This is a genomic window from Rhodococcus sp. IEGM 1370 (assembly GCF_033142325.1).
Lineage (GTDB): Bacteria > Actinomycetota > Actinomycetes > Mycobacteriales > Mycobacteriaceae > Rhodococcoides.
In genome coordinates this window covers 1-115,343 of record NZ_JAWLRY010000009.1, presented here as the reverse complement: position 1 = coordinate 115,343, position 115,343 = coordinate 1, and the positions used below count along the sequence as shown (strand labels likewise).

At 64.3% G+C, this 115,343-nt stretch carries 94 protein-coding genes, 1 tRNA gene, 1 rRNA gene, 2 pseudogenes and 1 riboswitch; of the genes and pseudogenes, 44 read left to right on the top strand and 54 right to left on the bottom strand.

The features are described from left to right. Positions 1-115 precede the first annotated feature (115 nt). Positions 116-586: a DUF4262 domain-containing protein gene (locus R4P47_RS13970; protein ID WP_149405731.1), complete on the bottom strand. Its 471-nt coding sequence runs from the start codon at positions 584-586 to the stop codon at positions 116-118. A gap of 64 nt (positions 587-650) precedes the next feature. On the opposite strand from R4P47_RS13970, the gene R4P47_RS13965 reads away from it, so the two are divergent. From R4P47_RS13965 to R4P47_RS13925, 9 genes are all read left to right on the top strand, one after another. Beyond that, the gene (locus R4P47_RS13965) at positions 651-2,036 is read left to right on the top strand and encodes a DEAD/DEAH box helicase (protein ID WP_256989568.1); all 1,386 of its coding nucleotides are present in this window, start codon (positions 651-653) and stop codon (positions 2,034-2,036) included. Beyond that, positions 2,033-2,932 (top strand): DMT family transporter, encoded by a 900-nt coding sequence (locus R4P47_RS13960; protein ID WP_317785042.1) that lies wholly within the window; start codon positions 2,033-2,035, stop codon positions 2,930-2,932. The genes R4P47_RS13965 and R4P47_RS13960 overlap by 4 nt, the downstream gene beginning before the upstream one ends. A gap of 11 nt (positions 2,933-2,943) precedes the next feature. Further along, a complete protein-coding gene (locus tag R4P47_RS13955) occupies positions 2,944-4,380 on the top strand; it encodes a GuaB1 family IMP dehydrogenase-related protein (protein WP_317785041.1) in 1,437 nt (478 codons plus the stop codon). A gap of 347 nt (positions 4,381-4,727) precedes the next feature. Continuing rightward, positions 4,728-6,107, top strand: coding sequence for a hemolysin family protein (locus R4P47_RS13950; RefSeq protein ID WP_317785040.1), 1,380 nt, complete (start codon positions 4,728-4,730; stop codon positions 6,105-6,107). After that, the gene (locus tag R4P47_RS13945) at positions 6,100-7,236 is read left to right on the top strand and encodes a hemolysin family protein (RefSeq protein ID WP_149405728.1); all 1,137 of its coding nucleotides are present in this window, start codon (positions 6,100-6,102) and stop codon (positions 7,234-7,236) included. Before R4P47_RS13950 ends, R4P47_RS13945 begins: the two co-directional genes overlap by 8 nt. Next, entirely contained in the window at positions 7,237-8,151 is a 915-nt protein-coding gene (locus R4P47_RS13940; RefSeq protein ID WP_068047392.1) for a 3-methyladenine DNA glycosylase, read from the top strand. It abuts the gene before it with no gap. 65 nt (positions 8,152-8,216) lie between these two features. After that, positions 8,217-10,391, top strand: a complete 2,175-nt coding sequence (locus R4P47_RS13935; RefSeq protein ID WP_317785039.1) for a malate synthase G — start codon at positions 8,217-8,219, stop codon at positions 10,389-10,391. A 67-nt stretch (positions 10,392-10,458) separates the two neighbouring features. Next, positions 10,459-12,117, top strand: a complete 1,659-nt coding sequence (locus R4P47_RS13930; protein ID WP_317785038.1) for a substrate-binding and VWA domain-containing protein — start codon at positions 10,459-10,461, stop codon at positions 12,115-12,117. 3 nt (positions 12,118-12,120) lie between these two features. Continuing rightward, entirely contained in the window at positions 12,121-13,260 is a 1,140-nt protein-coding gene (locus R4P47_RS13925; protein ID WP_317785037.1) for a metallophosphoesterase, read from the top strand. 61 nt (positions 13,261-13,321) lie between these two features. Here the strand turns inward: R4P47_RS13925 and gcvP are convergent, their stop codons facing one another. The 12 genes from gcvP to idi form a co-directional block, all read right to left on the bottom strand. Further along, positions 13,322-16,174: an aminomethyl-transferring glycine dehydrogenase gene (gcvP, locus tag R4P47_RS13920; protein ID WP_411567337.1), complete on the bottom strand. Its 2,853-nt coding sequence runs from the start codon at positions 16,172-16,174 to the stop codon at positions 13,322-13,324. Between the two features lie 183 nt (positions 16,175-16,357). Then, a riboswitch (glycine riboswitch) is annotated at positions 16,358-16,455 on the bottom strand. Positions 16,456-16,467: 12 nt separating this feature from the next. Further along, positions 16,468-17,025 (bottom strand): MerR family transcriptional regulator, encoded by a 558-nt coding sequence (locus R4P47_RS13915; protein ID WP_094642346.1) that lies wholly within the window; start codon positions 17,023-17,025, stop codon positions 16,468-16,470. 398 nt (positions 17,026-17,423) lie between these two features. After that, entirely contained in the window at positions 17,424-17,897 is a 474-nt protein-coding gene (locus tag R4P47_RS13910; RefSeq protein ID WP_149405724.1) for a bifunctional nuclease family protein, read from the bottom strand. Positions 17,898-17,997: 100 nt separating this feature from the next. Beyond that, positions 17,998-18,735, bottom strand: coding sequence for a MerR family transcriptional regulator (locus tag R4P47_RS13905; protein ID WP_037189245.1), 738 nt, complete (start codon positions 18,733-18,735; stop codon positions 17,998-18,000). Then, positions 18,732-19,229, bottom strand: a complete 498-nt coding sequence (locus tag R4P47_RS13900; RefSeq protein ID WP_032377955.1) for an FHA domain-containing protein — start codon at positions 19,227-19,229, stop codon at positions 18,732-18,734. The genes R4P47_RS13905 and R4P47_RS13900 overlap by 4 nt, the downstream gene beginning before the upstream one ends. A 213-nt stretch (positions 19,230-19,442) precedes the next feature. After that, positions 19,443-19,847: a glycine cleavage system protein GcvH gene (gene gcvH, locus R4P47_RS13895; protein ID WP_068047421.1), complete on the bottom strand. Its 405-nt coding sequence runs from the start codon at positions 19,845-19,847 to the stop codon at positions 19,443-19,445. Positions 19,848-19,888: 41 nt separating this feature from the next. Beyond that, on the bottom strand, positions 19,889-20,638 hold the full coding sequence (locus tag R4P47_RS13890) for a DUF881 domain-containing protein (RefSeq protein WP_269594061.1): 750 nt from the start codon (positions 20,636-20,638) through the stop codon (positions 19,889-19,891). 3 nt (positions 20,639-20,641) lie between these two features. Next, complete coding sequence (locus R4P47_RS13885; protein ID WP_149405722.1) at positions 20,642-21,070, bottom strand: small basic family protein; 429 nt, start codon at positions 21,068-21,070, stop codon at positions 20,642-20,644. Further along, entirely contained in the window at positions 21,067-21,882 is an 816-nt protein-coding gene (locus R4P47_RS13880) for a DUF881 domain-containing protein (RefSeq protein WP_317785035.1), read from the bottom strand. Before R4P47_RS13880 ends, R4P47_RS13885 begins: the two co-directional genes overlap by 4 nt. Positions 21,883-21,938: 56 nt before the next feature. Continuing rightward, positions 21,939-22,541, bottom strand: coding sequence for a CDP-alcohol phosphatidyltransferase family protein (locus tag R4P47_RS13875; protein WP_149405720.1), 603 nt, complete (start codon positions 22,539-22,541; stop codon positions 21,939-21,941). A 61-nt stretch (positions 22,542-22,602) separates the two neighbouring features. After that, the gene (locus tag R4P47_RS13870; protein WP_317785034.1) at positions 22,603-23,238 is read right to left on the bottom strand and encodes a CoA pyrophosphatase; all 636 of its coding nucleotides are present in this window, start codon (positions 23,236-23,238) and stop codon (positions 22,603-22,605) included. A 27-nt stretch (positions 23,239-23,265) separates the two neighbouring features. Next, complete coding sequence (idi, locus tag R4P47_RS13865) at positions 23,266-23,874, bottom strand: isopentenyl-diphosphate Delta-isomerase (protein ID WP_317785033.1); 609 nt, start codon at positions 23,872-23,874, stop codon at positions 23,266-23,268. 44 nt (positions 23,875-23,918) lie between these two features. Between idi and R4P47_RS13860 the strand changes: the two genes are divergently transcribed. The 3 genes from R4P47_RS13860 (at position 23,919) to R4P47_RS13850 (ending at position 25,697) form a co-directional block, all read left to right on the top strand. Further along, entirely contained in the window at positions 23,919-24,077 is a 159-nt protein-coding gene (locus R4P47_RS13860; protein ID WP_317785032.1) for a hypothetical protein, read from the top strand. Positions 24,078-24,180: 103 nt separating this feature from the next. Next, positions 24,181-24,438, top strand: a complete 258-nt coding sequence (locus tag R4P47_RS13855; RefSeq protein WP_032398144.1) for a hypothetical protein — start codon at positions 24,181-24,183, stop codon at positions 24,436-24,438. Beyond that, complete coding sequence (locus tag R4P47_RS13850) at positions 24,435-25,697, top strand: cupin domain-containing protein (protein ID WP_317785031.1); 1,263 nt, start codon at positions 24,435-24,437, stop codon at positions 25,695-25,697. The genes R4P47_RS13855 and R4P47_RS13850 overlap by 4 nt, the downstream gene beginning before the upstream one ends. A 3-nt stretch (positions 25,698-25,700) precedes the next feature. On the opposite strand, the gene R4P47_RS13845 is transcribed toward R4P47_RS13850, so the two are convergent. Together R4P47_RS13845 and R4P47_RS13840 are read right to left on the bottom strand one after the other, a co-directional pair. Beyond that, the gene (locus R4P47_RS13845; RefSeq protein ID WP_149405717.1) at positions 25,701-26,462 is read right to left on the bottom strand and encodes an SDR family NAD(P)-dependent oxidoreductase; all 762 of its coding nucleotides are present in this window, start codon (positions 26,460-26,462) and stop codon (positions 25,701-25,703) included. Positions 26,463-26,488: 26 nt separating this feature from the next. After that, positions 26,489-28,285, bottom strand: a complete 1,797-nt coding sequence (locus R4P47_RS13840; RefSeq protein WP_317785030.1) for an acyl-CoA dehydrogenase — start codon at positions 28,283-28,285, stop codon at positions 26,489-26,491. Between the two features lie 316 nt (positions 28,286-28,601). Between R4P47_RS13840 and car the strand changes: the two genes are divergently transcribed. Beyond that, a complete protein-coding gene (gene car / locus R4P47_RS13835; RefSeq protein WP_317785029.1) occupies positions 28,602-32,129 on the top strand; it encodes a carboxylic acid reductase in 3,528 nt (1,175 codons plus the stop codon). A gap of 42 nt (positions 32,130-32,171) precedes the next feature. Here car and R4P47_RS13830 read toward each other — a convergent pair whose 3' ends face one another. Genes R4P47_RS13830 through R4P47_RS13815 form a run of 4 tightly spaced genes read right to left on the bottom strand, consistent with a single transcriptional unit; the run spans position 32,172 to position 37,036 of the window. Further along, the gene (locus R4P47_RS13830; protein ID WP_317785028.1) at positions 32,172-33,752 is read right to left on the bottom strand and encodes a regulator; all 1,581 of its coding nucleotides are present in this window, start codon (positions 33,750-33,752) and stop codon (positions 32,172-32,174) included. 9 nt (positions 33,753-33,761) lie between these two features. Then, positions 33,762-34,475: a cysteine hydrolase gene (locus tag R4P47_RS13825; RefSeq protein WP_317785027.1), complete on the bottom strand. Its 714-nt coding sequence runs from the start codon at positions 34,473-34,475 to the stop codon at positions 33,762-33,764. Next, positions 34,472-36,304: an allophanate hydrolase gene (gene atzF, locus R4P47_RS13820; protein WP_317785026.1), complete on the bottom strand. Its 1,833-nt coding sequence runs from the start codon at positions 36,302-36,304 to the stop codon at positions 34,472-34,474. The genes R4P47_RS13825 and atzF overlap by 4 nt, the downstream gene beginning before the upstream one ends. 57 nt (positions 36,305-36,361) lie before the next feature. Next, positions 36,362-37,036: a GntR family transcriptional regulator gene (locus R4P47_RS13815; RefSeq protein WP_068047468.1), complete on the bottom strand. Its 675-nt coding sequence runs from the start codon at positions 37,034-37,036 to the stop codon at positions 36,362-36,364. Positions 37,037-37,139: 103 nt separating this feature from the next. Between R4P47_RS13815 and R4P47_RS13810 the strand changes: the two genes are divergently transcribed. Then, positions 37,140-37,436 (top strand): DUF503 domain-containing protein, encoded by a 297-nt coding sequence (locus tag R4P47_RS13810; protein ID WP_269594049.1) that lies wholly within the window; start codon positions 37,140-37,142, stop codon positions 37,434-37,436. Between the two features lie 16 nt (positions 37,437-37,452). Here the strand turns inward: R4P47_RS13810 and R4P47_RS13805 are convergent, their stop codons facing one another. Next, positions 37,453-38,016, bottom strand: coding sequence for a dihydrofolate reductase family protein (locus R4P47_RS13805; protein WP_149405710.1), 564 nt, complete (start codon positions 38,014-38,016; stop codon positions 37,453-37,455). A gap of 81 nt (positions 38,017-38,097) precedes the next feature. Here R4P47_RS13805 and R4P47_RS13800 point away from each other — a divergent pair, with 81 nt between their 5' ends. From R4P47_RS13800 to R4P47_RS13780, 5 genes are all read left to right on the top strand, one after another. Then, positions 38,098-39,249 carry an FAD-dependent oxidoreductase gene (locus tag R4P47_RS13800; protein ID WP_317785025.1) on the top strand — a complete coding sequence of 384 codons (1,152 nt, stop codon included), beginning with the start codon at positions 38,098-38,100 and terminating at the stop codon, positions 39,247-39,249. Between the two features lie 19 nt (positions 39,250-39,268). Beyond that, entirely contained in the window at positions 39,269-39,559 is a 291-nt protein-coding gene (locus R4P47_RS13795) for a hypothetical protein (protein WP_149405708.1), read from the top strand. Positions 39,560-39,609: 50 nt separating this feature from the next. Then, positions 39,610-40,029 (top strand): hypothetical protein, encoded by a 420-nt coding sequence (locus R4P47_RS13790; RefSeq protein ID WP_149405707.1) that lies wholly within the window; start codon positions 39,610-39,612, stop codon positions 40,027-40,029. Further along, positions 40,026-40,322 (top strand): transcriptional regulator, encoded by a 297-nt coding sequence (locus R4P47_RS13785; RefSeq protein ID WP_149405706.1) that lies wholly within the window; start codon positions 40,026-40,028, stop codon positions 40,320-40,322. The genes R4P47_RS13790 and R4P47_RS13785 overlap by 4 nt, the downstream gene beginning before the upstream one ends. 98 nt (positions 40,323-40,420) lie before the next feature. Continuing rightward, positions 40,421-40,843 (top strand): VOC family protein, encoded by a 423-nt coding sequence (locus tag R4P47_RS13780; protein ID WP_068047305.1) that lies wholly within the window; start codon positions 40,421-40,423, stop codon positions 40,841-40,843. An 18-nt stretch (positions 40,844-40,861) separates the two neighbouring features. Here the strand turns inward: R4P47_RS13780 and R4P47_RS13775 are convergent, their stop codons facing one another. From R4P47_RS13775 to R4P47_RS13760, 4 genes are read right to left on the bottom strand one after another with little or no spacing between them, the layout of a single operon-like run. After that, entirely contained in the window at positions 40,862-42,133 is a 1,272-nt protein-coding gene (locus R4P47_RS13775; protein ID WP_149405705.1) for an MFS transporter, read from the bottom strand. A gap of 13 nt (positions 42,134-42,146) precedes the next feature. Beyond that, the gene (locus R4P47_RS13770) at positions 42,147-42,779 is read right to left on the bottom strand and encodes a GyrI-like domain-containing protein (RefSeq protein ID WP_149406002.1); all 633 of its coding nucleotides are present in this window, start codon (positions 42,777-42,779) and stop codon (positions 42,147-42,149) included. A gap of 23 nt (positions 42,780-42,802) precedes the next feature. Further along, positions 42,803-44,323: an amidohydrolase family protein gene (locus tag R4P47_RS13765; RefSeq protein ID WP_149405704.1), complete on the bottom strand. Its 1,521-nt coding sequence runs from the start codon at positions 44,321-44,323 to the stop codon at positions 42,803-42,805. Between the two features lie 40 nt (positions 44,324-44,363). After that, positions 44,364-45,821: a purine-cytosine permease family protein gene (locus R4P47_RS13760; RefSeq protein ID WP_149405703.1), complete on the bottom strand. Its 1,458-nt coding sequence runs from the start codon at positions 45,819-45,821 to the stop codon at positions 44,364-44,366. A 128-nt stretch (positions 45,822-45,949) separates the two neighbouring features. Here R4P47_RS13760 and R4P47_RS13755 point away from each other — a divergent pair, with 128 nt between their 5' ends. After that, positions 45,950-47,458: a PucR family transcriptional regulator gene (locus tag R4P47_RS13755; protein ID WP_317785024.1), complete on the top strand. Its 1,509-nt coding sequence runs from the start codon at positions 45,950-45,952 to the stop codon at positions 47,456-47,458. A gap of 18 nt (positions 47,459-47,476) precedes the next feature. Here the strand turns inward: R4P47_RS13755 and R4P47_RS13750 are convergent, their stop codons facing one another. Further along, positions 47,477-49,021, bottom strand: a complete 1,545-nt coding sequence (locus R4P47_RS13750; protein ID WP_317785023.1) for an alanine/glycine:cation symporter family protein — start codon at positions 49,019-49,021, stop codon at positions 47,477-47,479. A gap of 92 nt (positions 49,022-49,113) precedes the next feature. Further along, on the bottom strand, positions 49,114-50,367 hold the full coding sequence (locus R4P47_RS13745) for an EAL domain-containing protein (RefSeq protein WP_149405700.1): 1,254 nt from the start codon (positions 50,365-50,367) through the stop codon (positions 49,114-49,116). 143 nt (positions 50,368-50,510) lie between these two features. Here R4P47_RS13745 and R4P47_RS13740 point away from each other — a divergent pair, with 143 nt between their 5' ends. The 5 genes from R4P47_RS13740 to R4P47_RS13720 all read left to right on the top strand — a co-directional run bounded on the left by R4P47_RS13740 (position 50,511) and on the right by R4P47_RS13720 (position 58,771). Continuing rightward, a complete protein-coding gene (locus R4P47_RS13740; protein WP_317785022.1) occupies positions 50,511-51,884 on the top strand; it encodes a serine/threonine-protein kinase in 1,374 nt (457 codons plus the stop codon). Between the two features lie 30 nt (positions 51,885-51,914). After that, entirely contained in the window at positions 51,915-53,255 is a 1,341-nt protein-coding gene (locus R4P47_RS13735; protein WP_317785021.1) for an NAD(P)/FAD-dependent oxidoreductase, read from the top strand. 125 nt (positions 53,256-53,380) lie between these two features. After that, positions 53,381-54,829, top strand: a complete 1,449-nt coding sequence (locus R4P47_RS13730; RefSeq protein ID WP_317785020.1) for an alanine/glycine:cation symporter family protein — start codon at positions 53,381-53,383, stop codon at positions 54,827-54,829. Between the two features lie 87 nt (positions 54,830-54,916). Further along, complete coding sequence (locus R4P47_RS13725) at positions 54,917-56,521, top strand: DASS family sodium-coupled anion symporter (RefSeq protein WP_317785019.1); 1,605 nt, start codon at positions 54,917-54,919, stop codon at positions 56,519-56,521. 186 nt (positions 56,522-56,707) lie between these two features. Next, the gene (locus tag R4P47_RS13720) at positions 56,708-58,771 is read left to right on the top strand and encodes an AMP-binding protein (RefSeq protein ID WP_317785018.1); all 2,064 of its coding nucleotides are present in this window, start codon (positions 56,708-56,710) and stop codon (positions 58,769-58,771) included. A 3-nt stretch (positions 58,772-58,774) separates the two neighbouring features. Here the strand turns inward: R4P47_RS13720 and R4P47_RS13715 are convergent, their stop codons facing one another. Continuing rightward, positions 58,775-59,704 carry an SDR family NAD(P)-dependent oxidoreductase gene (locus tag R4P47_RS13715; protein WP_317785017.1) on the bottom strand — a complete coding sequence of 310 codons (930 nt, stop codon included), beginning with the start codon at positions 59,702-59,704 and terminating at the stop codon, positions 58,775-58,777. Positions 59,705-59,839: 135 nt separating this feature from the next. Between R4P47_RS13715 and R4P47_RS13710 the strand changes: the two genes are divergently transcribed. From R4P47_RS13710 to R4P47_RS13695, 4 genes are all read left to right on the top strand, one after another. Next, on the top strand, positions 59,840-60,667 hold the full coding sequence (locus R4P47_RS13710; RefSeq protein WP_317785016.1) for a helix-turn-helix transcriptional regulator: 828 nt from the start codon (positions 59,840-59,842) through the stop codon (positions 60,665-60,667). A 401-nt stretch (positions 60,668-61,068) separates the two neighbouring features. After that, complete coding sequence (locus tag R4P47_RS13705) at positions 61,069-61,296, top strand: hypothetical protein (protein WP_317785015.1); 228 nt, start codon at positions 61,069-61,071, stop codon at positions 61,294-61,296. 79 nt (positions 61,297-61,375) lie between these two features. Continuing rightward, positions 61,376-61,819 (top strand): carboxymuconolactone decarboxylase family protein, encoded by a 444-nt coding sequence (locus tag R4P47_RS13700; RefSeq protein WP_317785014.1) that lies wholly within the window; start codon positions 61,376-61,378, stop codon positions 61,817-61,819. A gap of 50 nt (positions 61,820-61,869) precedes the next feature. After that, positions 61,870-62,688, top strand: coding sequence for an Fpg/Nei family DNA glycosylase (locus tag R4P47_RS13695; RefSeq protein ID WP_068047343.1), 819 nt, complete (start codon positions 61,870-61,872; stop codon positions 62,686-62,688). A 295-nt stretch (positions 62,689-62,983) separates the two neighbouring features. On the opposite strand, the gene R4P47_RS13690 is transcribed toward R4P47_RS13695, so the two are convergent. Then, positions 62,984-63,448 carry an SRPBCC family protein gene (locus R4P47_RS13690; protein WP_068047344.1) on the bottom strand — a complete coding sequence of 155 codons (465 nt, stop codon included), beginning with the start codon at positions 63,446-63,448 and terminating at the stop codon, positions 62,984-62,986. A 274-nt stretch (positions 63,449-63,722) separates the two neighbouring features. Here R4P47_RS13690 and R4P47_RS13685 point away from each other — a divergent pair, with 274 nt between their 5' ends. The 5 genes from R4P47_RS13685 to R4P47_RS13665 are packed head-to-tail and all read left to right on the top strand — an operon-like array spanning position 63,723 to position 81,363. Then, positions 63,723-64,667, top strand: coding sequence for a methionyl-tRNA formyltransferase (locus R4P47_RS13685; protein ID WP_317785013.1), 945 nt, complete (start codon positions 63,723-63,725; stop codon positions 64,665-64,667). Then, complete coding sequence (locus R4P47_RS13680) at positions 64,664-66,376, top strand: ABC transporter ATP-binding protein (protein ID WP_317785012.1); 1,713 nt, start codon at positions 64,664-64,666, stop codon at positions 66,374-66,376. The genes R4P47_RS13685 and R4P47_RS13680 overlap by 4 nt, the downstream gene beginning before the upstream one ends. After that, complete coding sequence (locus R4P47_RS13675) at positions 66,373-68,133, top strand: ABC transporter ATP-binding protein (RefSeq protein ID WP_149405689.1); 1,761 nt, start codon at positions 66,373-66,375, stop codon at positions 68,131-68,133. Before R4P47_RS13680 ends, R4P47_RS13675 begins: the two co-directional genes overlap by 4 nt. A gap of 25 nt (positions 68,134-68,158) precedes the next feature. Next, positions 68,159-74,962 (top strand): non-ribosomal peptide synthetase, encoded by a 6,804-nt coding sequence (locus R4P47_RS13670; RefSeq protein ID WP_317785011.1) that lies wholly within the window; start codon positions 68,159-68,161, stop codon positions 74,960-74,962. Beyond that, positions 74,959-81,363 carry a non-ribosomal peptide synthetase gene (locus R4P47_RS13665; RefSeq protein ID WP_317785010.1) on the top strand — a complete coding sequence of 2,135 codons (6,405 nt, stop codon included), beginning with the start codon at positions 74,959-74,961 and terminating at the stop codon, positions 81,361-81,363. Before R4P47_RS13670 ends, R4P47_RS13665 begins: the two co-directional genes overlap by 4 nt. Positions 81,364-81,429: 66 nt before the next feature. Here R4P47_RS13665 and R4P47_RS13660 read toward each other — a convergent pair whose 3' ends face one another. The 5 genes from R4P47_RS13660 to R4P47_RS13640 form a co-directional block, all read right to left on the bottom strand. Next, positions 81,430-82,464 carry an ABC transporter substrate-binding protein gene (locus R4P47_RS13660; protein ID WP_317785009.1) on the bottom strand — a complete coding sequence of 345 codons (1,035 nt, stop codon included), beginning with the start codon at positions 82,462-82,464 and terminating at the stop codon, positions 81,430-81,432. 278 nt (positions 82,465-82,742) lie between these two features. Next, positions 82,743-83,531 (bottom strand): amino acid ABC transporter ATP-binding protein, encoded by a 789-nt coding sequence (locus R4P47_RS13655; protein ID WP_317785008.1) that lies wholly within the window; start codon positions 83,529-83,531, stop codon positions 82,743-82,745. Next, a complete protein-coding gene (locus tag R4P47_RS13650; RefSeq protein ID WP_317785007.1) occupies positions 83,528-84,268 on the bottom strand; it encodes an amino acid ABC transporter permease in 741 nt (246 codons plus the stop codon). Before R4P47_RS13650 ends, R4P47_RS13655 begins: the two co-directional genes overlap by 4 nt. 30 nt (positions 84,269-84,298) lie before the next feature. Continuing rightward, positions 84,299-85,159, bottom strand: coding sequence for an ABC transporter substrate-binding protein (locus R4P47_RS13645; protein WP_269594020.1), 861 nt, complete (start codon positions 85,157-85,159; stop codon positions 84,299-84,301). 228 nt (positions 85,160-85,387) lie between these two features. After that, on the bottom strand, positions 85,388-86,392 hold the full coding sequence (locus R4P47_RS13640; RefSeq protein ID WP_317785005.1) for a LacI family DNA-binding transcriptional regulator: 1,005 nt from the start codon (positions 86,390-86,392) through the stop codon (positions 85,388-85,390). A 172-nt stretch (positions 86,393-86,564) separates the two neighbouring features. Between R4P47_RS13640 and R4P47_RS13635 the strand changes: the two genes are divergently transcribed. From R4P47_RS13635 to hydA, 4 genes are read left to right on the top strand one after another with little or no spacing between them, the layout of a single operon-like run. Beyond that, complete coding sequence (locus tag R4P47_RS13635; protein ID WP_317785004.1) at positions 86,565-87,527, top strand: dihydrodipicolinate synthase family protein; 963 nt, start codon at positions 86,565-86,567, stop codon at positions 87,525-87,527. Continuing rightward, on the top strand, positions 87,517-88,665 hold the full coding sequence (locus tag R4P47_RS13630; RefSeq protein WP_317785003.1) for an FAD-binding oxidoreductase: 1,149 nt from the start codon (positions 87,517-87,519) through the stop codon (positions 88,663-88,665). Before R4P47_RS13635 ends, R4P47_RS13630 begins: the two co-directional genes overlap by 11 nt. Positions 88,666-88,678: 13 nt before the next feature. Next, complete coding sequence (locus tag R4P47_RS13625; protein WP_317785002.1) at positions 88,679-89,065, top strand: gamma-glutamylcyclotransferase; 387 nt, start codon at positions 88,679-88,681, stop codon at positions 89,063-89,065. Beyond that, complete coding sequence (hydA, locus tag R4P47_RS13620) at positions 89,062-90,450, top strand: dihydropyrimidinase (RefSeq protein WP_317785001.1); 1,389 nt, start codon at positions 89,062-89,064, stop codon at positions 90,448-90,450. The genes R4P47_RS13625 and hydA overlap by 4 nt, the downstream gene beginning before the upstream one ends. 54 nt (positions 90,451-90,504) lie before the next feature. Here hydA and R4P47_RS13615 read toward each other — a convergent pair whose 3' ends face one another. Further along, complete coding sequence (locus tag R4P47_RS13615) at positions 90,505-90,927, bottom strand: phosphate acetyltransferase (protein WP_317785000.1); 423 nt, start codon at positions 90,925-90,927, stop codon at positions 90,505-90,507. A gap of 683 nt (positions 90,928-91,610) precedes the next feature. Here R4P47_RS13615 and istA point away from each other — a divergent pair. The 6 genes and pseudogenes from istA to R4P47_RS13585 all read left to right on the top strand — a co-directional run. After that, a pseudogene (gene istA, locus R4P47_RS13610) lies at positions 91,611-92,473 on the top strand (IS21 family transposase); the annotation flags it as partial. An 80-nt stretch (positions 92,474-92,553) separates the two neighbouring features. Then, a pseudogene (locus R4P47_RS13605) lies at positions 92,554-93,723 on the top strand (IS3 family transposase). A gap of 98 nt (positions 93,724-93,821) precedes the next feature. Further along, positions 93,822-94,562 carry a hypothetical protein gene (locus R4P47_RS13600; protein WP_317784999.1) on the top strand — a complete coding sequence of 247 codons (741 nt, stop codon included), beginning with the start codon at positions 93,822-93,824 and terminating at the stop codon, positions 94,560-94,562. 19 nt (positions 94,563-94,581) lie between these two features. After that, positions 94,582-94,959, top strand: coding sequence for an SdpI family protein (locus tag R4P47_RS13595; protein ID WP_317784998.1), 378 nt, complete (start codon positions 94,582-94,584; stop codon positions 94,957-94,959). A gap of 119 nt (positions 94,960-95,078) precedes the next feature. Beyond that, a complete protein-coding gene (locus R4P47_RS13590; protein ID WP_317784997.1) occupies positions 95,079-95,600 on the top strand; it encodes an SdpA family antimicrobial peptide system protein in 522 nt (173 codons plus the stop codon). Then, positions 95,594-96,544 carry a sporulation-delaying protein SdpB family protein gene (locus tag R4P47_RS13585; RefSeq protein WP_317784996.1) on the top strand — a complete coding sequence of 317 codons (951 nt, stop codon included), beginning with the start codon at positions 95,594-95,596 and terminating at the stop codon, positions 96,542-96,544. Before R4P47_RS13590 ends, R4P47_RS13585 begins: the two co-directional genes overlap by 7 nt. 330 nt (positions 96,545-96,874) lie before the next feature. On the opposite strand, the gene R4P47_RS13580 is transcribed toward R4P47_RS13585, so the two are convergent. From R4P47_RS13580 to rrf, 20 genes are all read right to left on the bottom strand, one after another. Then, entirely contained in the window at positions 96,875-97,123 is a 249-nt protein-coding gene (locus tag R4P47_RS13580) for a VOC family protein (RefSeq protein ID WP_317784995.1), read from the bottom strand. 394 nt (positions 97,124-97,517) lie between these two features. Then, positions 97,518-97,591 (bottom strand) — tRNA-Pro (locus tag R4P47_RS13575). 85 nt (positions 97,592-97,676) lie between these two features. Continuing rightward, a complete protein-coding gene (gene der, locus R4P47_RS13570) occupies positions 97,677-99,125 on the bottom strand; it encodes a ribosome biogenesis GTPase Der (protein WP_037189204.1) in 1,449 nt (482 codons plus the stop codon). Next, positions 99,122-99,805, bottom strand: coding sequence for a (d)CMP kinase (cmk, locus tag R4P47_RS13565; protein ID WP_094668760.1), 684 nt, complete (start codon positions 99,803-99,805; stop codon positions 99,122-99,124). Before cmk ends, der begins: the two co-directional genes overlap by 4 nt. Continuing rightward, on the bottom strand, positions 99,805-101,001 hold the full coding sequence (locus tag R4P47_RS13560; protein ID WP_317549572.1) for a pseudouridine synthase: 1,197 nt from the start codon (positions 100,999-101,001) through the stop codon (positions 99,805-99,807). Before R4P47_RS13560 ends, cmk begins: the two co-directional genes overlap by 1 nt. Positions 101,002-101,013: 12 nt before the next feature. Then, positions 101,014-101,697, bottom strand: coding sequence for an SMC-Scp complex subunit ScpB (gene scpB, locus R4P47_RS13555; RefSeq protein WP_094668762.1), 684 nt, complete (start codon positions 101,695-101,697; stop codon positions 101,014-101,016). Beyond that, positions 101,694-102,530: a segregation and condensation protein A gene (locus R4P47_RS13550; RefSeq protein WP_094668763.1), complete on the bottom strand. Its 837-nt coding sequence runs from the start codon at positions 102,528-102,530 to the stop codon at positions 101,694-101,696. The genes scpB and R4P47_RS13550 overlap by 4 nt, the downstream gene beginning before the upstream one ends. Further along, on the bottom strand, positions 102,527-103,489 hold the full coding sequence (locus R4P47_RS13545; protein WP_068051009.1) for a ParA family protein: 963 nt from the start codon (positions 103,487-103,489) through the stop codon (positions 102,527-102,529). The genes R4P47_RS13550 and R4P47_RS13545 overlap by 4 nt, the downstream gene beginning before the upstream one ends. A gap of 109 nt (positions 103,490-103,598) precedes the next feature. Then, complete coding sequence (gene xerD, locus R4P47_RS13540) at positions 103,599-104,513, bottom strand: site-specific tyrosine recombinase XerD (protein WP_094641577.1); 915 nt, start codon at positions 104,511-104,513, stop codon at positions 103,599-103,601. Positions 104,514-104,518: 5 nt separating this feature from the next. Then, on the bottom strand, positions 104,519-105,151 hold the full coding sequence (locus tag R4P47_RS13535; protein ID WP_317784994.1) for an NUDIX hydrolase: 633 nt from the start codon (positions 105,149-105,151) through the stop codon (positions 104,519-104,521). Next, on the bottom strand, positions 105,148-106,878 hold the full coding sequence (locus R4P47_RS13530) for a CTP synthase (RefSeq protein ID WP_094688575.1): 1,731 nt from the start codon (positions 106,876-106,878) through the stop codon (positions 105,148-105,150). Before R4P47_RS13530 ends, R4P47_RS13535 begins: the two co-directional genes overlap by 4 nt. A gap of 150 nt (positions 106,879-107,028) precedes the next feature. Continuing rightward, complete coding sequence (locus tag R4P47_RS13525; protein ID WP_149405667.1) at positions 107,029-107,976, bottom strand: copper transporter; 948 nt, start codon at positions 107,974-107,976, stop codon at positions 107,029-107,031. Beyond that, entirely contained in the window at positions 107,973-109,157 is a 1,185-nt protein-coding gene (gene steA, locus R4P47_RS13520) for a putative cytokinetic ring protein SteA (protein ID WP_149405666.1), read from the bottom strand. Before steA ends, R4P47_RS13525 begins: the two co-directional genes overlap by 4 nt. Positions 109,158-109,241: 84 nt before the next feature. After that, positions 109,242-111,011: a DNA repair protein RecN gene (gene recN / locus R4P47_RS13515; protein WP_317784993.1), complete on the bottom strand. Its 1,770-nt coding sequence runs from the start codon at positions 111,009-111,011 to the stop codon at positions 109,242-109,244. A 2-nt stretch (positions 111,012-111,013) separates the two neighbouring features. Further along, on the bottom strand, positions 111,014-111,979 hold the full coding sequence (locus R4P47_RS13510; RefSeq protein WP_149405664.1) for an NAD kinase: 966 nt from the start codon (positions 111,977-111,979) through the stop codon (positions 111,014-111,016). Next, positions 111,976-112,797, bottom strand: coding sequence for a TlyA family RNA methyltransferase (locus R4P47_RS13505; RefSeq protein ID WP_149405663.1), 822 nt, complete (start codon positions 112,795-112,797; stop codon positions 111,976-111,978). The genes R4P47_RS13510 and R4P47_RS13505 overlap by 4 nt, the downstream gene beginning before the upstream one ends. Position 112,798: 1 nt before the next feature. Continuing rightward, positions 112,799-113,041, bottom strand: coding sequence for a hypothetical protein (locus tag R4P47_RS13500; RefSeq protein WP_068050998.1), 243 nt, complete (start codon positions 113,039-113,041; stop codon positions 112,799-112,801). A 77-nt stretch (positions 113,042-113,118) separates the two neighbouring features. Further along, positions 113,119-114,108: an HAD-IIA family hydrolase gene (locus R4P47_RS13495; RefSeq protein ID WP_317784992.1), complete on the bottom strand. Its 990-nt coding sequence runs from the start codon at positions 114,106-114,108 to the stop codon at positions 113,119-113,121. Further along, positions 114,105-114,986, bottom strand: a complete 882-nt coding sequence (locus R4P47_RS13490) for a tetratricopeptide repeat protein (protein WP_094641563.1) — start codon at positions 114,984-114,986, stop codon at positions 114,105-114,107. The genes R4P47_RS13495 and R4P47_RS13490 overlap by 4 nt, the downstream gene beginning before the upstream one ends. 72 nt (positions 114,987-115,058) lie before the next feature. Next, a 5S ribosomal RNA gene (gene rrf, locus R4P47_RS13485) occupies positions 115,059-115,175 on the bottom strand. Between the last annotated feature and the right edge of the window lie 168 nt (positions 115,176-115,343).

The window sequence follows — 115,343 nt, the reverse complement described above, 5'->3', positions numbered from 1 at the left end:
TTCCAAAGTGTGGGGGGGGGCGATGGTCCGGAGAGCTACCCCTGACCGCGCCCCGCCCGCGGGGGGGGGGGGGTGCTCCCCGCCGCCCCACCGGTGGTACGTACCGAGAACAAGGTCAGACGGGCACCGGCCCGAGTATCGGTTGGACCACCGTCGACGGGATGCCCTCCCACGGCAGTGCACCTTCCAGGTCCTTCCACACCGCCTGCACCGCACTGAAGCACCCTTGGCCGTACACGTCGGATGCGGTGTACAGAATATCCGCACAGTCCGGTACGTCGATGGTGAACAGATCGAATCCGGCTGCAGTGCAACCGATTCCGGACTCGAGCTCCAGCATTCCCGAGACCACCGATGCGCCGAGCGAATTGAGAATTCTCGAGGACTCGTGCGGCCCGCGCCCCGTCAGGACGATCTCCGGGCTGCCGAAATTCGTGAGACCGACCGTGTAGCAGAACGCCGGATGGATACCGTCGGGATCGACTTCCGATTCGACGTACTGCAGGGCCCAGCCACACCTGTCGATGGTGCGTATCACGCCCTCGATGTACTCGTCGACGCTGTGGCCCTGACACATCTTGCACATAGCTCCCCCACACTCTGCGTGCGATCGCCCCCTCGGCAATCACGGTGTCGAACGCCGATCGAACATGCGTTCTGCCCCGAGTATTGCGCGGGGCACCGACAAGAAGATTCCGACGCACGGCCGACGCAGCGGTATGGTCACAGCCATGCCGGGTCAATCCGTTCGATCGTTCGCAGAACTGGGACTGCCCGTGGTTCTCGTGCACTCGCTCAGGAAAGCGGGTGTCTCCGAGCCGTTTCCGATCCAGTCCGCCGCCCTGCCAGATGCGCTCGCGGGTCGCGATGTGCTGGGCCGTGCTCCGACCGGATCCGGCAAGACTCTCGCGTTCGGGCTTCCACTGCTCGTGCGGCTTGCCGGCCGACGCAGCGAGCCCGGTGCACCGCGTGGACTCGTGCTGGCTCCCACTCGCGAACTCGCGCTCCAGATCCAGGAAGTGCTCGACGTCCACGGTGCGACGTTCGGCCTGCGCAGCGTCGGCGTGGTCGGCGGCGTTCCGCTCGAGCGCAATGTCAGAGAGATCCAGCGCGGAATCGACATCGTGGTGGCCACCCCCGGTCGCCTCAACGATCTCCTCGAGCGTCGTTCGATCACGTTGAATCGAGTGGAGGTCACCGTGATCGACGAGGCAGATCGCATGGTGGACATGGGATTTCTGCCCCAGGTCGATTCGCTTCTCGCTGCGACACCGACCGGCGGCCAGCGGCTGCTGTTCTCGGCGACCCTGGACGGAGACGTCGACCGCCTGGTCGAGAAGTTCCTCAGCGATCCGGCCGAACATTCCACCGCGGAGTCGGTGAGCGAACCGGACATCGCGCATTACGTGTTCAGGGTCGATGCCGGCCGCAAGACAGAAGTAGCTGCCGCACTTGCCAACAGGGACGGGCGCACGTTGCTGTTCGTCCGCACCACTCACGCGGTCGACCGGCTCACCGACGACTGTCGCCGGCTGGGCGTACCGGTATCGTCGTTGCACGGCAACAAGACTCAGGCGCACCGCACACGTTCGCTGGCCGCTTTCGGCGACGGCGCATCGACCGCGCTGATCGCGACCGATGTCGCGGCACGTGGGGTTCACGTCGACGACGTCAGCCTCGTGGTCCACGTGGACCCACCACTGGATTCCAAGGACTACGTGCATCGCGCAGGTCGCACTGCCCGCGCCGGCTCCAGCGGAACCGTCGTGACGTTGGCTACGGCCGAACAGGTGGATCACGTGTGCGCGATGGCGGGCGATGCCGGTGTCTCGGCAACGGTGGTCGACACCGAGAGCGATCCCACCTCGTGGCGTCGATTGACCGGGGCGCGTACACCCATCGGCAGGCCGCTCCCGGCCGAGGCGGTCGAAGCACCGGCACAACGTGGCTCGCGGCGCGGTGCTGCGCCCGTCCGACACGAGCGAGGCGGGCGGGCCGGGGGCAGGCGGGGCGGCAACAGAGGACGACGCGGGTGACCGCCTCGTGGTTGTCGATCGCGCTCGCCCTGGTTTCGGCATTCCTGTTCGCCTGTGCGTCGGTGGCACAGCAGAGCGCCGCGGCGTCGGTCCCCCAGGGAACGTCACTGCTCTCGGCTCTGATCCGAAGCCCCAGATGGTGGGTGGGCGTACTCGGCGACGGGGGCGGCTACGCCGTTCAGATCGCTGCACTGTGGGTCGGTTCGGTCCTGGTCGTGCAGCCGTTGCTCGTCACCGCCCTGCTGTTCGCACTCCCGATGTCGGCGAAATTGGCGGGCCGGGTTCTCCCTGCTTCGACGTGGGTGCTCGCATTCCTGCTTGCCGCCGCCCTCGCGGTGTTCATCGTGGTCGGCGACCCCAGCGAAGGTGACACCGACGCCCCTCTGTCCGACTGGATCGTTCCTCTGATCGTCGCCGCGGTCGTGATCGGCGGCGCAGCAGTGGGAGGTCTGCTCCTGACCGCCCCCGGTGTGCGGGCCCTGTTGCTCGGAGCCGCAGGAGGGTTGCTGTTCGGTCTGGCCGCGGCTCTGACGAAGTTGGTCACCGACCTCGTGGAGAACGAGAGGTTCGGCGCGTTGACGGCCTGGCAGACCTACGCCCTCGTCGGATCGGGAGTTCTCGGCTTCTACCTCCAACAACGCGCGTTTCAAGTCGGTCCGCTGTCCGCGTCCATGCCTGCCGTCACGATCGGCGAGCCCCTCGGCGCTGCGTTCATCGGCATCACGGTCCTGGACGAGCGAATCAGAACCGACGGGGCTTCCCTCGCCGTCATCGCCGTAGCGGTGTCCGTCATGATCGCCGCGACGATTCGACTGTCGCAGACCCAGGCGTCGACTCGCATCGAAAGGGAGACGGTGGACGGGGCGTCGACCCCGCCGATCGCGCCCGACCGGTAGTCTCGATCAACGTGCAGTTCCTCGATGGTCACCGACCGCCCTACGATCTCACCTACGACGATGTCTTCCTCGTCCCCAACCGAACCGACGTCACGTCGCGATTCGATGTCGACCTCAGTACGGTCGACGGTTCGGGAACGACTATTCCGATCGTCGTGTCGAACATGACCGCGGTGTCGGGTCGGCGTATGGCCGAAACCGTCGCACGTCGCGGAGCGATCGCCGTGATCCCGCAGGATCTCCCCACCGAGGCCGTCGCCGAAACCGTCGCATTCGTCAAGAGTCGCGACCTGATCGCGGACACACCGGTCGTTCTCGGCCCCAACGCATCCGTGTCCGACGCCCTGGCGCTGATGCACAAGCGTGCACACGGCTCGGTCGTGATCGTCGAACACGGCAAGCCGATCGGAGTCGTGTCCGAGGGTGCCTGCGCCGACGTCGACCGATTCGCGCGGCTCAGCTCCGTGGCGTCGGCCGATTTCGTGCGAGCCCCTCGCCATGCGTCACCCAAGGAAGTTTTCGAGCTGATGGAGGCGGCACACGCCCACCTCGCCGTCGTCGTCGAGAACGACGGCTCCCTGGCAGGTGTGGTCACCAGGACCGGCGCGATCAGAACCGGCATCTACGCGCCTGCAGTCGACGCGTCGGGTCGCCTCCGTATCGCTGCCGCGGTCGGCATCAACGGCAACGTGGCCGAGAAGGCGACTGCACTGGTCGAGGCCGGGGCCGATGTGCTCGTGATGGACACCGCTCACGGGCATCAGCAGAAGATGCTCGAAGCCCTCGCTGCCGTGCGCTCCCTCGATCTCGGCGTTCCCCTGGCGGCCGGCAATGTGGTGTCCGCGCAGGGGACGCGCGATCTGGTGGAGGCGGGCGCGGACATCGTCAAGGTCGGTGTCGGGCCGGGAGCGATGTGCACGACACGCATGATGACCGGCGTCGGACGCCCCCAGTTCTCGGCTGTCGCCGATTGCTCCGCTGCGGCAGCCGAACTCGGGGCTTCGGTGTGGGCCGACGGCGGTGTACGCCATCCTCGTGACGTGGCACTCGCACTGGCTGCCGGCGCCGCCAACGTCATGATCGGCTCGTGGTTCGCCGGCACCTACGAGTCGCCCGGCGACCTGCGGGTGGACGCATCCGGCAATCGGTACAAGGAGAGCTTCGGTATGGCGTCGAAGCGAGCCGTTGCCGCCCGTACCGCCACCGATGGGGCGTTCGACCGGGCTCGCAAGGCCTTGTTCGAGGAGGGCATTTCCAGTTCGCGGATGCGCCTCGATCCCGATCGCCCCGGTGTCGAGGACCTGATCGATCACATCTGTGCCGGAGTTCGCAGTACCTGCACGTATGCGGGTGCCCGTTCGCTGCCGGAGTTGGCCGAACGAGCAGTTCTGGGGGTCCAGTCCGCAGCCGGATTCGCCGAAGGACGGCCCCTGCCCTCCGGGTGGTGACGGTCGGGCACGGTTAGACTCACCCACAGCAAACACAGTTGTTCGCGCTCGCCACTCGTCGGACATTCGAGCATTCGATTCTCGACAGGTGGCGGAACGGTCGGCTCCTCACGGAGTGGGACCACATCGCGAACCGAACAGAAGGGAATCAGGTGCCCGAGGCACCCACTATCTCGGTTGCCGTCGCGGCAACTGCGGAACAACACGACGAGAGTTCCACTTCGGAGGGATCCTCTATCGAGCCGGGAGAGAAACCCGGCGACACAGATTTCGGCAACCACGTGCACTCCGGCGGCGCGATGCTCCTGTCCCAGCTTCGACGGTCCCGGCTCAGGCGGAGCTGACGCGTGGCACTTCTTCTCACCATCGTGAGCCTGCTCGGTTTCGTCGCTCTGACGGCCGGCACCGCACTGTTCGTCGCGGCCGAGTTCTCGCTCACTGCTCTCGAACGCAGTGCCGTCGAGTCGCAGGCCGACAACGGCGACCTGCGCTCACGCCAGGTGCTGCACGCCCACAAGACACTGTCCTTTCAGCTGTCCGGTGCCCAACTCGGCATCACCATCACGACACTGATCACCGGTTACCTCGCCGAACCGGTACTGGCCGGCTTCATCCGACCCGTGGCCGACGCGCTGGGCGCATCCGAGACCCTCTCCGCAGGAATCTCGCTCGCCGTGGCGCTGATCCTGGCCACCTCGTTCTCGATGATCTTCGGTGAGCTGGTTCCCAAGAACATCGCCATCGCGAAACCGATGTCGACCGCTCGTGTCACCGCCGGTGCGATGGCCGGGTTCTCACTGGTCTTCAAATGGGCCATCAACGGGCTCAACGGCTCGGCGAACTGGCTGGTACGCCGGCTCGGCATCGAACCGGCCGAGGAACTGAGATCCGCGCGGTCGCCGCAGGAACTGGGTTCACTGGTCCGCACGTCGGCACGGCAGGGATCGATCGACGAGAACACCGCCCGACTGGTCGATCGGTCGTTGCAGTTCGGTGATCGCACGGCCGAGGAACTGATGACGCCACGAGTCAAGATAGAAACGCTCGCCACCGACGCCACCGTGGCCGATCTGATCGAAACCGCGGCGCGGACCGGCTTCTCGCGCTTTCCGGTGGTCGACGGCGATCTGGACGACACCATCGGCGTCGTTCACATCAAGCATGCGTTCACCGTCGCCGGAGCGCACCGTCGCTCGACGACCGTCGAGTCCCTGGCACGAGACGTTCCTGTCGTACCGTCCAGCCTCGACGGCGACGCGGTGATGGAACGGGTACGCGCCGACGGTATGCAGGTCGCTCTCGTCGTCGACGAGTACGGCGGCACCGCGGGCATGGTCACGATGGAGGATCTGATCGAGGAAATCGTCGGTGACGTGCGCGACGAACACGACGAACCCGAACTCGACGTCTCCAGATCGGGCGACGGATGGGATTGCGCAGGCCTGCTGCGCATCGACGAGGTCGCGTCGGCCACGGGATATTCCGCACCGGAGGGCGAGTACGAAACCATCGGCGGTCTGGTACTGACCGAGTTGGGTCGCATTCCGACCGAGGGGGACGCAGTCATGTTGCCTCCCCCGGCCAACGAGGATCCGCTCGAACGAGACGGCGGTTGGGTGGCACGGGTGATTCGGATGGACGGCCGCCGCATCGACCGGGTGGTGCTCCTGCCCGTCGACGCGGCGGCGGTGGCTCGGATGAGATCGGAGGGTGAGATCGATGGGTGATTTCCTCGGAGTCGGTCTCGCCGTTCTACTGCTCGCCGGCAACGCATTCTTCGTCGGAGCCGAGTTCGCACTGATCTCGGCCCGGCGGGATCGCCTCGAAGCGCTGCTCGCACAGGGCAAGAAGCGCGCTCAGAGCGTGATCGAGGCCGGTCAGAACCTGTCGCAGATGCTCGCCGCTGCACAGCTCGGCATCACGATCTGCTCTATCCTTCTCGGTCGTGTGGCAGAGCCTGCAGTGGCACACCTGATCGAGGTTCCGCTCGAGGCAGTCGGCATTCCCGAGTCCTTCCTGCACCCGATCGCCTTCGCCATCGCATTGACGCTCGTGGTCGTTCTGCACATTCTCATCGGTGAGATGGTGCCCAAGAACATCGCGATCGCAGGCCCGGAGAGCACCGCCATGGTTCTGGTGCCCATCCATCTGCTGTTCATCAAGGTGGCACTGCCGCTGATCTCGTTCTACAACATGTGCGCCAACCTCACCCTTCGACTGCTGCGGATCGAGCCGAAGGACGAGCTGAGTTCCTCGGTATCGGCGGTCGAGTTGTCGCAGATGATCGGCGAATCACGATCCGAGGGACTGATCGACGCCGAGGAGCATCGACGACTGCGGCAGGCCCTGGAAACGTCCGGCCGAACGGTGGGTGAGGTTCTGATTCCCTCGCACCAGGTTCGCAGTATCGAGTTGTCCGGTCCCGATCACACCCTCGGACCCACCCTGGGCTCGGTCGAACGAGCCGTCATCGAAACGGGATTCTCGCGCTATCCGGTTCGCGACGCCTCGGGGGCACTTGTGGGCTACCTGCACCTCAAGGACGTACTCGACGACATGGCCGACGAGTCGGCAGGACCGGACACGGTCATTCCCCGCAGTGATGTGCGGGCACTGCCGGTGGTCTCCATCGACACGGTGCTCGACGACGCGTTGACCAAGTTGCGTCGGGCCAGCAGCCACCTCGGTGCCGTGCACGACGCGACCGGTGCCACGGTCGGTATCGTCGCGCTCGAGGACCTGGTCGAGGAGTTCGTCGGTACGGTTCGGGACGGCACACACCGGGTGGCCGGTCCCCGTCCGGGTCAATCGTCGTCCAACTTCAAGCCTGCGACTACTCCCCCACGGAACGCGTGAATGCCCAATTCGACGTTGGTGAGCGAAGGGCAGTGGACCGCTCGTCGTGCTGCGCATACGGCGCGGGTGGAGAACCTCGTCGGTGATTATCTGACCGACCGGGGCCACGGCGGCGTCCATCCGGTGCTCGATTTTCTGTTCACCTACTACAGTCACCGCCCGGGTCAGCTACGCCGATGGAATCCAGGTCACGGCGTCGTACTCACCGGCGATCGTGCGCGTGACTACGCGGAGTTCGCGTCCTACGAGCAGGTGGACACCGCCGACGGCCCGGGTTTTCGAGTGCGGTCGGATCTGGTCGAGCGTCGACGATCGAGCATCGAATTCACCCTCGGCCTGCTCTCCGCCACCCGAGACAGGCCGCCGGTGCTCGGATGTTTCGGACTGCACGAGTGGGCGATGGTCTACCGCGGGGGAACGTCGGCGCAGCGTCACGAGCAGGTGCCACTGCGTCTGGGACACGACGGAACCGATGCCGTGGTCGATTCGATGACGTTGCGGTGCACGCACTACGACGCCTTCCGCTTCTTCACTCCCGATGCTGCGCCGCGCAATGCTCTTACGCTGTCAGCGGAGTCGCGTCTGACATCCGAGCAACCCGGGTGCATTCACGCCTCGATGGATCTGTACAAGTGGTGCTACAAGCTCGGACCGCTGATCGATTCCGAGTTTCTCACCGACTGCTTCGAGCTGGCTCTGCACGCGCGAACGATCGACATGCGCGCGAGCCCGTACGACCTGAGCGACTACGATCTCGAACCCATTCGAATAGAGACCGCGGCCGGACGAGCGGAATATGTGCGCGCGCAGGGAGAGTTGTCGAGCGAAGCGGCACCTCTGCGCTCGGCGTTGATCGCTCGATGCCAGAATTTACTGATCGGCGGCGAGTTCGGCGTCGGACCTACCGCCGAGTAACATCGACAGCGTTGTCGTGGGGACACCGGTCACCGGTGTCCATGACCGGAAAGAGTGAGGAATTCATGACCGATCGTGTGCAGGCTGGTGGACTTCAGGTCGCCAAGGTCCTATTCGATTTCGTCGAGAAGGAGGCGCTGCCGGGTACCGACGTGGATTCGGATGCCTTCTGGACCGGTGCCGCGTCGCTGATCGCCGATCTCGCTCCCAAGAACAAGTCGTTGCTCGCTGTCCGCGACGAGATCCAGGGCAAGGTCGACGCCTGGCACGGTGAGCACGCGGGGCCGAACTACGACCGCGCCGCGTACAAGGCATTCCTGAAGGAGATCGGCTACCTGCTCGACGAGCCGGCCGACTTCCAGATCACCACCTCCGGTGTCGACACCGAGATCACCACCACGGCCGGGCCGCAGCTCGTGGTGCCGGTGCTCAATGCCCGGTTCGCGATCAACGCGTCCAACGCACGGTGGGGCTCGCTGTACGACGCTCTCTACGGAACCGATGCCATTCCCGAGACCGACGGTGCCGAGAAGGGCACCAGCTACAACAGGGTCCGCGGCGACAAGGTCATCGCCTTCGCGCGCGACTTCCTCGACGAAGCGTTGCCCCTGAGCTCCGGTTCGCACGTCGGTACCACGGGATACGTCGTCGACGCAGCGTCTCTGACGGTGACTCTCGCCGACGGAAGCACCGTCGGGCTGAAGGATCCGTCACAGCTGCTCGGTTACCAGGGCACCCCGGATGCGCCGTCGGCGATCCTGTTCGTCCACAACGGCTTGCACTTCGAGATCCAGATCGACCCCGAGAGCCCGATCGGCAAGACCGACGGCGCGGGAGTCAAGGACGTTCTGCTCGAGTCGGCTGTCACCACCATCATGGACTTCGAGGACTCCGTCGCTGCAGTCGATGCGGACGACAAGGTCCTCGGCTACCGCAACTGGCTCGGTCTGATGAAGGGCGACCTGACCGAGGAAGTCTCCAAGGGCGGTAAGAGCTTCACTCGTGCGATGAACAAGGACCGCACCTACACCTCGGTCGACGGTTCGGAACTGACACTGCACGGTCGCTCGCTGCTGTTCGTCCGCAACGTCGGTCACCTGATGACCTCGGATGCGATCCTCGATGCCGACGGCAACGAGGTGCCCGAGGGCATCCTCGACGCGCTGTTCACCTCGCTGGCCGGTATGCACTCGCTGACCTCGGACAACGTGCTGTCCAACTCACGCACCGGTTCGCTGTACATCGTCAAGCCCAAGATGCACGGACCGGACGAGGTCGCGTTCACCGCGGAGCTGTTCGGCCGTGTCGAGCAGGTCCTCGGCCTTCCGACCAACACACTCAAGGTCGGCATCATGGACGAGGAACGCCGCACGACGGTCAACCTCAAGGCGTGCATCCAGGCGGCGTCCGAGCGGGTCGTGTTCATCAACACCGGCTTCCTCGACCGCACCGGCGACGAGATCCACACCTCGATGGAGGCGGGCCCCGTCGTACGCAAGGGCGCGATGAAGGGCGAGAAGTGGATCGCGGCCTACGAGGACTTCAACGTCGACACCGGTCTGGCTGCAGGCCTCGAAGGCAAGGCGCAGATCGGTAAGGGCATGTGGGCCATGCCCGATCTGATGCACGACATGCTCGAGCAGAAGATCGGCCACCCCAAGGCCGGAGCCAACACCGCGTGGGTTCCCTCGCCTACCGCTGCGACCTTGCACGCCCTGCACTATCACAAGGTCGATGTCTTCGCCCGCCAGCACGAGATCGCACAGGCCAAGCGCGCCACCGTCGACGACATTCTCGAAATTCCTCTCGCGCCGTCCACGGACTGGACCGACGAGGAGAAGCAGAACGAGCTCGACAACAACTCGCAGTCGATCCTGGGCTACGTGGTGCGGTGGATCGACCACGGCGTCGGCTGCTCGAAGGTGCCCGACATCAACGACATCGCACTCATGGAAGACCGTGCGACGCTGCGTATTTCGAGTCAGTTCATCGCGAACTGGCTGCGCCACGGCATCGTCACCGAAGACCAGGTGCGCGAGTCGCTGAAGCGGATGGCACCGGTGGTGGACCGCCAGAACGAAGCCGATCCGACGTACAAGCCGTTGGCTCCCGACTTCGACACCAACATCGCTTTCCAGGCTGCCAGTGACCTGATCTTCCAGGGCACCAGCCAGCCCAACGGCTACACCGAGCCGATCCTGCATCGTCGCCGACGGGAGTACAAGGCCGTCAACGCCTGACGGACTTGTCGATCACGTGGGTGAACATCGGAACACAGAGCGCGGGCGTTCGATAGCAGCCGGACCCGTGATCGTCGTGATCACGATCGCGGTGCTGGTCGCGGCCGTCTTCGGATGGTTTCAACTGCGGGATCGCATCTTCGACCAAGGGGTCGAAGCTGCCGACACATGTGTGGAGGGATCGGCGGTGCTCACTGTCGCCGCCGATCCCGACATCTCCGGACCTGTCGAACAACTGGCTTCCCGGTTCAACGACACCGCACCGGTGGTGCGAGATCACTGTGTGACGGTGCAGGTTCGAGCTACCGCCTCCGATGCTGTGCGGACGGCATTGAACGCCGGTATCGACAACTGGGACGTCGGCGCACTCGGTGCTCGGCCGGGCCTGTGGATACCCCAATCGTCGGGTGACGTGGAGGCCGTGACCGACCGCGGAGCAGTCGACGGCACCCCGCGGCCACTGGCGTCGAGTCCGGTAGTGCTCGCAGTGCCGTCTGCCGTGGACGACGCTCTGGCCACGGCAAGTTGGGCCGACCTGGTCCGCCTGCAACGTGATCCGCAGGCATTCGGCCTCGGCGAGTGGGGCGCACTCCGTCTCGCACTACCGACCGGATCCGATTCCGGCGCAACCACACTGGCGCTCGCCGCAATCGCTGCCGGGATACGCGAAGATCCGACCAGCGAATTGACCCTGGAACAGGCCTCGTCCAGAGAAGTGGTCTCGGCCGTGTCGGAGCTGGCCGTTACCGACACCGGAGCCTCCGCGACGTCCGAATCCACCACCTACGACGCGCTCGCGGCGCTGGAGAACGCGCCCGGCTCCGATGCCCCCGTCCACGCGGTCCCGGTCACCGAGCAGCAACTGGCATCGACCGATTCGTCGACGTTGACCGCCGTCGAACCTCAGGGCCCCACTCCCGTTGCCGATCATCCCGCGGCCGTACTCTCCGGCGACGAGACATCGACTCGGGCGGCCGCCGCGTTCGTCGATTTCGTCCGGCAGCCGGACGGTGCGCAATTGCTCACGGATGCGGGCTTCGGCGTCGGCGAGACCCAGGACGCCGATGCCCTCGCTGCGCCCTCCGGATCGGTGGCCGACGCACTGCTGGCCGTGCTGCGAAGCCCGGTCCTGCCGCGCCGCGCCACGGTGCTGCTCGACGTATCCGAGTCGATGGGTACGTCCGAAGGCAGCGCGACTCGGCTGCAGAACACGGTTCGAGCTCTCAGCGAGCAGTTCCAGCGAGTGCCCGACGCCACCGAGCTGGGGCTGTGGAGCTTCGGCGAGGATCTGGACAATGCACTCCCCTTCCGGGTCGATGTTCCGACCGGGCCGATGTCGGCTGCGATCGGGCCGACGTCCAGGCGGGCTGCTCTGGATTCCAGCGCGGCCGCGGCGACGCCTGCGGGCGCGTCGTTCACGTTCGCATCCGTACTGGTCGCGTACGCCGATGCTGTGGCCGGATACGTTCCGGGCCGGGTGAATTCGGTGGTCCTCGTCACCGATGGACCGGACGATTCACCCCTGTCCCCCGAAGAACTGCTCACCGACCTGAACTCGGCGTCCGATGCCGCGCGTCCGGTCGCCGTGAACGTGGTGATGATCGGCGACAACCCCGACGCGACTGCGTTCACCGACATCGCGGCCCGTACCGGCGGCACTGCCACGACCGTACCGACGTCCGATTCACCGGAATTCATCGATCTACTCGGAAAGTTGCTGTACTAGAACATGTCTCGTGTAATTTTTGTCGGCGTTTTTCTACTCCTCATCACCCTGTTCCTGCACTGGCGGTTTCTCTCCGTGACCAGGATGCCGACACGTCCCAAACGAGCTGTCGATGCTGCACTGGCACTGCTGTGGCTGGGTGCGGTGATCGGTTTCGGCAGCGGCGTGGAGTTCGATCCGTCCTGGGCACGAGGACCCGCCTTCGTCGGCCTCAGTTGGCTCGCCGTGGTGCTGTACCTGTTCCTGGGAACGATTCTGGTGGCCGTGGTCTGCACCGTCGTGAGAGTGGTGTTCGCGGCTCGTGAACGCGATTCGTCCGCTGTTCGACTGCGGGTGTCGCGGGTCGGCTCGGCGGCGGTGGCACTCGTCAGCGTGGTTGCAGTGGGATACGGACTCGTCGAGGCGGCGACTCCGCGTGCGACGAACACCGACGTCGTGCTCGACAGGCTACCGGCCGAATTCGACGGCGTCCGAGTGGCGTTGGTGTCGGATCTCCATGTCGGCCCCTCCCGCGGCGCGGATTTCGTGCAGAAGGTCGTCGATTCGATCAACGCCCAGAATCCCGATGTCGTGCTCCTCGACGGTGATCTCATCGATGGGACGGTTGCTCTGGTGGGAGAAGATCTCGAGCCGCTACGCGATCTCGAAGCGCCGCTGGGTGTGTTCGCCGTCAGCGGCAATCACGAGTTCTACGCGGGCGACGGCGGCGAATGGCTCGACTTCTGGTCGACGCTCGGCATCGACGTGCTGCGCAACGAGCGTACGACGATCACTCGTGGCGACGCTGCCATCGACATCGCCGGCATCAACGACGCCACCGCACCGGCTCCGTACGAACCCGATCTGGCCGCGGCATTGGACGGGATCGATCCTGATCGCTTCGTACTACTGATGGCACATCAGCCGTTGCAGGCGGTGGAGGCATCGGACTTCGGAGTGGACATGCAGGTGTCCGGTCACACGCATGGGGGTCAGATCTGGCCGATCCGTTATCTGGTGCCGCTGCAGCAGCCCAGTGTCCAAGGGCTGGACACGATCGGCAACACCACGCTCTACACCACCCGCGGTGCCGGCGCGTGGGGTCCACCGGTGCGGGTGGCCGCTCCGCCCGAGATCGCGATGCTCGAACTCACCCGGGGCTAGAAGCCTCCGACTCCACCACGCCAGAGCCCGCCACGTCGTCGTGGCGGGCTCTGTTCTCGGCTCAGGCGAACGCCTCGATCGGTGGGCACGAACACACCAGATTGCGGTCTCCGTGGGCACCGTCGATGCGACGCACCGCCGGCCACACCTTCGGACGGTCGTAGCCCGACGGGTAGGCAGCGAGTTCCCGTGAGTACGGGTGATCCCATTCGCCGACCAGACTCCGAGCGGTGTGCGGTGCACCTCGAAGTGGGTTGTCGTCGACCGTCCATTCGCCCGATCCGACGCGATCGATCTCTCCCCTGATGGCGATCATCGCATCGCAGAACGCGTCGATCTCCTCGAGGTTCTCGCTCTCGGTCGGCTCGACCATCAGAGTTCCCGGCACCGGGAAGCTCATCGTGGGCGCGTGGAAGCCGTAGTCCGCCAACCTCTTCGCGACGTCGTCGACGGTGACTCCGGTGTCCTTGGTCAGGCCCCGAAGATCGAGAATGCACTCGTGGGCAACCATGCCGTTGTCGCCGGTGTACAGAACCGGGAAGTACTCGTCGAGGCGACGGGCGATGTAGTTGGCCGACGCGATCGCCGTCAACGTCGCCTGCCGGAGCCCCGTCGCACCCATCATCGCGATGTAGGCCCACGTGATCGTCAGGATCGAGGCGCTGCCGTAGGGGGCACCGGACACCGTCGGTCCCGAACCGAGCTGCGGGGCCAATGGGTGACCCGGCAGGTACGGCTGCAGGTGCGACCGCACACCGATGGGTCCGACACCGGGCCCGCCGCCGCCGTGCGGGATGCAGAACGTCTTGTGCAGGTTCAGGTGGCTGACATCGCCGCCGAATCGGCCCGGGCGCGCCAGACCGACGAGAGCGTTGAGGTTGGCACCGTCGACGTACACCTGACCGCCCGCGTCGTGGACCGCAGCACAGATCTCGGAGATCTCGTGCTCGTAGACGCCGTGGGTGGAGGGGTAGGTAATCATGATCGCCGCGAGGGTGTCGGCGTGCTCGGCGATCTTGGCGCGCAGGTCGTCGACGTCGACGTCACCGTTGGGACGGCAGGCCACCACCACCACGCGCATCCCGACCATCACGGCCGAGGCTGCGTTGGTGCCGTGGGCGCTCGACGGAATCAGGCAGACAGTGCGTTCGGCATCGCCGTTGCCGAGGTGGTAGCGGCGAATGGCGAGCAGTCCCGCGTACTCGCCCTGGCTTCCCGCATTGGGCTGCAGGCTGACCGCGTCGTAGCCGGTGATGTCGACGAGCCACCGTTCCAGGTCGGCGATCACCTTCAGCAGACCGGGCACGTCCGGGGACGGAGCGAAGGGGTGCTGACGGGCGAACTGCGGCCAGGTGATGGACTCCATCTCCGCGGTGGCGTTCAGCTTCATCGTGCACGAACCCAGCGGAATCATGCTGCGATCGAGCGCAATGTCCTTGTCGGACAACGCGCGCAGGTACCGCAGCATGGCCGTCTCGGTGCGGTACCTGGTGAATGCCGGGTGCGTGAGGTACTTCGAGTTTCGAGTCATGTTCGCCGGCAACGACTCGGCCCCGGAACCTGCGGCTTCTGCACCGAACGCGGCGAGCACGTTCGCGATGTGCTCGGGCGTCGTCGCCTCGTCGCACGCGACGGCCACGTGGTCGGCGTCGACGAGCCGCAGATTGATCCCGCGTTGCTTGGCAGCGTCGACGACGGCCTGAGCCTTACCCGGGACGGCCGCCAGGACGGTGTCGAAGAAGTCCGTGTGCACCACCTCGATACCTGCTTCCTGCAGGCCTGCCGCCACGGTTCGAGCATGCGCGTTCACCCGAGTTGCTATGGCACGCAATCCGTCTGCGCCGTGGTAGCTGGCGTACATCGCGGCGACGATGGCCAGCAGGACCTGAGCGGTGCAGATGTTGGAGGTCGCCTTCTCACGGCGGATGTGCTGCTCACGGGTCTGCAGCGCCAGCCGGTAGGCGCGGTGGCCGTCGGCATCGAGCGAGACCCCGACCAATCGACCGGGCAGCTGACGGGAATGACCCGACCGCACTGCGAGGTAGCCGGCGTGCGGTCCGCCGTATCCCATCGGAACACCGAACCGCTGGGTGGTTCCGAAGCAGACGTCTGCGCCGATCTCACCGGGCGGGGTCACCACGGTGGCAGCCAGCAGGTCCACTCCCACTGCAACCAGAGCCCCGCGGTCGTGCGCGGCCTCGATGATCGCCGTGTGATCGACAAGACGGCCCGATGCTCCGGGCAGCTGCGCGAGCACACCGAAGAATTCTCCGTCGGGCAGGCCGTCGGTCAGATCGGCGTAGACCAATTCGATGCCCAGCGGCTCGGCGCGAGTGGCCAACACGGCCTCGGTTTGCGGGAAGATATCGGAATCGACCAGTAGCCGAGGCGACTTCGACGCCCTGTTCGCGCGCCGCATCAAGGTCATGGATTCGGCGGCCGCCGTCGACTCGTCGAGCATCGACGCATTGGCCACGTCCATGCCGGTGAGGTCGGCAACCATGGTCTGGAAGTTGAGCAACGCTTCGAGTCGCCCCTGGCTGATCTCCGGCTGATACGGCGTGTACGCGGTGTACCAGGCCGGGTTCTCCAGAATGCCTCGGGTCAGCACCGGCGGTGTGAGAGTGTCGTAGTAGCCCAGGCCGATCATCGACGTCGCCACGGTGTTCTGCCCGGCGAGGTCGGCCAGTGCTGAGAGCACCTCGTGCTCGCTCAGCGCGGGCGGTAGCGTCGCCAACCCGTCGGGAACGCCGTCGACCACGGTATCGAGGATCGACGAAGGAACGGCCTTGCGGGCCAGCTCGTCGAGACTGTCGACGCCGATGGTGTCGAGGATGCGGACCAACTCGGCGGCGTCGGGGCCGATGTGACGGTCGACGAAAGTGTGTGCGGGCGAGCCGGTTCGGTCGGTCACGATGTGCTCCCAAGACGAGGCGTCGGACGGCCGAGGCATGCGCTCCGGCCGCTCCTCCCCCTCTGTCGTGTGCCCGCTGACGCGTGCGCCTGAGAGATTCGGTCGGACACGGCGCGCCAGTCAAGCGCGCCGGCACCTTTCCCCTTGGGCGGGTGGGTGCTCCCACCACTTTCCAGAGTTGTCGAAGCCCACACGGTCCGTGTGCCTGAGAGATTGACGGGGAGGTATTGCTCCTTCGGCGTCCGAGACTGGATGCCTCGGAACTCTCCCGCGCGGGCGCGACGAAAGAAAGTCTAGCCGGTCTTGCGGCTCGCGCGATTCTTGCGGCGCGACGCCAACTCGTCCTCGGGGCTCGGCTGGCTTTCACCGCCGTCGGCTCGTTCGGCCGGGAAGTCGGCGATGGTGCCGGTGAGCTCGCGCATCGCACCGTTCACGGCAATGCCGAACACACCCTGCCCACCTTGGAGCAGGTCGACCACTTCTTCTGCCGACGTGCACTCGTAGACGGTGGTGCCGTCGGAGAACAGCGTGATGTTGGCGAGATCGCCCACCCCGCGCTGGCGTAGGTGATCGACGGCGACGCGGATGTTCTGCAGTGAGATACCGGTATCGAGCAGCCGCTTGACGATCTTGAGGACGAGCATGTCCTTGAACGAGTACAGCCGCTGGCTTCCCGATCCCGCTGCGCCGCGGATGGACGGGACGACGAGCCCGGTGCGGGCCCAGTAATCGAGCTGACGGTAGGTGATGCCGGCGATCTGGCACGCACTCGGCACGCGGTAGCCCACGAGTTCGTCGGGCACGGAGTCGTCGGGGAACAATCCCGGTTGAATGTCCTGGGGCGATTCGATTCGGGCGCTCGACGCCTGATCGGGGGTGTCGACCCGAGCATCGGCACCGACCGGCGTGTCCTGGGTCCGGCCTGCGGCTTCGGACTCTCGACGGCCGTGATGCTGCTGCGGCTGATCTCCCACTGACTGCTCCCTCTCGGATGTCTCACTGCGTTCGGATCGAGTCAGTACTGCGATCCGTCCGGGACACTGGAAATGCCTCGGTGTACTCGCGTGAAGTCATACCGTGTACCAGGCCAGAGTACGCCTCGGCAGGTATCGAAGAGGCGTGAACCGAACCCGGATCGGTCCAGCGACGGCGATGAACTTCACTGGCACGAACGTTATGGGGACGTTCGTGCAGATTCAACGCAACGCGCCGTAAACCTGAACCTAAAGTTGAGGTTGAGACTCTTCTGTTACCCGTCGGTGGCTTTGAAGTCGTCCGGAGAAACCGAGTCGAGGAACTCCTTGAACTTCTCGACCTCGTCCTCGCGCTCGTCGGGCATGATCAATCCGGCTTCGGCGAGCACGGGCTCCTCGGCGAAGATCGGCACCCCGGCCCGAAGCGCGATGGCAACGGAGTCCGACGGCCGAGCGGAGACCCTGATGTCCTTGTCGAACACCAGATCGGCGTAGAAGGTGCCCTCCTGCAGGTCGACGATGCGCACCTCCTTGAGCTGGTGCCCGAGCGCCGAGATCAGATTCTTGACGAGATCGTGGGTGAGCGGACGGGCCGGCTGCACACCCTGCTGCTCCAAAGCAATTGCGGCAGCCTCGGTTTGGCCGATCCAGATCGGGAGGTACCGGTCGCCGTCAGCCTCACGCAGCAGCAACACGGGCTGGTTCTGCGGCTGTTCGACACGAATACCGACCACACGCATCTCACTCATCGTGTCTGCCTCTCACCTCGAGAAATTCCGGGCTGCACTGAAAACTTGCTCAGCTCGTCGCTGCCGAGTCTATTGGAAGTCGAAACGACGCGAGCGAGCGTCACCGGTCGAGTGCACCGCGCACCGCGGCTTTGACCAGGCAGGTGTGCAAGGTCAAGGACAGTGCAGCCAATTCGCGAATCATTTCTTCTGCGCGATCGCGTGCACCGGCGTCTCGGCCCTTGGCCACAGGTCCGGCAATCTGCGCTACCAGACCGGCCTCGCGGTCCGCCGCGAGCTTGAAGGCGCGGAGGTGGCGCACCTCGAGACCGAACTGCAACATCGCGTGCGCCGTCCGGGCGAGCGTCACCGCGCCGTCGTCGTAGAAACCGGCCTGCCCCGGAGTGATCAAGCCGGCTCGCAACAGCTCGGTAAGAAACGCATCGTCGATCCCCGCCTGAGCGAGTAGATCTGCCTTGGCGATGCGAACCTCACGATCGGGCAGGAACTCCTCCGGAGAGACCTCACCCGCGGCAACTGTCAGCGACCGCGGACGCTTGACCGACGCATCGGCCCGTTCGACGGTCGCGACCCCGTGGTCGATGGCTTCGAGTTGCTCCTTGATCACCTTGAGCGGCAGGTACTGATCGCGCTGCGCGGTCAGCACGAAGCGCAGACGCTCGCAATCGGCGATGGAGAACCGCCGGTACCCCGACGGTGTGCGTTCCGGCGAGATCAGCCCCTCGGCTTCGAGAAATCTGATCTTCGAGATGGTGACATCAGGAAAGTCGGGCCGAAGTCGATCGAGGACGGAGCCAATCGACATCCCCCCGTTGGACTGCTGCCCGACGGCGGTCACTGGCTTCCTGCACCCGCAGACGCGTCGCCGACCTGAGATCCGTTGCCGCCCCGCGGTCCGGTGAGGAACACCAGCCGGAACTTGCCGATCTGGACCTCGTCGCCGTTGGCCAGCACAGCGGAGTCGACCGGCTCCCGGTTGACGTACGTGCCGTTGAGGCTGCCGACGTCGACGACCTGGAAGTCGTCCTCGTCCTGCCGGAACTCGGCATGCCGACGGCTGACGGTGACATCGTCGAGGAAGATGTCACTGTCGGGGTGCCGACCGGCAGAGGTGGTGGGCTGGTCGAGCAGGAACCGTGATCCGGCGTTGGGTCCTCGCTTGACGACGAGCAGCGCGGCACCGACAGGCAACCCCTCGACACCCGATACCGGAGCTTCGGTGCTCTGGGCGGCCGCGGAGTTGTCCAGCTCCTGCAGGAAATCTGCACGGAAGACCGAGGTGGTCTCTGCCGGTGACTCCCCGTAGTTGCTGTCGTTGTCGTTCTGGCTCACCGTTACTCCTTCTCAGTCCGTTCACCCGGGGCAGAGAACGCCGCGGGTAACGCAGTACATGGTCTTCACATCAGGTGTTGCTTGGCGTTCGGTGTTGCGTAGCTTCGTACAGCTTGCTGGACCTTCGCCCCGACAGGGTATTCGCTCGGTGTCGACCGTACCCTGCGCAGTGGTGGCCGTGTGGCCTGTTGGCTGGTGTCGACAGCCGGCCGATCACTCGGCCGTGATGAGAGCATATCCGGCGGCGTCGAGCATCTGCGCCAGTGCCGCGTCCAACTCCTCCGGTGTCGAAACCTCGAGGTCGATCAGCCAGCCTCCGGTGTAGGGTCCCGAGTTCACCTTCTCCGGTTCGCCGTCCAGATCCTCGTTCACGGCAACCACTTTCGCGGTCAGAGGGCTGAACACGTCGGACACGCTCTTGGTGGATTCGACCTCGCCGAGAGACGCGCCCGCGGTCACGGTGTCGCCGATCGAGGGAAGTTGAACGAACACCACGTCGCCCAACTGCGCCTGCGCGAAATCGGTGATACCGATTCGCACCGTTGCAGGCCCCGTGCGCTGCACCCACTCGTGCTCGGGGGTGTAGTACAGATCAGCTGGTGTGTCGATGTCGCTCAACGCGGCATTCCCTTCGATCGTGGCCCGGGGCGAGCGGGCGGTCAGTTACCGGGCTGAGCGTATTGACGCGGGCGCGGGTCCCGCAAGGCGGACACCGTGACCTGGTCCGACTGCGCGATGTTCGACGTCGCACCGTTGCGAGTCACCGTGTCGACGACCCCGCCGGGAATGTTCAGTGCCGACGCGAGAGTCGGCGAATCCCCGATGGCAGTGAAGGTGTACGGGGCACGCAGTTCTCTACCGTCGACCACGATCCGACCCGCGGAACCGGCGATCCACGAATCGACGCCGATGCGCACGGCATTTCCGCCGCCCTCGAGCTGGAGCGCTTCGGCACCTGCTGCACGCAGCTCCTGCATGGCGTCGAGCAGCACCTCCGATCCCACGCCCGAGTTCGGGTCCTCGATCACCAGTGTCACCCCCGGCCCCTGTGCCGCGACGGTACCGACTTGAATCGACAACGCGGACAATCGTTCCTGCGCTTCCGCCACCGCCGCCTCCGATCCCGATCCGGACTGACGCAGCGTCGCCAGAGTGGCCTGCAGGGTGCTGATCTCGTCCCGGATCGACGCCTCGCGTCGGGTCAGGGTGTCCAGCACGACCAGCAGGTCCTCGGGCCGAGAGTTCTCCAGGCCGTCGGTGGTGCTCGTCTCTCGTACCTGCGTGGCCAGGCCGATTCCCAGGACGCACAACAGCGCGAGCGCGAGAACACCGAATGCCGCTCCGCGCCTTCGTCCCTGTGCACCGGGACGTCGCGCGCGCCATCCGTGCCGACCGCCGCCTGCCGTCATGATCTAGGCACCGAACAGACGCCTGCGCAGGGCGGCGGCGTTGCCGAAGATACGGATTCCGAGGACCACGACGATTGCCGTGGACAGCTGAGTTCCCACTCCGAGCTGATCGCCGAGCCACACGATCAGAGCCGCGACGAGGACGTTGAAGACGAACGAGATCACGAACACCTTGGCGTCGAAGATTCCGTCGAGGAAAGCCCGTACACCGCCGAACACCGCGTCGATCGCCGCGACGACGGCAATCGGCAGATAGGGCGCAACCACGGCGGGAACCTGCGGCCCTGCAACCGTCCCGATGACGACTCCGACGATCAGAGCGGCGATCGCGGCAAGAGCGTAGACCCCGTGGGTGGGGGTGATCGGCGAGTCGGACGGTTCGTGCACGTCGGACTCCGCCGGGTGGGCACTCGGTGGATCGTGCTCCGTCATCGTCGGCCTACCTCCTCTGCCACGAACGACTCTCTCACAGCGGCGGGACCGAGTTCGAGATCGGTTGCCGGGCGTACCGTGAATCCGACGCCGTACAACTGCGCCACCGTGCTCATTCGCAGATAGGCGTCGCTGACGACGAACTGGACCTGGATGCGTTGGGGCGGCCCTATCGCGTCGATGGCGTAGGGCGAGTCGATCGGGCGATTGTCCAGCAGCATTGCCCCGCCTGCCTGCCGGATGGTCACGTTGGGTCCGACGCGAATACCGTCGACCGACACCGCCTCGGCACCGCTCGCCCACAACGAATTGACGATCGCAGCGATGTCTCGATCCAGCACGGCTGCGCCCGAACCCCCACGAATCGACCGATCCGACGTGGCGTCCTCGGCCACCGGCTCGGTGACGACGACCGAGAGCCCGGGGCCGGTCACCGAATCGATGCCGGCGGCGGATTCGACAGCACTCAACCGGTCCAGCAGGGCACTGCCCGAGACATCGGACTGCAGAGCTCTGTCACGCTCCGAGGACACCTGCTCGACCAGTGCCTGTTGTGTCGCTTCCAATTCGGCGCTGCGATCCTGCGCGGCGCGGACAGCAGCGGACGCATCGGAACCCGCACGGTCCACATCGGCGCCGCCGGAAGCCAGCTGCGAGAACGCGATACCGAAGATCACCCCGACGACGACCGCACCGGCCAACAACCAGAGCGCGGCAGGTACCCGCGGCTTGCGGGTGTGCTGCGCAGTTCGTTCGGCAGCCGCCGCGCCGTATCCCGGATCCAGATGGTCGGTCAACAAGGACGTCAGCAACGACGGGACGGGATTCCTCCTGACCTGTTTCTCCGGTCGTTCCGCAGGCTCCACCGTCAGGTGCCGGCCACAGTCGGCTCGACTGCCCTGGCGACGGCGATCGCCTTGCCGAGGTACAGCAGACCGGTCCAGATGTACAACGCGGTGCCCCAGATCAGCAACGCGTATCCGAGCGGTCCTGCGGCATCGGCCACCGAATTGCTGCCGGCAGAGACCAGGAGGACCGGCAGCGCGATCATCACCACGAAGGTCGCGGCCTTACCGAGATAGATGACGTCCGGAGGCGGGAGGGATCTGCGGCGATAGACGAACATCGTCAATCCGAGTACGGCATCGCGACCGATGAGTATCGCGGCAACCCACCACGGAATGATGCCGCGCAGCACGAACGCCACCAGGGTGCTGACCACGTAGAGCCGATCGACCAACGGATCGAGAACTGCACCCAGCTTCGATGCCTGACCGAGCATGCGAGCGAGTTTGCCGTCGAGCCAATCGGTTCCACCGCTGACCAGCAGGAGCACCAGCGCCCAACCGTCGGCCTCGGGGCCGAGCATGAGGTAGAGAAACAGCGGAACACCCAACAGCCGGATTGCGCTGAGAAGGTTGGGAATGGTCGCGATGCGATCCGATACCTCGAGCTCACGGTCGTTCGTCATCGGCGATCACCTCCTTCTCGTGCCGCTTGTCTCGCTCTGCCCGCTCGGGCTTGCGGCCACGTTAGCGCCACGCGAACACCGGCTGCTCGAAGTCCGCGACTCGGGTGTGTCGACCATGCAGTGCCACTTCACGGAACTGATGGACGATCGCGCCGGTCGGAGCATGGATGGCACCCGTTCGGTACGGCCACCGGATAACCGGACGCGTCGATTCGGGAATCGACACGAATTGGGCGTCGACGTCGAGTTCGTCGACCGTCACCTCGAACACTTCGGCCACCTCGTCCTCGCTGGGCAGCAACGTGGACGAGTAGTCGCCGACCCACACCACGAACGGAGTGATGACGTACCCGGATCGGGTGACGTAGTCGTCCAACCTACCGAGCACGTCGGTCTCGTCGGCGCGAATCCCCAACTCCTCGGCCAATTCCCGCAGACAGGCCTGCATCCGGGACTCGCCCGGGTCCACACCTCCGCCGGGCAACGCGTATTGGCCCGGATGTGCGCGCAACCGATCCGGCCTCCTCGTCAGAAGCATGCGCCTGTCCCCCGGCGGTCCACCGACCGCAACGGCAACGGCGGCGGCGCGGAGTCCGTCCGTTTCGGCGGTGCGGTGGCAGAAGCGGGCGAGTTCGCGCGCGACGGAGGCACGATCGAACAGGTCCTCGTTCGGCCTGTCGGAATTGTCGACGGTCACAGCACAAACCCTAGAGGCCGGGCAGGATCAGCGGGTGTCGGCAGGACGGGCAGCGGGGGGAAGCATGTCGTCCGGCGATGCCGGCCAGCCGAGTGGCTCGTCGGCCAGAGCGGTCAACTGCTCCACCTGCGTTCGGCACCAGGGTGATACGTCGATGGCGCCGCCCAGCACTCCCGCGGAGAACTCACGCCACGACACCCATCGAGTCTCCTCCACCTCGGCCGGATCGGGATCGAGTGTCGCGTGCTCGTCGACTCTCACGCGGTATACGGGACATATCTCGTTCTCCACGATTCCGTTGTCCATGACGGCCCGGTATCGGAAGTGCGGCAGTACCAACTCGGCGGATTCCGCACGCAGGCCCAGTTCTTCACCGATTCGGCGCAGTACGGCGTCGTCGAGCTTCTCACCGGGAGCCGGGTGGCCACAGCACGTGTTGGTCAGCACCCCTGGCCAGGTCGTCTTGCTCGACGCCCTGCGCGTGAGAAGAACAGCGCCGTCCGCTCTCACCACGTAGCTGGAAAATGCCAGGTGAAGTGGCGTGTCCTGCGTGTGGACGGTGGTCTTGTCATGCGTACCGACGGCGCGGCCTTCGTCGTCCAGCAGCACCACGTGCTGCGCTCGGGATCGATCCATCGTTCCATCGTCCCACGGCCTGCGCGGCGGTCTACTGTCGAACCATGGGACGTGACGAGAACACCGACAACGAGAACCCGACAGAGCCCGAGAAGACATCGGACACGCCAAAGGGCGGCCGACCAGGACCGGTGGACGGCGGCGGCGGAGGCGGAATGGCGACCCGGGAGAACGCACCCGAGATCGCCGAGGACTCTGCCTGAGATTCGCCACACCACCGCTGTTTGAGAAACAGAGTTTGCGTCAATACCTCCGATGTTCTCGCGCTGCGCGGGTACACGAACCTCCACGACCGGAAGGACTTCGATGAGCATCAACGACGACGACATCACCACCACGGGCGGAGCCGCAGGCGAAGGACCCGCCGACGGCGGATCGAACCCCGGTGGCCATGACGGCGGAGCAGACGGCCCCGCCGGAGCCGGTGAAGGACCCGCCGACGGTGGATCCAACCCCGACGGTCACGACGGCGGAGCAGACGGCCCCGCCGGAGCGGGCGAGGGCCCGGCCGACGGTGGATCGAACCCCAACGGACACGACGGCGGTGCGGACGGTACCGCTTGAGCACTGAGTCGAGCGGCGAGCGCGGATCGGATAATCGGTCCGCGCTCCGTCGTCTCACCGGTACCGACTTCAGGACGTTCGCGGACCGGTTCTGGGGTACAGCTCCCAAACTGACCCGATCCGCCGAGCTGTCGGACTCGTTCGACGATCTGATGACACTCGACGCGGTCGACGAGCTGATCTCCGAACGCGGAGTACGCACTCCCTTCGTGCGGATGGCCAAAGACGGTCGGTTGCTGGACAAGTCGCAGTTCACGTCGTCCGGCGGGTTCGGTGCCGAGGTAACGGACCAGGTCGAATCCGCAGCGGTGCTGGCAGCCTTCGCGGCCGGAAACACGCTGGTACTTCAGGGCCTGCATCGACTGTGGCCGCCGCTGATTCATTTCGTCGGTGATCTCGTTCGCGAGCTGGGCCACCCCGTGCAGGTGAACTCGTATGTGACACCGGCTGCATCGCAAGGCTTTTCACCGCACTACGACGTACACGATGTGTTCGTCGTGCAGATCGCGGGCACCAAGCGGTGGAGCATTCACTCCCCGGTGCACGTGCATCCGCTCAACAATCAACCGTGGTCGGACCGACGGTCGGCCGTCGAGGACCACGCATCGAACACTCCCGAACTGGACGTTGTCCTCGAGCCCGGCGATGTGCTCTACCTGCCGCGCGGGTGGATCCACTCGGCGCAAGCGCTCGGTGACACAACCGTGCACCTGACCATCGGCGTGGCGTCGTACAACGACTACGACCTCGCCCACCACGTGCTGAAGTCGCTGGGCGACGTCGAGAGTCTGCGCGCTCCCCTTCCCGCCGGCCTCGACCACTCCGACCCGGAGTCCATCGCTGCGCATGTACACCGAGTCGTGGACGCCATGCGCGCCGCGCTCGACGAGATCGACCGAGACCCCGACGCGATACGTCGATTGGCCGAACGCGTCGCTGATCGTCACGACGAGCTCGTCCGACCGGAACCGGTGCGCCCACTGGCAAGCGTCGCTGCGATGGGAGCGTTGCGGGGCGAGGATTCGATCCGACTACGGCCCGGCGTGTTCGCCCGTGTCGTGCGATCGGCCCACGCAGTGTCCGTGGTCGTGCGCACCAAGACCGTGACGATGCCGCCCCAGTGCGCAGACGCTCTCGACCTGCTGAACCAGGGCGCACCGTGCCGCCTCGATGCCCTGCCCGGACTCGACACCGACGACGCGTTGGTGGTCGCGCGCAGACTGATCCGCGAGGGCATCGCCGTGCCGGCCGAACGATAGCCGTCAGGTGATCGTGATTCCACCGTCCACCGCGATGGTCTGACCCGTCACGTATCCCCCGGCGTCCGAGGCGAGCCAGATGGCAGTTGCGGCCAGTTCTTCGGGATCGCCTTTGCGTCCGAGGATCATTCGCGGAGCCATCGAGTCGAGGTATCCCGGCTGGTACGAGTCCGTCATCTCGCTCTGGAAGAAACCTGGCGCAATAGCGTTGACTCTGATGCCTTTTCGCGCGCCCCACTGCTGCGCCAGATCGCGGGTGAGGCCGATGATCGCTGCCTTGCTCGCGCTGTAGGCCGCCTGCGGAAGGCCTGCGGTGGTCAGCCCCAGAATGCTGGAGATGTTCACGATCGAACTGCCGGGTGCCATCACCCGTCCGCAGGCCTGCGCTGCCCAGTACGACCCGTTCAAGTTGATGTCGATCACCGAGCGGAACTGCTCGGGTGTCTCACGGGTTGCGGGGTAGGCCGTGCCTACCCCGGCGTTGTTGATCAGAATGTCCACTTTTCCGAACTCCTTCACCGCGGCCTCGACCATCGCGGTGCACTGGTCCGGGTCCACCACGTCGGTGGCGACCGTGATCGAACGCCCTCCGACGCTGTCGATCAACTCTGCGGTCTGCGCCAACTTGTCCACTCGTCGTGCGGCGAGCACCACGTCCGCTCCTGCCTCGGCGGCTGCCTTGGCGAATGCCACGCCCAGTCCGGAGGATGCACCGGTGACGATGACGACGCGTCCGTCCAGGCGAAATTTTTCCAAGATCGACATGTTCGATGAATCTCCTTGTTTTCGACTCAGAACCAAGCGGGTGACATATCGAGGGTGGTGCGGTCCAGTCTCGCCAACAGATCGAGCTGCACGTCCACCTTCGGCAGTTCGTAGACGTAGAAGTATTTAGCTGCAGAACGCTTTCCGTCGTAGAAGTCTCCGGTTTTCGTGCCGACCGCCAGCAACTGCTCGAGCCACATCCAGGCGATGACAGTGTGCCCCATCGCTTCGAGGTAGGCCGTGGAGTTCGCCAGCGCCACGGCGGCGTCGCCGGTACCCCACACTGCCGCGGTGACCTCGACGATTCTGTCGAAGCGCGCGTGCAGTTCGGCGGCGTATCGAGCAGCGTCACCGCCTGCTGCGTGGGCCCGCTCCACCGTCTCCGCGACGTGTTCGGCCAGCAGAGCCAATCCCGCGCCGCCCTGCATGATCACCTTGCGCCCGAGCAGATCCAATCCCTGAATGCCGTGTGTGCCTTCATGAATCGGGTTGAGGCGATTGTCGCGGTAGTGCTGCTCGACGTCGTAGTCGCGGGTGTATCCGTAGCCGCCGTGCACCTGAATGGCCAGGCTGTTGGCTTCGAGGCACCACTGAGACGGCCAGCTCTTGGCGATGGGGGTCAGTACGTCGAGCAATAGTGTCGATCGTGCTGCTTCGGCATCGTCGGATGCCGAATCCTGATGGTCGACCAGACGCGAACAATAGAGTCCCAGGGCCAGCGCGCCTTCGACGTACGACTTCTGCGCCAACAACATTCGACGAACGTCGGCGTGTTCGATCAGCGCGACAGGGGGTGCTGCCGGATCTTTCGCGCCGAGCGGTCGTCCCTGAGTACGCGTCTTCGCGTACTCGACCGACTTCAGGTAACCGACGTACCCGAGCGCGATGGCCAGGAATCCGACGCCGATCCGGGCCTCGTTCATCATGTGGAACATGTACGACAAACCGCGGTTCTCCTCGGCGACGAGGTAGCCGACAGCTCCGGATTGCCCACCGGGAGAGTGGGTTCCGTCGCCGAACGCCAGCAGGGTATTGGTGGTACCGCGGTTGCCCATCTTGTGATTGAGGCCGGTCAGCACGATGTCGTTGCGCTCGCCCGTACCGCCGTCGCCGTTCGGGAGGAATTTGGGAACGATGAACAGGGAGATTCCCTTGACTCCTGGCGGTCCTCCCGGGGTCTTGGCGAGCACCAGGTGGACGATGTTCTCGGTGAGTTCGTGATCTCCACCCGAAATCCACATCTTGGTACCGGTGATGCGGAAGCTACCGTCGTCCTGCGGCACTGCCTTCGTCGTGATGTCCGCCAGTGACGATCCGGCCTGCGGTTCCGACAGACACATGGTTCCGAACCAGCGCCCTTCCAGCATGGGCCGGACATAATCTTGCACCTGATCCGGCGTGCCGTACGTCGCGATCAGGTTGGCGTTGGCCATGGTGAGGAAAGGGTACGAGGAGGTCCCGGCGTTGGCGGCCTGGAAGAACGCCATCGCTGCCCGAGAGACGGTCGCAGGCAGTTGCATCCCGCCTATCGACTCGTCGAACTGCCCGGCGATCAGACCCGCGGACGCATAGACATCGAGCGCTTCCTTGACTTCGGGTATCAGCTCGACCGAACCGTCCGCATTCATCGTCGGCTCCTGCGCATCCGCTTTCTTGTTGTGCGGCGCGAAGTGCTTGCGGGCGATGTCCGCACTGAGGTCGAGGACCGCGTCGAAGGTCTCCTTCGAGTGCTCCGCGAAGCGCGGTCGTGCTGTCAGTGCCGCCACGTCCAGCCATTCGTACAGCAGAAAATCCAGGTCGCGTCGCGAGAGGACGTCCGACATTCACTTCTCCGATCGCGAGGGGTGACACGTGCGCGCGACGGTGACGAGCACTGTGACGCACATGACTGTGGTTTCACCATACAAGTCTCGATCTCCCGCTTTCACCGAGTACCCACGGGAGCTGCCACCCCAAATCAGCGTCGCCGATCCGGGCCCCAAAAGTGCAGTGAGCCAGACTTTTACGACTTATCGGACTATGAGGAGCGTCACGATTGGCGAGATCCCCGACGGCATATACTTACCTTTGATAACGATATTGAGCGGACAATCGCGAGGTGCCCGAACGATCGGCGCGCTTCGTCGGAGGGAGTCGAGCATGACGCACACACTGGACGTCGACAGCCGACAGGATCGACAGAACAGGCAACGCAGTCGATTTCAGGAACTGCACGAGACCGACCGGGAGTTTCGAGCCGCAGAACCGGACAGCGCAGTGGCCGATGCCGCCCAGGAGTCGTCGCCCAACCTGGCCCGCGTGGTCGCCGAGATCATGACGCGTTACTCCGATCGGCCGGCCCTCGGCCGCCGAGCTCGAGAGATCGTGAAGATCGACGACGTCGACACGTTTCACCTTCTCCCCCGGTTCGACACCGTCACCTACGGGCAGGCTTGGAGCGACGCCGGCGCGCTCGCCTCCGCGCTGACCCACGACGCGATCGGGATCGCTTCGGGAGACTTCTTCGCAACCCTGGGATTCGCGAGTGCCGACTACGTCGTCGCGGAACTGGCCACGATACGACTCGGCGCGATTGCCGTTCCGTTGCAGGCCGGTGCCACCGCGGGCCAGCTCTCGGCCATCGCCGACGAGGTCGAACCCGTCGTCCTGGCAGCCGATGTCGACAACCTGTCCGTCGCGGTCCAGGTCGCCACCCATTGCCGGTCCATTCGGCGAATCGTCGTTCTCGACCACGACGGGGCGATCGACGCGCATGCACGGATCATGGAGTCCGCGCGCAGCGATGCCGACCAGCTGGGAGTCTCCGTCCGGCCGCTCACCGAGCTGGTTCGCGACGGCGCGCAACTCCCGGAGGTTCCGCTACCCGACGACGAGGACCCCGACCGACTCGCGACACTGATCTACACCTCCGGCAGCACCGGAACTCCCAAGGGGGCGATGCACACCGAACGAATCGTGTGCGGAGCATGGACCGGCGCCTGGCACCACACCGGAGCCTCCTCCGAAGCCAGCGACCGGCCGGCCTTCCCGGTCATCACGCTCGACTACCTTCCGATGAGCCACCTGGCCGGCCGTGGCCTGGTCTTTTCGACGCTGGCGGCCGGCGGCACCGTCCACTTCGCAGGCGCGAGCGATCTGTCCACCCTGTTCGAGGATTTCGCGCTCGCTCGGCCCACGATGGCCCTGTTGATCCCGCGAGTGTGCGAGATGATTCGACACACCGTCCTCTCCGAGATCGACCGAGAGGTCGAACGCTCTGCCGGTGGCGATGCCGACAGGACGCGTCGAGAGGTACTCGAACGCAACAGGATCGAACAATTCGGTGGACGTATCCTGGCAGCGATGGTCGGCACCGCACCGATCGCTCCCGAGGTCAAGGACTTCGTCTCGGAGCTGCTCGATATTCGAGTACGCGACAACTACGGCTCCACCGAGGCCGGAATGGTGTTGCACGACGGCGTCGTTCAACGCCCGCCGGTGATCGAATACAAGCTCGACGATGTGCCCGAACTCGGTTACTTCTCCACCGACACACCGCATCCGCGCGGTGAGCTCCTCCTCAAGACGGCGTCCATCATTCCCGGTTACTACAAGCGACCGGACGTCACGGCCGAGGTCTTCGACTCCGAGGGCTTCTATCGCACCGGTGACGTCGTCGCCGAGATCGAGCCGGACCGACTCGCCTACGTCGACCGCCGCAAGAACGTTCTGAAGCTGGCCCAGGGTGAGTTCGTGGCCCTTGCCCGCCTCGAAGCCCTGTTCGGTACCAGTGAGCTGGTCGACCAGATATTCCTCTACGGCAACAGTCAACGGGCGTATCTCCTGGCAGTGGTCGTTCCGGCTCGACCGGACACAACCGCGGGTTCTGTCATCGAATCGCTGCAAGAAATCGCTCGTCAGGAATCGCTGAACTCGTACGAAATTCCGCGTGACGTGACTGTCGAGCACCACCCGTTCACACAGGAGAACGGGCTCTTGTCCGGTGCAGGCAAACAACTGCGACCCAAGTTGGTCGAGCGCTACGGAGACGAACTCGAGCGTCGCTACGCAGAACTCGAATCCGGTCAGAACGAGCGCCTGCGTGAGCTCAGGCGCAGTGGTGCCGATGCCCCTGTCCTGACCACGGTCGGCGATGCCGCACAGGCTCTGCTGGGATGCGCCGGGTCCGATGTCCGCCCCGATGCCCACTTCAGCGACTTGGGCGGAGATTCGTTGTCGGCGTTGACGTTCTCGACGCTCCTCCGTGAGATCTACGATGTCGATGTTCCGGTCGGTGTGATCACCGGGCCCGCCATGGACCTGGCAGCACTGGCCGAGTACATCTCCTCGGCCCGCGACAACGATTCCGACACCGCCACATTCGCCTCGATCCACGGTCGCGGCGCAACGATCGCCGAAGCGTCCGACCTGCGGCTGTCGGCATTTCTCGACAACGCTCTCCTCGACGCCGCGCACCACATTCCGTGCGCGCGAGAACAGACCAGCACGGTCCTGCTGACCGGTGCCAACGGATACCTCGGTCGGTTCCTCTGCCTGGAATGGCTCGAGCGCATGGCCGAGATCGGAGGAAAGGTGGTCTGCCTGGTGCGCGGACGCTCCGATTCCGACGCGCGAGCCCGACTCGACGCAGCCTTCGACAATGGAGACGCGCAGCTGTCGGAGCGCTATCGAACCTTGGCCGACGCTGCGCTCGAGGTCGTGGCAGGCGATCTGGGCACGCCCCGGTTCGGACTGGGCGACGAGGACTTCCGGACGCTGTCCGAGCGGATCGATCGCATCGTCCATCCCGCCGCTCTGGTCAACCATGCCCTGCCGTACGAGCACCTGTTCGGACCCAACGTCGTCGGCACGGCCGAGGTGATCCGGCTGGCGCTCACCCACCACGTCAAGCCCGTGACCTACCTGTCGACGGTGGCCGTCGCAGCGGGTGTCGAGGATTTCCGAGAGAACGGCGACATTCGCGCCGACAGCCCGTCGCGAGCTGTCGACGATTCCTACGCCAACGGGTACGGCAACTCCAAGTGGGCCGGCGAAGTGCTGTTGCGCAACGCGTTCGACGAGTTCGGCCTACCGGTGTCGGTCTTTCGCTCGGACATGATTCTTGCGCACAGCACGTGGACGGGTCAGCTCAACGTGCCGGATGTGTTCACGCGTCTGATCTTGTCGGTCGTCGAAACCGGTCTGGCTCCGCACACGTTCTACGCCACCGACACCGGGGCACCGACCGACGAGAAGGGACGACCGCTGGCCCACTACGACGGACTGCCTGCCGATTTCAGTGCGTCGGCCATCACATCGATCGCGGGTGGGGATACCTCGGGCTACCGCACCTTCGACATCCTCAACCCACACGACGACGACATCTCGCTGGACACGTTCGTCGATTGGATCCGTGACGCCGGTCGCGACATCGAGATCGTAGAGAACTACGACGAGTGGTTCGAGCGTTTCAACGCAGCAGTCGAGGCTCTTCCGGAGAAGCAGCGGTCGCACTCGCTGCTCCCCTTGATCGACTCGTACGCACACCCGCAACACCCGTCGTCCGGGGCGATGCTGCCCGCCGACGAGTTCGCCTCGGCCGTCGGGGATATTCCGCACCTCGGGCGCGAATTGATCGAGAAGTATCTCTCCGATCTCGTGGCGCTCGAGCTCGTGAGCACGCGCTAGAGCAGTTCCCGATGCGGGCCACACGGCCCGCATCGGGAAGCCCTACTCCCCGACCGGTTGTGGCTCGCTCGTCGGCTTCGGGGCAGGAATCAGCCGTGAGTACGCCAGACACACGAGCCCGAAGAACAGATAACCCAGGGCGACTTGGGGATTGGCAGCCCACCCCACCTCGTGTGAATGGATCAGGCCGACCCACGACAGTGCCGCGGCCACTCCACCCGCTGCTGCGGCGGCGAGAAACCGTTTGTCGAGAACGAACGTGACGATGGTGCCCAACATCAGTCCGGCGAGTACCGCTCCCGACCCGAACGTCTTCAGTCCGTCGTAGACGACACCCGCCTGACCCAGTGCCTCGCTGCCCACTTCCGTCGCCGATGTGCCTGCCGCGCTGAGTGCGTTGTCGATCAGACCCACCGCCCATTCCGCGAGGTTGGGGAGCAACGCCACCACCACCGCGATGGCGTGCAGCTTCGGCACCGACTGGAATGCCTGGGCGCCGATCAGCAGTCCGATGTACAGCAGAATCGGGACGATCGCAGGAATCGGCAGCAAGGTCGCCAGCAATCCGAACAACCCGAGAAAACACATCAACCCGATCGCGACGCCCGACGCGACCGAGTATCCGGTCCGGCCACCTGCGTCCTTCCAGCCGGGATGGCCGATGTAGACCGCGGGCGGGAACGGCGATCCGAACGCCGAGCCGACGACCGCACCGAAGCCGTCGGCGAGCAGCACACTGCGCAGGTTGTAGTTGTCTCCCGCAGCGGACGCGCTTTCGACGTTGCTCATCGCCTCGGTGAAGTTGTAGACCCCCAACGGAATTGCGGTAGCGAGCAGCGGTGCCAGGTTACCGAGACCGTCGAGCAGGAGATCGAGGCGCAGATCCGGAAGGCCGAGCGCGATATTGCTCGCCGCCTCGGTCACGTCCGGCACGGACATGTATCCGCCGATCCAGCCGATCGCCGTGCCCACCAGCAGCGCCGCGAGACCGACCGGAATGTTGCCGGGCAACTTCACATCTGTGAAGAAGCCGATGAGAATGATTGCGAGAACCGGCAATCCGATCCAGGCGGCCTCCCACATCTGCGCGGCCGGGCGCATCGCGATGAACGTGATCGAGATGCCGGCCAACGTACCGAGCATTGCCGCGCGCGGAGTGATCCTGCGAATGTAGGGCCCGACGAACGCTCCGATCATGACGATGATGCCGATCATGAAGGCCCAGGCGAGCCCCGCCGCCCACGCCTGAACCGCGTCGCCCGTCGCCAGGTAGACCGGGAGCATGACCACGAACACGACGATGAACATGTGCGGAACGCTCGGACCGTACGGTAACGCCGTCACATCGGTTCGATTCTCGCGCTTGGCAAGTCGACGAGCGAGAACCATGTAGTACAGGTTCCCCAGGATCAGGGCGATCCCGAGGGCAGGCAGCAGCGTCCCGAGGACGTCGCTTCCCGGAATTCCGACCACCGCGATGCTCAGAGTCGTCAGAGTGAGCACGTTGACGAGAATGTTGAAGCCGAGTCCGAAGAATGCGTTGGTGTCGCCCTTCGTCCACCACGAGAGGGTGAACGAGGACGAAGAGCCTGCAGCGGGTGAGTCTTTGACGTCCATGGTCATATTCCGGTCCTATCGACTCGCAGAAGTGGGGACGAGCGCAACCAACGCGGCCACGACGTCCTCCGACGGCGCGGTCCACCCGAAAATCCCGCCTTGAGCCGAGATCATCTCGAGGCCCACTCGCTGGAACTCCGGGAAGTACGAACCGACACAGTCCGTCACCACGAGGCACTCGTACCCACGATCGTTGGCCTCCCGAACCGTGGTGTGCACACACACCTCGGTCGTAACTCCGGTGACGAGCAGAGTCGTGATTCCGGCGCTCGTGAGAACCTCGGAGAGCTCGGTGGCGTAGAACGCCCCTTTGCCGGGCTTGTCGATGACTGTCTCGCCCTCGAGCGGTGCCAGCTCGTCGACGATGTCGTGACCGTACTCACCGCGAACGAGGATGCGGCCGAACGCTCCTGGATCACCGATGCGCCGAGAGGGCGTGCCGCGGCGCAACTTCGCCGGCGGACAGTCCGACAGGTCCGGGAGATGCCCCTCCCTGGTGTGGATCACCGGTATCCCGGCCTCCCTGGCCACACTGATGAGACCTGCGAGTGGTTCGATCACGGTTCGGAGCAGGCCGACATCGTTACCGAGGCTCTCACCGAACCCCCCGGGAAGCAGAAAGTCCCTCTGCATGTCGATGACGAGTAGTGCCGTCGTTGCGGCGTCGATGGTGAACTCCGATGGCGACGCCGACGGTATCGAAATTACCGGTGTATGTGCTGAGGTCATGAGATCTCCTGTGCTGCAATGGAAGTATTGTGAGCAGAATTGATCGCCCGGGAATATGCCCGCCAGCCACCGAACTCGCTGATGTCGTCGACGGTGTGTCCCTCCGCGCCGGTCTGCACAGTGGCATCGCAGACGTAGCCGAGAACGTCGGAACCGTCGGCCAGCAGCACTCGTCCCAGAGCGAGCACCGCTGGCATTCTGCCCACGAGTACCGCAAGAGAAGTAGCGGGCAGACGCCACCTCTCCACGTCGATTGCGCTGCCGCCGAATGGAACTCGCAGCAGGCCGGGAGTCGGATCGTCGGTTCCGATCCGAAGCAGTGTGTACGTCGGCGCGGTGCACGTGGCCTCGACCAGGGACCCGCCGAGCTCGACGAGCTGCGGGTTGGCGCGCTCTCCTGACAGATGGTGCCCGGCAACGACGATGTCGATGGTCTCGACCGCCGACCCTTCGACGGCGAGAGGCGGTGAGACGGCGCGCCCCTCTCCGAGCAACCGGGCCGCGACTGCGAGAATCGTATCGTCGGCCAGTGCAGGCCCGATCACCATGAGGCTGACCGGTCGACCGTCCTCGGTGTGCCCGGCGGGAACCGCTACGGCGGTCAGGTCGAGAAGGTTCCCGAAGTGGGTGTAGTGGCCGAGCTTCGTGTTGCACGCGATGGGGTCCGCGAGCACCTCGGGCACGGTGAAGGTGGTACCGATGGTCGGCACGATCATCACGTCCATCGAGGTCCAGAGCTGCGCGACGCGAGCGCGAAGGTCTTGTAGCGTCTGCAGGGCACGGAAGGCATCGACGGCGTTGTACCGCCGTCCACCCAGGAATATCTCGCGGACGACCGGAACGATGGAATCGGGCTTGTCGGTGAGGAATTCGTCGAACTCGACCAGCCGCTCGGCGACCCACGGTCCCTGATACAGCAGCGATCCGGCATCGAGAAACGGAGTGAGATCGACTGCGGTAGTCCGTAATCCATGCTCGGGAAGCGACCGGCGCGCGACCGAATGTGCATCGAACATGGCTGCGTCGCCGAAAAAATCCAACTGCTGCAGGTCCGGTAGACCCACAGTGACCTCGTGCCCGTCGAACTTCTCTCCGCGGCGACGCGACCAGCCGTCCGCTGGATCCTCAGCGCACATGACGTCGAAAACGAGATCGAGATCCTCGACCGTCGTCGCCATCAGGGTGATGCAGTCCAGCGACTTGCACGCGGGGACGAGTCCGACGGTGCTGATCAGGCCGCGTGACGGCTTGTACCCGACGATGCCGTTGAGCGCTGCGGGCACTCGCCCCGATCCTGCGGTGTCGGTGGCCACGCAGAACGGCACCTGCCCGAGGGCGACGGCCAGTGCCGAACCGGAGCTGGAGCCGCCCGAGATCATGTCGTTGCCGTAGACGCTCCGCGGAATCGGGTGCGGCGTGCGCGTTCCGTTCAGCCCGGTCGCGAACTGATCGAGGCTGGTCTTGCCGACGAAGATGGCTCCGGCGTCGACCAACGCCTGCACTGCAGGGGCCGTCGAATCCGGCGTGTACGCGTAGTCGGGACAGGCGAGAGTGGTCGGGTATCCGGCTACGTCGATGCTGTCCTTGACGCCGAAGGGAATTCCGTACAGGGGTAGCGACACCGCATCGGGTCGCGCTTCCAGAGCCGCGGCGGCCGCGAGCAGTTCCGAACGGGACACGACGGTGATCCACGTTCCGTCGTCGCCGCGCGCAGCCACGGCGGTCGAGAAGGCCTCCACCGTTGCCGTGGGAGTCGAGGCGCCGGTTCGGTACGCCGCGAGCATCTCGGCAACGGTCGGGCCGGGTACCGGTCCAAGGTCTGAATTCATACCGTCGATTGTCGACAGTTTTCTGTTACTGCAGGTTGTTGCCGTGTTTCGAGTCTGTTAGGAAGTACTCTCGAGATGCAGGTAGGTCAGCTCGCCGTGCTGCTTCAACGCAGCGAGCGCCACCGACAGATCGTTCGATTCGATGGCGTCGAGCAACCATTCGTGACGCCGGATCCCGTCGACCGGATTGGCCACTCGGGCTTCTTCCCTGAGATTGCGGGCCATCGGTAGCTGCAACTTCAGCAGGATCGGTGCATACGCCACATCGAGTTGGCGACTGCCTGCCAACGCCACGATGGCTTCGTGGAAACGCCGGTGGGCGTCGTCCTTGCCGAGGGTGTCGCCCCGCGCATCGGCGTCACGCATCTCGTCGAGCGCCGTTCGTACCGGCGCGAACGCACCGTCGCGAGACGAACCGAGCGGGAGTGCGCGCTCGAGCGCATGCCGTTCGAGGACCTGACGCAGCTCGAAGAGTTCGAGAATGTCCACTGCCGACCACACCGTAACTCGGAACCCGCGACGTGGAAGATGTTCGACCAGACCCTGCTGAGCCAACAGGCGCAACGCCTCACGTACCGGTGCTCGGCTGATCCCGAGGCGCGCGCACAGGGTTTCCTCGACCACTCGGGATCCGGGCTCGAGCGCACCGCTGAGCACCTCGGATCGGACCTGACGGGTCGCCATTTCGACAAGGCTGGGCGGCAAGGAGCCGTGTTCCGCCGGTGCAGCCATGCCGCCAGTGTACGAACATGTTCGGCGAATGGTGCGCATCCGAAGCATCGCCGAGTCGAATCCCGAGTGCTCGGGTATCCCCCAGCGTTAGGATGGTCGGCATATGTGGATTGGATGGATAGAATTCGACTTCCTTCTCGGAGATGTTCACTCACTCAAAGAGAAGCGCTCCGTGATCCGGCCGGTGATCTCCGAAATGCAACGTAAGTTCGCGGTGTCGGCCGCGGAGACCGATCATCGCGAGTTGCACCGACGAGCAGGTGTCGGCGCGTCCGTCGTAGCAGGCGATCGCGACCATGTCACCGATGTTCTCGACCGAATCGAGCGCGTGGCGGCCTCACGTCCCGAGCTGCAACTCGTCTCCGTGCGGCGGCGCACCATCCGAAGCGACGACGTCTGAGGCCTGCCCCGCCCGGTCATCGACGTACGTCGAACACCTGCTTCTGAATTCCGTTGCCGTAGACCTCGTGTTCGACCAGTTCGAGATGCGTGGTGTCCTTGTCGGCCTCACTGAACAGTCGCTTTCCCGCCCCGAGCAGGAGTGGAAAGACGAGCAGGTGGTACCGATCGACGAGTCCGGCGTCGGCGAGACTTCGCCCCAGAGTGGCGCTGCCGTGGATCGAGATCGGCCCACCATCGGAGTCCCTGAGCTCTGCGACGTCGTCGATTCCACGCAGAATGGTTGCCGGCCACCGTGAGTCGTCCTTTTCGAGCGTTGTCGACACCACGTACCTCGGCATCGCGTTGTACCCGGCGAAATCGTCCATGGTGGGCCAGATCGGCGCAAATGCCTCGTACGAGGTGCGGCCCAACAGCAGCGCCGTGGCCTCTTCCTGCTCGCGCCCCTTGATCTCGTACACTGCCGGGTCGAATTCTATGCCCTGAAACGTCCACCCCGAGTTGCGATAACCCACCTCGCCGCCGGGTCCTTCCATGACGCCGTCGAGCGAAACGAACGCGGTCACGATCACAGTGCGCATGGACGGTCCTTACCGGTGCTGGGATGCGGGTGCCGGAATCGTAAACCATCCGCCCGCCGAATCCGTCGATACGATCGACCGATGAGTGTCAGCGCGACGTCCCGCCCGGCGTGGGACGACGACCCGGTCGTGTCCGGCTGGCCGGGCCTGCCCGCACTGGAGCGTGAGAGCACCGCGGACGTCTGCGTCGTCGGCCTGGGAGGCTCGGGTCTGGCCGCGGTAGCCGACCTCGTAGACCGTGGTCTCGATGTGGTCGGAATCGACGCAGGACGGATCGCTGCCGGCGCCGCGGGCCGCAACGGCGGATTCCTGCTCGGTGGTCCGGCGACTTTTCTGCACACTGCGCTCGCAACCTGGGGGCCGTGTGCGGTGGATCTGTATCGAGCGACTCTGGCCGAGATCGACTCTCTGGAAGAGATTCTCGGATCCGCCGTCGTCCGCCGTACCGGATCCATCAGGCTCGCGGGAGTGCCCGGCGCGCCGGTCGAGCTCTCCGATTCGGAGGATTGCGATGCGCTGGCACAGTGCCTGCGCGAGAACGACATTGCCGTCGACCAGTATTCCGGCGAGTTGGGGCGCGGGATCTTCCTACCGGACGACGCGGTGATGAATCCTGCGCGTCGCGCGCTGGGGTTGGCGTCGATCCTCGCGGGCCGCGCCCGGTTGTACGAGAACACGCCCGCAACCGCCATCGGGCCAGGAGCAGTCACGACGCCGAGTGGGGTGATTCGGTGCGGCCTGGTTCTCGTTGCCGTCGACGGTCGGCTCGAACAGGTACTCCCCCAGCTCGACGGCCGGGTTCGGACCGCGCGTCTGCAGATGCTCGCCACCTCGCCCGTCACGCCGAGACGACTGTCCTGCCCCGTGTACGGACGATGGGGATACGACTACGCGCAGCAGGACGCGTCGGGACGGCTGTATGTCGGGGGCGGTCGTGACCTCTTCGTAGACGACGAGTGGACACCGTCCGACGTACCGACTGCCCAGGTGCAGGACTACATCGAATCTGTCGCGACATCGTTTGCAGGAGAATCTGTTTCGGTTGTTGCGCGTTGGGCTGCATCCGTGGGATTCACCTCGGACGGGCGCCCGCTGTGCACAGTCGTCGACGACACCGTGGTCGCATTCGGCGGCTACAACGGGACAGGCAATCTGGTCGGCCCGGTCACCGCTCGTGCCGCCGTTGCGCTCGGGCTCGACGGGATTGCAGTGCCGCAGTATCTGAGCAGCTGACGCATGGCAGTGTGGACCCATGGCCGAAGAACCGGAACGCACCGAGGACGGTCGCTACATCGTCATCAAGGGTAGACGTTGGCGCGCAACGGATCCTGACATCCCCGAGGATCGCAATACCGAACTGCGGTCGATTCTGATGGCGTGGCGCAGGGAGGTCAAACGTACGTCGGGCGCACCCGAATCTCGCGCAGGCGTGCATGCCACCAAAGTCGCCCTCGGCGAGCGAGGAACGCCGTGGTGGGAGCAGTCCGACGACGAACGACGAGCCCGCTGGGAATCGGAAGTATCGCGGCCTGCCGACACCTGACCCTCGCCAGATGGTTGCCATGATGGAAACTATCCAATACAGTTTCCACCATGGAAAGCATCGGAAGACCCACACCTGCCGAAGCACGAACAGCTCTCGACGACATCGACCGAGTTCAGCGCGCGGTACGAGACACTCCGTGGCCGGTGTGGCTGTATCCGGTCAACGCCGTGCTGCTCGCAGTCTTCGCACTGACCGCCCTTGTCGACAGCCGGGCCGCGTTCCTCGGGGTCGCCGCGGTGATCATCGCGGTCAACGTCATCACCGGATATCGGATGGGGACGCCGTGGGCACTACCCACCAACAGAGGCTTCCTCACCTGCGTGGCGCTCTCGGCGCTCTGCGTCGCACTGGCGCAGGCTGTCGGGAATCCCGGCGGACCGGCCTGGCCTGTGCTTCTGCTCGCCATCGCAGCTGCGTCGATCTACTCGATCGGATCGATCCTGCACTACCGCAGCACACGTCGATGACGAGCGATCTCGATCCCATCATTCATCCCGCACACCGGCTCCGAATCTGTGCCCTTCTGGCCGCGGCCACGACGGTGGAACTCTCGATCGTCAAGGAACACAGCGGGTTGAGCGCATCGGCGCTGAGCAAGCAGGTCGCCGCTCTGGTCGATGCGGGATACGTCGAGCAGCAGCGATCACGCACGGACTCGCGTCGACTGTGGTTGTCGTTGACGAAGGACGGTAGAACGGCGTATCGACGCCATGTGGCTGCACTCCGCACCATTCTGGCCGATACCGACGCCTCCATCTGATCTTCTGCGGTGACTTTCCGTCGTGGTGCGTGTCTACTGTTTCGACGGATGCCGTCGACGTAGTTCAGCCCGCTCGTTCAGCGAAGAAGGAGACTTCGATCATGTCCATTCTCAATCCCTACCTGTCGTTCCGAGACAATGCCCGCGAGGCGATGGAGTTCTATCGGTCGGTCTTCGGTGGCGAGCTCACCGTCACCACGCTCGGCGAGGCCAACGCCAGCGAGGATCCCGCCGACCAGGACAAGGTCATGCACGGCCAGCTGACAACCTCGAACGGCTTCACTCTGATGGGAGCCGACACGCCGTCGTCGATGGAGCACACCCCCGGCAACACCATGAGCGTCTCGCTCAGCGGCGACGAGGAGGACGAACTGACGGGTTACTGGAACAAGTTGGCCGTCGACGCGCAGTTCACCATGGGTCTCGAGAAAGCTCCGTGGGGCGACACGTTCGGAATGTTGACCGACAAGTTCGGAGTTCAGTGGATGGTCAACATCGCAGGATCCAACACTGGGAGCTGAGCGCCGACGCAGCCGCTCCTACACGACGACGGTCTTCGGCGGGATCACCTGTCGGAGACCTTCGGGCCCCCAGCCCCGATCGAGTGCCAGCAGCAACAGTGCACAGCCGATACCGGACAGGACGAGCGCGGAACCGAACATCGCCGTGTATCCGAACAGATCGCCGACCACACCGGCGGCGATCCCGGCGGCACCCTGCGCGAAGACGATCGCGCACGCCATCAGCGTGTAATCGCTTCCCGCGAAGCGCTTCTCGGACGCGTCCATCATCAGCGCGAACACCGCCACGGTGGCCGCACCACCGAGCACATGTTCGGTGATGTTGGCGGTGACCAGAAGCGGAAAGCCGCCTACGCCCAGCGACGCGACGACATACAGGGCAAGGCTCAGCGTTTGGCTCACTCCGCCCACCAGCAGGGCCCGACGACGTCCGTACCGAAACGCCAGCCATGCCCCGAGTACGGCTCCCCCGACCGCAGCCACCGAAGACAGACCGCCCTCGACCAGCGCTATCTGGGGCAGCGACAGACCGCTGTCCGACAGGAACGGACCCACGAGTGCCGATCCCATCGAGTTGCCGAACTTGAACCCGATGATCAGCAGAATGAATGCCACCATTCCGGGTCTGCGAAGCCGCGACCACCAGGCACCGGCCAGCCGCCCCGGCCTCGGTCGCTCGGCGTGCGGATCGGAGTCCGCGTCGGCCGCGTCGAGTTGTCTGCGCATCCACCACACGGGGAGCGTCGTCAGCACGATCAGTAGTGCCATCGCAACGAACAGCGCCCGCCATCCGGCGAAGGTGAACAGCCACAACAGCAGTCCGCCACCGCACACCATGCCGATGCGGTAGGCACCGACCTGGAGTCCGTTGCCCAACCCGCGCTGCGCCGCGGTGAGCGTACGCACCGCGATGCCGTCGGTCGCGATGTCCTGCGTCGCCGACAGAGCATTCATGACGAAGATGCCGACGAACAGCCAGCGCAACGTCGACGACAGATCGAGGAACGACAACGCCAGTGCCACCGCTGCGGCCGAACACTGCAGCGACAGCAGCCACCGCCTCCTGGATCCGTACCGATCGACGTACGGTGCCCAGAGAAACTTGAGCGCCCACGGTAGGAACAACACACCGGTTGCGCTGATCTTCACCAAGGAGAACCCCGACTCCCGGAGCACCACCGGCAAGGCCTGGGTGAAGAATCCGAACGGCACTCCCTGCGCGAAGTAGAGCGCCCCCAGGAGAGTGAGGGTCCCGGCGGTGAACGACGCCGGGCGCACCGCGTTGGTCATGACGGCCATCGTGTCAGAGCGACGCCGACTCCGCTGAATGCGCTACCGGCTGGCGAAGGATGGTGCGCAGCTTCGCAGGTTCGACCCGGCGCGGATCGCTCAGATAGATCTCGTGATGTCTGCCCGTCATCGTCAATCCAGAACTGGGGATGTATCGATGATGGAGCTCGTCGAGTACCGACGTCTCGTCGTCGTAGGACCCGATGTGCAGTGTCTGTACGCACAGTCCCTCGTCGAGAGTCTCCAACCGAACCCTGCTCGACGCGTCCGAGTTGCTCTTCGAGGCGGCGGTCGCCACTGCCGTCTCGAACATCGGACGGTCGATCCAGTCGGGCACCATGATCATGGCGGTCCAGCTCCACTCGCTCTTGTCCCTCTCGGTGGTGAACGAGTTCATGTTCTCGGCCCACCACAGAGCCTCGAGCGGCGGGACGACGTAGTCCCGTTCGAGATCGTTCTTGCTCGCGAACTTGACTGCATAGGCCACGGGGTAGAGCGCCCCGATTGCTTCGGCATACTCCGGCGCGGTGTTCGGATCGCCGTGTCCGTCGAGCATCAGGTAGGTCAGCGGCGGAACGACGAGGGTACGAAAGATGTTGTGCCGTGCCGAATATGCGTCGAGCGTCTTCTTGAAATCGACCTTCATGACACCCGCTCCGGCACCGCCGTTCAGACGAGCCACGCGCGTTCGTCGTCGCTGAATCGGTTGACGGTGCCGCGGGTCGCAACCGCTCTGTCGTACATGGCCGCCAGCGCATCCAGTAGGGGCTTGTTCAGCGAATCGAGTGCATTCTGGCGTGCCACGATCTCGTCGAGGCGCTCGGCAAGTTCGGCCAGCACCGCCGACCGGTCGACCGTGGTGACGCGTCCGCCCTGGACGACGATCCGGCCCGCCACGATCACGACATCGATCGAGGAGCCGTTCTCGGAGTACACCAGTTGCCGGTCGAGCTTCTGCCGAGGCGTGAAAGCCATGGTGTCGAGGTCGAAGATCACCAGGTCGGCCTGCATCCCCACCTCCACGGTGCCCACTGTGTCCTGGAGGAGCGCACTGCGGGCCCCGCCGACGGTGCCTGCGTGTAGTACCGCGTCCACCGTGGGCCAGGTGGTGAAGTCCGGGTTGGTCACCTTGTGCAGCAGCGCAGCAGCTTTCACGACGTCGAGCATCCGGGGAGAATCACTGCTCGAGCATCCGTCGGTTCCCAGTCCGAGGTTCACGCCCGCGGCACGCAGGGCATGCCACGGGGCGATTCCCGATCCGAGCTTGAGATTCGAGATCGGATTGTGCGAAATCGACGTACCCGCCGCGGCGATCATCGACATATCGTCTTCGGTCAGCCAAATGCCATGCGCCAGGGTTGTATTGGGTGACAGTGCGCCGATCCGACCCATGTATTCCACCAGGGAGCCGCCGTACATCTCCGTTCCCGTGACCAACTGAGTCTTGGTCTCGAGGACGTGAATATGGCATTCGGCGTCGAATTCGGCCGCCAACTGCGTGGCACCGACCAGAAGCTCCGCACCGCACCGTTGCGGTGCGGACGGCGCGACCATGTATCGCAAGCGCCCGTTGCCTCGACCGTGATACTGCTCGAATGCTTTCCTGCTGAATGCGAGGTACTCCTGCGTGGTGGGAACCGGATGCGACCGAATCTCGGCCGTGGCCTCCGGCGACAGATGATCGACGATGAACGGCACAGTATCGACGAACGGTTTGCTGATCACGTGTCCGGAGATGTTCGCTCGGATGCCGATCTCTTCGTAGGCGTCGAACACCGCCGACAGTTGCGCCCAATCCTGAGTCGGGTTCTCGAGAACGTCGTCGACGATCGTCGTCACGCCCGCTTCGAGGGACTCGATTGCGAACAACGTGCTGCGCAGACGAACCAGATCGGGTTCGACGCGACTGTCGCCGAGGATCGGATACGCCATGGCCATCCACATCTCGAGGGGCATGTTGTCGTATCTGCCCTTGTAGAACGTCTCCCACGAATGGGTGTGTGCGTTCACGAATCCCGGTGTCACCAGCCTGTCGCGGCCGTCGATGATCGTATCGCCGTCGCCGGGTTCGAGATCGGCGGCGATTGCAGTGACGACGTCGTTCTCGATCCGGATGCTGCGAACGATCGGTTCGGATCCGGTGGATGCGTCCATGGTGATGACGTGCGCGTTCCTGATGAAGATTCCCATGTTTCCTTCCTTGACTGCGCGGTGCGATGACGGCTACGAGCTATTCGACCGGCTGTGGTGTCGGAGCCTGCTCTTCGGGCTGTTGCTGACGAATCATCCACTGCCGATGTGATTTTCGGGCGAGAAGGTAGTAAGTCGATGCTGCAGTACTACCGCCGACGAGCCACGAGATGTCGAGACCGCCGAGCGCCTGCGAACCGAACCCCTGCAATGCCGGGACCATGCCGTTGAGAAACATCCAGGTGCCGAAAATTCCCACGGCGAACGCCGCGAGTGCACGCCAGTTGACGTCCTGCATCCTCGTCGAGCCCACGTCGTCGAACAGATGGCCGTAGCGGGTGCTGGCGCGCTCGAAGACGTAGTAGTGCACCAGCATGATCGCGCCCCACGTCGCCACCCAGCCCACCACACCGACGAGCCAGGCGTCGAGGGTCTGCGCCGCATCTTCCTGGAAGACGAAGAACACGCTCGCGGCCAGCGCGAGAACGCCGACGACAAGGTTCAGCGTGCGCCGACTCAACTTGATGTCGAGGGCCTGCGCCGTCACACCGAAGCTGTAGACGTTGAGGACGTTCGTGGCGATGGGGCCGTGCAGAACCAACAGCAGCACCGGGATGGCGAGCGCACCGAAGTTCTCCACGATGAGCTTGCCCGGATCGACGGAACCGTTGGTGGTGGCCAACGTCGCGCCGAGCACACCGAGCCACACGACGGGGATCAACTGTCCCAGTGCACTGACCAGGTACAGCTTGCGTCGCGGAACACGCGTACTCACGAAGCGGGAGTAGTCGGCGGCGTAGGTCAACCACGTCAGTCCCCAGCCGATTCCGATGGCCGTCATCACGGCGGACATGGCGACGATGCGCTCGGTGCCGGCCAGCGCAACTCCGTCCGGACCGGAGTAACTCCAGTCGATGTCCAGGTGGAACCAGGCCACGATCGACATCAGAACCAGCACCACGACGGTCGGCGGAACGGTCCAGCGCTCGAATGCCGCGATCGCCCGGTATCCGGCCATGGAGATACCGACCTGAATCGCCATGATGACTGTGGCCACCGCGACCTTCCATCCGACGTTCGCGGCGTCCGGGTCGACCCAGCCGAGTTCGCCGAACAGAGCCATCACCAGGTCGAGGACGATCCAGGTGTTCACCGCGCACCAGCCGACGACCACCACGGCCTGGACGGCGGAGGGAACGTAGTTGCCTCGACGACCGAAGACCGAACGGCCCAACAGCATTCCGGTCGTTCCCGTTCGTTGTCCGAGTAGAACGAAGAATCCGAAGATCGCCATTCCGATGACGTTTCCGAGGACGAGCACCGTCAGCGTATCCGCCAGGCCGAGGCCCATGCTGATGCCGAGCGCGCCGAGCACCCAGTTGATCGGCGCGATGTTCGCACCCGCCCATATCCAGAACTGACCGGACAGCGCGGTGGTTCTCTGGCTCTCGGGAATCGGCTGGAGCGAATCCTCGACGTCGTGGGAATGTGTGGTCACCGTGAACTCCTCGGTATGCGGTCGACCGGCGGTTCGGTCGGCCTCGTGAGAAGCCTGCTGCCCGTGTGTTTCCCGAACCCTTACGCAATGTAAGCCACTCGTAACAGCGGGTGGACAGAATGTCACCTATGAATGTGCTCGACGCCTTCGATGACGTCTATCTTTCCGCGGCGCGACCCGAGCTCGTCGCGGGAAGGCGTTCTGCGTCGCGGTCTCTGCGGTGGGTTCATGCCAGCGAGCAACTCGACATCGCACCGCTCTTGCGCGGTGGGGAGCTGATTCTGATGGAGGGTGTGTACTTCGGCGGGTGTTCCGACGCCGATCTGGTGACGTACCTCGAGTCGATGAATGCCGCGGGAGTCGTCGGTATCGCGGTGGAGACGGGGGGAATCCTCGACGTCGTTCCGCCGCTTCTGGTCGAGCATGCCGAACGGATCGGCTTTCCGGTGGTGCATCTCCGACGCCGTGTGCCGTTCGTACAGGTATGCGAGAGCATCAACAGTCAACTTGCCGACTCCGCTCTGCGTCGGCTGCAGATGGCAAACCGTATGTCTCGGTTGTTGTCGGCTTCGATCGAAACGGACGGGGCGGTGGACGCCGTTCTCGATGTGCTCGGTGTCGAGACTCGGTCGTCGGTGACGCTGCATTCGGCGTCGGGAGATCTGATCGGGCAATCCGGGCTCGTCACCGAGCCATCGGATTTCACCTCGTTCGAGGTGCCCGTCACCAGTGGTGGTCGGGACGTGGCGGTGTTGACCGTGGCTCCTGGACCGGATGCCGACATCTATTCGATAAACGCCGGACTGGAGAGAGCTCCGGAAATCCTGTCGATTGCATTGCTCAGTTCACGCCCGGCCAGGGTGGAAGACCGACTGCGTACCCGCTTCTTCTCACTGTTGTCGGCGACGAATTACCCCGCCTCCGATGTCACCGACCACCTCGACGGCGTCGCCGAGCGCATGGGTATGCCCGAACACGACGCCTACCTGACGGTGTCGGTCGAATTCGACCACGACCCGGCCGCCGGCACGTGGCAACGCACAGTGGGGTCGGTGTCGCCGCACAACTGGTGCGAGAAGATCGGCGACCGACACGTCGCTGTTCTCGGTTTCGCCGACCAGGAGATGCTCGATGCCCGACGGCCGGTTCTGCTGTCGAGGTTGCAGGCGACGCAGCTGCGTATCAGGCGAGCGGGTGTCGGTCCGGGAGCCTCCGATCGCCACGGTCTGCGCCGGTGTTTCGACACCGCCACAGCAGTGCTCGCGCTGGACCTCGGCCCTCACGACCGCATCCGCGATGCCCGCAATTTCGCACTTGCCCTACTGGTGGAGTCGATGTCGGGAAAATCAACGGTCGAGAAGTTCGTCCACGATCAGATCGGACCGTTGCTCGCCCACGATCGGGAGCGGCACGGAGAGTTGTACGCGACCCTGCTGGCGTACATCACCCACTGGGGTAGCAAGACCGAGACCGCGAAAAGCCTTCGGATACAGAGGCAGACGCTCTATCAACGGCTCGACAGGCTGTTCGACGTTCTCGGTCCACTACCGGCAGGCTCCCCTCGATTCCCGGGGATCGCCACTGCGGTGTTTCTCGAACAGGCCCGCCGCCAGGGCTGTACCGTCCCCGGCGGCTGACCCGTCGACAGATCCTTCTCACACCTCGGCGTCGACCTTGTCCGACTCGCCTCGACGCATCGCCAGGTACTCGGAGAGTTCGCGTTTGACCACGGGCAGCAGCAGGTACAAGCCGGTGATGTTCACCAATGCCAGCAGGAACAAGGTGGCGTCGGCGAAATCGAGCACCGAGCCGAGGGACAGTACGGTTCCGATGACGGTGAACATGCAGAACATCACGTTGAAGAAGGTCCGCGAGAAGCGGCTGCGTCCGAACAACGACGTCCACGCCTGCAGTCCGTAGTAGGCCCAGGTGATTGCGGTCGAGAGCGCGAACAGAGCCACCGCGAGAGTCAGCACGTACGGGAACCACGGGAGCACGGTCTCGAAGGCGTCGGAGGTGAGGGTGACACCGCCGGCGGGAAGCTCACCGGTTTCGGCGACGATCGCGCGCTGATCCTGCCAGGTGACGGTGTTGGCGATCACGATGGTCAGTGCGGTCGCGGTACAGATGACAACCGTGTCGATGAAGGGCTCGAGCATGGCCACGAAGCCCTCGGTGACCGGATGCCTGGTCTTGACGGCCGAGTGCGCGATGGCTGCCGAACCCAGTCCTGCCTCGTTCGAGAACGCGGCGCGCTGGAATCCGATGATCATGACGCCGAGTACGCCGCCGGCCACACCCTCGGGCGAGAACGCACCTTCGAAGATCGCCGTGAACGCCGTGGGGACGGAACGGAAGTTGACGGCGATGACGACGCCGCACGCGACGATGTAGATCAGCGCCATGGACGGTACGAGCTTGGCGGTCACCGCCGAGATCGACTTCATGCCGCCGATGATGACCAGACCGATGATCAGCGCGACGACGATGCCGAACACTGCTTTGGCTCCGTCGGAAGCGAGGAATCCATCGTCACCGCCGGTGACCGAACGGACCTGTGCGTACGTCTGATTGGCCTGGAACATGTTGCCGCCGCTGATGGCGAAGAACGTGATGACGATGGCGTAGAAGACGGCCATGACCTTGCCGACCTTGGCGAGTCCCCGCTCTGCCAGACCCTTGGTCAGGTATTTCATGGGTCCACCGGAGACGGTGCCGTCCTCGTTGATGTCTCGGTACTTCACGCCGAGCGTGCACTCGACGAACTTCGACGCCATGCCGAGCAAGCCTGCGAGGATCATCCAGAGTGTGGCACCGGGTCCACCGAGCGTCACGGCGACGGCGACACCGGCGATGTTGCCGAGCCCGACGGTTCCGGACACCGCGGCGGTGAGTGCTCTGAAGTGGCTGACTTCACCGGGCGCGTCCGCCTCGTCCTCCTTGCCGCTGACGAGAATCAACGCACGCTTGATTCCGCGGACCTGGATGAACTTGAACGCCACCGTGAAGACGACGGCACCGACGATGAGCCAGAGGACGATCAGTGGAACAGCGGCTCCGCCGATGTTCACGGTGAAGAAGACGAGATTCGACACGGCAGCGGAGATCGGATCGAAGGCATTGTTGATCGCCGTCTCGATGGAGCTGATCGTGCCTCCGTCCGCGGCCAGTACATCGGTTGCGAGGGGGTGAGAGCTCATGGCTTCGAGTGAACAGCACGTTGACCGCAGAAGACGCCATTTACCGAATTTCGAGCAATAATTTACGCGATCTTGACGAGACGCTCGCGGGCTCAGACCGCAGATCTGGCCGGTATTCGTCTCAAAAGCACTGTTGCAGCATCCAGTACGACATGACGGTCGTAGGTGAGGCGGTAGTCGTACATCGGGGTGCCGTCCTCGGCCGTGCCTCGCTCCACCGCAATGAGCGCCACACTCGACATCGGAGCCAGAATCACGATCGAACGCTCCAACGCCAACGGTTCGTCCGCGCCCACCACCACAGCACGGAAGCTGGGCGCAGGCGGCGCGGCATGCGAGTCGAAGACAGCCGTCAGCGCGGTCCGGGTGGCGAGGTCCTCGAACATCGCCTCGCGTGCAGGCGTCAGGCCGGTGGACGCGCTCACCGTCGCCAGTACGACGGTCGAGGAACCGGTGCCGTATGCACTGTGCAGCAAACTGTTCTCGATGGCGTCGAGCAGTGTGGAATCCGCGTGCCTGCGGGCGCCGAGCGAATGGGTGAGCCCGTACGGCGTGACCGCCACCGGGGCGCGCACGGTGACCGTTCCATCCAGGTCGAGCGAACGGACGGGTTCGGGTACCTCACCGAAATCCGGGAGAGGGGCCGGTGTGCCGTAGAGGTATCCCTGCCCCAGAACGGCCCCCATCGCGCGCGCATAGCTCTCGTGCCGCTCGGTTTCGATCCCCTCGGCCAGGACCAGGGCACCGGTACGTTCGGCCTCGGCGGCAACGGCAGCGACGATGGCGGCGGTCTCGTTGCTCGAACGCCCCTGCACCAGAGCCATGTCGAGCTTGATCACGTCGGGACGCAGCAGCGGGATCAGCGCCAGGCTGGAGGAATCTGCCCCGACATCGTCGATGGCGACTCGCCACCCCAGGTTTCTGGCGTGCTCGGCCGCCCTCAGCAGACCCGCCGGATCACCCATCAGATCACGCTCGGTGATCTCGACGATGATCGACAGCCGCGACGCGTCGGCGAGCATCGGTAGGTAGTCCCGAGGAGGAGGTGCATCGAGGGCAACAGGTTCGGCATTGACGAACAGCGCGAGCTGATCGGGATAGCCGGACTCGACAGCACCGCGGAGCGCGCTGAGTCTGCACCGCCAATCGAAATCGGCGGTGACGCCCTGCGCGCGTGCCACCCCCAACAGTTCCGGTGGCGGGATCGGCGGACCTTCTCCGCAGGTCCGCACCAACGCTTCGTACCCTACGACGGCGCGCCCGTCGAGCAAGACGATCGGCTGATAGACCGACGTGATGTCGATCGACACCGGCGAAATTGCGGCACTCGTCGAGCCTCGACGCATGGGTGGACCCTCCCTCGATACTGATCGATCGGTCCCCACCCGGGTCATCATCTTGCCCGACTGCACCGTGATGTCCACAGCCGACTGCGGTCTGCACGTCGATCGACTGGTTATAAGGTGCTCGAAGGACTCGACGAACGGCGGTGACGACAGTGGGAGCGGACTCTCGTCCTCTTGCCCCTCACGACCGCCTCTTCGCGGACCGATACCGACTGGGCACCGTGTTGGGACGCGGCGCAATGGCCGACGTCGTGCACGCCGACGACGACGTTCTCGGCCGGTCCGTAGCGGTGAAGATATTTCGCCACGGTGAGCCGCCGGACTCTGCACAGCGCATCGATGCAGAAATTCGTACTCTCGCGTCGCTGTCGCACCCGGGTCTGGTGACGCTGTACGACGCGGGCACTGCACTCGACGACAGCGGGGCGCCGGTTCCGTACCTGGTGATGGAGCTGATCGACGGTCCGACTCTGAGTGCGTATCGCCGGAGCCGATCGATGAACGCCGCACACGTCGCGCGGATCGGTTACGAGTTGGCGGAAGCTCTCGCCTACATTCACGACCGGGGTGTGGTCCATCGGGACATCAAGCCGGCCAACATTCTCGTCGCGCAGGCACCGGACGTGGGCGTGGGGCAATGCGCCAAACTTGCCGATTTCGGCATCGCCCGTATCGTCGACGCCGAACGACTCACCGAGCACGGCACCACAGTCGGTACTGCGCACTACCTCAGCCCGGAGCAGGCAACAGGTACGTCTGCGGGCCCACCGACGGACATCTATACGCTGGGTCTCGTTCTCATCGAATGCCTTAACGGCACAATGGCATTCGAGGGAAGTGCCGTGGCAGCAGCGGTGGCGCGCCTGCACCGCGATCCCGACGTCCCCGAGGGGCTCGGACCGGACTGGCACGCGCTGTTGACGGAGATGACAGCCAGACGCCCGGAGGATCGACCGGACGCAGCTGCGGTTGCCCACCGACTGCGCGGGCTCTCGCGCAGCACGACACCTCTTGCTCACACTGCCGTGATGCCAGTCGAACCCATCGACACGGCTGCGCCCACAACATTTCCCGCGTCGACTACGGCCGAATCTCCCCGCCGACGATGGATGATCCCGGCGGCAGCGGCTCTGTTCGTTTCGCTGGGCGCGGCGATCGTCTGGGTCGCAGTGGGCACGGGTGATGAGCCGGAGCCCATGTCACCTGCGACACCGACTCCGACAGTCGTGGAGTCGCCGACCGTTGCGGCCACAACACCTGCACCTGAGCCCGCACCTGCGACCTCGATCCCGGTCTTCTCGAACCCGCCCGAGCCTGCACCCGTCCCCACGTCGAATCCGGATCCGATCGAACCGGCCGCGCCTGCGCCGCTACCGCCGGGAAACGGCAACGGAAACCCGGGGAACGGCAATTCGGGAAACGGCAACGGCACCAGTGGGAACGGCACCAGCGGGAACGGCAATTCAGGAAACGGCAACAGCGGGAACGGAAACGGCAATTCCGGCCGAGGGAACTGACCCCACGGCCGTCGGCGGACAGGAGTGACGGTGACACACGTCGATACCCTCGTGGTCGGGGCAGGTATTTCCGGCTTGGTCGTTGCGAGACTCCTCCATCGTGCCGGTCAGCGAGTCGTCGTTCTCGAGGCAAGAGACCGCGTGGGCGGTCGGGTCTGGACGATGCGCACCGCCGACGGCATCCTCGATGTCGGTGCGTCCTGGATTCACGGAACGGACGACAACCCTCTCGCCGATGCCGTACACGCCTTCGGAATGCGGACCGTCGAGTTCACCGTCGGTAGCTACCAGCCCGACGGCAGACCCATCGCGTACTACTCCCCCACCGGGACCAGGTTGAGCGATGAGTCCGCCGCGCAGTTCGGCGCCGACGTTCACCACTTCGACGAACTGTTCGCCGCGACGGTTGCAAAGTCGTCCCCGGGGACATCGTTCGGAGACGCAGTGGAAGCAACTCTGACGCAACTGGATTGGAACATCGACCGACTCGAACGAGTTCGCGAGTTCCTCGGACATCGAGCCGAGGAACAGTTGGGAGTAGGAAAAGAGTCGCTCGACGCGCACGGTTTGGACGACGACGCCATCGAGGGCGACGAAGTCGTGTTCCCCGACGGTTACGACGAGCTGGCGGTTCGATTGGCCGTGGGGCTCGACGTCCGGCTCGAACACGTGGTGAGGCAGGTCCGTTGGGGTCGAGACGGAGTTCGGGTCGACACTGGATCCGGGGGGTTCTCGGCCGAGCGCGCTGTGGTGACGGTGCCGATCGGAGTACTGAAGTCGCCGACCTTCACCGTGGAACCGCCACTACCGGAACCTGTTTCGGGTGCACTGGAACGACTCGAGATGAATGCCTTCGAGAAAGTCTTTCTTCGGTTCCCCACCAAGTTCTGGGACGAGAACGTCTATGCCGTTCGGCAGCAGGGCGAAGCCGGGCGCTGGTGGCACTCCTGGTACGACGTGACCATGCCCCAGGGACGTCCGACGCTTCTGACGTTCGCAGCGGGCGCATGCGCGCAGCAGACTCGGCACTGGTCGGACGCGCGCATCGCGGACTCGGTTCTCGAGGCGCTGCGTGGCCTGTACGGCGACCGGGTCGTTGCACCGGACCGCGTGTACGTCACTCGCTGGCAGGACGATCCGTTCTCGTACGGTTCGTACTCGTACATGACGGTGGGTTCACGCACGCGCGATCACGACGACCTGGCCACTCCGATCGGCGATGTACTTCATCTCGCCGGTGAAGCGACCTGGACCGAAGATCCGGCAACGGTCACAGCGGCGTTGAAGTCGGGACACCGTGCAGCAGAACGTATTTTGGGACGGTCGATACCGTTCGACGACATCTGGGGCACCACGGAGCACCGGCAGTAGGTTCCGAACCCACCTCGCGCGACTCTGTAGTTGGGTGCAAACTTTCGACCATCTGCGAGTAATGTGCTGTCGACGCACCCACACACCGAGCACTCCAGGATGGCACCGTGGATACCGTCAGTTCAGTGATCGACTTCTTGGCAGATCGTCTCTACAGCGTCTTCCTCATCTACTTGTTGATCGGCGTCGGACTGTACTTCACCGTTCGCACCAAATTCGTTCAGATTCGACTTCTTCCGTCGATGTTCAAGGCAATCGGCGGATCTCGGTCGAATGCCGAGGGCGGCATCTCGGCGTTCCAGGCCTTCTGTGTCGGCCTGGCGTCCCGGGTGGGTACGGGAAACATCGCAGGTGTTGCCATCGCGATCACTCTCGGCGGACCGGGTGCAATCTTCTGGATGTGGCTGGTCGCGGTGGTCGGCATGGCGACGGCGTTCATCGAGGCGACTCTGGCGCAGATGTACAAGGTGCGCAATCCCGACGGCAGCTTCCGGGGCGGTCCCGCCTACTACATCCAATTGGGTCTGGGTTCGCGTCGTTGGGGAATCGTCTTCGCGTGCCTGCTGATCTTCGCTTTCGGCTTCGCGTTCAACATGGTTCAGGCGAACACCATCACCGAATCGTTCTCGTCCACGATGAACATCGATGCCGGGTGGATCGCGGTGTTCCTGGTGGTGCTGTCTGCTCCGATCCTCTTCGGTGGTGTCCGGCGAATCGCGCGGGTGGCCGAGTACCTGCTCCCCGTCATGGCTCTGGTGTACGTCTTGCTCGCACTGGTGATCGTGGCGATGAACATCGGCGAGATCCCGACGGTCTTCGGTCAGATCGTCTCCAGCGCATTCGGTTTGAACGAGGCGATCGGCGGCACGACGGGCGGAATCCTGGCCGCCATGCTCAACGGCGTCAAGCGCGGACTGTTCTCCAACGAGGCAGGCATGGGCAGCGCGCCCAACGCCGCAGCGACCGCGACGGTGTCCCATCCGGTGAAGCAGGGTCTGATCCAGTCGCTCGGAGTCTTCTTCGACACCATCGTCATCTGCAGTGCGACAGCGTTCATCATCCTGGTCTCGGGCGTGTACGACATCAGCAACCCGAGCGGAGTGGCGGGCGCGGTTCTGACTCAGGACTCGATCTCAGCTCAGCTGGGCACGTGGACCACGATTCCGATGACACTGTTGATCTTCACGTTCGCGTTCTCCTCGATCCTGGGCAACTATTCGTACGCCGAGATCAATCTCAATTTCCTCGGAGTCGAGGGCAAACTGCTGAACCTGTTGCGCACCATCGTCCTTGCAGCCATCGGCTTCGGCTCCCTGTCCGCGCTGACGACGGTATGGGCACTCGCGGACGTCGCCATGGCGGCAATGGCAACCGTGAACCTGGTAGCCATTGCGCTGCTGGGCAAATGGGCCTTCGGTGCGCTGGCGGACTTCGAGGCGATGCGGCGCGAAGGTCGCGACGACAAATTCGTCGGACGCGGAAACAGTCATCTGCCGGGCGACCTACCCGGCGACGTGTGGGACCCGGTGCTCGACAACGATCCGGCGGCGAACAAGCCCGACGTCGCGCGGTAAGCGAGGCGCGCGTCGACACTGTTCGATTCGGACCTTCCGGACAATTCACGCGTTAGGGTGATGAAACGTCCACACCGAGGAGGTTCCATGACGCAGGTCGGCGACGACGAGAAGGCCGGGCGCGCATCCGAAGGCCACGCGTTCGACGAAGTGGATCGGAGATCGGCCGGAGAACGCGAAGACGAAGTGCAGCCCGGCCGCCGCAAGCGGCAATGGGTCGGACTCGGCGCAGGCGTTCTGTTGGCACTTGTCGTCTATCTGGTTCTCCCGGAGGACGTGGCGCACCCGGCACGGCTGACCGCAGCCACCGCGGTATTGATGGGCATCTGGTGGATGACCGAGGCAGTGCCCATCCCGGCGACCGCACTGCTACCCCTCGTCATCTTTCCGGTATTCGATTCCGGCGTCGTCGTAAACGACGTGGGTGCCTCGTACGGCAACAACATCATCTTTCTGTTCATGGGCGGCTTCCTCCTGGCGCTGGCCATGCAACGGTGGAATCTGCATCGCCGTATCGCGCTGCTGACGGTCAACGCCATGGGCACCAAACCGACCATGGTGATCGCCGGGTTCATGATCGCGACCGGCTTTCTGTCGATGTGGGTTTCCAACACGGCCACCGCTGTGATGATGATACCGATCGGTGTCTCGGTCCTCGTTCTGGTTCTCGACATCGGCAGGAAGGCCGGAGCTGTACCCGGCTCCGACGGTGGAACGAGCCCGGACGCCGAGACCATCACGCAGGCCGTCATCAAGAGCAACTTCGGCACCGCTCTGATGCTCGGTATCGCCTATGCGGCATCGATCGGCTCACTCGGAACGATCATCGGCACCCCGCCCAACACCTTGCTGGTCGGCTACCTGGAGGGGCAGGGAATCACCATCGGATTCCTGCAGTGGATGATCGCCGGCGTTCCGCTCGCCGTGGTCCTGCTCGTGATCGCCTGGTTCCTGTTGACCCACGTGATGTTCAAGCCGGAGATCGACGACATACCCGGCGGCAAACAGCTGATCAGAGGTGAACTGGACGCCCTGGGCAGGATGTCGCAGGGAGAGATTCGGGTCGCGATCATCTTCTGCCTGGCGGCCGCTTCCTGGGTGGGGGTTCCGTTGCTCTTCGACAGCCCGCCGATATCCGACACCGGCATCGCCATGACCGCAGCTCTCCTGCTGTTCCTGCTTCCCAGCGGCAGCAAGAAGGGTGTGCGTCTGATCGATTGGGAGACCGCCGTCAAACTCCCGTGGGGCGTGTTGTTGCTGTTCGGCGGCGGGCTCGCCCTGTCGGCACAGTTCGAGTCCAGCGGCCTGACGGAGTGGATAGGTAGCGTCGCAGGCGGTCTCGACACGATTCCGGTGGTCATGTTGGTCGTCGTCGCCACGGCCGCGATCATCTTCCTGACCGAGATCACCAGCAATACCGCGACGGCGGCGACTTTCCTCCCGGTAGCAGGGGGCGTCGCGATGGGCATGAACATCGACATTCTGGTCCTGACCGTCCCCGTAGCGCTGGCCGCGACCTGTGCGTTCATGCTGCCGGTCGCGACTCCACCGAATGCGGTGTCCTATGCCAGTGGATACATCACGATCGGTCAGATGATGCGTGGTGGTTTCTGGCTCAATCTGATCGCCATCTCGTTGATCACCATCGCCGCGTACACGGTGTTCGCATGGTCGCTGGGCATCCAGTTCTGACGCGCTGGACAGGAGAAAACCACGATAAAAGACCAACTTCGGCTGATTTCACCCAGACAAGCGTGCTTCGGGTTTACGATGACGACTTCATCCAGGCGGATGACCCGTTCCAGGTGCGCGCCGCCATCCCCTGGTCGGTGTTGAGTCGGCGTCCCTGCCGGCTCGGCAAGGTACGGGGGGTGGGGCATGGTCTCGGACGTCATCGACTGCAGCACGGTCTTCGCACACGACATCGAGCAGGTCTGCGGGGTCTTGAGCGCGGTCGAGCTGTTCCCACGCTACTTCCCCGGGCTCGACTACTGCGTGCTCCGTGAATCCACGGACGGCTACCGGTGCGGAGTCGGCGGTGTCGAGCACGCCCTCGACCTGGTGGTGAACAGGCGAAACCGGCCGATAATCACCATCGAGCACGTCGAGTCCGGCGGATTCATCAGATTCACCCTCACTGCGCGCTCGGCAGGCGAGACGAAGATCGATGTCACTGTGTTCAGAGCTGGCCTCGGCGGGTCGTACTCGCCCCAACCCGAGCACAACCGCGCGGTGGTCGATTGGGTGATGGGTGGTCTGCGCCGACTGGACAACTGCCTCTCCGGCACCTCGACGTCGATCGTGTCCAATACCGGGGATTCTCGGTCACTCCCGTTGGCAATCATGAAGACGATGGTGGGAACCGGCGTCATTCGTGCTGCACGTCCCGACCGCGCGTACAAGCAGCTGAACTCACTGGCGAAATGGGGCTTCACTCTGGGCGGAGGCTTCGCGGCCGCAGCAGCGAAGTCGCCGAACGCGATTGCCTTGATCGACGATCGAGGGACCCGTACTTTCGCAGAGATCCACCAGCGATCGCACCGCATCGCCGCAGGTCTCGATGCGGCCGGAATCAGTCCTGGTAGCACCGTCGGCATTCTGGCTCGAAACCACTCCGGGATGATCGAGTGCACCGTCGCGTGCGGCATGCTCGGGGTCGAGGTGGTCCTTCTCAACACCGGTCTCGCTGCCCGCCAGATCGAGACCATTTCCGCCCGACACCAGCTCCGAGTGCTGTTCGTCGACGACGAGTTCGACTCGATGGTTCGCTACCTGCCCGACGACGTCACTCGTGTGAGCCTTTCTTCCCACACTGCCGTTCCGCGTCGACGCACCCTCGAACACTTCGTCGCAGCACCGTCCGCGACGTTCACGAGGCCGGACAGACCCGGTTCGGTGGTCGTGTTGACCTCGGGAACCAGCGGGTCACCGAAGGGTGCGGTTCGTCCCACACCGAAGGGCTTCGGAACTGTTGCAGCCATGCTTTCTCGCATGCCCCTCCGGATGAACGAGACGATGTTGATCGCGGCACCGATGTTCCACAGCTGGGGGTTGGCGGCACTGCAGATCAGTACGCCGCTGCGCGCCACGGTGGTTCTTCAGGATCGATTCGATCCGGAGGACTGCTTGCGGGCTATCGAGGCGCACCGTTGTACCTCGCTGATCGCAGTTCCGATCATGCTGCAGCGGATACTCGACCTGCCCGACGAGATCCGATCACGCTACGACACTTCGAGCCTGCGAGTCGTCGCATGCAGTGGGTCGGCATTGACCGGATCGACCGTGAGCCGCTTCATGGACGTCTTCGGTGACGTCCTCTACAACTTCTACGGTTCCACCGAGGTCTCGTGGGCAACGATCGCCACCCCCGAAGACCTACGCGCCGCCCCCGCCACTGCCGGGCGCCCTCCTCTTGGTACAACGGTCGCGGTACTCGACGCGGACGGTACTGCCGTTCCGGTGGGAACCCTCGGTCGAATATTCGTCGGCAACGACATGCTCTTCGACGGGTACACCAACGCCCAACCGCCGTCGACGGCGTCCGCCCGCGGAGCTGCGCTGATGGATACCGGCGACCTGGGGTACATCGACTGCAACGGGCGGCTGTTCGTCTGCGGCAGGGACGACGAGATGATCATTTCCGGAGGCGAGAACGTCTTTCCCGGCCCCGTCGAGGATGCCATCGCCAATCTTCCTCAGGTCGGCGAGGTCGCGGTCGTCGGTGTGCCCGACAGCGAATACGGGCAGCGTTTGGCCGCATTCGTCGTCGGCCGCGGATCAGCGGGCCTCGATGCGGACATGGTGCGCGCCTACATCCGAAACCGTTTGAGCCGCTTCTGCGTTCCCCGTGACATCACATTCCTCGACGAACTGCCCCGAACCGCGACCGGCAAGGTGATGAAGAGGATGCTGATCGAGCCGCCTACCGCCGCTGGGATGTGATCGTCATTCGACGGCACGGGCCGCAATGGCCCATAGCCGTTCGGCAACATCGAGATCGAGGGCGTACGAGGCCACGGAGTTCGCCAGCTCGGTGATGCCGGTAGGCCTGTGATCGACGGCGATCGCTTCCTGATTGTCGTTGAAGTAGCGGCCACCGATGCCATCCAGTTGTCCACTGGTAGCGACCATCACAGATGTCGACGCGCCTTGCGCTGGCGTCTTCTGCAGGTCGATGGGAGTGGCGAGCGTGCCACCGACATGGCGTTGCAGAGAGGTCGCGATTGCTCCCGGGTTCACGGAGTTGACCGTGATTCCGTCGTCCGCCCACTGTGAGGTCGCGGCCACTCCGAACAGAACGACGGCAGTCTTGGACTGACCGTAGGCCTGCAGCGGGTCGTAGGGCCGGAAGCGAAAGTCGATGTCGTCGAACACTACCGGCGAGAACAGGTGAGCCGAGGAAGAAACCGACACCACCCGCGCGCCGTCGGCGAGCCGCAGGGCGTCGTGAAGGCCTGTCGTGAGGGCGAAGTGGCCGAGGAAATTGGTCGCGAACTGCCTTTCCCACGTGTTCTCGACCAGGGTCAGCTCTTGGATGGCCATGACACCCGCGTTGTTGACGAGCAGATCCAGGGGCTCGTCCCACGCGTCGACGAATGCTCTCACCGATGCGGTGTCGGTGAGGTCGAGCTCGCGTACGTCTATCTCGGAATTTTCGGTGTCGGCGACGATCTCCGCGGCAACTCTCCTGGCGGCGACGACGTCGCGGACAGCGAGGGTGACCCGTGCTCCGCGGCGAGCGAGCGTCCGAGCGGTCTCGATCCCGATGCCCGACGCGCCCCCGGTGACGATGGCGCGATTGCCTGACAGATCGATGCCTTCGCTGACCTCGTCGGCGGTGGCGTCGGCACCGAACGGTGTGACGATTCTCGTCATATCGAACTCCTTCTCGTGAAGCCGCTTTGTGCGGCACTCTCAGAGTGAGGTACTCCCGGGGACCATCACGAGCCCGCGGCATCCTGGGTTTCTGCGGGCTACTCATCACCCGGGTTCCGGATCTACGGTGGAGCGATGGACAACCACGAGGCGCTCGGTGGGTACCTTCGAGCGCGCCGCGAGCAGCTCGACCCCGAGGATGTGGGCCTCATCGGTGGTGGGAGGCGTCGCGTTCGCGGTCTGCGCCGCGAGGAGGTCGCGATGCTCGCGGGAATCAGCACCGATTACTACGTTCGGCTCGAGCAAGGCCGCAACCAGACTCCGTCGACGCAGGTGCTCGACGCCCTGGCCGCGGTGTTGCGTCTCGACGCCGACAGCATTGCATACCTGCACGCTCTGGGCACTCCCCCTACATCGTCTCGCCGTCCAGCGAGGAGGAGGGAGCGAGTGTCGGCCGGAACTCTTCGGTTTCTCGACGCGTTGCCGATGCCGGCGTTGATTCACGATCGCCGCTTCACGGTGTTGGCCGCGAATCGAATGGGAACGGCGTTGTCTCCCAACAACTCCCCCGGGGTCAACCTGCTCCGTGCGGTATTTCTCGATGCCGACGAGCGAGAGTTGCACCGCGACTGGAGCCGCGTCACCACCGACGCCGTGGCTGGAATTCGGGCTGTCTCGGCGACGCATCTCGACGACGAGGTCCTCACCGCACTGGTCGGCGAACTGTCGATCGCGAGCGCGGTGTTCAGGCAGCTGTGGGCGCGCCATGACGTAAATCTGAGAACGGGCGGCACCAGCCTTCTCGATCACCCGGAGGTCGGACCCCTCGACCTTCGGCACGAGAAACTGACCGTTGCGGGTACCGATGGCCAGACCCTGGTTGCCTATCACGCCGAACCGAACAGCCCCTCGGCCGATGCATTGCAGCTCTTGGGCACCCTCGCCGCCCACGCACACCGTTAGGAGTCGCTCGGTCGCCGCATTTCGCCGATCGTTCGCTTAGTGCCGCGCTTTGTATCTACTATCTCAGTTGCTTGACTATTCAGAATCTGAGATTGTTGATCGCCGACACGGGAGGAACGCGAATCGATATGTCGAAGGCATCGGAAGGCCCCCGAGTGGGAAGGCCCTCGCAGGAACGGGGCGAGCATTCTTCTTTTCTTCAGCTGTTCCTCGAAGCAACTCGTGCAGAACAAGTCTCCGACGACATACAACCTGCGCGGGACGACCGTGACGGAGGGACAGTTTCTTCGCGCTGAGCGGAGCGAAAGACACCTACGTCCCGGTTCCACCACCCGAGCAGGTCCCAGGTCTCATAATCGACAGAGGCCGGTCGGGTTTCGGAGATGAGGATCGGAGACATCATGGACACATCGTTGGCAGTCTTTGCCGTGGTCGCAGGCTTCGCAGTCGTTCTGGGTGCCTTCGTATTGATCGCACGCCTACTTCGCTCGCGCATGCGGCGCGGCCGTTTTCACGGAATCGAAAGCGCTGTCGGAGGATCGGCCTTCATGGGCTCGCCTCGCGAGCGTGGGATCACTCCACCTGATCACGGTGATCCACGCACGCACACCGAACAGAGCGAGCCGTGACCGACTTCGCTTCCGCCTGAGGTTCCGCGGGAACCCCTGCCATGATCTGTCGACACGCAGACGAAGGAGAGAATCCACCATGATCGACGACGAGGCCACGAGTCGAAACAGGGGGCCGCGCTTCGAGGACGGGCTCGAGGTCCGTCGAAACGTGATGGGCCACGAGTACGTCGAGAAGGCGTTTGCCAGTGCCGCCGACACCGACTCCGCTGCCCTGCAGGACTTCGTCACCGACACCGTGTGGGGCGGCGTGTGGACGCGGCCCGGCCTCGACAACCGCAGTCGGAGCCTGCTCAACCTCGGCATCCTCATCGCGCTACGCGCCCACGAGGAACTCGCAGGACACGTACGCGGAGCTCTCCGCAACGGCCTCACCCGAACTGAAATCACCGAAACTGTCGTCCACACGGCGGGGTACTGCGGTGCGCCTGCGGCGCTGGCTGCGATGCGCGTCGTGCAGAAGGTGCTCGATGCCGAACTGGGTCCGCTGGTGCCCGCGAGGGACGACGAACGAGCCGAATGATCGACGGCGGCACCCGCGCATAGTGTCGACGAAGTGGGTACACCGGGTGCATGCCGGAATTACCCGAAGTCGAAAACGCCCGACAGGTCGTCGAGAAAGCTCTCGGTCGCGTCATCGTCGACATCGATGACACCGATACTTTCGAGTGCCGACCTCATATGCCGGGCGATATTGCCGGCGCACTGATCGGCGGGAAACTCACCGAGGCGCGTCGACGCGGTAAGGCGATGTGGTGCGAGACCGTCACGGCCGACGGCTCGAGCGGGCCGACCCTCGGCATACACCTGGGCATGGGCGGACGCGTCATCGTCACCGCTCCCGACGGCGAGCGGACGTCGCAGTACGGAGGCGGCGATCCCCATGTCGGCGAGCGCCCGACCGACAAGCCGGAGTGGACTCGGTTCTCCATGACGTTCGACGATGGTGGACAGCTCCGGCTCTTCGACAAGCGCCGCCTCGGCCGGGTTCGACTCGAACCCGACATCGACGCTCTCGGTCCGGATGCCGCGGAGATCACGCGCGACGATTTCCGCCACCGAATCGGTTCCAGCGGTGCACCTCTCAAGGCACGACTGCTCGATCAAGCGGCGATAGCGGGGGTCGGCAATCTACTGGCCGACGAGGTGCTGTGGCAGAGCGAGCAATCCCCGTCCAGGCGGGCCAACACGCTCACGACGGAGGAGCTCGACGAGCTTCGTGTTGTTCTGCGTCGCGCTGTTCGATCAGCCACGAAGAAAGGTGGAGTGCACACCGGGGAGATCATTCCGTTCCGAAAAACCGATGCGGCGTGCCCGCGATGTGGTGCCCCGATGGCACGCGGAACGGTGGGCGGCCGCACAACCTGGTGGTGTTCTCGTGAACAGTCCTGATCCGATGCATCGCGCGGGACGTGCCCGATAATGCTGTAAGACCGCATTTTTCGAAATTGTCACACGAGATCGCATTCAGCGAAGACTTACCGGACGCCGACCTCCCCGACGAGGCGCGCACCGAACTCGTAGCGAACAAGTTGCCGCCGGTTCCCGCGAGCTTCGCCGTGGAGTCGACCGCACGGCCACTTCCACGTCGACGGACTCCCCGCGGCGTTGGATGCCGATAGAGAGTGTCGACGCCACAGCGTTCTACGGCTGAGCTGAGGCTGTGCGTCCCAGAAGAGTCGTTGGGTCAGGACGTCGCTTCGACCGCGAGGCGACCCAGTGTGTCGTTCAGCTGATCCTCGGTGACCAGAGGGAACTTGATCTGCTCGAGCAACTTCTTGTCGGTGACCTTGGACCAGTCGTAGGTATGACGGACCAGCGTCTCGTTCGGGCCCTGAGACTCGAGCTCCCACAGCCACTCCCAGCCGGGAGGCTCGTTGCCTGCGGGTGCCGTCGTCCATGCGACCAGCTTGTCCTTGATGTAGCCCGTCACATGGTTGTCGGTCTGGTACTCGCCGCCCATGTGATCGCCCTGCATGTTCATCGTGAACTTCTCGCCGACCTTCTGAATTCGGTCGGCGTGGTCGACACTTCGTACGAAGCCTGATCCATCGAGCGCCTGATGGCGCTCGGGGTTGGTCAGCACGTCGAAAACAGCGTCGACGGGAGCTTCTATGGTTCGTTCGACTGTGACTTTCGTGTTGTCTGTCATTCTTCCTCTGTGCCCAGAGTCCGACACGTTCAATCGCGGCACCGCCGGAAGATTCGATCGAACCGTCGTCACACCGCGTCCCAACTGGGCTTTTTCGTCGACGTCTCTGCAGCTCGGGGCCACTTCGCCCACCCACCCGAACCTGTAGTTGATGGTAGGCTAGCCTAACTATCGGCTCGGGGTGATCGATCGCGTACTACGTGAATCCTCGGTGGCCACGTACAAGGCGAGGCACTGTGCCACTTCGTCGGAGCAGAGACATGGAGATGAGCCAATGCGGGTAGTGCTGTTCGGTTTCCAGACTTGGGGTCACAAGACGTTGCAGACGCTCGTGGATTCACGCCACGACGTCGTCGCGGTAGTGACGCACCCGGTCAGCGAGCAAGCGTACGAGAGCATTTGGTCCGATTCCGTCGAAGATCTCGCACGCAATCACGGTATCGAGGTGTACTTGGCGAAGCGCCCCGACAAAGCCTTGGAAGAACGTCTGCAGCTGTGGGCACCGGACATCATCGTTGCCAACAACTGGCGGACCTGGTTGCCTCCCGAGATTTTCGCGATGCCTCCGCACGGCACTATCAACCTGCACGACTCACTGCTTCCCGCCTTCACCGGATTCTCTCCGGTGATCTGGGCGCTGATCAGTGGTGCCGCCGAGACCGGACTGACGGCGCACCGAATGGACGGCGAACTCGACACCGGCGATGTCATCACCCAACGGGCGGTTCCGATCGGACCGAGGGACACCTCCACCGATCTCGTCGAGGCGACGATCGACTTGATCCCCGGGGTGCTGCTGGACGCACTCGAGAGTATCGAGAACGGCACGGCCACATGGACTCCGCAGGATCTGACGAAACGAACGTTCTTCCACAAACGACACGAGTCGGACAGCTGCATCGACTGGACCTGGCCCGCCGAGGACCTGGACAGATTGGTTCGTGCGATGTCCGATCCCTATCCCAACGCCTACACCTTCCACAAAGGCCGAAAGCTTCGAATCATCACCGCTCACGTCTCGGACGGCATCTACGGCGGAACACCCGGTCGGATATTCATCAGGGAGGGCGCGGGAATGGTGATCGTGTCCGGCCCCGACGCCCACCGCGGCACCAACCACGGACTCGTCATAGATCGCGTGCGCACGGAGAATGGGGACGATGTCGATGCGCTCGACTATTTCGTGACCGGCGGCGGCTACCTCACGCCCACGGCATGAAGGACGACGTGACAGGCGGGCGAATCGTCCGTCGAACACTGACGCGCAACAAGCGCAGAGTGAGCATCGGAACACTTCTCATCTGCATCCACCAGCTTGCCGAGACTGCAGTTCCGATCGCGTTGGGGTGGATCATCGACTCGGCGATCTCCTCGGGCGACGTCCCCTGGTTCGTCCTCTCGATCGTCGGACTTGCAGCGTTGTTTCTCTGTCTGACAACGGCTTACCAGTTCGGTATGCGGTTCCTCAACGTCGCTCTGCAGCACGAGGCGCACCGCATACGAATGGAGGTCACCGGTCGAATTCTCGATCCGCGTGGCCTGGACACAACTCTGCGGGGTGGTGAGCTACTGACCATTTCCAGTACCGACGCCGAACAGTCGGCATGGTTCCTGGATCTGTTCCCGCGCATCGCGGCCGCTGCCACCGCCGTCGTCGCCACGGCCATTGCGTTGATGGTCATCGACGTGCCGTTGGGACTCGCCATCTTCATCGGCACCCCGATCTTCGTCGCCGTGCTTCAGCTCGTCGCACCGCGGGTGACCAGGCGGGCGGCCGAGCAGCAGCGAACGGTCGCCGAGGCGACTGCGCTGGCCACCGACCTCGTCAGCGGGCATCGGTCGATCGAAGGTATCGGCGCGGAAACCGTAGCGGCGACGCGCTATCGACAAGCGAGCGCGAAAGCCCTCGGTGCAGCACTGCTCACGGCGAGATCGCTGGCGACGCAATCGGGGATCACCACCGGCGTGAGCGCGGTGGTTGCTGCATCCGTCGCGGGGCTTGCCGGCTACTTCGCTCTCATCGGACGCATCACCGTCGGAGAATTGATTGCCGTCGTCGGTCTGGCGCAATTCCTCATCGAACCACTGGGTGTCTTGTCCTCCACCCCGGCGATCATCGCGCGGGCGCGGGCGTCCGCCGATCGCGTCGCCCTGGTACTGGGAGCGGATCGAATTCTGCACCACGGCAACCAGCACATCACCGGCAAGCGGCTCGATCTCAGCCTCCGCGGCGTCACGCACCGGTCCTTGCAGAAGATCGACCTCGACATCGCGGCTGGGGAGACAGTCGGAATCCTGGCGTACGGGTCCGAGGACGCCGAGTCGATCGTGGCCGTTCTGTCCGGGCAGGTTTCGGCTGCCGACGTCAGCGGCGATGTTCTGCTCGCAGGCACGCCCACCCGCGACATCGAACTCGCGCAGGTCCGAGCGGCAATCGTGGTCGAACCACACGTCTCCGACCTGTTCGCCGACACGGTGAAGAACAACATCACTGTCGGACGCGAATACACCGACCGACAGCTCGATGGAGCGCTTCGCGCTTCGGGCGCAGACCAGATCGTCGACAGTCATACCGACGGTCTCGAACAGCGGCTGACCGAGAGGGGCGCCAATCTGTCCGGGGGACAACGACAACGCATCGCGCTGGCACGGGCCCTGTTCGCCGAGCCTCCCGTACTGGTGCTGCACGAACCGACCACCGCAGTCGATTCGGTCACCGAACACACCATCGCTCGGGGCATCGCGACTCTTCGTCACGGGCCCAACGTACGGACCCCGAAAACGACGATCATCGTGACCAGCAGTCCTGCATTGCTGTCCGTGGCTCACCGGGTAGTGGTGATACGTGACGGCCGAATCGCGGCGGACGCACCCCATTCCGTTCTTCTCGAACGGGCCGAGGGCTATGCCGAGGCGGTGCTGCGATGACCGACGACACCCGTCTGCCCATTGCAACCGCCGGACGATCGTGGTCGTGGCTACGCGGACAGCTCGCGGCCAGGCCAGGGCTCGTTGCAGTCACTCCGTTCGTCGGCATCGTCTCCGCCGTATCGGCTCTGGCACCGATCCTGATTCTCGGTCGCCTCGTCGACGAGGTCGTCGCGGGCGCGCCGCCGGGCCGGATCGTGATGGTGGTGGTTCTGGTCATGATCGCCGCAGGCGTCAACGGGGTGTTCGCCGGACTGATGGCTTACCTCGTGGCGAAGCTGGGCGAAGGCGTGGTGGCACAGCTGCGCGAGCAGGTGGTGACCCGAGTTCTCGCGCTCCCCACCCGCACGGTGGAACGGGCGGGACGCGGAGATGTGCTCTCGCGCATCAGCGATGACGTGTCCCAGGTGACCCGCGCCGTCAACGGCGTACTCCCCGCCGTGGTGAACGCGGTGTTGTTGATCGGGGTGTCCGTCGTGACGATGTACGGCATCGACTGGCGTCTCGGGCTGGCCGGCAGTTTGGCACTACCGTTGTACGTCACCGCTCTTCGGTGGTATCTGCCGCGCAGCGGCCCTCTCTACGCAGCCGAACGGGCCGCGATGGGCGACCGTTCGCAGGCGCTGATCAGCAACATCCAAGGCGCGCGCACGGTGCGCGCGTACCGCCGCGAAGACACAGCTGTCGCGTCCGTGGAGACGGAATCCGAACGGGCCAGGGACTTTTCCATCGCCACGTTCACACTGCTGACTCGCTTCGTCGGCAAGGAGAACCGCGCAGAACTGGTGGGTCTCACCATCATCCTGAGTACTGGGTTCTTCTTGGTCAGAGGCGATCTCGTGACTCTGGGCGCAGTCACCGCTGCAACGTTGATGTTCCATCGACTGTTCAACCCGCTCGGTACGGTGCTGTTCCTGTTCGACGATATCCAATCCGCCGGTGCCAGCCTCGATCGTCTCGTCGGCGTGGTCGACATGGCATCGACGCGAACGACAGGGATCGACGCCGAACCTGTCGACGCGACGTTGGAACTATCCGACGTCACGTACGCCTACGCCACCGGGGGCGACGTTCTGCACGGCATTTCGCTCAGCGTTCCCGCCGGAAGTACGGTGGCGGTGGTCGGCTCGACCGGTGCCGGAAAGACGACTGCCGCGCTTCTCGCAGCGGGGTCCCTCGAGCCCGACCGCGGCTCGGTCACGTTGGGCGGCATTCCGTTACGTGATCTCGGTACCGACCGACTCAGGCGGCACATCGCGATCCTCTCGCAGGACGTCCACGTCAGTGCCGGCCCTCTTGCCGACGATCTGAGGCTCGCGGACCCGGATGCCGACGACACCGCTCTGTGGGACGCCCTCGATCGGGTCCGAGCTGCCGACTGGGTCCGGGCTCTGCCGGAGGGCCTCGACACACGCATCGGGGAGAACGGGCATCCGCTCAGTGCATCCCAAGGGCAGCAGCTCGCACTGGCGAGGCTGATCCTGTCCGATCCCCCGGTCGCAATACTCGACGAAGCGACCGCGGAGGCCGGCAGTAGCGGAGCCCGCCTGCTCGAAGACGCCGCATCGGCAGCGACCGAGGGCCGGACCACGATGATCGTGGCGCACCGGCTGACACAGGCCGTGGCAGCAGACACGGTCGTGGTGCTCGAGCACGGCCGTGTCGTGGAATCCGGCACCCACGCCGATCTCGTGACGGCAGACGGCCGATATGCGCGTCTCTGGTCGGCATGGTCGGGCAGAACAGATGTCGAGTAGACGCACCCACGACGAGGAGACCCGGATGACCATGCTCGACGCACCTCGAATCACCCCCGCACAGAGAGCCGTCTGGACCGCCGCGCAGATCGACGCCGGCGAGGGCACGTACTCGCTGGCGTGGCGACTCGAGCTCCCCACGACCACCGACCCCGTGCGTCTTCACAGTGCGGTGTCAGCCACGCTCGCCGGGTTGCCGCATCTCGATCGCGCATTCACACCGTCCCCGGGCGGTGACCTCGACATCGTCGACGCGGTGCCCGGACGCATCGAGACACGTGCGACGTCCGGATCGGACACGCACATCGATTCCCTCGTCACCGAGGCTCGGTCCAGGATCGGGTCGTCGGACACCGGCCCGATGCATCACCACATCGTCGCCGCCGCAGAAGACGGGCGGCTGTGGTGGATCCAGGCCTACCACCACATCGTGATCGACGGCCTGTCGGTCACCGCACTCACAGAACGGGTCGCCGACGTCTACAACGATGTTCGGGCGGACCGATCCACGCGTCCTCTCACCGACACCGCCTCACCGAACGACGACCGCGACTACTGGGATGCGGTGATCGCGAGCCTGCCCGAAGATCAGGGTCTGCTCGAGCACACAGGACTGACGGTGTCGCACATCGCGGTCGAACTACCGGAGAACGTCGTCGACCGCGTGCTCGCGTTGGCCGGTCGCTCGCGCACGTCGCCGCGCCGCACCCTCGTCGGTCTCCTCGGCGCATACGCCGCAACGACGAGACGCATAGGGCGGCAACCGATCCGCTTGGCAATCGCCGGCCATTCCCCGGCGGCATCTCCGATCGCAATGACCTCGACCGTCGTGCCGTTCGTGCTCGAACACGGGGGCAGGACCGTCGTCGACGTGCTGGCGGACGTCGATTCGACCTTGACGCGGATGCGACCTCATACCGCCGTCGCACCCGATGTGGTGACCGAGCTGCTGCGGCTGCGGCGAAGAGACTCTGCGCTGATCGCTCCGGGCATCAATGTTCTGGTGGCCGAACGTGACTCGATGTTCGGCGGCGAGCGCGCGCGACTGCGTCAGAACTGGCTCGGGCCTGTGACGGACCTCGAGTTCGTGGTCGAGGGCACCATCGACCGTGCGAATCCTCGAAGCTCTTGGCTGGCAATGGAACTACGAGGTGCCGGCGCAGAGACGGAGATCCGAGCCCATGCGCACGCGCTGGCGGTCTTTCTCGATGCCGCGACCACCGCACCGGATGCTCCGATCGACTCGTTGCCCCTCGCATCCTCGCAGCAGCTGCAGACGCTCGTAACCGACGTCAACGAGACCGGACACTGCCTCGCCGAGCAAGACGTCGTGCAGATGTTCGAGGAGTGGGCGGCGCGGACAGGTGACGCGACCGCCGTCGTTGCCGGCCCAACCCGTTTGACCTACGCCGAGTTGAGCCACCGTTCGAGCCAACTCGCGCACTCGTTGGTGGCGGCGGGAGTCGGACCGGAAGCACGTGTGGCCATCGACATGACTCGGTCCGCCGAGATGGTCGTGTCCGTGATGGCCGTTCTCGCGGCAGGAGCAGCGTTCGTCCCGTTCGACCCGCAATGGCCCCAGGCCCGCAGGGCTGCGGTGGTCCGTGACGCGAACATCGGCGTGGCATTGCGCGGTCCAGGAAGCTCGGAGTCGAACGAGGACACGGGGGTGCTGTCGATAGCGGTGGCCCTCGACCGATGGGAGCACGAGAGCCGACCGGTCACCCCGCCGTCGGGAGTGGTCCGTCACGGAGCCGGCCTGGCATACGTCATCTTCACCTCGGGCTCGACGGGTCGGCCGAAAGGTGCCATGATCCGGCACGAGGCCATCGCCAGCCGGATGAAATGGCAGATCGAGCACATCCTGAAGGTGGGCCCGGGTGATGCCAGCCTCTTCAAAGCTCCACTCGCATTCGATATTTCGATCAACGAGCTACTGCTCCCGCTGTGCTCGGGAGGAACCGTCGTCGTGGCGGGACCCGGCGAGGATCGGGACCCACAGCGATTGCTGGAGTTGATATCCCGTGAGCGAGTGACCTTCGTGTATCTCGTCGCCTCCATGCTCGACGTGCTCCTCGAGACCAGCGCCGGGACCGATGCGATGGCAGGGGTTCGCCACGTCTGGTGCGGCGGCGAAGTTCTCACTCCGGAGTTGTTCTCGCGGTTCCGGTCTCGCATGACCGGGACCCTTTATCACGGGTACGGGCCGGCCGAGGCGACGATCGGGGTCTCCCACGTGGTGTACGACGGGACCGGATCGGACCGAATCTCCACCTCGATCGGACAACCGAATCCGGGTTGCCGGTTGTATGTGCTCGACGACCGCCTGCGACCGCTCCCCGTGGGCATGGGCGGCGAGCTCTACGCGGCAGGTGACCTGCTCGGGCGCGGCTACGTCGGCGCATCGGACATGACTGCCGCGAGATTCGTCGCAGACCCCTTCGCGCTCGAGGTCGGCGGCCGCGCCTATCGAACGGGTGACCGCGCTCGCTGGACGGAAGGTGGAACACTCGACTTCCTCGGCCGAGCGGACAACCAGGTCAAGATCCGCGGCATGCGGGTGGAACTCGAAGAGATCGAAGCCGCCGCAGCCACTCATCCACAGGTTCGCGCTGCCGTCGTGCTCGTGCACGCAGCGGCAACACCCGTTCTGTGCGGCTACGTGATCCCCACGGACGATGCGAAACCGAACTCGGACAACCTTTCTCGCAGTGTTCTCGCGCATCTGACGACGCTGCTGCCTCAGCACATGATTCCCGCACATCTGATGGTGCTCGAGGCGTTTCCCACGACCGTCAACGGCAAGGTCGACCGCCGTGCCCTGCCGGTCCCGGATGTCGGAGGTGCGCCGGCGGGCCCGCTGACCGACGGTCAACGGCGATTGGCCGAACACATCGTGGCCTTGCTCGCTCGCGAAGCCGGCTCGCAGGCACTCATGGATTCCATCGGACCCGACAGCAATTTCTTCGACCTCGGCGGAGATTCGCTGGCCGCGATGCGTCTGGTGACGCGGGTCAATCGGGATCTGAACCTACGGATATCGGTGCGAGCGGTGTTCGATCACCCGACGGTCGCGACCCTGTCCGCCTACATCGACGCAGCGGACACGCCCCCGTGCGTCGACAACGAACCGGACATCGACGAGACGGGGAACATCGACGCGCGCATGCGGCCGATGAACGCCGGAGAGCGACGAATGTGGTTGGCGGACAGACTCAGTGGACACGGCGGAACCTACACGGTGCCGCTGGTGTTCAGGGTCGCCGGTCCCCTCGACCTCTCCGCTCTCGAACAGGCACTCGCCGACGTCACCGCACGTCATCGATCTCTGCGGTCGTTGTACGTCGAGAACGACGGAGCACTGACGGTCGAGATCCTCGACCCGAGTGACGAACGCTCGGCCCCTCCCCTGCGACGTCACGCCGTGTCGTCTTCGAAGGTGGCGCGGGCGACCGAGCAGTTCCTGCAGGAACGATTCGATCCCTCGAAGTCGATTGCGCTGCGCGCCGGCGTATTCGTTCACCACGACGAGCAGGACTGCGCGACACTCGTTCTCGCCGTGCATCACATCGCGACGGACGAATGGTCGGAGCCGGCTTTGCTGCGCACCCTCGCGCGTGCCTACGTTGCGCGCGGTGCCGGCCGGGCACCGCTGGACCTGGGTACCGCACCGCCTCCGACGGCGGTGGTCGAGGAGGATCATGGGTCCGAGATCGCCTCGTGGCGAGCACATCTGACTCCATTACCGCCGGTCCTGGACGTACCGGGTTGGCGCGCTGCCCGCCATACGAGCGCACGGACCGGGCGGACGATCAGACGCGTCGTTGCCGACGACGTCGCAGCGGCTGTGCGGTCCACGGCGCGCGAGTGCGGGGCGAGCATGTACATGGCCACTCAGGTTGCGACGGCGATCGCACTGCGCGCGTGCGGATCGGGTGAGCAGTTCCTCACGGCGTCCCCGATGTCGATCAGGTCCCCTCAAACAGGCCGCGACGACGCGAGCGACGAAGTCGGTTTCCACCTGAACACCGTGCTGCTGCGAGCAGATCTACGCGGAAACCCCACGGTACGAGAAGTGTTCGCGCGTACCCGGGACCAGACGCTGCACGCGCTCGCACATTCGAGGGCACCGTACGAGGAGGTCGTGGCCGCGGTGCCGGCGCTGCGCGAGCAGCCTCCGGTGCGCGTGATGGTGGTCCACCAACCACCCCGGGACGGCGGGGGCACTCTGGCTCTCGGCGACCTGGTCACCGAACGGCTGCCCGTCGACACCGGTACGGCCAAGTACGACGTCAGTATCACTCTGTACGAGAACGATTCGGCCGTCGGTCTTGCTGTCGAGTACGCAACCGACGTCGTCGACACCGACGCCGCCCACGCACTGATGCGGCGACTCGAAACGGTGTTGCAGCGTATGCCGGCCTCGCTGGACCTGCAGGTCGACGCGGTGGATCTGCTCGACGCCCAGGATCACACCACTCTGTCGCGACTCTCCGGCGCTCGACGAGACATCGAACCCGGCCTGACGCTCGACCGAATCACCACTCGCGCATCACCGGTGGACGGCGCGGCGCTGATATTCGAAGATCGTCGCCGAGACCTGAGAACAGTCCTCGGCGAGGCGTCCGCATTGGCACGGTTGATCATCGACTCCGGTCATGGACCCGAGGACGTCGTGGCGGTCGCACTCGATCGGTCACCCGAGCTGATCGTCACGATCCTCGCCGTGACCTTCTCGGGAGCCGCCTACGTGCCACTCGATCCAGCACTGCCCCAATCACGGCTTCGCTACCTGCTCGAAGACTCCGGTGCCGCCACGATCGTCACCACCGCCGATATCGCTGCACGTTTCTCCGATTCGGATGTGCCCCTGATCGATCTCGCCGACCCAGCGGTGGCCACTCGGCTGGCCGAACTTCCTACACATCCGGTCGTCGACAACGAACGCCGACGCCCGCTGCGCGGAGATCATCCGGCGTACGTTCTCTACACCTCGGGTTCGACCGGACGACCGAAGGGCGTCGCGGTGTCCCATTCGGCCATCGTGAACCGCGTCCTCTGGGCCGCAGAACATCACGAGATCACCGATACGGACGTGTTCCTGCAGAAGACGCCCGCGTCGTTCGACGTCTCGGGCTGGGAGATCTTTCTGCCGTTCGTCACCGGAACGTCGGTCGTCGTGGTGGAAGACGGCGGCCACCGAGATCCACGGCAGCTGGCGGACCTCATCGCGACGCACGGAGTCAGCATCGTCCACTTCGTTCCCTCGATGCTCGGCGAATTCCTCACCACGGCGACGTCCGAACCCGCGAACCCTGTCCTCGACGCCAGTGCGCTGCGGCTGATCGTCTGCAGCGGCGAGCCGTTGACAGCGCAGCATGCGCAGTCGGTGGCCACGGTCTTCCCGCGGGCGACCCTGCTGAACCTGTACGGCCCCACCGAAGCGGCAATCGATGTGACCGCCGAGAACGTCTCGGCGCGCGGACCGGTCGCAGAGCTGTCCGTCGCGATCGGCACGCCGGTGTGGAACACCTACTGCCGCATACTCGATCACACGCTCGCCGAGGTGCTGCCCGGTGCCGAGGGAGATCTCTACCTCGGGGGAACGCAACTGGCCCGCGGGTACCACGACAAGGCTGCGCTGACCGCGAGCAGGTTCGTGGCCGACCCCCGGGCCGACGTCCCCGGTGCCCGCCTCTACCACTCCGGCGACCGTGCGCGGCAACGACGTGACGGCAGTATCGAGTATCTCGGCCGCACCGACGGCCAGATCAAGCTGGCCGGCCAACGTATCGAATTGGCCGAGGTGGAGGCCGCGCTTCGCGCCCATCCCGGCGTCCGGTCGAGCGCCGCGGCCCAACAGATCACGGCAGCCGGGCCGCGACTCGTCGGATACGTCGTCGCAGATGCCGGAACGGCTCTGCTCGAGAACGATATTCGCCTCACGGCCACCCGTATCCTCCCCGCGTCGTGGATTCCGGCTCGTATCGCAATCCTGGACGAGATCCCGCTGACCTCGAGCGGAAAGCTCGACCGCAACGGCCTTCCCCCCATCGAATTTCAGGTCTCGGCGTCGAGTGATCGAGTACCGACAACCGACAGCGAGATCGCGATCCGTGCCTCCTTCGCCGAAGCCCTGGGACTCGAGGCCCACGACATGGGCATCGACGACGACTTCTTTCGAGTCGGCGGCGACAGCATCAGCGCAATTCGCACGGTCACCCTCGCGCGCAGACGCGGCTGGCGTATCACCGAGATGCAGATCTTCGATCTCCGCACGGTAGCCGCACTCGCCGAGGCCGCGGTGCACGACGTGGTGACGAAAGATGCTTCCCACGAGCATGTTTCCCGTGCCGATGTCGCTGTGCCGCTGCCCGATCTCGCCAGGACCGCGGTGAAGTCGGGCCTGGACATCGACGACCGTATCGAGACGGTTCGGGTCGAGATCGACATCCGCTCCGATCTGACCGCGGTAGACCTCGACAGGGAGGTGCGCCGGTCGACAACAACGCTGATGGAAACGTTCCCGGCACTGCGCACCCGCATCGACCGCTCCCGGCGCAGGTTGTGGAAAGCCTTCGAGATACATCCCGACGCGGTGAACCTCGAGACCGTCGTGCACGTTGCAGGTGAAGAGAATTCGGCGAGCGTCGCGAACGGGATCGATGTCGACACCGGCCCGTTGCTCCACATCCATGTCGAAAAACACGAGAGCGACGGATGGTCCGCCTTGCTGTCCGTGCATCACCTCGCGCTCTCGGACACTCTCACCGCGTCGACAGTGGCGGAACACTTTCTCGGCACCCTCGCATCAGGAGTTCACCGATGACGAACACCCACACGTCCGCACGTACCGGGCCGGCGTCGACTGCACAGCAGCGGATGCTGTTCCTCGATCAGATGGAAACGGACCGCCATGCGTACACCATGCCGGTTCACCTCGATCTGACCTCGGATCCGAATCTGGACGTCTTGGCCCATGCACTGGCAGATGTGGCAACACGCCATGCATCGCTGCGCAGTGTATACTCGAACGACAACGGCAGGGTGCTGCGCCACCTGAAACCCACTGCCGCAGTGGAGGTAGCGGACCGTCGAGGTGAGCCGTACAACCCCCGCACATTCGACCTCGGCACCGAGATCCCCTTCGCCGCAGATCTCTACGACCGGTCTCGATTGGTCCTGACGGTGCACCACATCGCCGCCGACGGCGGTTCGGTGCCGATCCTGTTGGAAGACATCCGGATCGCGTACGACGCGCGTGCTCGAGGCGAGGAACCGATCTGGCCGGCGTCGGCGGTGGACTACGCGCAGTATGCGGAGGACGAAGGCTCCATCGACGTCACGGCAGATCGACCGTTCTGGACGTCCACTCTTGCACCGTACGTCGAGCCCGTCGCTCTCCCGCTCGATCACGCCCGCAGCGAAGTGCCGTCCACCGCGGGGCGGATCATCGAAACGGTGCTGCCCGCATTTCTCGCCGACGACATCGAGCAGTTCTGCACGACGAATTGCATCAGCCGACTGATTTTTCTCCAGATCGTCACTGCGCTCGCACTGCGTGCCCACGGCGGCGGCGACCTGATCCCGATGGGCACGGCCGTCGATACTCGGCCACCGGAGGCGTTGACCGATGCGGTGGGGCTCTACGTCAACACCATCGTGCTGCCCACCGACCTCACCGGCGACCCCACTGTGACCGAATTGACCGCGCGGACCAGGAGTTCGATGCTCGACTGTGTGGACCGTCGCGCCACCCCGTTCCACGAGGTCGTCGAGTGGCTCCGGCCCGCGAGGACGCCGGGAGTGCATCCACTGTTCCAGGTGATGATCGCCGAGGTGGACACGCGACCGAAACCGGTGTCGCTGGGGCCCGTAGACGGAGTCCTCCGCCCACCGGACGACGCGTCGTCAAAGTTCGATCTGATCGCCGCCATCGGTCCACGAGGCGAATCGGGTCGACTCGGATTCGACATCCTCTACCGCCGGGAACTGTTCGAGGACAGAACCATTCGAACGATTCTGGACGACATGACACTGATCGCAGCTCAGGCCGTCGCAGATCCGAACCGGCGGATCTCCGAACTGGCCACCAGTCCGAACGACCCGGCCCCGCGACGGATCCGGATACCCGCTCGGCCGCGTCCCGGCAGGCGGTCACGCACACTGCCCCTGTCCGAGAGGCAGATCCGCCGTGCCCAGGCGACGCTCATCGGCCTCCACCTTCGGCACGACATGCTCTCCACCGGTCCAGACACCGACGGTGACACGCCGGTGCGTACCCCTCTGACGGCAACGGAGATTCTCGAGCGGTCTCGGATCCACAGTGCAGAAACGGAATTCGGGGCTGTCGCGAACGGGGGTCTTCGAGCCGGTTGGACGGGCGAAGGTGCACTGCGAGTGGAGATGACCCACGCGGCGGTCGACGAGGAGTCATGGCCGTCCGTTCTCGATGCATTGACGAGTGATCGATCGGTGGTCGACGTGGCGGTCGGCTCCTCGGCACGATGGGCACGCCTCGATCAGGAACTGGCAGAGGACCTTTCGATCGTCGACCACGCCGAGACGTGGCTCGATGTCGTGGATGCGGCCGTGGATGTGATCGACCGGCGAGAAACAGCGTCGCCCCTCTTCTCCGTCCCGACAGCACCCGCGAGTGGTGGTGCCGAGAGTTCTGCACCACTGACCACGGCCGGACTTCCCGGCATCGTCGAGACTCGGACGACTGTCCTCGAGTCGGTGCGCGAGGTGATGACGGAACTCGCCGGTATCGAGTCGATGGTGCTGTGGGTCGACGAATCCGACCGAGACCGAAACGTCGAACACGGTTCCCGAACAGTGGGTTGCCTGCGCCGCGGGCTACCCGTCGTGATCGACGCGGGCACCCTGCTCGGCGCAGATGCCGACCCCGAGCACGCCGCCTCCTTCGGAGTGGCCGCACACCTCAGCGCACACACCCCCGGCGTGTTCGACGACCTACCGACTGCCGATCTGCAGGTCCGCATCCACATTTCGAGTGCCGAAGGGCATCACCTCGTACAGAGTGACACCGAGCCCGCGATAAACGTCAGGTTCCTCCGAACCGACTCCGGATCGTGGTCGTGCGCATGTTCGGTGTCCGCACTCGCCGACATCGACGTCGCCCACGTCGCCAAGCGCCTGGCGAAGGCTGTCGCGACCAGGGTGAACGCAGTGGGTTCCGGAGTCAATCCAGTGGTGGACAGCGCCTTCGCGGACGGCGTCGATCGCAGTACCGACATGGCCGGACTCGACCCGCGGGAGCGTCGATCAGTGGAGTCGATTCTCGGCCCGCTGCGAGCGATCTACCCGACGACGTCGTTGCAGGACGGGCTTCTCTTCCATCAGCAGCTGGATGGACAGGGCGAGGGGATCTACCTGTCGCAGACGGTGATGCGACTCTCCGGCTCGCTCGACACGGATCTGTTGCGACGTGCCGCGGACGCCGTGCTCGCCGCGCACCCGCAGGTCGGTGCGGGATATGTCCAGCTCGGTGAGCGCACCGTTGCCGCAGTGCCGCGAACGGTCCGGATGCCCTGGGCGACGACGGATCTGCGACATCTCGACGCCGATGCGGCTCAGGTGGAGCTGTCACGCTTCGAAAGGCGCGAGGCTGCACAGGGATTCGATCCTGTGCAGCCGCCGCTCGTCCGACTGGGCGTGGCGCTGCTCCCCGAGGGCCGGAGTGCACTGGTGTTCACCATCGAACATCTCGTTCTCGACGGGTGGTCCATCTGGAGATTCCTACGGGCCGTTCTCGACGAATACACCCGGCCCGGCCGTACCGAGTCGAGTCACCGTGCGTCGTACGACGACTACGTGATGTGGCTGAGAACTCGTGATCGTGATGCGGGCCTGCAGATGTGGCGACGCCAGCTCGCAGGCACGCCAGGGCCGACTCTGCTCGCTCCCCGGCGCACCGCGGCATCGGTCGATCCGGCCGGCTCGGCGGAGACGGTCTTCCATCTCGATCGCTCACTCACCCGAGAGGTGAAGGAACTCGCTGCGCAGACCGGCGTAACGACGAGCATCGTGTACGAACTTGCGTGGGCGCTGACTCTGCAGAAGTTCACCGGCCAGGACGATGTGGTGTTCGGCACCGTGGTGTCCGGTCGGCCGGCCGAGATCCCCGGTATCGACGAGCTTCTGGGGTTGCTGTTCAACACGGTCCCGCTGCGGGTGCGCATCGATCCTGCTCTCGCCGTTCGTGACCATTTGGCCCGTATTCAGGACGAGCGACGCCCGCTGCTGACCCATCCGTATCTCGCGCTGTCCGACCTGGAGGAGTGCGCCGGGCACCGTGGATTGTTCGATACGTTGTTCGTCTTCCAGAACATCCCGGTCGTCCCGCCCGACGAGCGTTTGGGTCCCGATGGCGCACTTCGGGTGATCGACCAGAAGCTCAGCGATGCAACGCATTACGCACTGACGGTGGTTGTCGCGCCGGTGGAGTCCGGTGCCCGGGTACGAATGATGCATCGACGGGACGCTCTCGACGATGCCCGGGCAGCAGCGATTGCCGACACCTATCGGGCGGCGTTGGCCGCGCTGACCGCGGCACCGGACGAGGCGGCGGCGAGCATCGCTCTGCTCACTCCGCGTGAGCTCGCGTGGACGCGGCAACACTCGGGCGCACTCGGCTCGGCTGTACCCGAGCACACGGTGTGGGACCTGTTCGCTGCACGCGCTGCCGACCGACCGAACGCGCTGGCACTGGTGGCCGGGGATGTTCGGTGGAGCTTTGCCGACCTGCATTCACGCGCACTGAATCTCGGTGCGCTGCTGCGAGCGCACGGCGTCGTCGGGGAATCGCGGGTCATGCTCTTCCTCCCCCGCACCGAGCTCATGGTCGAGGCGCTGTTCGGTGTTTTCGCCGCCGGAGCTGCCTACGTTCCGGTCGATACCGAGATGCCCGTCGACCGCATCGAGTACATCGTGCGCGAATCGCGCCCGCACGTCGTTCTGACGACGAGCACGCTGGCGGAACAGCTGCAGGGCGTCACGACCGAACAGTCCGCTGTCGTCATCGAACTCGACATCGAAGGTGTCGGAAACGGACTGCCGGCACCCGGCGATGTCGCGCGGCGACTCGACCAGCTTGCCTACATCATCTACACGTCGGGATCGACCGGGCGCCCCAAAGGGGTTGCAGTCCCGTACAGCGGGTTGACGAACATGTTCGTCAACCACCGCAAGGAAATTTTCGAACCCGTCGTCGCTCGGGCCGGGCACAGACAGTTGGCGATCGCGCACACCACGTCGTTCTCGTTCGACGCATCGTGGGAGCAGTTGTTCTGGCTGTTGGAGGGCCACACGGTGCACGTGATCGACGAGCAGACGCGACGCGATCCGGCGATTCTCCTCGACTACTTCGATGCGGAGAGAATCGATGCCTTCGACGTCACACCGACCTACGGTGAACATCTCGTCGACGCCGGTCTGCTGGCCCGCCCTCGGTGCCTGAACACGTCCGTGCGGGACGACGACTCCGCGGGTCTTGTCTTCGTCTCGCTCGGCGGGGAAGCGGTCGGAGACCGCCTGTGGTCCGACCTACGAGACGCACCCGGAACGGGAGGGTACAACCTCTACGGGCCCACCGAGTACACGATCAACGCGCTCGGTGCCGACGTGCAGGACCGAGCGACGCCGACACTGGGTCGGCCCATTCTGAACACCACCGCGCATGTGCTCGACACCGCATTGCGGCTGTCGGCACCCGGCGTCATCGGCGAGCTCTACCTGTCGGGTGCAGGCCTCGCTCGTGGATACGACGGACGGCCCGGGTTGACTGCGGAACGTTTCGTGGCAAACCCGTTCACGGACAACGGTTCTCGAATGTATCGAACCGGTGACCTGGTATCACGCGACCTGGACGGGTTGATCTCTTATCACGGCCGCGCCGACAATCAGGTGAAGATCAGGGGCCATCGCGTCGAGACCGGGGAGATACAGGACGCGCTGCAGCGGCTCCCTGGCATCGTGCGCGCCGCGGTGACCGTGTTCGAGCGGGCAGGCGGTACGGAACTGGCCGCGTACGTCCTCGTCGACGGCCCGGAAGCGTCGGACATCACCGCGTCATCGGTCAAAGACGTTCTACGGGAACTGATTCCGAGCTACATGGTCCCGGCATCGGTGCAGGTGGTCGACAGCCTGCCGCTGACGGTCAACGGCAAGCTCGACGTCGCGGCGCTGCCTGCACCGTCGGAGAGTGCCGAGCCGGTGGACCGTCCGCGAGGCGATGTCGAATCATTGATCGCCGATGCGGTCCACGACGTGTTGGGCGTGACCGAGATCGGCAGAGACGACGACTTCTTCGCGTTGGGTGGGCATTCACTGGCTGCTGTCCGGTTGGCGTCTCGTCTGCGCGCGGTGGATCTCGAGCTCGGCGTGCGTGACATCTACGCGCGACCGACAGTCGCGGGTCTGGCACGTGCGGTCATCGACGGTGGCGGAGACGGCATGCTCGCACCGGTGGTGGAGTTGCGTCGAGCCGGCGATCCCGCTGTGTTCTGTCTGCAGCCTGCCGGAGGTCTCAGTTGGTCCTACATCGGAGCCTTGCGGTTCCTCGATCCCTCGATATCGGTATACGCCATCCAGGACCCGGCGCTGCAGAGCGGCGACGACGCGATCGAGTTGACGTCGATCGAGGCCTTGGTCGACGACCATGTCGAGCGGATCCGAGCCGTCCGACCACACGGTCCGTACCACCTGCTCGGATGGTCTTTCGGCGGGCAGCTCGCACACGCGATCGCCGCGCGTCTGCACGAGCGGCGCGAAGAAGTGGCGTCGCTGGTCTTGCTCGATTCCTACGCAGACGTCGCCGGCGCAGACACGGCCGAACGTGAGGATCTGTCTGAGAACGGCATAGAGGAGGCGCAGAACAATTTTCGGCGCCACATGCAGACGGATCCGCTGCTGTCGAGCTTCGCTTCCGAGGTACAGGACCGGTTGGTGCGCACCCTCGGTCGGCACCTCGCTCTGTCGATACCACCGACGGTCGGCCGCCACGCGGGCGACGCGTTGCTGATCGGAGCTTCTCGTGGAACGCCCCTGGAGATGCTGCGTCGCCGAGACCGCCAGTGGCAGGACAGAATCACCGGGACCGTCCACGTGCACTCCGTCGACCTCGAGCATGCACAGCTAGGTCAGGCGCACAACTGGTCGGTGTTCGGGCAACGAGTGGCCGACTACATCTGGGCTCGCATCGAATGACGTACCCCCACCTCGGGGTTGCCGAGGTGGGGGCAGTGACTCGGTCTCCGATCCGAAGTTGTGGATCTAGACGGTCGTCTTGTCGATCGCCGCCGTCAGGTCGACGATCTGCGCGGTGTAGCTCGCGTAGTTGTTGGTCGCATCGGTGGTCCAGTCGGCGATGTTTCCGGCCTCCGCAGCGTTGACCAGGGCCCAGGTCGGACGGTCGGCTTCCAGTTCGGCCAGCGGGGTCGAGTACGAACGAGTGTCCAGCAGAATGAGATTCGGCTGATACTGACCGACATTCTCCCAACTCACGGGCGTGAAGGATCCCGAGTCGGCGGCGCGTGGAACGTCGGACTCGAGAAGCGTCAGACCCCAGTTCTGGTAGTCACGCAGTTCGGGAAACTCGTCGTTGATCGCGACGTAGTACTGGTCCGACGGGGAGATGGCCATCGCGGTCAGACCCGGCTTGGCAGCAATTGCTTCCTTCAGGTCGGCGACAGCGGAGTCGTAGGCCTCACGGTCGGCCCGGTTCGCGTCGGTATCGACGTCGGCACCGAGTTCGGTGGCCAGTGTCTCGTAGTCCTGCAGGGTCTCGGAGGAGGGCTTCTGCGCGGAGACAGAAAGGAACGGTGCGACCTGCTCGAGTTGGTTGGCGAGGTCGGATGTTTCCAGACCGAGGCCGCCGTAGGCGTCCCCGGCGTACCAGCCGGTGATGAGCACATCGGGATCGAGGGCCGCGACCTGTTCGACGTCGATGTCGCCGTATGCCTGTCCCACGCTTTCGATGCCGTCGAGATCGAGTCCGCGCAGCGGGATCGACGACTCGAAGGAGCTCCCTCCCCAGATGCCGACCGGCTTGATGCCCAGCGGGATCAACGCTGCGGCAGCCTGTTCGCTGGCCACGATGCGCGACGGCACCGCGTCTAGTTCGACGGTTTCGCCGCGGCCGTCCACGTAGCTGAAACCGGACTCCGAACTGGTCGTGTTCGACTCCCCCGGCTCGTTGTCCGAAGAGGAACATCCGCTCAACGCGGTGACGCCCACCATCGAGAGCACTGCGAATGTCGTCGCCAGCGTGCGCCGAGATCCCCGCGTTCGAGTCGTTGAAATTCTCAAGGTCCGCATTCTTTCCCCATCATCCAAGTTAGGCAAACGTTGCCTATGTTGGGATAGACTAACCAACACGACGGGGGTTCGGTGCAGTTGGTTCGCCTTGATGGGTCCGATCAGTCGGCCACGGTCTCGACCGAGGACGTTCCCGGTGCCGACGGGACCCATGGCTTCAGAGGTTGGACGACATCGCGACAGAAGGCGTCGACGGACCCGGCAGCGTGCCCCCCCAGCTCGACATTCATTCGACCTACGGCACGCATGGTCGGCGCCACTTACGCCCGTCAGAGAATACGACTCAAGAATTGTTGTGTACGAGCGCTTTTGGGATTGTCGAAGAACTCACCGGGAGGTGCCTCTTCCACGATCTTCCCGTCGCTCATGAAGACGACCCTGTCTGCGGCCGCCTTCGCGAAGCCCATTTCGTGGCTGACCACCACCATCGTCATGCCCTCGTCGCGCAGTCGAAGCATGACGTCGAGGACCTCGTTGACCATCTCGGGATCGAGGGCAGACGTGGGCTCGTCGAACAGCATCACTTCGGGCTTCATCGCCAACGCTCGGGCGATCGCCACGCGTTGCTGCTGACCACCGGACAGTTGTGACGGGTAGTTCGCCCCCTTGTCCGACAGGCCGACGAGGTCGAGCAGTTCCTGAGCTTGCCTGCGCGCCTTGTCCTTCTGCGTACCGAGAACATGACGCGGACCCGATGCGACGTTGTCCAGCGCCGTCATCATGGGAAACAGGTTGAAGCTCTGGAACACCATTCCTGTGTGGTGCCGCTGCTTGGCGATCTGCGCCTCCGACAGCGGCGTTCGCTTGGCCCCTTCCGAGAAGCCCATCATCTCGCCGCATACTCGGACGGTCCCGGATTCGATCGTCTCGAGGCAGTTGAGCGTGCGCAGCAGGGTGCTCTTTCCACTTCCCGACGGTCCGAGGAGCAGGACCACTTCCCCTTTGTCCACCGTGAAATCGATGTCGTCGAGGACGACGAGATCGTTGTAGGCCTTCGTCATATTCCTGACCTCGACCATCGTCGTGGTCTTCGTGGTCGCAGACGTCGCACTCGTCATCGGTTCACAGCCTCGGCTTTCATCGCGCTGTCGTCGAGCTTCGGACTCGACGGGCCGCCCTTACGGCGGTAATTGCGGTCGTATCCACGTCCTACTCGTACTTCGATCATCTTCTGAATCAACCCCCACAGAGTTGTCAGCACCAGGAAGTACAACGCTGCCGCGCAGAGCCCTTCCAGCACTCGGAAATTCACCTGCACCAAGAACTGTGTCCGTCGCAGCAGTTCCTGCACCGAGATGACCGATACCAGCGTTGTGGTCTTGAGCAATCCGTTGAAGCTGTTGCCGAGTGGAGGAATCATCACCCGCAGTGCCTGAGGGAGAACCACCACCCGGAAGACCTTCGTGGGTGACATACCGAGGGCCCGTGCCGCTTCCGTTTGTCCGGTGGGAACCGACAGCAATCCGGAACGCACTATTTCCGACAGGTATGCGGCTTCGTTGAGAACCAGGCCGACGAGTGCCGCCTCGATCACGCCCAGTTTGATGCCGACCTGAGGCAGTCCGGTGTAGATGATCACCAACTGCACCAGTAGAGGCGTGCCGCGCATCAGCCACACGTAGAACCCGGCGACCAACCGCAGGGGTACGAGCTTGGACGATCGCGCGGAGGCCACCACCACTGCGAGAGCGAGTCCGAGGATCATGCTGACCACGGTGAGCCAGATAGTGACCCATGCGCCTTCGAGCAGCTGGGTGCTCGTCAGGATGGAGAAGAATGCGTCCCAGGACCACATGTGGGTGCCTTTCGACTTGCGTTGGTCGGATCAGCTGTCGAGAGGACCGGTGCTGACGGCGATATCGCCCTCGTATCCGGTGACGTCGTACTGCTCGAACAGATCGGGCAGATATCCATCGCTCCTCATCTCCGACAGCACGCGTGCCACCTCAGCGGAGGATTTGCTGCCCTTGGCGAATCCCATGGCAAGGGGTGCCTCGTTGATTCCACCGACGGCTGTCTCGAAGCGTCCGTCTTCCTGGTAGAACGACGTGACCGACTCTACGATGGAGGTGCCGTCGAGTTGGCCCGCCGAAAGCGCCTGATAGGCATCGGCATTGGTCTTGAACGTCTGCACCGTCAGCGCCGGCTTTCCTTCGGCCGCAAATTCCTCGGCCATGGCGGTCAACGTGTCGAACTCGTACCCGGGCGCTTCGACCCCGATGGTCTTGCCCGCCAGATCGTCCACGCTCGAGATCGATTCGGGGTTGCCCGAGGGCACCGAGATCGAGACTGCCTGCACCTCGTACGGGACGAGATCGATGGTCTCGGCACGTGCGGGCGTGTAGAACATGCCGGTGTCGATCATGTCCCAGCGGCCGGCCTGCACACCGGGAATCTGCGCCTCGAACTCTATGTTGACGAACTTCGGCGTCAGACACAGGCGCTTGGCGATCTCCTTACCGAGGTCGACGCGCATGCCGATCACGTCCCCGTTCGGATCGACGTACTGCATGGGCGGAAGAGTTGCGTTGGTGGCCATCGTCAGTACGCCTTCCTCGGCGAGGTCCGAAGCACCGAGCGTGGGTGTGCAGTCCGTCGGCGCGGCTGCGGAATCGTCCGAGGAACTACAGGCAGTGAGGCCGGCTACCACAACAGTGATAGCGGCGAGTCCTGTTAACTTGCGCATTGAGCGAGCCTTTCGATATCGACTGCAGCACTACACGTTCGAGGACGGGGCGGCAGCGACGATGATGGAGTGGTTCGAGAAGAGTCGATCTTTTGGGATCGATTGCATCAAGCGTCGCAGACGAATTCGGAGGCGTCAACGCGGTTGACACTGCCGACACGCGGTACATCAACTGTTAACCGTTCGCACGTGATCGCGCTCCCCATTTCTGCGATCCGAGAACGTCGATCACAGTTCGGCACACGACGCCCGCTCCACCAGACGAGCACCGATTCGATACGTACGCCCGTCGGGTTCGAGTGAGTCCTTGATCTGCTGGAACAACAGGTCCATGGCCACGTTGGCCAATTGGGCCGCGCCGTTGTCGACGACTGTGATTGCCGGCTGCCACATCGCGAGCCACGGCATGTCCTCGTGGCAGATCATCGACAACTCGTCCGGTACCGACACGCCTCTGCCGACGAGCGTGGGCAGGATGCCGAAGACAGCCTCGTGGTTGGCCGCGTACAGAGCAGTCATCGCCTGGGGTGCATCCAGTAACGAGTTGATCGCTTCGGCACCGAATTCCGTGGTGAACGGGCCTTTCCGGACGATCGTCTCGTCGACCGGAATACCTGCGTCGGCCAGCGCCAGTCGATAACCCTCGTAGCGCTCACGTCCGGACGTCGCATCCTCGTTTCCACCGATATAGCCGATACGACTGTGCCCGAGCTCGATCAGGTGCGCTGTCGCATCGCGAGCACCCGTGACGTCGTCTGCCAGCACCGTCGACGCCGAACTCCCCTTGACCGAACGGATCAGGTTGACCACCGCACGGCCCTGTTCCAGAAGCGCATTCGACGCCGCCGCACTCCGTCCACTGCCGATCACGATCGTGCCGTCGACGTTGTGCTCGCCCAGCATGGCCAGGACGTCGTTCTCACGCGCCGGATCGGCATCGGTGATGCAGAGCAGGACCTGAAATCCGCCGGCTGCCGCCCTCTTCTGGACCACCTCGGCGACTGTGTGAAAGGTCGCGTTGAGCAGGTTGTTCATGACCAGACCGATCAAGTGCGATCTGTTGGAGCGCAGCGCGCTCGCAGCCCTGTTCGGCCGATATCCGAGAACCCGGGCCGCATCCTCGACCGCTGCACGGGTCTCCGCAGAGATCAGTGACGATCCACTCAATGCGCGTGATGCGGTGCTGCGCGAAACCCCTGCAGCGCTCGCAACGTCGATCAAGGTGACCGCCATCGGTTCTCCGTTCTCTTGCTTCACGCCTCGGACAGACATATTCGACAGCGGTCGCGTTACAAGTACGTTTCCGGCTTGACGACTCGACCACCCCGAAGGCAGTCTATGCAATCGATCCCACAAATGCGGGTACGACGCGTCGTCGATCGTCCCGAGCCCGAAAGGCACTCCCATGAATCGCGATGATGTCGCGTGGTCCGGTTACTGGCCCGCTGCTCCCACACCGTTCACGCAGTCGGGTGAAGTCGACACCGAGGCAATTTTCGACCTGATGAATCTCTACGCGCAGACGGGTGTTCACGGTGTACTCGTGAACGGCAGCACAGGCGAATGGTTCAGTCAGAGCGACAACGAACGAAAGATCGTCGCGGAAGCGTCGATCGAAGCAGTTTCAGGCCGCTTCCCTGTCGTGATCGGTGTCAGTGCGTACACAGCTGCGCAGTCCTCCGCACTTGCCAAGCACGCTGCTTCCGTCGGCGCAGACGGCATACTGGCGACACCTCCGCCCTACGTGCACACGTCGGCGGAAGAGACATTCCAGTACTACCGAAGCGTCAGTACCGCAACATCGTTGCCGTTCATGGCCTACAACTGGCCACGTGGCGTTTCGGTCGACATGGGCACCGCACCCGGCCTGTTCTCTCGACTGGCCGACCTGGAGAACGTCGTCGCGATCAAGGACAGCACCGGTGATTGGCTCGCCATGCTCGACACCGTCGAGGCCGTGTCCGACCGCGTCCGTGTCTTCGGGAGCTTCCTGCATCGACGCGGCCTTGCCACGCTGCTCGAGCTTGGTGGGGACGGCAACATCGACGGCGGTGGGGTGGGCGCGCCCTTCGCGGTGCCGTTCTACGAGGCGGTCGCTGCACGTGACGCCGACACCGCGCGCATGTGGGTCGATCGTTATCGCGCGTTCTCGGGCCGGCTCATCGCGTCCGACTACAGCGGCGTCTACGCCTCCCCCATCCCCCAGTTGAAGGCCGTGATGAACCTTCTCGGCCAACCGGGAGGCATCGTGCGCGAACCGCTGTTGCCGGTCACCGACGCCGACACGCTTGCCGCGCTGCAATCGGTCATCGTCGAATCGGGTATCGACGATGCCTACGCGACCGTAGGAGCTGTCCATGCGGTCTGAGGTCGACGTCGTTGTCATCGGAGCCGGAATCGTCGGTGCAGCAACGGCTCTCGCCCTCACCCGCGCGGGATCCCGCGTTGCTGTGCTCGATCGCACCCTACCCAACACCGCCGGCTCCGGTACGACTGCGGGCAACCTGCACATCCAGACCATTCATACGCGCAGGCCCGGGCAGGGCACAGCCGTCGACGTCGAACAACTGCTTCCATTGCAGAAGTCGACGAGCTCGCTGTGGAACACACTGGACGAGACGGTGCCCGGTCTCGGGCTGAACCGATGCGGCGGGTTCATGGTGGCCGAAACCGAGGAGCAGGTCCACGCCCTCATCGCGAAGCACCGATGGGAACGAGCTGCGGGGATCCCGACGGAGGTACTGAGCGGCGAAGACGCTCGGCAGGCGCTGCCTCTGTTCGGCCCGAGCGTTCAGGCCGCAACCTGGTGTCCGTGGGACGGATTCGCAGAACCCGACCTCGCCGGTCCTGCCCTGTTGCGGCAGGCCGCGGTCGAAGGAGCGTCTGTACATCCGTCGACACCGGTCACCGGATTGACCCGCGACGGTGATGTCTGGACAGTGCGCACCAACGGTGGAACGTGGATTGCACCCGTAGTGATGGACGTTGCCGGTCCGTGGATGGCTCCGATCGCGGCTATGGCAGGGGTATCGCTCGATCTCGTTCCGACCTCGTTGCAGATGCACTCGCTCGATGCCGCACCTCGGACGCTCGAAGTGCTGGTGCAGCACGTCGGCGAGGGAATGTCGATCAAGCAGAACCGAACAGGACGCCTCGTCCTCGGCGGCGGTTGGCCTGCAGGTGCGTTCCACGACAGCGAGACGGCCCCGAGCAGATCCGACAGCACCACAGGAAATCTGAAGCAGGTTCGACGGCTTCTGCCTGCGCTCGCCCAGAATGCGCTCCTCGATACCTGGACCGGCCCCGTGGTCACCACCCCCGACGAGATGCCGGTCATCGGCGAACTCGCCGGAGCCCCGGGACTCTTCGTGGCAGGCGGCACGTACTCGTTCACCTTCGCACCGTTGTGGGGACACATCCTCACCGAGCTGGTGCACGGTAGAAAACCAGAACTCGATATCTCGGCGTTCTCCCCCGACCGCCTCGTCCACCTCCCTACCCACTGAAAGAGGGCTTCACATGGCACTGGTCACGATGTTCGTCAACGGACAGGCGATGTCCGGCGGCACCCTGAACGACGCATTGCACCAGGCGCGATTTGTCGGGAAAGTCGACACCGCACCGAAATACCGCTTCTTCTCCGTGCGCGACGAATTTCCCGGTTTGCACCCGGTCTCAACCGATGGATTCGTAGTACCGGGCGAGCTGTACGAGGTCGAGTACGACGTACTACGCGACGAGCTCCTTCCCAGGGAACCGAAGGAACTCGAACTCGGCGTCATCGAGTTGGCGGACGGCTCGGGCTCCCTGTCGATGCGAATGCGTGAGAGCTATCTGACGGCCACGGGCGTCACCGACATCAGTGACCGCGGCGGATGGCTGACCTACCTCGCGAGCACCCGATGAAGGTCGTGCGTGGCGGAACGGTTGTCGAATCCCATTGGGCCGCTCCGGCAGACCTGCTCATCGACGACGGCAGAGTCGTTGCGGTGCTCACCCCTGGCACTGAGGTCGACGCGGCAACGGAGGTCATCGACGCAACCGGAAAACTGGTCATGCCGGGAGGAGTCGATCCCCACTGCCACGTCGGATTCACCTCCGGTGAATTCACCTCTCTCGACTCGTATCTCGAGTGCACGACGGCGGCCGTGTTCGGCGGCACCACCACGATCATCGACTTCGCCATCCCCCGTCCCGGTCAACAGCCGCTCAACGCTGCCGAGGTGCAGCGAGCGAAAGCGTCGAGCGGACTGTGCGATTCGGCTCTGCACGCCTGCGTCGTCGAGTGGACCGACACCACCGCCGACCAACTGAAAACGCTGGCGGACGGCGGTATTCGGACGGTCAAGATGTTCACCACTTACGCCGGTGAGACGATGGCGAACGAACACACCATCCTCAACACGATGCAGGCCACTCGCGATCTCGGCGGAATGGTCATCATCCACTGCGAGTCCGACGCGATCGTCACCGACGCGCAGAACCTCGCAGCCGCATCGGACGGAGTCGATGCCGCACACATGTCGCAGACGCGGCCGGAGCTCGCCGAGACTGCCTCGGTCGCCGCCATTCTCGCGATCGCCGAATCACAGAATGCGCCGGTCTATTTCGTGCATCAGTCGACTCCAGCTGCCGTCGAACTGGTCGCGGACGCTCGCAAGCGAGGGCTCGTCGCCTTCACCGAATCGGTCGCCCACCATCTGATCCTCGACGACTCGGCCTACAAGGGTGAACAACCCGAACGTTTCGTCTGCTGCCCGCCGCTGCGCTCGGCCGAGGTGGTCGAGGAACTCGGGCGACACCTGTTCACCGGGCACATCACCACCATCGGTTCCGACCATTGCTGCTACGACACCGCACAGAAGCAGGTGCACAGCCACGACGTGCGGCACATGCCCAACGGACTGCCCGGAGTCGAGACGCGTCTTCCGGTGATCTACTCGCACTATGTCGACGGATTGGGTCTGACTGCAAGCAGATTCGTGGAGTTGACCTCGTCGAATCCAGCGCGCACCAACGGCTTGTATCCCCGCAAGGGATCACTGATGCCGGGGTCCGACGCCGACATCGCCATCTGGGATCCCGAACTGGAATGGACGGTGACCACCGAAACACTGCACATGGCGACCGACTACACCCCCTACGAGGGCCATCGACTTCGAGGAAAGCCGGTCACCGTGATCGTGGGCGGCGAGATTGTCGTCCGCGACGGCGAACTCGTCGACGCCACTCCCCGCGGACGCCACCTCGAGGCGGCACCCCTCGACTTCAGCGGGGCATTCAGCGTGTGAGGCCCGGACCTACCGTCGACGGGTTCGGCTGCCTCGACGTGGTGCTACTTCGGACTACTTATCGGCGAGAGCTACTGCCGCCGCCAGGTATTCACGTGAGTCGCGAAACGTCTGTGCGACCCCACGTCCCGCGATGGCGTGGTACCGACTGATTCGGTCGTCATCGAGAGCCTCGAGGACGGTGGTGGAATCCGCGTGCATCCAACCACCGTCTCGGACCAGTTCGTGGGCACGCTTACCGTGCAGGGCAGAAATACCCTCGACCCTGATCCCCTTCGGATCGGTCGACGCCGCGAGGTAGTAGGCCTTCTTGCCGGAGTAGCCGACCTTGACCTTCTCGCGCAACCGGAAGACGGCATCGGCCGCATCGTCGATAGCCGATGCCTGTTCGTCAGAGCCTGATTCGGCGGCAGAGATTCGCGCGATCTCCCCATCGATCGCAGAAAGCAAAGTGGCGAGGTATTCGGGATCGCTCATAGGCCCATGATGCCCTAGAGCAGTGATCTCGCGAACCAGCACCCGACCGGAAGATATCGACACCTGTACAGCTCGGGGATCGACCTGACAGACCGCACAGTCCGGATGCCTGCCGGCAATGTCATGGGCCACTGACGAGGCGGAGCTGTCCGAACGGTTGCCCGCACCACCTGCAGCTTCCACCGACGTAGTCGTGGCCGTCTTCACGTTCGCACTCGTCGACTGCGCATCCGCTGCCGCAGGAGAGCATCTGGCCACATCGGCACCGCTCACCGTCACAGCCCGGGTGGTGAAGTGCTCCCGGCGGCGCAGCGCAGTCGGGGCACTTTGTCCGTCCATTGGGTATTCGACTGGGCCGCCATGTGCAACCCACCGAATCGAGCATTTCCAGTTCACACGCCATGCAGATCGCCACGCCGTGGAGAATCGCACAGGGCACCGACATCAGAATTTTCCGGAGTTCACGCGTCGCTACGCCTCGGCAAGTTCATATCTGTCAGCGGTCACGTAATTCCCCAGGCTTGAGGGGGTGTCCGTCATGTAATTCCTCACCCGCTGTCACGTAATTCCCCACCCCGGGGCGTGTCGGTCTGGGGTCCGGGTGCTGCTCAGGTTCGCTCCTGACACGGGGTCCTACCAGGGCTCGTGGAAGGGGCCTGAGGTGGCAAAGGAAGTCATTCACCGTGAACGATCTCATCGAGATGTTCCGACACTGGAACGCCGGCCGATCCCAAGTGGAGATCCATCAGGCGCTGGGCATCGACCGCAAAACCATCCGCAAGTACCTCCAACCGGCAGTGCGTGACGGTGTCGAACCGACACCGGAGGAAGTCTTCGACGAACACCTCTGGCGTGAACGCATCGGCCAGTGGTTCCCTGCACTGTCCGATCCCGCAGCCCGCGCCTTGACGTGGGAACACATCGCACCGCACCGGAAGTGGATCATCGAACAACTCGATGTGCCGGTCACCGTCGCCACCATCGCGCAGCGTCTACGCGACGATCGCAACGTCGAGGTGTCCGAATCGACCGTACGTCTTTACATCGCAACAACATTCGCCGAGAAACGGCTCGAAGAGAAAGTCACAGTCCCGCGCGGTAGCGTCGAGCCGGGCAGTGAAGCACAGATCGATTACGGCAAACTCGGCATGTGGTTCGACCCGGCCCTGGGCCGCCGCATCTCGGTGTGGGCGTTCGTGATGATCTTGGCGTGCTCACGGAAGATGTTCGGTCAACCCGTCTTTCGGATGGATCAAACCTCGTGGAACGCCTCTTACGTCGCTGCGTTCGAGTACTTCGGCGGCGTCCCCGCCCGGCTGGTCTGCGACAACCTCAAAACCGGTGTCGAACGACCCGATCTCTACGACCCGATGATCAACCCCGCCTACCAGGAGCTGGCGAGCTTCTATGGAACCCTGATCGACCCCGCCCGGGCCCGTAAACCCAAGGACAAACCACGGGTCGAGCGGCCCATGCCTTACATTCGTGTCTCGTTCTGGACGGCCGCGATTTCACCTCACTCGTACAGATGCAGACCGCGGCATTGGGGACTGCCCCGGCTTTGGTTGACATCTGATCTGTGAGGATCACTCCTCACGGTGGAAGGATGTTCACCATGCCGAAAGCATTCCCGAGGAGTTCCGCCGCGACGTCATCGCCGTCGCACGCAAAGGCGAGGCCCCGCTGCGTCAGATCGCGAAGGACTTCGGAATCTCCGAAGGTTGCCTGCACCGCTGGCTCAAAATCGCCGACCGCGAAGACGGAATCGAACGCGGCACCGCCACAAAGACAGGCCTCGACGAGTCCGCCGAGCTGCGAGAAGCCCGCAAACGGATCAAGCTGCTCGAGCAGGAAGCCGAGGTCATGCGTCGCGCGGTTGCCTACTTGTCCCGGGACGTCAACCCAAAATGATCTTCCCCCGCAAGCGGGAGGTGCCCCCACCGCTGGTCCTCGACCTTGCTGGCGACGGAGTCCCCGTCACAGTGACCTGCCGGGTGCTCGGATTCTCCACCCAAGCGTTCTACAAATGGAAGAAACAGCCAGTCACGCAACGAGATTGGGATGATGCGCATCTGATCAACATTGCTCGTGAAATCCACGCCGACGACCCCGCATTCGGCTACCGCTTCATCGCAGACGAGCTACCCGACCGCGGCATCACCGCCAGCGAGAACCGGGTCGCGCGGTTGTGCTCACAAGAACGCATCTGGTCGGTGTTCTCGAAGAAGCGAGGCCTGAACAGGAAGGCCGGCCCGCCGGTCCACGATGACCTCGTCGACCGTCAGTTCACCGCACACGCCGCGGACGAGCTGTGGCTGACCGACATCACCGAACACCGCACCGACGAGGGCAAACTGTATCTCTGCGCGATCAAGGACGTCTGGTCGAACAGGATCGTCGGCTACTCGATCGACTCCAGGATGAAGGCCTCGTTAGCGGTGTCCGCATTGGATAATGTTGTAGCGCAAAGAGGCTCGGTGGGGACGATCGTTCACTCGGATCGCGGAAGCCAATTCCGGTCCAGGAAGTTCGTACATACACTGTCGCGCAACGGATTACGAGGTTCCATGGGGCGGGTCGGGGCGTGCGGTGACAATGCCGCGATGGAGTCGTTCTTCGCACTCGTGCAGAAGAACGGCCTCGACCGCCAGCGGTGGTCGACCCGCGAGCAACTACGGCTGGCGATCGTGACCTGGATCGAGAAGACCTATCACCGCAAACGCCGTCAACGACGCCTTCGGCAAGCTCACTCCCATCGAGTTTGAGACAATCAACCGGACCGCACACGCGGCCTGAATCACTCAACCCCACGAGTCAACCGAACTCGGGGCAGTCCCCTCTTCGGCTGAGGGCGTCTAGTCACGTCCCGTGCGCGCCTTGGCGGCCACGCGCGCATGAAGCGAACCTTCCTGTTGCGGATGCAAGACAGACCGATTACCTTGTTAATACTTCGGCTAAGTACATTCAATGTAGGGGGCATTATGACTTCACGTATTACCCGCGGTGCCGCCACTTCTGCTATGGCAGTGAGCGCGCTGCTGGGGAGCGGCTTGTCGGTCGCACAAGCTTCACCACTGCAGAGTGACGCGCCCGATCCTTCGACTGGCGGGAGCTACTCCGATTCCGAGATCGTGTCGCTCCTCGTCCTCGGAGCAGGTCGCGCGGCGCAGGAACACCCCGAACTGGGTAGTAAGTTCACGCCTCGAGTCGCCGACGATGTTCCCGAAGCGACCGGTCAGCAAGTGCAGGCGTTGACGAACGCACTAGTTGATGTAGTGCCGAACTTCCACGACACGGTCACGCTGGGCGTGCAAAAACATGATCCCTTCGCTGCACAGGCCGCTATGACAGCACTGGGGCAGGGCCTGCGCACTGTCGCCAGCCGTGAGAAGAATACTGCGCCGTCCTCGGATGTGGTGTCCACGCAGGGACTCGCGTGGCATGACGCGAACGTCTTCACCGAGATCAACGGCGTCGCAGTCCTGAACGTCGCCGGTTACGCCAACGGAGCCGTTGTCACCGAAGTTGCATGGGTCCTGTACGTGACCCCCGGAGCAATCTCGTACGAATTTCCCACCACCGCAAATACTCTGGATTCACAGAACGTCGTGGCACAGCTAGCCACCGAACTGTAAACGCAAGGATGGGGCACACATGACTGAAATGCAGACCTCGTTGTTGATCGTGGCACTTCTCTACCTGCTCCTCGGATCGGGCATGGCGTTTTCGGTGCGGCGGATACAGCAGGGCAAAACCAAGGTCAACGGGTGGATCGGCATCCGAACACCGGCCACACTCAAAAGCCAACAAGCCTGGGACGCGGGCCATCGAAACGCACTGCCCCACTTCAGAATTGGTTCCATTGTCCTGATCGCCGGGGCATTCGTTCTTGCCGTGCTTGCCATCATCGACGTACCCGATTGGCTTGGCGTCACCGTCGTTCTCACCGTCATGGCCTTCACAGTTGGCAACATGATCTACGCGGCCGTCACCGCGAGCGCAGCAGCGCGGCGAGTGTCTCCGAATAGCTGACCTTCCGCATGACGCTACGACACTCGCCGCCCCAAGCCGACACCGGCGGGCCGGCGTCCGAACAAGCCGAACCTCCTACGGTCGACAGTCGACCGGCCGCAGCAATAACCGTATTCGTTGTGGCACTTGCCGCACTAGCAATTGTCTTCGGAGTCTCTGTGTTCTACACACTGCCGAGCAACCTGCTGAGTTCCAAAGATGGCGGCGGACTCCGTACCGTCTTCAACGAAGTGCTACCGCAGAACTGGGCGTTCTTCACCAAAGACGCCCAGTCCGAAAATATCCTGGTCTACCACGCGTCCGAAGGTTCGGGCTTTGTTAGCGGCGTCACGACTCCGCAGGGTCGTCCGAGCAATGCGTTCGGTCTTTCCCGGACCCAGCGGGCACAAGGGCCGGAGCTGGCCAACCTCCAACTGGCGATTCCGCCGGAGAAATGGACGGCCTGCGACGGTGAACCGGCTCGCTGCATAGAGCTGAACCAAGATTCGCCGGCCATCAGCGTGGCCAACACATCACCTGTCCCGACCGTGTGCGGCGATGCCTACTTGGTCATCGCAACACCCGTTCCATGGGCATTTCGCGATCTGGTGCCCTACACACTGCGGGCGAGCACGCTCGTGCGGATCGACGCACAGTGCTGAGGCTGAACGCCGCTCGAAACGCGGATGAAGTGTCACCGCTGAATGCCTGGGTAAGAAACTACGATCCACGCACCCGTTACCTGGGAATTGGCCGAACCCTCATCGCGCTCGCGCAGCTATCCATCCTGGCCTTCACGCCCGTCGAAGCGTTAATGGTCCCGGTCGGCAGCACAGTAGGACCCAAATGCGGTTCGATACAATCGATTTCACTGTACTGCATCGGCGGTGACGCACACCTGGGCGTCAAACACTGCATTATCGGTGTACTGCTGCTAGTAGTTGCGTCCGGATACCGGCCTCGATACACCAGCATCATTCATGCATGGGTAACAGTATCGATTTCCGGGAGCATCACCTTGCCCGACGGCGGAGAATCCGTTGCCCGCGTCGTCACGCTACTACTGATACTGGTTTGCCTCGCAGACAACCGGGTCTGGCACTGGCGGGCGCCATCCACACCAGCCCAACCGACACTGTCCGCGATCTCACTCGCAGCGCTCATATTTGTTCGGCTGCAGATCGCGTACCTCTACATCGACAGCGCCATCGCAAAATTCGGCGTCGACAACTGGGCCGACGGGTCAGCGGAGTATTACTTCATCCGCAACCCGATGTTCGGATCCGCAGGACCGATCGACACCGCCGCACGAGCGATCACGACACATGCGCTACCTACCGTCATGCTCACCTGGGGTGCGCTCGCCATAGAACTCATCATCGGGTTGGCTATTCTCGGTGGAACCAGATCACGCCGAATCGCACTGATCCTGGACTGCGCACTGCATGCCGGGATCATCCTAACCATGGGGCTATGGAGCTTTTCGTTGGTGATGATCGGCAGCGCTACCGTCGCCGCAGCACCTCACAGCGTCACCAGGGATGCAGCAATCAAGAGTCAAGGCCAACCCTGCCGAACTGCGCAGCAAGGGCCAAGATCCGCGTAACAGTGAGTGACGACGAATCCTTTAACGGACCTCTGCACGAAGAATTTCGGAAGGACGGATACTCGCACGCCAAGCAATCGTAATCTCAGGCGCGCCCCAGCCGTTGTCCTTCAGCGCGGTGAGGTCATCGGCGTCCACGCGCACACCGCCCGTGCGATATGTCGATGGTCAAAATGCACACTTCAACCCGCAGGGGCGATCTGAGCCTGTCAGCCTTGTAAGTGGGCTGATTTGTTCCTCGGCCCGGCAGAAGCAACGCTGCGATAGCACGGCGCGGGGGCGACAACCGTTGTTCTCGTATTACGAGCAGCGGGCTCGGCAGCACCAAAATCAGACGTATGGCCGTGTCAGCAGCTCGACCAAGTGCCCGCCAGGGTCGAGAACGTAAAGAGCGCGGCCACCGTCTTCATGACGAATCTCGTTGTGGGAGCGTTGCGGATCGCCCCAGTATTCGGTTCGAGATTCGACCAGCGCCGCGAGGGATCGATCGAAATGCTCGTCGTCGACGAGAAAAGCAAAGTGCAGTGAATCAAACGTTGTCGGAGCTTTGGCGAATTGCAGGAGCACGCCGTTAGACATGATCAGATTCGCGAAAGGCCCCTAGGAGGGAGCATCGACAATCTCCAATAGGCTCCGGTAGTACGCCGCCGAAACTTCGGCGTCGTTGGCGGGAATGATGATGTGGTTGAAGGTGGCAGTCATCGAGCTTCCAATCGTCGAGGGTGAGGGGCCGTGATCGATCAGCTCGACGGCGGAGCCCGAGGGCATGCGGTGTGAACCGCAGAAGTCATGGTGGCCAGGGGTGGCTTCAGCATCTGGTGCTGTCGTATCTCGAGGCTAGTCACGCGAGAACGAAGACCGAAAATCAACTAAGGAACGAGTAGTGACACTGAGCGGCACGGAGCCCTACTTCGGGCCTAAAAAGGCGGTCTCGGACTTCTCCGAAACCGCCTCTGACCTGCATCTATCTTTGTCGGGCTGACAGGATTTGAACCTGCGACCACTTGACCCCCAGTCAAGTGCGCTACCAAGCTGCGCCACAGCCCGCCGCGCCTCGAAAGGCGCTTGCTGAGATTACCCCAGCCCTACCCCTGAGAGGAAATCGCCTGCTCAGGGGCGGGGTCGGGCTACATCAGCGGTTGTTGCCCTTGCCCGGCCGTTCCCGCTTCTCGCGGATACGCACCGAGACACGCACGGGGCTGCCGTCGAAGTTGAACTCCTCACGCAGACGTCGCTCGATGAATCGGCGGTAGCCGGCCTCGAGGAAGCCTGTGGTGAACAGCACGAACGTCGGCGGCCGTGTGCTGGCCTGCGTCGCGAACATGATGCGCGGCAGACGTCCGCCTCGCATCGGCGGCGGAGTGGCCGCCACGACCTCCTTGAGCCACGTGTTCAGCCTGCCGGTGGGGACACGCTTGTCCCACGACTCCAGAGCCGTCTCCAGCGCGGGCACGAGCTTCTGCACCGCACGACCCGTCTGAGCCGAGATGTTCACTCGCTGCGCCCACGGCACCCGAGCGAGATCGCGGTCGATCTCCTTCTCGAGCTGCTGACGACGATCGTCGTCCACCAGATCCCACTTGTTGAACGCCAGCACCAACGCGCGGCCGGCATCGGCGACCATGCTGAGCACGCGCATGTCCTGCTCCGAGATCACCTCGGAGGCATCGAGAAGCAGAATCGCGACCTCGGCGGCCTCGATCGCGGACTTGGTGCGCAGCGACGCGTAGAACTCGGCACCACTGGCGTGACTGACGCGCTTGCGCAGTCCGGCGGTATCGACGAATCGCCATGTCTTGCCGCCCAATTCGACCAACGAGTCGACGGGATCGACGGTGGTTCCGGCAACATCGTGCACCACCGAGCGCTCGTCACCCGAGAGCTTGTTGATCAGTGAGGATTTGCCCACGTTCGGCTTACCGACCAGAGCGACACGCCTGGGTCCCCCACCGGGAATTCCTTCGCGCGGGGTCTCGGGCAACGCCTCGAGCACCCGGTCCAGCAGATCTCCGGTACCGCGGCCGTGGGTCGCGGAAACCGACAGCGGCTCCCCCAGCCCCAGCGACCACAGTGCGGCTACCTCGGACTCGGTGCGTCCGTCGTCGACCTTGTTGGCCACCAACAGAACCGGAGTCTTCGACCGGCGCAGTACTCGTGCGACAGCCTCGTCCGTCGTCGTCGAGCCGACTCTCGCGTCGACGACCAACAGGATCGCATCGGCGGTGTGCATGGCCAATTCGGCCTGGCGCGCAACGGATGCCTGCAGACCCTTGGCGTCGGGCTCCCAACCGCCGGTGTCCTGCACCAGGAAGCGTCGACCACTCCAGTTCGCCTCGTACGACACCCGGTCGCGGGTGACGCCTGGGACGTCCTCGACGACGGCTTCGCGTCGTCCGATGATGCGGTTGACGAGCGTCGACTTACCGACGTTCGGACGCCCCACCACGGCGAGAGTCGGCACGGCAACGGCATCTTCGCCGTCTTCGCCCTCGTTGAGGTCGACGTACTCCCACTCGCCCTCGTCACTCCATATTCCGTCGCCCGCGGTTTCCGCTGCGCCGGAGAAGAATTCTTCGCTCACTGCACTGCTCCACTTCTGTCGTTCACCACGAGCAGCAAACGCTCGATCACGCCGTCGAGATCCAGCTCGCTGGTATCGACGATCACCGAATCCTCGGCGGGACGAAGCGGTGACACTGCTCTCGTCGAATCTGCATGATCGCGGCGTTGCACATCCGCGAGCACGGATTCGTAGTCGTCGTCGCGACCCTGTTCGATGTTCTGTTTGTTGCGACGCTCTGCCCGCGCCTCCGGTGAGGCAGTCAGGAACACCTTCACGTCGGCGTCGGGAAGAACGACGGTGCCGATGTCGCGGCCCTCCACGACGATTCGCGTCGACGAGCTCGCGAGGTCGCGCTGCATCTGCACCAACAACTCGCGCACCGCAGGCACTGCGGACACCGCAGAGACGGCCTTGGTGACTGCGTCGCCGCGGATTTCGCCGCTGACGTCCTCACCGTCGAGCAACACGGTCTCGGACAGCGGGTCCTTGCCGATCTCGAGGGGAAGCGCCGCAACGGCTTTCGCGACCGCATCCGCATCGGTGGGCTCGACGCCCGAACGGAGAACCCATACCGTCGCGACGCGATACATCGCACCGGTGTCGAGGTAGCTGGCTTCCAGTGCCGACGCGAGTCTGCGCGACACCGACGACTTACCGGTGCCCGAGGGACCGTCCATCGCCACGACGAGCGCACTCATCACAGGCCTACGGATTCGTAGAGTTTGCCGATCTCGCCGCGACCGAGAACACGCAGTGTTCCTGGACGCTGATCGCCGAGCACGATATTGCCGACATCGGTACGCACGAGGCGCCCGACCGGGAATCCGACCTTGTCGAACAACCGACGCACGATGTGCTTGCGGCCCTCGTGCAGGGTCACCTTGACGAGCGACTTGCCGTCCGAGATGTCGAGCAGCTGGAAGCCGTCGACCTTCACCGGGCCGTCGTCGAGGGTGACGCCCTCACGCAACTGCTTGCCGAGCGTGCGGGGAATGGTGCCCGACAACGTCGCGAGGTAGGTCTTCGAAACCTCGAACGACGGGTGCATCAGGCGGTGAGCAAGATCACCGTCGTTGGTGAAGAGCAACAGTCCCTCGGTGTCGGCATCGAGACGGCCGACGTGGAACAGTCGCTGCCCCGCCTGGACCCGCTCGGAGACGATGTCGCCGACGCACGGGCGTCCCAGATCGTCGGACATGGTGCACTGCCATCCACGCGGCTTGTTCATCGCGAGATGAACCAGCTCTTCCTTCACCACCACGCGGGTGCCGTCGACACGGACCACGGCGATGTTGGGATCGATGCGGATGCCCTGTTCGGTGACGATGCGTCCGTCGACCTCGACGCGGCCGTCGGCGATCAGTTCCTCGGCGGCGCGACGCGATGCGACGCCGGCCTGTGCGAGCACCTTCTGCAACCGAACACCTTCACCGGCGGGTACGTGCTTGCGCGGTGAGGAATCGGTGTGCTGATGCTTCGCCGGCTTGGCGTTGCTGATGGTGGTCGACGGAACCTGCTTCTTCTGCGGCTTCGGCGGCTTGGGACGCGACGGCTTCTTGCGAGGAACGGCGTCGTTGCTGCGGTCGTTGACGCCGGTCTCGACGGGCGTGTAATCGGTCGATTCGTCCTGCTCGACGCCACGGCGAGGGGCAGGTCGGGCTCCTGTGCGAGGAGCTCCGGTACGGGGCGCGCCTGCGCGAGGTCCTCCAGTGCGAGGAGTTCCGGCGCGAGGTCCTCCGGTACGGGGAGCGCCGTCACGGGGCGCAGCGTCGCGGGTGCGATCTCCGCGGCGCGCGTCACGCGGAGTGTCCGACCTACCTGCGGTCGGCTTCCTGCGTGGGTCTTGTCTCTTGTTACGGTCCGGTGTGCCATCACGGCGAGCGGGCTTGTTCACTTGTCTTACCTATCAGTCGTCCGAGTCGAGCTCGGCTGCCGGATCGGGTTTCGATCCGCGGTTCTTGGTGGAGCGGGTCATTCTCGGGTCGGTGTCCATGCTGTCACTGATCTCGTCGATCAGGTCCACACCCGGCAACAGCGGTGCCAGTTCGGGTAGATCACCGAGCGATGCGAGCCCGAGCCGTTCGAGGAACAGCTCGGTGGTGCAGTACATCGTGCCGTTCGTCTCCGGGTCCGTTCCTGCTTCGGAGATCAGTCCACGGGCGAGCAACGTACGCATCACTCCATCGACGTTGACTCCTCGCACGGCGCTGACTCGTGCGCGGGTCAACGGTTGACGATATGCGATCACGGCCAGGGTTTCCAATGCCGCGCGTGTGAGCTTGGACCGAGCGCCGTCCAGAAGCAGCCGTTCGACGTACGGCGCATAGGCGGTTCGGGTGTAGAAACGCCATCCGTCGCCGGCGTAGCGAAGGTCGATTCCGCTGGTTCGTTCGGTCAGTTCGGCGGCCATCGCCGTCAAGGTCGCGCGCACGCGGGCCACCGAGGCACCCACGGCGGAGGCGAGCTGCTCGTCCGAGGCCGGTGTGTCGACGATCAGCAACACGGCTTCGAGAGCCGACGCGAGAGTGGTGTCGTCGAGCTCCTCGGAATCGTCGACGTCCTCGAGCTCGAGTTCGGGGTCGGCACTCATGCGTAGTCCTCTTCCGTGACCACGATGGGTCCTTCGTCCTTACCGGTCCAACTCACTCGAAGATCGCCGAGCGGCTCGGGCTGCTCGAACGCAATCACCTGTTGCCGGAACAGCTCCAGCAACGCCAGGAATCGCGCGATTATTTCCACTTGCACCTCGCAGTCCTGCACCAACTCCGAGAACGAGGCCCACTCGTTCAGGCCTCGCCCCTGCAGATTCTCGAGCAGCCATTCCGCCTGCTCGGGAATCGAGACAGCGTGCTGATGGATGTGATCGAGTCCCACCTGGGGAATCGGCTTGGGTCTGAAGGCCGCTGCGGCGATGTCGGCGAACGTGGCCGGGTCGACGCCCAGCAGCACCTCGGGAATCAGGTCGGCGTACCTGTCCTCCACCGACACCGATCGCGGATAACGCCGCAGCGCAGCAGCTTCCAGCTCACCGAACAGCAGAGCGACCTGCTTGTAGGCGCGGTACTGGAGTAGTCGAGCGAAGAGGAGATCTCGCACTTCGAGCAGCGCCAGGTCCTCGGCGTCCTCCACATCGCCCGAGGGCAGCAACCGCGCCGCCTTGAGATCGAGCAGAGTCGCGGCGACGACGAGAAATTCCGTCGTCTGATCGAGGCCGACATCGGCACCGAGTGACTTGGTGAACGAGATGAAATCGTCGGTGACGGTGTGCAACGCCACTTCGGTGACGTCCATGCGGTGCTGACTGATCAGCGACAGCAGCAGATCGAACGGACCCTCGAAGTTGAGCAACCGCACCCTGAATTTCGACGGATCCGCGTCGGCGGGAACCTCGATCGGGGCCTCGTCGGCAGCGTCGACGGTCACGGACCCGACCGGTAGATCACCTCGCGCGCCAGGGCGCGGTACGCCTGTGCGCCGCCGGATTTCGGAGCCCACGTGGTGATCGGCTCACCGGCGACACTGGTTTCGGGGAAACGGACCGTTCTGGTGATCACCGTGTCGTAGACGACGTCACCGAACACCTCGACCACTCTCGTCATCACCTCACGCGAGTGCAGTGTGCGGGCGTCGAACATCGTCACCACGATGCCGGCCAACTTCAGCCGCGGGTTGAGACGATCGCGCACCTTCTCGACGGTGTCGTTGAGCAATGCCAGGCCACGAAGGCTGAAGTACTCGCACTCCATCGGGATCAACACTTCGTCGGCACACGTGAGCGCGTTGACCGTCAACAGACCGAGCGAGGGCTGGCAGTCGATGAGCACGTAGTCGTAGCGATCGAGAATCGGATGCAGCACCCGTCCGAGTGTCTGCTCGCGGCCCACCTCGGTGACCAGCTGAATCTCGGCCGCGGAGAGATCGATGTTGCTGGGCATCAGATCGAGATTCTCGACGCGAGTCCGCATGATGATGTCGTCGGCGGAGACCTTCGCTTCGACGAGGAGGTTGTAGACCGTCAGATCGAGCTCGTGGTGTGCGACGCCCAGACCCGCGGACAGTGCGCCCTGTGGGTCGAGGTCCACAAGTAGTACGCGACGGCCGTAGCCGGCCAACGAGGCACCGAGATTGATGGTCGACGTCGTCTTGCCGACGCCACCCTTCTGGTTGCACATCGCGATGATCTTGGCCGGGCCGTGATTGGCCAACGGTTGCGGATCCGGGACGGTCCGAGTCATCCGACCGGTGGGCCCGAGCTCGTTCGGAGCAGGAATGATGTCGCGTGTCTCCCGACTGGATTCCGGTTGACGCGTCTGGAACAGGCCACCGTCGAGATGTGGATGATCCAAAGCTGACTCCGCCGCTGGCGGCTGCGGTGTCGACACGTTCCAGCGCTCCCCTGTCCCGTTCGTCTTCGAGTAGTTCTGAGAACGCTACCGCTTGGTGCGCCGGCAACGTCATCGGACACGCTGACACACGGCTGCCGGCCTCGTGCTACCTCGCCCGCGGATGCGCGCCGGCCCACACTTCGCGCATCGTGTTCACGGTGACGAGGGTGTAGATCTGCGTCGTCGTCACCGACGCATGTCCCAACAGCTCCTGCACGACGCGGACATCGGCACCACCGTCCAGCAGATGCGTAGCAAAAGAATGCCGAAGAACGTGCGGTGAGACCCCCGCGGTGATCCCGGCCCGCACGGCCGAATCCTGCAAAACCTGCCACGCGCTCTGCCGAGACAACCTGCCGCCTCGGACGTTGAGGAACAGCGCGGGATTGGAGCGCGAGACCAGCCCCGGCCGTCCACGCACCAGGTAGGCGTCGACTGCCTCGATCGCGGGTCGCCCGACCGGGACGATGCGATGCTTGCCGCCTTTGCCGCGCAGCAGCACCGAGCGGGCTTCGGTGTCGATGTCGTCGACGTCGAGCCCCACTGCCTCGGAAATTCGAGCCCCGGTGGAATACAGCAGCTCCAACAACGCTCGATCCCGCAGTCCGCGCGGGGCATCGGGACCGGCAACCGAGGCCGATTCGAGTAGCGCCACCACCTGATCGACGGGCAGAGACTTCGGCAACCGCTTCGCCGGCTGCGGCGGCTTGACCTCGCTCGCGACGTTGCGCTCGACCATCCCTTCCGCGAGCGCGAACCGGTGCAGACCGCGCACAGCAATCAGCGTCCGAGCCGCCGAACTTGCTGCGAGAGCAGGGAATTCGTCATCACCGCGCCGCAGATAGAGCACGAACTCGGTGATGTCGTTCTCCGAGACCTTCGCCAGATCGGTGATGCCGTAGCCGCCGAGGAACCGCTCGTACCGCACCAGGTCGCGACGGTAGGACGACACCGTGTTCGGCGCCGACCCACGTTCGACCACCAGATGGTCGAGGTAGGTCTGAATCTGCTGGCCGATCACGGTGACTACTTTCGTGAACTCTTCCGATTCTCGAACGCAGTGGGTAGATCCGCCCACGGCGCATCGGCCGGGCGCAGTTCGGTACCGGCGGCGCGCGCCGCAGCGAAAGCGAGCACCCCGGCCACGGCGGATGCGTTGACGATCTCGCCCGACAGCGCCCGCCGGACGGCCTCGTCCATCGACACGAAGGAGAGTTCGATGTCTGCTTCCTCGTCGTGTGCCTCCGGCCGATCCACTTCCGTCAGGTCCTGTGCCAGAAAGATCCGTACGGCTTCGTCGGTGAACCCGGGCGAGGCCAACACGTCGACCAGCACCGACCATGTGCCGGCGGCAAGCCCGGTTTCCTCGGCGAGCTCACGCTGAGCTGCCAGCACCGGTGGCTCCCCCGGCTCGTCCAGCAGACCGGCGGGCAACTCCCACAGTCGACGACCGACGGGATGCCGGTACTGCTCGATCATCGCCACACGGTCCTGATCGTCGACGGCCAGAATCCCGACCGCGCCGTGATGCTCGATCACCTCACGCTCGGCCTTGCGACCGTTGGGCATAGCGACCTGATCGAGCCGGAGGGCGAGGATGGCACCCGAGTACGGCACCGACGATTCGAGAGTGGTGAACTCGTGCCGAGGCTCGCTCATCCGACGGTCTCGGCCGCGTCCGATTCCTCTGCCGCCACGGTGTCACCGTGAATGTCGACCGGCAGACGCTCCGCGGCCTTGTACTTCAGCGCCGCATTGATCAACGACGCGAACAGCGGGTGCGGACGGGTCGGCCGGCTCTTGAGCTCCGGATGCGCCTGAGTGGCGACGAAGAACGGGTGCACCGACGCAGGCAGTTCGACGAACTCGACCAGGTGGCCATCCGGAGAAGTACCGCTGAAGACCAAGCCGCTCTTGGCAATTCGATCCCGGTAGTCGTTGTTGACCTCGTAACGGTGACGGTGGCGCTCCGAGACGTTCTCGGTGCCGTACGACGCCGCGACGACCGAACCCTTCTGCAGGGTGGCCGGGTAGGCACCGAGGCGCATCGTGCCGCCGAGATCGGCGTCACCGGCGACGGCGTCTTCCTGATCGGCCATCGTGGAGATCACCGGATCCTTGGTCTCCGGGTCGAACTCGGCGGAATTGGCATCGGTCAGACCGACCGAACGAGCCGCCTCGATGACCACACACTGCAAGCCGAGGCACAACCCCAGCAACGGAATCTTGCGCGTACGTGCGAACTCGATGGCCCCGAGCTTGCCCTCGATACCGCGGATACCGAAACCGCCGGGAATGAGCACGGCATCGACGTCGCCCAACGCGGCCTGTGCCCCCGCAGGCGTAGAGCACTCGTCGGATGGAACCCACTTGATCTCGACCTTCGCGCGATGGGCGAATCCGCCGGCACGCAGCGCCTCGGTGACCGAGAGATACGCGTCGGGCAGGTCCACGTACTTGCCGACCAGGCCGACGCGCACGGTTTCGCGCGGCTGGTGGACGCGCTCGAGCAGGCCACCCCAGATGGTCCAGTCGACATCGCGGAACGGGAGACCGAGCTGACGGACGACGTACGCGTCCAGGCCTTCCTTGTGCAGCACCTTGGGAATGTCGTAGATCGACGGTGCGTCGGGCGTGGAGATGCAGCCGTCGACGTCGACGTCGCACATGAGCGCGATCTTGTTCTTGAGCCCCGGCGGCACATCGCGATCGCAACGGAGGATCAACGCGTCGGGCTGGATACCGATGCTGCGCAGTGCTGCGACGGAGTGCTGGGTGGGCTTGGTCTTGAGTTCACCGGACGGAGCCAGGAACGGAACTAACGACACGTGCAGGAAGAACACGTTGTTGCGGCCGACGTCGTGGCGCACCTGACGCGCTGCTTCGAGGAACGGCTGCGACTCGATATCGCCCACGGTGCCGCCGATTTCGGTGATCACGACGTCCGGCTGATGGCCCTGCAGATCCGGGCCGTTCATCGCGAGAATGCGACGCTTGATCTCGTCGGTGATGTGCGGGATGACCTGAACGGTGTCGCCCAGGTATTCACCGCGGCGTTCCTTGGCGATGACCGTCGAGTAGACCTGGCCGGTGGTGACGTTGGCGAACCCGGACAGATCGCGGTCGAGGAATCGCTCGTAGTGTCCGACGTCGAGGTCGGTCTCGGAGCCGTCCTCGGTGACGAAGACCTCACCGTGCTGGAACGGGTTCATCGTGCCGGGATCGACATTGAGGTACGGATCGAGCTTCTGCATGGTCACGCGCAATCCGCGTGCGGTCAGTAGCTGGCCGAGGCTGGATGCCGTCAGGCCTTTTCCGAGTGAGGACGCGACGCCCCCACTGACGAAAATGTGCTTGGTGTCGGAACGCGACTGAAGGCGTGACAATGAGGCTCCCGTGACGAGTCTGCAGGGCTTGCTCCTATCAGGGGGCTGATAAGAGAGGTGAAGCGTGGAAATTGGGCCTGCTACCCACGGGACTTCACGGTAACACCAGTACCTACCTCACCGCCAACGACACGCTCGTTCCGACGACGATCAGCTCGCCGGCGCTCCGACGGTCACGGCGTTCGCGTTCGCTCCGGTGCCGTAACGGCCCGAGGCACCGTCCAGTTGCTCCGCCAGAGCGAGAACCGTGGTGATTCGCCCTGCTTCACGGTCGACGTTGTCGACTGTGGTGAGAGCGGACGACAGCGCCGAATCTGCTCGCACGACGGCGATGGAACCGTTGCCCTCTGCCGCGCCGGATCGGCCGGCCAGTACCGCGCCTGCACCACGTGAATCGAGAGCGCCCGCGAACCGCGCAACGATGGCACCGCGGTTGCCGTCCTCCACGTCCGAGGTGCCGGAACCGGTGACGACCACTGCCAACTGAGCGGGCGCGACGGCACCGTTGTCGTACGCGATGAAGCCGCCGCTGCGCAGTGTCTCGAGCGCCAGCGAGAGTTCCTCTGGAGTCGACTGCGGCTGGGCGGTCTCGGCGTTGAGCAGCAGAACCGAACCCAGCAGGTCTCCGGCGAGACTGCCTTGGTCCACCGCGCCGGTGCGCAACTGCACGCCGGCCGGAATGACATTGGTCAGGCGGGTACGAAGATCGTCGCCGTTCGCAGCGGAGACGAAGGAATCGGTCAGCGACACCCTGCCGGTGACGGTGGCACCCGAAGCCCCGATCGACCGCGTGACTCCGTCCACGTCACCGGGATCGGCATCCGGAGTGGTGATGACCACGACGCTGCGATCGACCAACGTGTCTCGCAACACCCGGCCCGATACCGCAGCGTCGAATCCGTCGGCCGAGTTGAGCTGCTCACCGAGCTGATTGTTGGTCGCCTGCAGATCGTCCACCTGAGTTTCGAGACCGGTCTTGTCGTCTCGGAGGCCCGATACCAGCCCGCTCGAGAGCAGACCCGAGCCGAGCACGATGCCGATGGCCAGTGCCACGAAGACCGCGGCCAGCGAAATGGCATGTTGGCGAAGCGAAATCACGAAAGCAACCCCTGGAACCACAGAGCGAACCGGTTCCACAGATCGATTGCCCAATCCAACGCTTCACCGCCGATGTTGGACACGGCCAGCGCCACGATCACGGCAACGAGCGCAGCCAGAATCAACAGCGCGATCGCACCGCCGGACACGCGGCTGCGGTAGAGCGTCGCAACAGCTTTGGCGTCGACCAGCTTGGCCCCGACCTTCAGACGCGTCATGAACGCGGCCGGATTGGTGTTGCGTCGACCGCGATCGAAGAACTCGTCCAGGCTGGCCGGGCTACCGACCGACACGATGAGTGACGCCCCGTGATGATCGGCCAACAACAGCGCGAGATCGGCAGCGGCACCGGTGGCCGGGAACGTCATGGCACCGATACCGAGATCCTGAATGCGCTCGAGTCCTTGCGCGTGGCCGTCGGAATCCGCCGGAAGCACCACCTCTGCACCACATTTGAGCGTCTGCGCAGTGACGTCCTCGGGATCGCCGACGATCAGATCGGGGCGATGACCTGCCTTCATGGCGGTGTCGGCACCCGCGCCGACACCGATGATTACGGGCGAGTACTCCTTGATGAACGGCTTGAGGTTCTTCAGATCCTCTGCATGCCCGGGACCGTCGGCGACGATCACGACATGGCGACCCTTGAGATCGATGTCGATGTCCGGCACACCGACGCCGTCGATGAGCAGCGGACTTTCGGTTCGGATGAACTCGATCGTGTTGCCCGAGAACGCTTCCAGATGGTCGACCAGACCCGTCTTGGCCTCGATCATCTTGTCCGAGATCTCGGCTTCGCTCTGCTCGTCGCCCTTCGCGAGGCGCCGATCACCGGTGTAGACACCGCCGTCGTTGAGACGAACCTTGGTTCCGTCCTTGATCTTCTTGAAGACCTCGGTGCCGGCCGAGTCGATCAAGGTGATCCCGTTGGCCACGATGGCCTCGGGCCCCAGGTTCGGGTAGCGCCCGGAGATCGAGGGCGACGCGTTGACGACCGCGAGCACCCCTGCCTCGACGAGAGCATCAGCGGTCAGGCGGTCCAGGTCGAGCTCGTCGAGCACGACGATGTCACCGGGGCCGACCCGTTTGAGCAGCTTGGCCGTGTTGCGATCGACTCGCGCGATCCCGGTGATTCCGGGCAGCGAATCCTGACTACGTGACAGCAGAGCCGGCATCTTCATGAGAACCATGATGACCCGATCGACACGCCCGACGACGGAGGCGCGCCGAAACAACTACCACACTGATCACATCAGCACCAAAAGTTACAACGCTGCCCGATCGGCGTTTGCGGTGGCCAGCAGCTCCTCGGCATGTGCGCGACCGGTTTCCGTGTCGTCCAGACCCGCGAGCATTCTCGCGAGCTCGACGACGCGTTCCGACGACGACAGCGTCCGAACCCCACTGTTCGCCGCGCCCTTCTTCGCATCGGTCTTGTCGACCACCAGATGTGTGTCGGCGAATGCAGCGACCTGGGGCAAGTGGGTGACCACGATGACCTGGTGCGTGCGCGCCAACCGGCCGAGTCGACGCCCGACCTCGACGGCCGCGCGACCACCCACTCCGGCGTCGACCTCGTCGAACACCATCGTCGCGCCCTTGTCCGAGCCCGCCAGCACCACTTCGAGTGCCAACATCACCCGCGAGAGCTCACCGCCCGACGCACTCTTGCTGATCGGAAGAGCCTGGGCACCGTCGTGCGCGGAAAGCCTGAACTCGACCTCGTCGACGCCATTGCTGCCCGCATGCAGTTCGGCCCCGTCCACGACGATCGGAGCCGTGTCGGACGGACCGGCGGGAAGTGCGCGAACATCGATCTGCAGCTTGGCTTTTCCCATGGCCAAACCCGCCAGCTCGACGCTGACCGCCTTCGAGAGCTTCACAGCGGCCTTGGCCCGAGCCGCACTGAGCTTCGACGCAGCTGCCGCGACGTCGACCGCAGCCGCGTCGACCTTGGCGCTCAACTCGGCGAGCGCGTCGGCCGAGGTGTCGATGTGCGAGAGCCGCTCACGGGCGTCCTCCGCCCAGGCGATGACGCCGTCGACATCGGCGGCGTACTTGCGTGTCAACGACTTCAGCTCGGCCTGCCGGTTCAGGATCGAGTCGAGCGCGCCCGGATCGGACGGCAGATCCGTCAGGTAGGAGGTGAGGTCTGCCCCGATGTCGCCCACGATCGCCATCGCGTCGTTCAGTCGCGGCAGCAGCTCGGTCAGTGCCGCGTCCTCGGCATGTTCGAGGCGAGAGCGAGCCTCGCCCAGCAGATACAGCGCGGACGCCGTGTCCGACGCCTCCTCGGTACTCCCGACGAGCGCCGCCGAGGCACCTTCCGCGGTCTCACGCAGTGAATCGAGATCCCCCAGCCGACGCACATCCTCGGCCACGGAGCGATCCTCACCCGGCTCGGGGGCCAGGGAGTCGATCTCCTGGAGGCCGAACTGCAGTCGATCGGCTTCCTGCGCCAGCTCGCGACTGCGTTCGGTCCGGTCGATCAGCTCGTTGCGCGCGTCGAGCCACGTCTTGCGCGCGGTGCGGTACTTCGAGACGAGGGACGCCACCGCATCCCCGGCGAATCTGTCCAGCGCGCCGAGTTGCTGATCGGGACGCAGCAGACGCAGCTGATCGTTCTGACCGTGCACCGTCAACAAGGAGTCGGTGAAGTTCGACAGCACCGATGCCGGCACACTGCGCCCACCGAGGTGCGCACGAGAACGACCGTCCGAGTTGACGGTACGCACGGCGATGATCGAGTTGTCCTCGTCCCGTTGACCTCCCGAGGACTCGAGCACCCTGTCGACGTCGTCGATCACCTGCTCCGACGCGGTGTCGGTACTGAATCGCCCCTCGACCACAGCACGCTGAGCGCCGAGCCGAACCCGGCCTGCGTCGGCGCGGGCACCCGACAACAGGTGCAGACTGGTGACCACCATGGTCTTTCCGGCACCCGTTTCGCCGGTGAGTACGGTCAGCCCCTCGTGAAACTGTGCGCTGGCACCGGATATGACTCCGAGGCTGTCGATCCGAATCTCTTCGAGCATCCCTACCTCGCTCTCCCCCGCCACCCGGTCACGGGCAGTTCGAATTTCTTGACCATGCGATCGGCGAACGGTGCCGAATCGAGCCGAACCCACTTGATCGGTGACGCTCCCCGAACCACCTCGACGCGAGCGCCGGCAGGCAGGCTCAATGTGCGCCTGCCATCGCAGAATACGAATCCCGCGTGACCGCCGGCATCGATCTCGATCGCAACGATCGACTCGGGACTGGTGACCAGTGGACGTGCGAACAGAGCATGTGCGTTGCTCGGAATGACCAATATCGCTTCGAGCTCGGGCCAGACCACAGGCCCTCCGGCCGAGAACGCGTAGGCCGTCGAGCCCGTAGGTGTGGAGACCAGGACGCCGTCGCATCCGAAAGCCGACACCGGTCGACCGTCGACTTCGAGGACCACCTCGAGCACTCCGAGCCGTGACCCGTTCTCGATGCTGGCCTCGTTCAGTGCCCAACCACGATCGACCACCTGGTCGCCGACGCGGATCGCAATGTCCAGTGTCATGCGTTGCTCGATGCGGTAGTCCCCGGCGATGACGCGGGCCAGGGCATCTTCGAGATGGTCGGCTTCGGCCTCCGCCAGGAACCCGACATGGCCGAGGTTGATGCCGAGCACCGGTATGGACGCTCCTCGCGCGAGTTCGGCTGCGCGCAGGAAGGTCCCGTCACCGCCGAGAACCAGGACCATCTCGCAACCGGCGGCCGCGTCCGGTCCGAACTCGACGACGTTCAGTTTCATGTCCGCGACAAACACGTGATCGTGTTCCTCGGTATCGGAGGCTTCGATCTTCGACGGCTCAACCTCGTCCACGAGCACGCGAAGGCAGATGCCCGCTTCGTCGAACACCTTGCCCACGCGGCGCGCGGTTTCGGCGATGTCCGGTCGACCAGGATGGGCGACGAGAAGAATCTCTCGAGTCGACTCCCGTTCCGGTGCTGCGTGGGACGGAGTCACTGTGGTCCTTCCTCGATCGCGAGCCGGACGAGATCCGTGATGTCTGCGCGAGGCGAGTCCTCGTCTGCACCTGCCCTCAGCCACAAAAAGTACTCGACGTTGCCCGACGGCCCCGGCAGCGGGCTCGCCGCCACCGCGCGAACACTCAAATCCAAGCCGACGGCCGCGTTCGCAACATCCTCCACTGCCTCGGCTCGCAGAGCTGGATCTCGCACCACGCCACCGGAACCCACGCGATCCTTGCCGACCTCGAACTGCGGTTTGACCATCAACACCATGTCGGTACCCGGCTTCGAGCATGCGACGAATGCGGGAAGAACCAGCTTCAACGAGATGAACGACAGATCCGCGACGATGACGTCGACAGGTCCACCGATCGTGTCGGCGTCGATCGACCGGACGTTGGTGCGGTCGATGACGTGAACGCGGTCGTCGGACTGCAGACGCCACACCAGCTGCCCGTATCCCACATCCACGGCAACGACCTCGCGCACTCCTCGACTGAGAAGAACGTCGGTGAACCCACCGGTGGACGCACCGGCGTCCAGGCAACGAGCCCGCTCGACGGTCAACCCGAGCGGCTCGAAGGCGTCGAGGGCACCGAGCAACTTGTGCGCCCCGCGGGAGGCCCACGAGATCTCGTTGTCTTCTTCGGCCACCAACAGCGGTGTGCCCGGTTCCACCGCGGTCGCGGGCTTCGAGGCCACCGTCCCGGCGATCTTCACCCGACCCGCTTCGATCAACTCCGAAGCGTGCTCGCGAGATCGGGCGAGTCCACGACGAACCAATTCGGCGTCGACACGTGCGCGACGAGCCATGTCAGGTCTTGTCGACGGTGTTCAGGGCACGAACGAGTACCTCGTGCGCTCGGTCGAGCAGACTCGCATCGCGTGCCAAGGCCTCGGAGTCCACGGCTTCGGATCCCTCGTCGTCCGCCGACTCGATGGTGAGCTGATTCAGCAGCGAACCGACCTCGGTGCGAATAGTGTCCGGATCTGCCGACGACTCGTCGACGACACCGCTCGGCCGGTGCTGTCCTGGTAGTGGAATAGGCGCGCTCATCGCCACTCACGCTATCGGATGGGTCCGACGAACGCCCGATCGCCGCCGCTCGCCGAACCCTGCTGTCGAACGCAGCCTCAACAGCCGAGGAGCGAACGCAGATCGCCGAGTCGATCTCCCTCGAAGTGAACGTCCGAGAACGTCGAACCGGACCAGGCGACGTGCAGTGTGGCGAGCGCCCCCTCGAACGCATCCGGCACACCGTCCCCGCTGTACTGCACGGAAAGCACCTCGTTCTCGATGCCGACCGTCCAACCGGTCTTGCTGCCGACGCTCGACGACATCTCGTCCTTGTTGAGGACTCCGAGATCGGGGCCGATGTGAGTCGGGCGCAAATGCCGAGGAGCATGCAACAACTCCGCAGCGGTACTCACGCCGGTCAATACCAGCAGCGACGGCAGATCGATTTCGTTCGCTCCGGCGATGTCGGTGTCGAGTCTGTCTCCGACGACCAGTGCCGAACGTGCTCCGCTGCGCTCGATGGCGTCGTGCATGATCGGGGCGGCGGGCTTGCCTGCCACGATCGGCTCGATCTCGGTGGCGTTGCGAACCGCTGCGACCATCGAGCCGTTCCCCAGAACGAGTCCCCGCTCGGTCGGCAGGGTTGCGTCGATGTTCGTTGCCACCCACAGTGCACCTGCACGGATGGCGAGGACAGCCTCGGCAAGAATCTTCCAGCCAGTATCGACCGAATGCCCCTGCACCACCGCGACCGGATGGTCGTCGGCAGATCTCACCGGCTCGAGACCTACCTTGGTGATCTCGTTCGCCAACGCGTCGGTACCGACGACGAGCACGCGGGAACCTGGGTCCAACTTGTCCGCCAACACACGGGCACCGGCCTCGGAACTGGTGACGACGAACTCTGCCGTGGTGTCGAACCCGAGACCACGCAGATGTTCGGCAACGTCCTCGGGGGCACGACTGGCATTGTTGGTGACGAAGTACTGCTTTTCCGCACCACCCGACAACGCCTCCACTGCACCGGGAATGGGGTCCTTGCCTGCGTACACGGTGCCGTCGAGGTCGAGCAGCAGAACGTCATGGAGCTCGCGCAGCGCGGTCACTGACCGCCTCCGGACAACTCCTCGACCCGCTCTTCTGCATCGGTCTCACCATCGACATCGGCTGCAGCGGCATTGAGGAACCACTTCACACCTTCGTCGACGCGACCTGCCGCAACCAGCGCATCTGCGTAGACGTAGAACAGGCGAGCGGCAGCCGTGCCCGAGCGCGACGCGTCGAGATCAGGGGTCTGCAGCGTGACGACGGCCTGGTCGTACTGGTTCAGATCCATTCGGGCACCTGCCACGACGATCCGAAGCTCCGACGCTTCCTCTCCGGTCAACTCACGAGCCTCGTCACTGCGACCGAGTTCGATCGCGCGCTCGGGGCGTCCGAGTCCGCGCTCGCAGTCGGCCATCACAGCGATCAGGCCCGGTCCGCCAGCCATGCGCCGGGCGGCGCGAAGCTCGGACAACGCTTCGGCCCACTCACCGGCGTGGTACGCCGCGATACCTGCGGTCTCACGCACTACGGCGATCCGGCCGGCACGCTGGCGAGCAGCGCGCGCATGCAGCAGCGCCAACTGCGGATCGTCGTCCAGCAGCCTGCTGGTCATCACGAGGTGACGCGCGACGGCGGTTGCGTTGTTCTTGTCCAAGCTCAACAGGTCTCGACGCACCGCTGGCTCGAGCTGTCCGGCCTCGACCTCATCGGGCAGATCCGGCTCTTCTGGACGCGGGGGTCGACGGTCGGACGGTGCGCTGTTTCCGCGACGATCGCCGGAGAACCCACCTTCACCGCCACGTCTGCGGGGAGGACCGTCCGAACGACGCGGGTCTCCGCGGCGGTCCTGAGCGCGGGGGTTGCGGTCTCGGGACTCGCTCGGGCGGTTGCCGCCGTCCCCACGGGACGGGCGACGATCGTTGTTGTCTTCCGACACGGGCGTCCTTTCGGATTTCGGTACAAACGCAAAAAGGGGACCCACCAAGTGGGTCCCCTTCTTACAACGGGTGTTCGGCGGTGTCCTACTCTCCCACACCCTGTCGAGTGCAGTACCATCGGCGCTGGAGGGCTTAGCTTCCGGGTTCGGAATGGGACCGGGCGTTTCCCCTCCGCTATGGCCGCCGTAACTCTGCGAAACAAAGTCACACGGAACATCAGCGGTGCCACCTGATCAAGATCGGTGACGTACTGGTTCATTCAATTGTGTTGTGCTGAAACGTGTGTTGTTTCAGATATTGCACAGTGGACGCGTAGCTTCTTTGTGGTAAGTCCTCGGCCTATTAGTACCAGTCAC

Bases quoted from the DNA above. Each gene is read 5' to 3' on its own strand.
- R4P47_RS13970 (WP_149405731.1), bottom strand. From the start codon at position 586: ATGTGCAAGATGTGTCAGGGCCACAGCGTCGACGAGTACATCGAGGGC.
- R4P47_RS13965 (WP_256989568.1), top strand. From the start codon at position 651: ATGCGTTCTGCCCCGAGTATTGCGCGGGGCACCGACAAGAAGATTCCG.
- R4P47_RS13945 (WP_149405728.1), top strand. From the start codon at position 6,100: ATGGGTGATTTCCTCGGAGTCGGTCTCGCCGTTCTACTGCTCGCCGGC.
- R4P47_RS13940 (WP_068047392.1), top strand. From the start codon at position 7,237: ATGCCCAATTCGACGTTGGTGAGCGAAGGGCAGTGGACCGCTCGTCGT.
- R4P47_RS13935 (WP_317785039.1), top strand. From the start codon at position 8,217: ATGACCGATCGTGTGCAGGCTGGTGGACTTCAGGTCGCCAAGGTCCTA.
- R4P47_RS13925 (WP_317785037.1), top strand. From the start codon at position 12,121: ATGTCTCGTGTAATTTTTGTCGGCGTTTTTCTACTCCTCATCACCCTG.
- R4P47_RS13910 (WP_149405724.1), bottom strand. From the start codon at position 17,897: ATGAGTGAGATGCGTGTGGTCGGTATTCGTGTCGAACAGCCGCAGAAC.
- R4P47_RS13890 (WP_269594061.1), bottom strand. From the start codon at position 20,638: ATGACGGCAGGCGGCGGTCGGCACGGATGGCGCGCGCGACGTCCCGGT.
- R4P47_RS13885 (WP_149405722.1), bottom strand. From the start codon at position 21,070: ATGACGGAGCACGATCCACCGAGTGCCCACCCGGCGGAGTCCGACGTG.
- R4P47_RS13875 (WP_149405720.1), bottom strand. From the start codon at position 22,541: ATGACGAACGACCGTGAGCTCGAGGTATCGGATCGCATCGCGACCATT.
- idi (WP_317785033.1), bottom strand. From the start codon at position 23,874: ATGGATCGATCCCGAGCGCAGCACGTGGTGCTGCTGGACGACGAAGGC.
- R4P47_RS13860 (WP_317785032.1), top strand. From the start codon at position 23,919: ATGGGACGTGACGAGAACACCGACAACGAGAACCCGACAGAGCCCGAG.
- R4P47_RS13855 (WP_032398144.1), top strand. From the start codon at position 24,181: ATGAGCATCAACGACGACGACATCACCACCACGGGCGGAGCCGCAGGC.
- R4P47_RS13845 (WP_149405717.1), bottom strand. From the start codon at position 26,462: ATGTCGATCTTGGAAAAATTTCGCCTGGACGGACGCGTCGTCATCGTC.
- R4P47_RS13840 (WP_317785030.1), bottom strand. From the start codon at position 28,285: ATGTCGGACGTCCTCTCGCGACGCGACCTGGATTTTCTGCTGTACGAA.
- car (WP_317785029.1), top strand. From the start codon at position 28,602: ATGACGCACACACTGGACGTCGACAGCCGACAGGATCGACAGAACAGG.
- R4P47_RS13830 (WP_317785028.1), bottom strand. From the start codon at position 33,752: ATGACCATGGACGTCAAAGACTCACCCGCTGCAGGCTCTTCGTCCTCG.
- R4P47_RS13825 (WP_317785027.1), bottom strand. From the start codon at position 34,475: ATGACCTCAGCACATACACCGGTAATTTCGATACCGTCGGCGTCGCCA.
- atzF (WP_317785026.1), bottom strand. From the start codon at position 36,304: ATGAATTCAGACCTTGGACCGGTACCCGGCCCGACCGTTGCCGAGATG.
- R4P47_RS13815 (WP_068047468.1), bottom strand. From the start codon at position 37,036: ATGGCTGCACCGGCGGAACACGGCTCCTTGCCGCCCAGCCTTGTCGAA.
- R4P47_RS13810 (WP_269594049.1), top strand. From the start codon at position 37,140: ATGTGGATTGGATGGATAGAATTCGACTTCCTTCTCGGAGATGTTCAC.
- R4P47_RS13805 (WP_149405710.1), bottom strand. From the start codon at position 38,016: ATGCGCACTGTGATCGTGACCGCGTTCGTTTCGCTCGACGGCGTCATG.
- R4P47_RS13800 (WP_317785025.1), top strand. From the start codon at position 38,098: ATGAGTGTCAGCGCGACGTCCCGCCCGGCGTGGGACGACGACCCGGTC.
- R4P47_RS13795 (WP_149405708.1), top strand. From the start codon at position 39,269: ATGGCCGAAGAACCGGAACGCACCGAGGACGGTCGCTACATCGTCATC.
- R4P47_RS13790 (WP_149405707.1), top strand. From the start codon at position 39,610: ATGGAAAGCATCGGAAGACCCACACCTGCCGAAGCACGAACAGCTCTC.
- R4P47_RS13785 (WP_149405706.1), top strand. From the start codon at position 40,026: ATGACGAGCGATCTCGATCCCATCATTCATCCCGCACACCGGCTCCGA.
- R4P47_RS13775 (WP_149405705.1), bottom strand. From the start codon at position 42,133: ATGACCAACGCGGTGCGCCCGGCGTCGTTCACCGCCGGGACCCTCACT.
- R4P47_RS13770 (WP_149406002.1), bottom strand. From the start codon at position 42,779: ATGAAGGTCGATTTCAAGAAGACGCTCGACGCATATTCGGCACGGCAC.
- R4P47_RS13765 (WP_149405704.1), bottom strand. From the start codon at position 44,323: ATGGGAATCTTCATCAGGAACGCGCACGTCATCACCATGGACGCATCC.
- R4P47_RS13755 (WP_317785024.1), top strand. From the start codon at position 45,950: ATGAATGTGCTCGACGCCTTCGATGACGTCTATCTTTCCGCGGCGCGA.
- R4P47_RS13750 (WP_317785023.1), bottom strand. From the start codon at position 49,021: ATGAGCTCTCACCCCCTCGCAACCGATGTACTGGCCGCGGACGGAGGC.
- R4P47_RS13745 (WP_149405700.1), bottom strand. From the start codon at position 50,367: ATGCGTCGAGGCTCGACGAGTGCCGCAATTTCGCCGGTGTCGATCGAC.
- R4P47_RS13725 (WP_317785019.1), top strand. From the start codon at position 54,917: ATGACGCAGGTCGGCGACGACGAGAAGGCCGGGCGCGCATCCGAAGGC.
- R4P47_RS13720 (WP_317785018.1), top strand. From the start codon at position 56,708: ATGGTCTCGGACGTCATCGACTGCAGCACGGTCTTCGCACACGACATC.
- R4P47_RS13715 (WP_317785017.1), bottom strand. From the start codon at position 59,704: ATGACGAGAATCGTCACACCGTTCGGTGCCGACGCCACCGCCGACGAG.
- R4P47_RS13710 (WP_317785016.1), top strand. From the start codon at position 59,840: ATGGACAACCACGAGGCGCTCGGTGGGTACCTTCGAGCGCGCCGCGAG.
- R4P47_RS13705 (WP_317785015.1), top strand. From the start codon at position 61,069: ATGGACACATCGTTGGCAGTCTTTGCCGTGGTCGCAGGCTTCGCAGTC.
- R4P47_RS13700 (WP_317785014.1), top strand. From the start codon at position 61,376: ATGATCGACGACGAGGCCACGAGTCGAAACAGGGGGCCGCGCTTCGAG.
- R4P47_RS13695 (WP_068047343.1), top strand. From the start codon at position 61,870: ATGCCGGAATTACCCGAAGTCGAAAACGCCCGACAGGTCGTCGAGAAA.
- R4P47_RS13690 (WP_068047344.1), bottom strand. From the start codon at position 63,448: ATGACAGACAACACGAAAGTCACAGTCGAACGAACCATAGAAGCTCCC.
- R4P47_RS13685 (WP_317785013.1), top strand. From the start codon at position 63,723: ATGCGGGTAGTGCTGTTCGGTTTCCAGACTTGGGGTCACAAGACGTTG.
- R4P47_RS13680 (WP_317785012.1), top strand. From the start codon at position 64,664: ATGAAGGACGACGTGACAGGCGGGCGAATCGTCCGTCGAACACTGACG.
- R4P47_RS13675 (WP_149405689.1), top strand. From the start codon at position 66,373: ATGACCGACGACACCCGTCTGCCCATTGCAACCGCCGGACGATCGTGG.
- R4P47_RS13670 (WP_317785011.1), top strand. From the start codon at position 68,159: ATGACCATGCTCGACGCACCTCGAATCACCCCCGCACAGAGAGCCGTC.
- R4P47_RS13665 (WP_317785010.1), top strand. From the start codon at position 74,959: ATGACGAACACCCACACGTCCGCACGTACCGGGCCGGCGTCGACTGCA.
- R4P47_RS13655 (WP_317785008.1), bottom strand. From the start codon at position 83,531: ATGACGAGTGCGACGTCTGCGACCACGAAGACCACGACGATGGTCGAG.
- R4P47_RS13650 (WP_317785007.1), bottom strand. From the start codon at position 84,268: ATGTGGTCCTGGGACGCATTCTTCTCCATCCTGACGAGCACCCAGCTG.
- R4P47_RS13645 (WP_269594020.1), bottom strand. From the start codon at position 85,159: ATGCGCAAGTTAACAGGACTCGCCGCTATCACTGTTGTGGTAGCCGGC.
- R4P47_RS13640 (WP_317785005.1), bottom strand. From the start codon at position 86,392: ATGGCGGTCACCTTGATCGACGTTGCGAGCGCTGCAGGGGTTTCGCGC.
- R4P47_RS13635 (WP_317785004.1), top strand. From the start codon at position 86,565: ATGAATCGCGATGATGTCGCGTGGTCCGGTTACTGGCCCGCTGCTCCC.
- R4P47_RS13630 (WP_317785003.1), top strand. From the start codon at position 87,517: ATGCGGTCTGAGGTCGACGTCGTTGTCATCGGAGCCGGAATCGTCGGT.
- R4P47_RS13625 (WP_317785002.1), top strand. From the start codon at position 88,679: ATGGCACTGGTCACGATGTTCGTCAACGGACAGGCGATGTCCGGCGGC.
- hydA (WP_317785001.1), top strand. From the start codon at position 89,062: ATGAAGGTCGTGCGTGGCGGAACGGTTGTCGAATCCCATTGGGCCGCT.
- R4P47_RS13615 (WP_317785000.1), bottom strand. From the start codon at position 90,927: ATGAGCGATCCCGAATACCTCGCCACTTTGCTTTCTGCGATCGATGGG.
- R4P47_RS13600 (WP_317784999.1), top strand. From the start codon at position 93,822: ATGAAGCGAACCTTCCTGTTGCGGATGCAAGACAGACCGATTACCTTG.
- R4P47_RS13595 (WP_317784998.1), top strand. From the start codon at position 94,582: ATGACTGAAATGCAGACCTCGTTGTTGATCGTGGCACTTCTCTACCTG.
- R4P47_RS13580 (WP_317784995.1), bottom strand. From the start codon at position 97,123: ATGTCTAACGGCGTGCTCCTGCAATTCGCCAAAGCTCCGACAACGTTT.
- cmk (WP_094668760.1), bottom strand. From the start codon at position 99,805: ATGAGTGCGCTCGTCGTGGCGATGGACGGTCCCTCGGGCACCGGTAAG.
- scpB (WP_094668762.1), bottom strand. From the start codon at position 101,697: ATGAGTGCCGACCCCGAACTCGAGCTCGAGGACGTCGACGATTCCGAG.
- R4P47_RS13535 (WP_317784994.1), bottom strand. From the start codon at position 105,151: ATGAGCGAGCCTCGGCACGAGTTCACCACTCTCGAATCGTCGGTGCCG.
- steA (WP_149405666.1), bottom strand. From the start codon at position 109,157: ATGAAGATGCCGGCTCTGCTGTCACGTAGTCAGGATTCGCTGCCCGGA.
- recN (WP_317784993.1), bottom strand. From the start codon at position 111,011: ATGCTCGAAGAGATTCGGATCGACAGCCTCGGAGTCATATCCGGTGCC.
- R4P47_RS13505 (WP_149405663.1), bottom strand. From the start codon at position 112,797: ATGGCTCGTCGCGCACGTGTCGACGCCGAATTGGTTCGTCGTGGACTC.
- R4P47_RS13500 (WP_068050998.1), bottom strand. From the start codon at position 113,041: ATGAGCGCGCCTATTCCACTACCAGGACAGCACCGGCCGAGCGGTGTC.